Here is a 114233-nt window from a genome sequence, read left to right on the forward strand (position 1 = left end):
ATGTCTTTTACGAAGATGGTGGCTTTAACCACATTCGTGTAGTCCATTCCGGCAGCACGTAAAATGGCGCCCACGTTTTCCATCACTTTCCGCGTCTCGGCCTGAATATCCCCCAAGGGAGCCAATTCAATGGCCACCTGGCCCGATACATACAGTGTGTCGCCAATTTTTACGGCCTGACTATACGGTCCGATTGGCGCGGGGGCCTGGTCGGTATAAACAATTTGCTTCGACATATCTTAATAGAGTCGTGATTGATCGTGCATTCCCGAACCGGGATGTCCGATTTTGCAGACTTTTTTTTACAAAAGTACACATCGTATGGCTACCCACCACCTGATCATCTTCGTTAAGAACCCTATCCCCGGCACCGTGAAAACGCGGATTGCCCGCAGTGTCGGTAATGACAAGGCAACTGAAGTGTACCGTCACCTGGTGCACTACACGCAGCAGATTACCCGTTACGGCCCCTGGGAAAAAACCGTTTACTACGCCGACTTTATAAACCCCAACGATGGCTGGAGTGGCTACGGAAAAGCGCTGCAGGCCGGGCAGGACCTCGGCGAACGGATGGCCAACGCGTTTCGCGACCGATTTGCGGCGGGAGCCGAGAAAGTAGTCATCATCGGTAGCGATTGCCTTACTCTGACCGAAGAACATTTGTTCACCGCCTTTCAGGCTCTTGATCAGGCCGACATGGTGGTTGGCCCGGCTATCGACGGCGGCTATTACCTGCTGGGAATGAAGCGTTTTCACCAGGCGCTGTTCGATGATATGCCCTGGAGCCAGCCCGAACTCAGACTACTAACCGAACAAGCAGCTCTGCAACAGGGCCTTACCTTCGAAAGGCTGGAGGAACTCACAGACATCGACGAGTGGAGCGACTACGAACAGGCCATGCGGGTTAACAAATAAATGCAACCAATTGACTTTTCTCCGGGTCTTAAGCGAACAGTTCGTATTGAATATGCGATACTGAGACAAAAACGGGATGAAAACGCTGCTAATCGCCTCACTGATTATTTTGATCTTTGCCTGCAAGGATCAAAACGCCTTGCCAAACACCTGCCAGGTTACTAATCCAATAACTGACTTGCCGTGGCTCAAAGACCGCATAGCTAAGGCGACTAACAGCGGCGACTTAACCGTTTCCCAAGCCACTTACCAGGGTCAGTCTGTATTTACAGTCGATTGGTTCATTGGCCCGGATGCTGGCAGCTACGTCATCTACCGATGTGACGGGTCAATTGTTTGTTCTGCCAGCACCACCATTGCCGGTCAACAGGGTAACTGCAGTGCTATTCCTCAGGAACTCAAGAATTCAGCCGTAATTTTTGAGAGTAAACGGTAGTGGTTGTTTACACCAGCCCTTCTTTCAGCAAATCGTGCAGGTGAACAAAGCCGACCAGCTTACCCTCATCTGCTACCAGAATCTGGGTGATGTTGCGCTTTTGCATAATCTCCAGCGCCGCTACGGCATAATCGTCGGGCGAAACACAAATGGGGTTCGGCGTCATGATATCACGGGCGCAGAGGTGCCGGTAATCGTCGTGCTGACTCACCATGCGCCGTACGTCACCGTCGGTAATGATGCCCAGCAACGTACCCGGCGTGGATTCGCCCCCCCCGGCCGAATCGGTAGAGCTAGCTGGCTCAGTCTGCACGGCGGTTGCTCCCAGCCGCCCCGCCGACATCGTCAGCATGGTATCGTGGATGCTTTGATGTGGCAGCACGCAGGGGCACTGATTGGCGGGGTACAGGTCGCTCACTTTTAGATATAGCTTTTTGCCGAGTGAGCCACCGGGATGATAGCGGGCGAAGTCTTGCCGGGTGAACCCCCGGGCTGTGAGCAGGGCAATGGCCAGCGCGTCGCCCAGAGCCATAGCTACGGTAGTGCTGGTTGTAGGGGCCAGATTGAGCGGGTCGGCTTCGTGCGGCACGGGTGCCAAGAGCACAAAATCGGCCTGTTTGGCCAAATAAGACGCTGGCTCGGCCACTAAAGCAATTAGTTTGGCACCGGTGCGGCGAATTAATGGTACCAGCACCTTTACTTCAGGTGTATTGCCACTCTTCGAAATAGCCAGCACAACATCGTTGGTTTGCACCATACCCAGATCACCATGAATGGCATCGGCAGCATGCATGAACAAAGCGGGCGTACCGGTAGAATTGAGCGTAGCAACGAGCTTCTGACCGATGAGGGCACTTTTTCCAACACCCGTCACTACCACCCGGCCTGCCGAGGTCAGAATTGCGTCGACACAATAGTCGAACTGGACATCCAGGTAAGCCACCGCCGCTCGGATGGCGTCGGCCTCAGCCAGCAGCACATCGCGGGCAATTGATTGTAGATTTTTTGTTAGTTTCAACGTCCGTAAATGCTTAGGTAACACGGATGGGTTGTAAATTCGCTAAGTCTGTTCCGTAGAACATAGACTAAGCTTACTAAATATAGGTTTCGTCATATTTAGAAAATACCACCGTCACACTTGCAAAGATAGATACTCACGCAGGCTCCATTCACCTTCCGTAGTAGCGTACCATGATCCAGATTGACAATTCCGTTCAAACAACCCTAAAGGAGCGATTAAAAGAAATATTCGGGTTCGGCCAGTTTCGGGGAGACCAGGAAGCAATTATTCACAATATTTTGGCAGGCCGCAACACGTTTGTCATCATGCCCACGGGGGCAGGTAAATCGCTGTGTTATCAGTTGCCGGCTATTGCTTCCGAAGGCACCGCTATCGTCATCTCACCGCTGATCGCACTGATGAAAAACCAGGTCGATCAACTTAATGCATTTGGGATCAACGCGCAGTTTCTGAACTCGACACTCTCGAAAGCCGAGATGACGAAGGTAAAGAAAGATACCCTCAACGGAACCCTCAAGCTGCTCTATATTGCTCCCGAGTCGCTGACCAAGGAAGAGAACCTTGACTTTCTGAAGAAGGCTGTCATCTCGTTTGTCGCCATTGATGAGGCACACTGTATCTCGGAATGGGGCCACGATTTTCGGCCCGAATACCGAAAAATACGGGGCATCGTCGATAACATCGGCCACCACTCCGGCCGCATGGGGCTACCCGTCATTGCCCTCACGGCAACGGCTACGCCCAAAGTGCAGATCGATATTCAGAAGAACCTGAATATGGAAGACGCCGATGTGTACAAGACGTCGTTCAACCGTAAGAATCTGTACTACGAGATCAAGCCAAAGGTGGATGCCAAAAAGGCGCTGATCAAGTACGTGAAGCAGAACAAAGGCAAATCGGGCATTGTGTACTGCCTGAGCCGGAAAACGGCTGAAGATATTGCCGAACTGCTGCGCGTCAACGACGTGAAGGCGCTGCCCTACCACGCTGGCCTCGACCCGCAAACGCGGATGAATAACCAGGATGCGTTTCTGAACGAGGAAGTTGATGTGGTGTGCGCTACCATTGCCTTCGGTATGGGTATCGACAAGCCCGACGTTCGGTTTGTAATCCACTACGACGCGCCCAAATCGCTCGAAGGATATTATCAGGAAACAGGCCGCGCCGGTCGCGACGGGCTGGAAGGCAACTGCGTGATGTTCTACAGCTACGACGACATTCTGAAGCTGGAGAAGTTCAACAAAGACAAACCCGTCACCGAACGCGACAACGCCAAGCACCTGCTTTCTGAAATGGTGTCGTACTCGAACCTGGGTACGTGCCGGCGTCGGCAGCTGCTGGGGTACTTTGGCGAATATGTCGAAAAAGACTGTGGTTTCTGCGACAACTGCCTGAAACCAACGCCCAAGTTCAAGGCGCAGTCCGAAATCGTGATGGCTCTGCAAACTGTGTTGCAGACCGATCAGCGCTTCGATGTGAGCCACCTGGCTGATGTGCTGACGGCCACCGATAACCAGTACGTGACCAGCTACGAACACGATAAACTGGAGCTATATGGCAAAGGCAAATCGTTTAGCGAAGACTGCAACATCTGGTGCTCGCTGATCAAGCAGATCACCATTCTGGGCTTTCTGGAGAAGGATGTCGACAACTACGGTGTACTCCGCCTGACGCAGAAGGGCCTCAACTACATTGAAGACCCGTATCCGGTGATGCTTTCGCAGGACCACGACTACGAGCAGCAAACCGCCGACGCCAAGGAGGAGGCCGATGATGCGGCCGCCCAGGCTGCCAGCGGCGGAAATGCTTACGATGAAGAGCTGCTGGGTCTGCTGAAAGCCCTTCGGAAGAAGATCGCCAAAGAAAAGAACCTGCCGCCCTACGTTATCTTCCAGGACCCCTCGATGGAAGAGATGGCGACCACCTACCCCGTTACGCGGGAGGAGATGGCCCAGATCAACGGCGTGGGCATGGGCAAGGTGCAGAAATTCGGCAAGCCCTTCATCGACTTAATTGCGAAGTACGTCGACGAAAACGAGATCGAGACGGATAAAGATGTGGTAGTAAAATCGACGGTGAACAAATCGAAGATCAAAATCTACATTATCCAGCAGATCGACCGGAAAGTAGACCTCGAAGAAATCGCCGAAGCCAAGGGCCTCACCCTGGTCGACCTGGTCGAAGAGGTAGAACACATTTGCTACTCGGGTACTCGCCTGAACCTCGACTACTACATCGATCAGATCATTGATGAAGACCGGCAGGAAGAGATCTTCGAGTATTTTATGCGGGCCGATACCGACAATATTGCTGTAGCGTTAAAAGAATTTGATAGTGATGATTTCACCGAACAGGAACTACGCCTTATGCGTATCAAATTCCTCTCGGAAGTAGCCAATTAAAAAAGTTTGCTGTTTGGCGTTTAACGTTTGCCGTTGCTTTGCCGGTTCAGCTTTCGGTACCACAGCAGCGCGACGTCAAACCTCAAACATCGAACGTCAAACCTTAAAATGAATATACTTATACTTGGCTCGGGCGGAAGGGAACATGCCTTTGCGTGGAAACTGACACAGAGTCCGTTGTGCGATACTCTTTTCGTAGCCCCTGGCAATGCTGGTACGGCAAAGGTCGCCACTAATTTGCCGTTCGGTTATTCAGATTTTACCGCCATTGCCGAGGCGATACGTACCCACCAGATTGATTTGTTACTGGTTGGCCCTGAAGAGCCGCTGGTAAAGGGCGTAGTTGATTACCTACGCAAGCAGCCCGATATAGCCTCATTGCGCATTGTTGGTCCCGACGCGCAGGGGGCCCAGCTGGAAGGAAGTAAAGATTTCTCCAAGCGGTTTATGGCGCAGTACAACGTACCCACGGCCTCGTCGCAAACGTTTACCGACGAGACCATCGAGGAAGGGCTGGCGTATCTGGAAAGTCATTCGCTGCCCATCGTTTTGAAGGCGGATGGATTGGCGGCTGGAAAAGGCGTGATTATTGCCGAAACGGTTCAGGAGGCTAAGGATACATTGCGTGAGATGCTCGGCGGCCGGTTTGGCGAGGCGGGGCATCGGGTGGTCATCGAGCAGTTTTTGCGGGGAATCGAGCTCTCGGTTTTTGTGTTGACAGATGGGGTGAACTACAAAATTCTACCCGAAGCCAAAGATTACAAGCGTATCGGTGAAGGCGATACCGGTCCGAATACAGGGGGTATGGGTGCCGTATCGCCGGTTGTGTTTGCTACTAAAACGTTTCTCCAAAAAGTAGAAGAACGTGTTGTGAAGCCTACGCTGGCAGGCCTTCAGGAGGAAGGAATTGTCTACAAGGGCTTTATTTTTATTGGGTTGATGAACGTGAAAGGCGAACCCGTCGTCATCGAATACAACGCCCGGATGGGCGACCCCGAAACAGAAGTCGTGTTGCCTCGCATTCAGACCGATCTGGTTGACTTGCTGGTGGCAACGGCCGATGGGGAGTTGGATAAGATAACGATGCAGGTGTCACCACAAACCGCCGTAACAACAGTACTGGTTGCGGGAGGCTACCCTGACGTGTACGAAAAGGGGAAGCCCATTACTGACCTCGACCAACTGGACGATGTTACGGCTTTTCACGCGGGAACAACCAGCCAAAATGGCTCGGTAGTGACCAACGGTGGGCGGGTGCTGGCCATAACGGCCCTGGCAAACTCGCTCGAAAATGCCGTCCGAAAATCGCAGGAAGCGGCCCGGACGGTGAGTTATGACGGAAAGTACTTCCGAAAAGATATAGGGCTGGATTTACTCCGGTACCAGGATTGAGTTTCAGGGATCAGGTTTCCGGTCTCAAGTGCTTCGATTAGTTACCTTTTGGTAAGCGAAGCACTCGAGACCGGAAACCTGATCCCTGAAACTGTCAACTGAATATAAACCATGGGATGTCAATCCTGTGCGGTTGGCGGGTGTGGGTCTAAAGCGAAAACAGCCGATAGTGGCGGGGCCGACGTGGCTACCAAAACGGCGGGTTGTTCGAGCGGGGGCTGCTCATCCGGAGGCTGCAATAAACTGAATTCATTCGACTGGCTAAGCGACATGACGCCGATTGCCGGTCCGGCCTACGGGGTTGTTGAAGTGAAATTTAAAGGGGGCCGGAAGGAATACTACCGGAATGTCCATAACCTCGACCTGACAACGGGCGATTATGTGGTCTGCGAAATGACCTCAGGCTACCACCTCGGTGCCGTGTCGATGCAGGGCGACCTCGTGCGGCTGCAACTGAAACGGAAGCACGTTCAAATCAACGACGATACCAAGGCGATCCACCGCCTGGCTACGGCCCGCGATCTGGAAAAGCACGAGCAGGCTGTGTTGCGCGACTTGCCGAGCCTGTACCGGGCCCGCGAGATCGTGCGCGAGCTGAAGCTGCACATGAAACTGTCGGATGTGGAATTCCAGTCTGACAACACGAAGGCGACGTTTTATTACTCGTCAGAAGAGCGCGTCGATTTCCGGGAGCTGATCAAGATGCTGGCGGGTGAGTTCAAGGTGCGCGTCGAGATGCGGCAAATAAGTTTACGGCAAGAGGCGGGGCGTATTGGTGGCATCGGCTCGTGCGGTCGTGAACTGTGCTGTTCTACCTGGCTCACCGACTTCAAGAATATCACAACGTCGGCGGCACGGTACCAGAACCTGTCGCTCAACCCGGCCAAGTTATCGGGTCAGTGCGGGCGACTGAAGTGCTGCCTCAACTACGAACTCGATACGTATGTAGACGCGCTGCGCGATATTCCGACGGTAGAAAAACCACTGGAAACGCAGAAAGGCCGTGCGTTCTTGCAGAAGACAGACATCTTCCGCAAGATCATGTGGTTCGGCTACAGCTCAGAAAGCACCTGGCATCCGCTGCCGATCAAACGGGTTATCGAGATCGTAGCGCTGAATAAGCAGGGCGTCATTCCCGAATCGTTCGATGTGCTGACGCCCGTTGGTGAGAAGGAAATTGTTCCCCTCGCCGCCCTCAACGCTGATCTAACGCAACTCGACAAGAAATACGCGATTCGAGGTGGCGGCGGTAGCGGTAAAAAGAAAAAGAAGCGGTAACGTACCTGCGCATTAATTTATTAAAAAGGCCCCTGAGGATAAATCAGGGGCCTTTTTTTGGTATCTACGTCGTGGTTTACTACAACAGGCATGATGCCCTGGCTCAAAAAAGAGAAAAACAAGTCAGCAGTACACGACAGGCGTATCTTCGGAAACGGCTCTGCTTACCTTTGATGATCAATTCGCACAAGCCGATATTCAACCCTGAGGTATTCAACCGCTTTGTCGACATTGCGTAACCAATCTGACCCTAACTCGTAGCGATGAAGCAACCTTCGGCGGAACACAGCATTTTAGACCTGTTTAAGTTGCACGGCCAAACGGCCTTGATAAGTGGTGGTAATCGCGGACTGGGCCTGGCTATGGCACAGGCACTGGCTGAGGCGGGGGCTACTATCGTCATTGCCGCCCGTGATGAGGAGGCCAATCGGCAGGCGGTGGAAAAGCTCAAATCGCTCTACGGAATTGAGTGTATCAGTACGGTTTGCGACGTAACTGATGAAAAAAGCGTTGAGGCTGCTGTAGCCCATACCGTCGATCGGTTTGGAAAAGTCGATATCCTGGTCAATTCGGCGGGGATTAACATTCGGGGAGCTATAGAAAACCTGTCGCTCGATGAGTTCACGCGGGTGCAGCAGGTCAACGTCACCGGCACCTGGCTGGCTTGCCGCGCGGTGGTGCCGGTAATGAAGAAGCATGGCTACGGCCGCATCATCAACATGGGCTCGATGCTGGCGCTGACAGCCATTCCCGAGCGCACACCCTACACAACCAGCAAAGGGGCTATTCTGCAACTAACCCGTTCGCTGGCTATGGAAGTGGTCAAAGCGGGCATCAATGTCAACGCCATCCTGCCCGGTCCGTTTGCGACAGACATAAACCTCCCGCTGCTGAATGATCCTGAAAAATACCAGGCTTTCATCGACAAAATTCCGATGGGGCGGTGGGGTGAACTGCACGAGATCGGTGGCCTTGCGCTGTACCTGGCCAGCCGGTCCTCGAGTTACGTCACGGGCGCCTGCTTTTCCATCGATGGCGGCTGGGTAACCCAATAAGTGCCCTCATAACTCACCGCTCACATACTTCCGCCAGTTGTGCTGTTCGTTGAACCCCAGCACGTCACGGATTTTCTTGTTGGAAAAGAGGGCTTCATGCTCCCCTAACTCACGGGTAATGGGCACATTGGGAAAGAAGGTAGCAGCCAACTCCTTAGTAGGAATAATGGCTCCGTTATGGTCATTACCTGCGTTGAAGACCTGATAGCCGAGGTCGTCTTTCTGCAAACACAAATCGACGATCTGCCCCAGATCGCGGGCATCTATGTAACAAAAGGCATTGCGGCGGCGCACTTCCGGATGCCTGAAATAATGCGGAAACAACTCGGCATATTCGTGGGGTTCAATTACGTTGCCAATACGAAGGGCGTAGATATCGAACCCTGACCGTCGCTGAAAACTGCGTGCCGTTTTTTCGTTGACAACCTTCGACAGCCCGTAGCTATCCATGGGGTCAACGTCATATTCTTCGTCCAGCGGCAACGAGGTAGGGTCGGTTTGGCCATCTGAAAAGCAGATGCCGTAGGTAGTTTCCGACGAAGCAATGATGATTTTTTTGATGCCAAGCTTAACAGCCGCTTCGATCACGTTGTAGGTGCCGATGGTGTTGACCCGAAACGTTTCGTTATCAGGTTTGATCAGAATGCGGGGCACAGCCGCAAAATGAACGACCGCATCGAACTTCGGCACGCCATTGCCTGCCTCCAGTTCATCCAGACCGGCATACGAACTCATGGCGTTGAACATCTGGCCGGAATCCGTGATGTCGGCGATCAGATTATCGACGCCGGGGTGATGTGAGGGCGTCAGGTCAACATTCATCACTTTATGGCCCTGATCGAGCAGGTAAGGAATCACATGCTTGCCCGCTTTTCCTGATCCGCCCGTAAAAAATAGTCGCATGTTAGCTGTGTATTTGCTGGTTTGTACTGATAATTCGTTGCCCGACTGGTTGGGCACTATCAAGTAGCCGGAGCAATAAATCGCCCTTAGCTAGCTAAACAAATCTAAGGCTCATTCCGAAGAATAATACCTGCAAACGGACCTACATGAACTGTTTACCCGTCGCTGTAGAAAGAGCAGCCAGGTTTGGCAGCTCACTTACCCGCGGTTGGCATCTGGTTCAGGAGTTGCTTCATTTCCTGAACGGTGCCGCTGTAGGCCGCGTCGGTAGCCAGATTTTTCAGTTCGTGGGGATCGTTGGGGTGTTCAAACAACATGGAACCGGCTTTGCCTTCTTCCCACTCCACATAATGCCAGCGCTTGGTACGCACCGACTTACCTAATTTGTTCTGCACGGCCGTTACACTGTAGGCCGGGAAATCCCATTGGCTATCGGTTTTCTTCAGCAATGGCGCCAGGCTATGCCCCTCAATAGCCGTTGGTTTGGGCAAGCCACACAAGTCTGCCAGTGTTGGGTATAGGTCCAGCAACTGCACAACCTGTGTACTGTGCTGTCCTTTTCCTTTGGGCATGGCAATAAGTAGCGGCACGCGCAGACCAAGTTCGTAGAGTGAATAGGCTTTCGACCACTTGCCTTTTTCGCCGAGGTGGTAGCCGTGATCGCCGAAGAAAACAACGATGGTATTATTCTGCAGCCTGTTGCGTTCCAGCGCGCCCAGTACCCGCCCCACCTGCGCATCCATAAAACTGGTTGAGGCGTAGTAAGCCCGTTTCATCTCCCGCGATAGCTCGGGCGTTGACTCCCGACCAATAAACAAATCGCTGTTTGTGCGCGAAATCGAAATAGGAGGGAAGCCCACTGGGGCTTTCGGCGTAGTGCCGAAATCGACGGGCAGTTCCATTTTGTTGACATCGTACAGATCGAAAAAACGCTTCGGGGCGGTGGGTGGGCTATGCGGTTTCACGAATCCAACGGCCAGAAAAAAGGGCTGGTCTTTATACTTGCCCATAAAATCGATGGCGCGACTAGCGGTTTTGTAATCGCCGTGATTCTCACCATTGCCGGGCAACACAATGATTCGGTCAGAAGCGGCGGCCTTGCTCAGCGGTTTGTCGGCGGGCTCATTATCGGGCTCGTCTGTTCTCTCAACAGCCGGCCGGGAAGCGGCCTTACCGCGTTCGGTAATGCCGGGGTTGGTTGGTTCACCGCCTTCGGTCCACGAAACCTGATCGTCAATGCCCCCGTGGAATATCTTACCGGAGCGCAGGGTTACGTAGCCGTTTTGTTTGAAATGCTGCGGTAACGTCACAAACTCCGGGTGCGTGAGCCGAAAATAATCGTTGTTGTTCATCACGCCCGTTTGCGTGGGGTAACGGCCTGTCAGAAATGAGGTACGCGACGGGTTACAAACCGGGTATTGGGCATAGGCGTTGTCGAACCGGGTACTGCGCGCTGCAATTTGGTCGATGTTGGGCGTCTGGATCATCGAAACGCCGTAAGCACCCAATTCCGGCCGTAAATCATCGGAGATGATAAACAGCACATTGTATTTCGGCGGGGCAGCTACCGGCGGTGTGGCGGGCCTGCTCGTTGCCATCACAAACAGAAAAGCCAACAGACAACAACTGAGAACAAGAAAATAGCTCGACGTACCTAGTCGACGGCCTAGTGGTTTCATAGCGGCAAACGTTTAGGTGGCTATTAACGATCGAAGCTACCACATTTACCGGGCAAAAGCACAGCGCATAACGCGGGCTTCAGCTCAATAAGAGTCAAGTCTAGATTCCTGACCAATCAAGCCGTTCGAAGCCAGCCCGTAATGCTTAGCCGATCGCGGTTGGCGGGGGGGAGTACTTCATGCTCAAGTAAACCGCTGTCGAAGCAGACTAACCGCCCGCCTACTGGGGCAATCAGCGTAGTGTGTTCACTACCATCGGGTTGAGGCAGGTAAACGGCCAGCTGACCACCATCGGTAGGTTGCCAGTTGTCATTGAGGTAGCAAATTATTGAAAGCCTGCGACGCGAGTCGGCTCTGAACCGGTCGAGGTGGCGTTTGTAGAACGTACCCACAGGGTAACGGGCATAATGCAGTTCGCTGTCGCGGAGGCCGAGGTAGCAGGTGCGGTTAACGTACCCGATAAACTGGTCGATCTGGTTCAGAAAGGTTGCTTCTTCGGGAGTTGCCGTAGTGGTATCGAGCCACAGAATTTCGTCGCCCCGAATGGCTTTTTCCACTGCTGCCTGTCCGTTGCCGATGCCTGCTTCGCGAAACTGCCCCGCCGCCTGCCGTTCCCATAATCGGGTCCGCAGGGCGGTTACTTCATCGGGCAGCAGAAATGCATCGGCAACGCCGTACCCCTTCTCCAGGATACCATCGATGAGCGATTCAAATAAGGCCTCGGTATCTCTCATTGCTGCAAATCGGTCAGCTCATCGAGGCGAACCGTTTTGAAATGACGGTATACCTGAATGATCATCGACAGGGCTACGGCGGCTTCGGCAGCGGCCACCACGATCACAAACAGGCTAAACAACTGCCCCTGCAACCGGTCGGGGTCGTATTGGCTAAACGCTACCAGGTTCAGGTTGACAGCATTGAGCATCAGTTCAATGCCCATCAGTACCACCACGGCGTGCCGTTTGGTGAGCACCACCGCGAGCCCGATACTGAACAGTGCGGCCGCTACCAAAAGAAGGATGCCAGATGATTGAGGTTCCATATTAGTGGGGATCAAGCGTCAATGTGTTTAGCTCAGGTACGTTAACCGGGGAAACATAACACATCGACACTCATTTATTTCTTGAGTTTCGCCAGATACCCGCTGCCAACCAGAGCAACGAGCAGCAGGATACTAATGATTTCGAAGGCGAGCACATACTCAGTCATCAATTGACGACCGATTACATCGACGGTAGTTGGGGCCGTTGAGGCGGGTCGATCAAAAACAACAAAATGGGCATTAATCAGCAGTCGGCTCAGTCCAAAAAATAAACCACCGGCTAGCAGCAAGGCCAGCCAGGGACGGCGGCTTTCTGTTAAAATGCTGTTCGATCGCTCACTTACCGGCGACTCGTCGCCGGTTGCGGATGCCGGTTTGTTCGTTAGCATAACCCCGAACAGCACTAGCACCAAAACACCCCCGACGTAGACAACCAGTTGTGAAACTGCCAGAAAGTCGGCCCCTGCGAATACAAACAGTGCCGCTACACCCAGCAGGCTCAACAGCAGCAGATACGCCGAATACAGTACATTCCGGGTCAACAACAGGCCTACGGCGCTCGCCAGCGTCAAGGCAACAAACGAGAAAAAAGCGACCTGAATCAACTGAACTGGTGAGTTTAAAGTGTACTATTGACCGGCTGCGCGTCGACCTGCAGCGCGCAGTCGCAAAAAAACAATACCGCTCAAATTTCGACTATTCCTGTGATTTTGGCTTCATCGTAGGCCGAAATGCCGGTTTTGGCTTAACGACCTCCGGCTCAGCCGGGGCTGGGGGCTCGGTTGACGCAGGATCAGTTGAAGGTTGCGTCGCAGCAGGCAACATACCTAAATCCTCTTCTGGAACAACCGGCTTGGCAGCCGGCTTCATGGTGGGCCGAAAAGCGGGCTTTGGTTTTGCGGCGGGCGTAACCTCGACATCGGCAACCGGTGGTCCGGCAACCGGTGGCGTTTCGGGCGTTGCTGTCGACGCATCGCTATCGGCAACCGGCTTTGGGGCGGCTGGCTTCATCGACGGTCTGAACGCGGGCTTCGGTTTTGGCTCAGCTGGCGCTGCGTCTGGTACGTTCGACTCCGTAACGGGCGGTGTAACAGGCGTCGAAGCGGCTGGCGGAGAAGCTGGCTTCATAGTGGGCCGGAAGGGTGCTGTCTTTTTGGGCGTAGCCGATAAAACCTCCGATGAGGTAGGTACATCTTTTTCAGCAGTGGTTAGCGGCTCCGTAACATGTGGTTGTTCAGCAACGCCCTCCATCGCAATCGCCTCAGCCTGGTCGGGAGCGGGGTCGGTTAATGGATGTAGCTGGCTACCTTCTGTTGAATTGCCGGTTTCGGCCGGTAGAGTTGGCGTAGCTGCTTTCGCGGCTGGTTTCATGCCGGGCCGGAACACAGGCCGCGGCTTGGGTGGTGTAGCTGCTGCCGGGGCAGTCTCCGGTACGGTCGGCTCGGCAGGTACGTCCGCCTTGGCTGGTTCAGCTACCGACTCACCCGTAGTCGTAGGCATAGCCGGCTCTGCTGCCGGGGCTGTAGCGGGCTTTGCTGCCGGTTTCATACCCGGACGGAACACTGGTTTGGGTTTTGCAGGCTCCGCTGCGGTCTCAGTTGCCGCAGGCGCAACAGCAGGCTGTTCTTGCTTACTGCGCTTAGCGGCTTCTTTCTCCTGAACGAACTGCTCATACAACGCCCGCTTTTCGTTAGCCTGTTCAGTCGTGAGGTTGGCAAATTCGTAGGTCAGATCGCCCAGCTCGAAGGTGCTGAAGTCGAACTTCTTTTCCATTGTCAGGCATTCGGTGGGGCATACGGCTGTACATAAACCGCAGTAGCAACACTTAGCCATGTCAATGTCGAACTGGGCCGCATACAACCGGATAGGCGATCCGTCGGAGGCGCGGCCTACTTCTTCCGTTGCCTTAATGGGATCAATCGTAATACAGTCAACGGGGCAGACCTTCGCACACTTATCGCAGACAATGCAATCGTCTATTTCGTTATGAAGGCGATACCGGCCGTTGTCGGGAATGGGCAGTTGCTCGTGCGGATATTGCAGCGTAACCAGCCCATCAGTCAAATCGAAATAGGTGTCGTCGGCCACACCCATAGGCTGGCGACGATGCGTGGCGTTACGCAAGTGCCGTACTGTCAGGCTCAGGCCCTTCAGCGTGGTGCGGATGCCGTCACGTATATCAGAGAAGTAAGACATGCGTCAATGGGTGAATGAGCAATGAGTGGCTATGCGAATGTCCTGATCGGGAGAGTTGGCAGGCACAGCTCCAAGCATATAGCCTCTCATTGCATCTATACCCATTAATACAATGCCGGAAACCGGTTTGGTTCGGCTTCGTGCATCAGCGCGTAAACGGATTCAAACACATCGTCGGTCGACGGTTTCGAGAAATAATCACCATCTGAACCATAGGGCGGGCGGTGTGCTTTAGCCGTTAACGTCCGTGGCGCCGAGTCGAGGTAGCGATACCCATCTTGCTGATCCAGCACCTGCTGAAGCATATAGGCCGATGCTCCACCGGGGAAATCTTCATCGGCAAACAGCACGCGATTAGTCTTTTTAATCGATTCAATGATAGTACCCGTCAGGTCGAAGGGTAACAGGGTCTGAACATCAATGACTTCTACCGAAATACCCGTTTCGGCTAGCTGAGCGGCCGCTTCCAGGACAATCCGGCACATCGATCCGTAGGTAACAACCGTTATGTCAGAGCCTTCCTGCAAAATTTCGGGCGTACCCAGCGGCAGGCAGAACTCAGCAATGTTATCGGGTAGCCGTTCTTTGAGCCGGTAGCCATTCAGGCATTCGACCAGCAGCGCCGGGTCATCGCTCTTGATCAGCGTGTTATAAAAACCAGCCGCCTGCACCATGTTGCGTGGTACCAATACGTGGATGCCGCGCAGGCTGTTGAGCATCGCACCCATAGGCGAGCCGGAGTGCCAGATGCCTTCCAAGCGGTGGCCCCGCGTGCGGATGATGACCGGTGCTTTTTGCCCGCCTTTGGTGCGGTACTGCAGCGTGGCCAGATCATCGGTCAACGTAGCGAGGGCGTAGAAGATATAGTCGAAATACTGAATCTCCACAATAGGCCGTAGTCCCCGCATCGCTAAGCCAATGCCCTGACCAATAATGGTTGTTTCACGAATCCCGGTGTCAGTGATGCGCAGGTGGCCATACTTTTCCTGAAGGCCGGCAAATCCCTGGTTTACATCGCCAATATGGCCAACGTCTTCGCCAATAGCTACTGCCCGGGGTTCGCGCCCAAACAGACTATCAAAATAGCGCTGCATAATCAGATAGCCGTCGAGCATCGGACTTTCGTCGGAATACTGCGCCGGTACCGGCGTCACCCGCAGTGGCGACTCGTCAGACTGGCTATATAGATGTGAGCTGAAGCGGTCATTGTGTTGTTCTTTTACCTTGCCGAGCCAGCGAACCAGTGCCTGCTTACCCTGCCCCTGATCGGTACGAAGTAACCGAAGAGCTTTCCGAACAGCAGAGACGGAGTCGCGGTAGAGTGGCGTCACTGTCTGCTGCAATTCCATCCGAATGCCCATAATGTCGGCCGATTTCGGATGATTACGGGCTGCTTGCTGGAGTAAATCCAGTACCTCGGTCTGATCACCGGCCATCGAGTTTTGAAACGCTTTCCAGGCCGCATTGCGTGCTTCGCGGGCTGCGGCAAGAGCTTCCTTCTCCAAAGCGATCAACTCATCCTCGGTGGCGAAGTCATTGGCAAGAATCCAGGCGCGGAACTGCTTGTTACAGTCATGTTCACGTTCCCAGGCCAGTCGTTCGGTGGGTTTATATCGTTCGTGCGAACCCGATGTTGAGTGACCCTGTGGCTGCGTCAGTTCCTGCACATGCACCAGCACAGGTACGTGTTCTGTGCGGCAGATATGAGACGCTTTTTCATAAGTATCAACCAATGCGGCGTAATCCCAGCCTTTTACCGTGAAAATGGCAAAGCCTTTGTCATGCTCGTCGCGTTGAAAACCGGCCAGAGCTTTAGAGATACTGCCTTTTGTGGTCTGGAGGTCAATGGGCACTGAAATGCCATAGCCATCGTCCCAGACAGATACAAGTAGCGGTACTTGCAGCACAGCCGCGGCGTTCAGTGTTTCCCAAAACATGCCCTGTGAGGTAGAGGCGTCGCCAATATTGGCAAACGTTATCTCGTTTCCTTGCCGCGAGAATTGGGTGATATTAGCTAGTCCGGGGTTGTGTCGATACAGTTTAGAGGCGTAGGCCAAGCCAACAGAACGCGGAATCTGTCCAGCCGTTGGCGCAATGTCGCAGGCGGAGTTGAACAAGTCCGTCTGATTACGCCAGTGGCCCTGCTCGTCGAGCCAGCGTGTAGCAAAATGCCCATTCATTGACCGGCCGGCTGTATTTGGGTCGTGAGCCGGATCGGTATGGGCGTAGAGTTGCGCAAAGAATTCGGACCAGCGCAGCTCGCCCAGGGCAGCCACAAAGGTCTGATCACGGTAATAACCAGAGCGGAAGTCACCCCGTTGAAAAGCGTGGGCGGCCGCTAACTGAGCTAACTCTTTACCATCACCGAAGATGCCGAATTTAGCACGCCCACCCATCACGTCTTTACGGCCTAACAGGCTGACCTGTCGGCTCTCACAGGCTAATCGGTAATCGGCCAGGATAGTTTCCCGGTTCAGAGCGTCCGTTGTGCGAAGGGTTTCATTTGCAATCACAGCATGGGCACAGGTTAATGGTCAAAATCTTTAAGTGATGAAGTGGTGTGTCAATGAGAGAAAAAAACAACGGTCAATTTTAAACCCTGATTGCTGCTGTAACTCTAACGAAGTACTGGGCAGGGATTAAAAAAGCCTTACGAAGTAAAAGTACAGCAAAGGAACCCATCGATCAAAAAAACGATTTTTTCGATTTCTTTGTTGAAACCACAGCCGCCAAACAGTCTTTGGCAAACCGTTTGTGGTATATTTGTTTTAGCATCTGAATCTACCAGACAACCAAACCAATATCTGAATAAGCAATGAAAACCGCATTATCACTTTTCGTAGCTCTTTTTGCCTTTGTCAGTGTTAGCTTCGCCCAGGACGGAGTTGCAACCTTCGCTAAGGAAGCCCATGACTTCGGCAAAGTTGAGCAAGGTAAGCCCGTAACTTACGTATTCACCTTCAAGAATACAGGTACTGCCCCTATCGTGGTAACAGATGCTACCGCTTCGTGTGGCTGCACCAAGCCATCATGGTCTAAAGAGCCAGTTGCGCCAGGCCAGTCAGGCCAGGTGTCAGCAACATTTAATGCTGCTAGCCCCGGCCCATTCAACAAGACAGTTACGGTGACCAGCAATGCCAAGACATCAACGGTTTACCTGACCCTGAAAGGCGAGGTAGTATCGAAAGAAGCAGCTGCTGCTGCGGCGCAGGCCAATCCAGCCAGCAAAAAGAAAGGAACAAAATAAACTAGTGCTAAGTCGCAAGTCTGAGAATTCGGTAATACGATCCTGCTTGTCGAGGATAAAGCCTCATTGACTTTAGACTTCTTTTAAACTCTTTTACTGAAGGGTTAATTGATCAAGTAGTACCTGAAAAGCATCCGGTAGTGTACCGGGTGCTTTTTTGTTGGTCCCGCCTGGCGACCGATACTATAGGCCCGTATCCGCTCTTCCCGGAGGCGAACACAAGGCACTGAAATTGACTACGTTTGATGCGTTCTTAACCACGATAAAAACTATGTTTTTCATTGTTATTGGCCTAGCCCTGCTTATCGCCGGCTTTGCTATCAATACACCATCACTTTCGTTTTCGCACTATGCCCGGCCTGTCAAGGTCGTGGGCGTAATTCTGGTTTTTCTGGGAATGCTAACGGCCAGCATCCGCCAGATCGATGCCGGGCAAGTAGGCATTGTATCACTCTTTGGTAAAGTGACTGATATCGTCCTGTCACCTGGCCTGAATTTCGTAAACCCATTAGCCAGCGTTACCGAGTTCGATGTAAAAACGCAGAACTATACTATGTCGGCCGATACCGATGAAGGTGAAAAGCGAGGCGACGACGCTATTCGCGTGCTTACTGCCGATGGACTCGAGGTTGTGGTTGACCTGACGGTGCTTTACCGCCTGGTAGCGGCCGACGCCCCCCGCATTTACCGTGAGATTGGCACCGACTACAACGATAAGATCGTTCGGCCTATAACACGTACCCGAATTCGGGATAATGCCGTTTACTATGATGCGGTTGCGTTATACTCGACCCGCCGTGATGAGTTCCAAAATAGAATCTACAAAAGCATAGAGGCTGATTTTAGGAAGCGTGGTCTTTTGCTCGAGCAGCTCCTGATCCGAAAAATTAACCTGCCGACTTCAGTAAAACTGACCATCGAGTCGAAGATTAGTGCCGAGCAGGAAGCGCAGAAGATGCAGTTTGTACTGCAGAAAGAGAAGCAAGAGGCCGAACGTAAGCGCGTTGAGGCACAGGGTATTGCCGATTATCAAAAGATCCTATCGACAGGACTAAGTGACCGGCAATTGCAATATGAGCAAATCTTAGCGCAGAAGGCGCTGGCTGCCTCACCCAATGCCAAGATCGTAATTATGGGTAGCCGTGGTAACGTACCTATGTTATTGAATAATTAACAATTGGTTGGCCCACTATTGCCTGGGCGACAGCGGGCCAACCAATTGCCCTTTTATTTTCGCACAGGCAATTGCTTTAGCCAGCTTTCAAGTGCAGCAGGCCAGGTCGCTACTGATTCGCCTGCTTTGGTGCGGAGAGCAAAGCCATGCCCGCCGGTCGGATACAAGTGCATCTCGGCCGAAACTTTCTGCTGAAGACAGGCCAGGTAGTAGTTAATGCTATTCTCCACAGGAACGGTTTTGTCATCCATCGAATGAACGAGAAACGTTGGAGGTGTACCAGCCGACACTTGTTTTTCATTTGAATAATACTCAACCCAGGTAGGGTCAGTTGCTAACGTACCCAGCAGTTTGGTACGCGAGCCTGCATGTGCTTTATCGCCAAAGGTGATCACCGGATACATCAGAATCGAGAAATTAGGCTTGGCCATCGGATCAGCCTTCGCTCCTTTGTCGTAGTGAGTCGATAAGGTAGCGGCCAGATGCCCCCCTGCCGAAAAACCCATGACGCCGATCCGGTTTGGATCAACATTGTACCGTGCCGCCTGTTGCCGAATCAATCGCATGCCTTGCATGGCATCAGATAGGGGGGCTTCGTGAGGCGTTTGCTGGAGGCGTGTATCGGGTAACCTGTATTTTAAAACAAATGCAGTGATACCCCGTTCGGAGAACCACTTGGCAATGTCAGAGCCTTCGTGTTCGGCCGCCAAAATGGAATAACCACCTCCCGGACAAACCATGACCGCGCTGCCGGGGGCAATGCCCGCTACCTGGCCTTTTGCTGGGTATACTGTCAGGGTTGGGGTTACTACGTCGCTAATACGGAGAATACCGCCGCCGACTGTGCTTTTTTCGGTAATAGTAGTCGATTGAGCGCTTGCCAGCACATTCGGCATGCTGTTGGCAGGCCAAAGAGGCAGTACCTCCTGAGCCATAGCAGTCATAGGAAGGAGAAAAATGGCCAGGAGCCGAAGTTGATTAGTCAGGTTCATAAAAAAGGGCTTCGTTGTTGAACAAAGCCCTTTCTTTTATATCTCTACCTCTCCATTTACATCGTTAACGCCCTGTTTAGGGCTACCGTGCAGGATGTCGATTAATTCCTGAACGCGATACACTGTGGAGTTTAATCGGTTACCCAGGATGATAATGACGTATTCGTCTTTCGGGCTGAACCAGAACATTGTGTTGTATCCTTTCCACCAGCCGGTATGATAAATGAATTCAGGCTGATTCATGGCGTCTAGCTGTATCCGGAAACCATAGCCGTAATTCCGTTGTCCCTTTCGTTCAAAACTGCGCGGAACGAAAGCCTCACTCAGCGTTTTCTTCGACAATAGGCAATCACCGTTTAGCGCCCGATACCAGCGGAACAAATCGCCGATGGTTGAATAAACACCCTTATCGCCTACTACATTATCGAAGTAATCTTTCGGAATACGTCGGTGCATCTGGTAGCCTGCCGTTCGAAACAGATTGATCGAGTCGTTTTTAGTGGTAGCAACATAGGTGTCGTGCATACCCAGGGGCAGAAAGATAGTGCGGCGCAGGTAATCGTCGAAGGGCTGTTTGGTGACCTTCTCCACAATGGCGGCCAGCACCATATAATTTGTGTTGTTGTACGAGAAGCCACGACCAGGTACGTTGTATCGTTGAGGTGTTGGTTTTACCGTAGCGAACCAGTGCATCACATCGGCGTTGGTGGGTAGCTTTGGGTCTTTACGGTAGTAGTTGACCTTCATGCTGTCGTCGAAGGAATACACGTAGTTGGGCAAGCCGCTACGGTGACTCAGCAGATCCCGAATACTGATGCCGTGATATGGGAAATCGGGGAAGAAACGCTGAATAGAATCGGTGAAGGCCAGTTTGCCGGACTCCTGCAATTTCAGGACGGCTATGGCAGTGAAGGTCTTAGAGAGTGAGGCCAGTTGAAATTTGGATTGCTCGACCAGTGAATCGCGACTATCCTTTTCAAAATGCGCCAGTCCAAAGCAATGCTTATAGAGAACGATGCCTTTCTGGGCAACCAATACGTTACCGTTCAAGCCACCGCGTACTTTCTGCTGAATGATAGCTTCGATTTGCTGAGTTTTTCTATCGGCTCCTATGGCTGCGCGTAAACTAGCCTCCTGAGTCGGCGATAGCATTTGCTCTTCGGCACAATTCCTGAGTTCCGCCACCGATTGGTTCGACTTGTACTGAGCCGACTGTCCGCACGAAATGCCAAACGCAAGTGATATGAATAAAAAGGGGGCCTTAATCAGCCAGCGACGCAACATCAATCTCATCAGCACAAACCAGTCGCACAACGCGTTTACTACCTATCAAAAGTAAAGAGAATAACTCATCACCCACTCATAAGTGGGTGGAGTCGTAAATTTAGCGTTGCTACTACAGGCAATCAACGTCTAATACCCATAAAATGACATTAAAAATTGGCTAAAGGCGATTCAACGGCCTCGTCCCTGAGCCATTACCCTCAGTGTCTGAGCAATAATCCACAAGTCAAGGGACAGGGAACGCCGCTTAGGGTAAATCAGGTCGAACTGCAGTCGTTCAACCATTTCGTCAACACTGGCAGCGTACCCGAAGCGAATTTGCCCGATCGATGTGATACCAGGTTTTACCTTGAGCAGATCGGAATATTCGGGAGCAATTTCTATGATCTTATCAATAAAGTACTGCCGTTCGGGGCGAGGGCCCACCACCGACATATGACCAAGCAGCACGTTTAGAAACTGAGGAATTTCGTCGATTCTAGTCTGCCTCATAAAGCGTCCCCAAGGTGTAATCCGGTTGTCGACATGCCCCATCGATAGAGATGGACCTGCCTTCTCAGCATCGACGTACATGCTCCTGAACTTGTAGATCATGAACGGTTTGCCCTTATGGCCAATGCGCTCCTGAAGGTAAAATACTGGTCCGGAAGACGTGAATTTAGTGATTAAGGCAACCAGGATAAATATGGGTGATCCAATGAGCAAAACGCCTGTTGAGAAAGCGACATCGAACGAGCGTTTAAGAATTGCAATTCGAAAATCATCGAGCTCCTGCGAGGAGAGGTTTAGTACAGGTAAGAAATCGTGGTATTCGATAGAGGCACCTTTCGTGAGAAAGCCCCTAAAGTCGACCAGCAGCTTCACTTGAAAATCAAGAAACTCAGATAGGTCAACGATGCCTTTTAATTGAGTATTATCGACGTAGGGTAAGCAGCAGTAAACGCAGTCGATCTTCTCACGGCGCACAAAGTCAGTCAAGTCCGTGTATGAACCTGTCAACTCTCCTTTATTTTGTTCGGTCGGCCAATCAAAATAGCCTTGGAACTTGAAGCCCATCTCAGGATGGACTTTGTAGAAATCTGTAATCGTCTGCGCCAGCTTCCCGTAGCCAACTACTATAAATCTGCGGTTGTTATACCCCCGAGCGCGGTAACCCTGCAAAAAAAGAAGACCGCCTAGCCTAAATAAGCCCCCACTAAGTATAAAGAGAACATAGGTATAAGCTAGTTGCCCTCTTGAAAAGTTAGCTTCTTGAACAAAGAACCAAAATAAGGCAATAATGGCTGCGTGTAACGTAGTGAGGTAAATCAGTTTCTTCAGCAAAGGAATTGCTTTGAATAACTGTCGCGGAAAAATGTAGGGGCGGGTCACCAGGATGATCAGCGCCCAAACTACGTTGGAAGCAATCCACAAAGACTGGTAGGAACCTTTAGTAGCACCATCTATCTCGCCAAACCTCAACCAATACGCGCCAGCGAAGGACGCGTTTAAGCACACGAAGTCAAAGAAGACGTGTAACGGGAAGAGAAGTATGGAATAACGGTGCCTCATTCTTGCAGGCGACTATGAGTCAAGAGTTAAGGTAGGTTATCGCACAATACAACTAGCGGTCTTGTTAGGCAATGGCTTGCATGACTGTTACAAATATATTCGTTGTCAGGAAGAGTAGCACCATTGTGTACCGCTCGACTACTAGGCCAGGATATTACCTGCGCCAACTCCGACGGATGCCGAGATAGATGCCTGTACTGGTTGAGTACAAGCCGCCTACATCGACGGCTACTCTGCCAATCAGCTCAGTGCCATCGATAACCGATCCTACACCACCCTGTGACTGGATAGCAGCGGCCACTTGAAAAAGGCCAGAGAACTGCGTGATTGATGGTACATAAGGAACATCGTAAAGGCCTAAATTATTGCTGTATGAAAGTTTGGTCAGGTACGTTGGCCCTTGCTTCAACCAGGATGCGCGGATTGGTAACGTACCTGAAACGCCCAGATGCCAGGCCTGAACACGATTATTGGCGGTAAAACCACCAAACGAGGTACGTCCGTTACTATCATAAGCAGGATTGATGAACGGGGTACCAAGCGTTTGACGCTGATAGGCCCAGCCGTCCCGAAATTGGGCATTGTTAAAGTAGTTTACTTTACCCCGCCGCTGTGGATCTTCGATCACAAACTCAGGCCCTCCCTGATTGGTGGTGTTCAGGTATTCAAACAGAACAGTCTGAAAAAGTGCTTCAGGATTATGGTTTCTAAGCCTGATTCCATTCAGTCCATCGGCAATACTCGTCAAATAAAACAGGGCTCCTGAATCGAACGGGTTCTGTCGGTACAAAAACAGGGAGTGCCTTCTTAAATCAATATCCAATGCAAGATCGATCGATCCCAGGTGGTTCCCAATCCGGTTAGTGATGTCGAAATCGGTTAAGTCAGTGCCTACTGGAATAATTGACTGACTACCAGTGCGTAATCCCGACACAACTAGAAGGTAGTCGTGAAAACTGGCTGGTAGGCGTTCTGAAGTCACGATGCCGGTGCCTACCAGTTCGGGGCTTACACCACCCCAGACAACATCATGATTGACACCTGCATAGGCCCTAAATGTACTCTGTGTTTTGCCAACCCGAAAGAACAGCGACTTCTGATGTAAAAAAGAATGCCGAACATAAGTGCCCCCTAACCAGCCATGGGCGAACGTACCCATTACCGATAGCCAGCCTTTTGTGAAGCCGATTGGCGTAAACCTGGGAATGCCGATTTGAATCTTGGGCACAGGTAGCGCATTACCCGACCAACTGTACGAGCCTGAGGTCAGCAAGGTATCGACTAGTCCAAACACCTCGCGTCGTCTACCTGCATACGCTTCTAAAATACCGTATCGGGCTTTTATGTAGGCTTGTTGCAGCAATACAACCTGTGTAGGGGGGAAGTTGGTATTTGTGGAGCCATTGGCAACCAGGTCGGCTCCGTAACCGATGTCGAACCGGCGTCTTGTCGTATCGTACTCGCTGCTAAATCCGGCTCGTAGGGTAGCAGAAGGGGCGTTGTAGGGGACAGAGCCATATTGGTTAGTCCGTAGCCAAAACGGCGTTTTAGAGGAGGCTGATAAAATGGCACCTGCCTCCAACTGATATGAGTTAGGTGTCCTGACGGCTGGTGCCTGCGCAATAACCGGTGAACTTCCGAGAAGTAGTAAGGCTGAATAAATATATTGTTTCACCAGAGATAGCTGATAAGAAACAGTGTGCAATCTGTCCGGTACAAATCTAAACGTACCTAACCATCACCTGCTTTCGACGAGTAAAGGTAGTTAGCAATTAGGCGATACTAAAAAAGCCACCCCGGTAAAGAGGTGGCCTCGACGAGTCAACGGCTCGTTCGTTAGATTCGTATGCGCAAATTAGCGACGGGTATTTAGGCGAAGTTGTTGCTTAATCCGTTTGTTCTCTGCTTTAAGAGCCTGTGTCTCTTTCTTGAGTTCAATCATATAGAGCGTCAGTTCTTCAATTTTCTCGAGCAGTTTAGCGTCCATCTTACCTACATCGACTCCGTCGCGAACGACCTCCACTGCTGACGGTACACCTGGCAAGTGGCCGTGCTGTTTAATGTGCTGCTCAACTTGGCGTAACGACCGTAGGTTGTATGACTTCTCAAATACCTTGTCTGACCACTCACTCGTGTTGGCTACGGCTACTTTTACTTTCTCCGTCAGGATACCTTCACTCACGAAGAGCCGGTAACCCGCTGGTGTCTTATCAATGCCCTGGCCAATAATAACGCCACCCGTATTGGTATTGACAAGATTAATACCGGATGATTGCCAATTGGCATCAGCAGCTTCAGTGCCAAGGCGGGCTGAACTGGTTGTACTGCCCAAAACAACATCGCCATTTGCATTGACTGTCAGAAACTTATTTGTGCTGAGTACCGTAGCCGGGCTGCTACTTTTCAGATTCGTCAGCCGCAAACCTGATGTATTGGTTGTAGAACTTACAATTTCTAGTTTAGCAGCCGGTGCCGACGTACCGATACCGACATTAGCGTTGGCCCCTAAAACTATACTATTACTTTGGCTCACCCTGGCACGTGCTCCAATTGCTGTAACATTAACCAAATTAGGGGTTGCTGGCGTTACGTCGGCGGCGAAACCAATAAAAACATTCTCATCGCCTCTGCTTTCTACTCCGGCATAGCGGCCAATGGCAGCATTATGAATGCCAGATGCATTGCGTAACAACGATCCGTCACCAATGGCCGTATTACCAATGCCTCCTACATTACTACTACCTGAACTATTACCTATAAATAAATTATAACTACCTTGTGAATTACTAAGGCCTGCCTGTTGTCCCATAAAAAGGTTACCTAAACCAGTAGTATTATTTACACCTGTATAATACCCTATAAACACATTGTTGCTACCAGATTGATTGCTTCGGCCGGCTTCATAACCAATAAATGTATTTGAAGAGCCTATATTACTAATACCAGTGTTGGCACCAACGAAAGTGTTTTGCGAGGCGGATCCACTTGCAGTACCGGATAACGAACCTAAATATGTGTTTCCTGTACCGGTTGAGTTATTGCTTCCGGCATCAGCGCCCATGAAAGTATTATTACTACCTTGCGTGTTCCCATATCCTGAACCAGTGCCAAAAAAGGCATTATTGTTACCTTGTGAATTGAAGTAACCTGCATTATACCCTGCGAAGGAATTATTATAACCGATATCGTTAGTATACCCAGCGTTAGCGCCCAAAAAAGTGTTATTGTTACCGCTAGAAGTATTATATCCTGACGAGTAACCTAAAAAAGCGTTGTTTTGACCAGATGAATTTCGGTTGCCAGCTCCTGCTCCAACGAAGGCATTTTGGGTACCTGCCATATTTTGAATACCTGCTCCTCGGCCAATCATTAAGTTACTAGCACCGCTCATATTAATATTACCTGCTCCTACTCCCACTAGGGTATTATCAGATCCTGGAGTTAATGAGGAAGGGGCGGTAGATACATAGTTGGTCTGGGCATTGACATTAAGGGTTAAGACCGAAAATGACCCTAAAGTGAATAGTAGAAATTTCCACATGGTTTCAATTAATTTAAATAAGTAGTATATAGATCAACAGAACGGCAGCATCTACTTGAGGATGTTGACGGGTGCTAAGTGTAAGTAGAGCAAAGGCACTACTTTTCATGTATTTGTGTCCAAAATGACTTATGCATGCTAAGTGACCTACTGACCGTAAGTGGCAACACAGTGTACTTCGTACCAATCTTGTAGCCAAGATACTTCATAAGCACGCGTAAGATCTGTACAGGTATCAGTAAGCTGTGACCTTGCTTAATTAAATATTGGCTCTCATTTATAACATAACGATATCCCCCTGATTCTGCTTTTTCGTAATGACATAGTACATGTTGTTGCTGCTTATGAAAAACTCCTATATCAAAGTATCTACTGAATTCTTGTAATATTGAGTAATCATGTGAGTGATAGACCTTAGCTTCGGCGCAGTAGACGAGCGAATAACCTTGCAATATTAGTCTTGCTGCAACTGAAACTTCCTCGCCAAGAATTGTGTGTTCAGGGAATCCTCCATGCTGTAGTAGTAATTCTTTCTTGTAAGCAGCAAAGGAGTTAGAGGAAGAACAGGTCGTAATACCAAGTGTAGGAATCATTGCCTTGTTTTTAACTATACTTTCTGAAGAGTAGTTAATTAATCTAGCAGCAGCACCGAATATACCCGTATTAGGATATGGAATTTGTCTACCATAAGCCATCCCTGCGCAATCTGTTTTGACTAATGAATCATAGAGTAGTCTTAGTGAATGACAATCATAAGGAATAGCGTCCTGAGTCAGAAACATGACTATTTCATGACTAGCAAGATTTATGCCAATATTCCTTGTTGCTCCATGATTGAATGAGGACTTACTAATTGAAGTATAAGGAACGTTATTTAAGTTTAGTATTTCCCTAGTGTTATCAGTAGACTCTGAGTCAAGAATGATTAGTTCCAAAGGTATAGTCTGCTGTTGAAGAGACAGTAACAATCTGGGTAAATACTCAGATGCATTATACGTAGGAATTACGACTGATACCATTTTAGATACAATATGTTAAGAGGTAAACTAACTGCGAATATAATAATCTGAACACATTACGAAGTATTGAGGTATAATCTACTAGATTACTTAACTAAATTTGATATATATAAATTGCGGTATACAATATACCATAATATTATAACTCTATTTAAAAAACGCTTATAAAAAGGATTTGTTGATATTTCTCCTGTTGGTGATACATTGTTACCATGACGAACATAGTCAATGAGAGGAAGATCTATAAAATTTACTGAGCCCTTTAACTCAACCAGCAAGCCAATCCACCAATCATGCATATGTATATGTTTAGGAAAGGGCAACACATATTCTAAGATTTCTCTACGAAAAGCCATACAACACCCTATGTATGAGTTTTTATAAAGATTGTGCATAAAACCTGGACGACTTTTTCGAAATGAAAAAAAAGAAGCTATTATTTGCTTTAAATTTTGGTCTACAATACGACAATCACTAAGAACAAGATCAGCAAGATTTAACCTCTCGCTCATCACTTTCACTTTATCCGGCCTCCAGATATCGTCTTGGTCAGATAAAAATATGAAGTTACCGCTAGCTTCATTAAGAGCGTTCTGAAAATTTCCAACGGGACCTTTTAAGCCATTATTAGTTATTACCTTAATACGTCCATCTCTAAACGAACCAACTATACTTAGAGTATTATCCGTCGAGCCATCATCAGAGATAATTAACTCATCATCAATTTCTAATTGAATGAGGATTGAGTCTATTTGTCGTTTAATGCTTTGCTCGCCATTGTAACAAGCCATGCAGACACTTATCATTTGATTCAGATTTAATGTAAAAACGATAGTCTAAGTTGTATTAAATCCATATGTAACTAAATAAGGCATAAAATATTGAAGTGTAAATGTACTGGTAAAATTAAAAATTATTGATTTGCTATGCACAAATATATGATCAGTTTAATTTAACAACAAAGCTGAGATGATTCATTGAAACTTAGTAGTACATTCTATTGACTACGAGGGTTAGTGGTTCAAGCGTTCAACAGTTCAAATATCCATCATATCCTACTTGATACAAATATAATAAGTAAATGGCCAGACCAAAAAATACAAAATAATCTGTCATTTAGAAGATAAAATACATTTATTGGCGTTAGCACAAATTAAATTATAGTAACTGTAAAAGTAAATATATCTTTTAAATATGATCTTATTTCTTTTTGAAAATAATAAACTCGAAGTAAGCTAGATAATAACTTTTGATTGTAACCTTTACCTAAAAATTTTTCTCTTATCAAATTAGTTTCAACTAAGGAAATTTTCATTTGGCTACTAATGCCATTTGATTTACATCTGGCTAAAGTTAATGGTACATACAAGAATGAATAACCATTTACGAAAATTTTAAGATTTAGTTCGTAATCTGCAATTGCTTTGTACGAAACATCGTACTTAAAAGCATGAAATAATATTCTTTTATAGAATGTTGCTTGGTGATGTACGGTGTTTTGTAGCCATATACGATTGTTTAAAAAAGATCGTACATGATGGCCCGTATCAAAAATAATATCCCCACATACCATTAAATAAGGATAGCGTAGGTATGGTTTTATATTAAGTAAAGCATCATCTTCAAGTATGTCATCGGCACCTAAAAAGTATATCCACTCTCCTGATGCTTTAGATAAACCCTTGTTCATTGCATCATATATACCATTATCAGGTTCGCTTACCCAATAGCTTATTTTATCGCAATACTTATTAATAATATTTATAGTTTCATCGTTACTACCCCCATCAATAATTATGTAATCGAATTGCAGCTTTTGATTTATAACGCTGATAATAGACTTCTCAAGTGTTTTCCCAGCTTGATAAGTGACAGTAATAATACTTATTAAGGGATTCATTTTAATTATTGTCAAGTTGATTATTCCAGATCTTAACTGAAACGTAGATTTTAAGTTCGAAAGTAATTAGAACTGTTAAGATACCACTTTGAATTGAGATATGTTATCTAATAATAAAGAATAAATCTTTGAATTGTTTAATATCAACCTCATAGATCGTATTGCTAAAAATATTTAGATGTTGAGTATCTACAATTTTATACAAGGTTACAAAGAGATTTAATTTGTAGTTTGGGATATAACAGTGCCACTATCACTATATTTCAGCATTACTTATACGAAGCCAATACATTCAGTAAAATATTGAGAATTGTCACTACAAAGGATATTATGATTTAAATTTCCCTAATTTTTCAAAATAAGCATCAATAACTCCTCTATATAATAGCCTTAGCCGATTAAATTTGTCATCCTCAAAAAAAAAGGATTTTATCCATTCTTTAGTTATGAGGGTAATAGCTTTGAAACGAAACTCAGGATATAGTTTAGCCAAGACTAGCCCATTTCTAACCATATAGTAGCCACGAATAGGTGTATGAGATATGAAAATAAAGGTACCCCAACCTACAGATTTACGTTTACCCAAATTATGTTTAAGTTGAACACTATTTAGCTGAATTATCTTATATCCCAAGCGGTTCAATCTCAATCCATATTCATGATCTACATGATCAATGAAAAAGTCCTCCCGAAATGGCCCTGCTATTTTGTACGCTTGTAGATTGAGTATATTGCCAGAAGTCATTGTGTAAAGGACATTCAACTCACTTATTTTCTGCTCAATACCTGAATGTATACCCGACACAAGACCTATTTTGTAATTGTTTGTCTTTGCAACTAATACCATACTTTGTAATGAATTAGGGGGTAAATAAGTATCATCGTCCATTGTAAGTAAGAATTCAAAGCCATTGTCAATAGCTAGACGCGCAGCTATATTTAGCGCAGCAGCTACCCCTCGGTTTCCCCCGTTACATACGTATTGTACATTGGGCCACTTAGTCAATTCAGAAATGAGAATTGTGTCCGGGAATTCAGAATTATCTATAAGATACACTTGTTCGACTTGATTCTGGTATGACGCTATTGCGTCTACACAAGAGGGTAAGCTATTGTAAAGTGTTACACTAGCTGCAACTCGAGCTTCAGCCTCCGAAGGCAAAGACAACATATGTCTGTAGTTTAGATAGTCTAGTAAAAGCATCAAACAATTCAAACTACTTAGTTAGCTCACTTACTAACTTGCGTAACTTAATTGATATTTATATAACATACTTTCAGAGTAATGTTCTACAGTACAAAGATAACAAAACATATATTTGTGGTTGGAAATTGTGTTTTATTGAGAATTGAACTATGTTGAGCGTATTTATAATTAAATAAATGTAGCTTTTTTTTAGAATAAAAAAAGCTACATTTACGATGATAATAACATATTTATTTTTACTTATTACAGTGTTAGGTGATTTATACTAAAAGGCGTGTGATGCATTTATAATAAATGTTATGTATTCATGCTAGTCTCATGTGGATAGAAATAAGCAAGAAAATTTTATAAGTTTGTCATTGACTTATGAAATGATGTCTGCTGATATTCCTTCAATTAGCATATCTCTCATGACGTTCATAGAGTAATGCTAAACATGTTATTATGACCTTACCTTTATGGAAGTAAAGTGGAGAAAACGTAATGTAGGCTCTGTTCAGCCATCCGGTCTAATTACTTAATTGATTGATTTGTTAATTTAAACCACATGGAAATTAAATTTAGCTATATAGAAGAACCGCTACCAACGCGAAAAAATAGCCAATTCCCCAAAGTAACTATAATCACAGCAACTTATAATGCAGGTAACTATTTAGAGGAATGTATATCTAGCGTTCTCAATCAATCTTACGATAATATTGAATACATTGTTATTGATGGGGGATCAACAGACTCAACAATCAATATAATTGAAACATACCAGCACAGACTAGCATACTGGATAAGTGAGCCTGATGCTGGTATCTACGATGCATGGAACAAAGGTATTTCAAAAGCTACAGGAAACTGGTTAGTTTTTATAGGTGCCGACGATCAACTTTTGCCAGATGCTGTCCGACTGTATATAGAGCACATCATTAATCATCCTAATTGTGAAAATCTTCAGTTTGTTTCGTCCCAGATTCAACTAATTGATGAGAGATCAAACTATCTTGAAACGGTAGGGCAGCCTTGGCGATGGGAATTGTTTAGAAAAAGTATGGTAACCTGGCACGTCGGTACGTTTCACTCATGTTCCTTGTTTAGAATGTATGGTGTGTATGATGATACGTTTAAAATTTCGGGAGACTATGAATTTTTGCTTAGAGCTGGAAGTAGGCTAATTGCCTCATATATGCCTTCTGTTACTGCAAAAATGCGTGTAGGTGGTATAAGCGGGAGTAATCTTCTTAAAGCAAGCCAGGAAACATACAGGGCTAAAATTAAGAATAATGTATTGTCTCCTATTACTGGGAGAGTGCTAATGGTTATTGATTCTGTCAGATTACTATTTACAAAAGTGACTACTCCTAAATAAATTTAATGAGTTTTTGCCACAGCAACTACTGCGTACTGTAGGTATTCCATATCCTCGATAGCGTTGAATAGCAGACTGTTAAGAATTTTGAAGTTTTTGTACCCTTTTATATTTAGCTCTTTAATAGAGTTTATCCCTTCCACCATTCTAATTTCGTAATCTACTTCTGTGAAAAGACGTACAATACTCTTTTTTGTAAAAAATCTTAGGTGGGTTTTGTCGAATATGCCCGAGTCGGTTTGTGGAAAATCCTTGTTAATAATTATTTGATAGACCGCATCAAAAAATCTTATATTAGGGATTGAGCAAACTATTATTCCTTTATCCGTAAGGTACGATTTGCATAATTCAAGCGCCGCAACTGGATTGACTAAATGCTCTAAAACGTCGTTGAAGACAATGCAGTCAAATTTTTTTCCATTTAGGTTTAGATTTTCGTCAAAAACTGTATTGTAAACCCTATCCAATAATACTTCTGCCAACTTTGCTGCCTTTTCGTCAGGCTCTATTCCCCATACTGTAGACCCGTAGTGTTCTTTCACTGCAGCTCCAAACACACCGCTACTACAGCCTACGTCCAACAAAGACTTAGTATCAGGTGAAATGTATTTTAACATTTCATCTCTATTTTGAGCATAATATTGTCTATCCTTGGCTGAGTACTCTTTATGTAGTGGCTTCATTAAATGCTTATGGTTGTTCCTGTACAGTACAACCTTTTTGGGAAGTAGAGTTCTATTAAATTGCAATATACATACGCTGTCAATAACAAATCCTTCATCTTAGCAAAGAATATCCCGTGAATCGTCCCCAGAAGCAAGTACAAGTAATATGGGACATACAGTTTGTGAGTTGCTTCTAAAGATAACTACAAAAAATCGTTTCTGAATATTCTATGCATAATCTTAAATATCACACGGCCTTTTAAGATAGATTTTAAATCAGTTCTATACTTTAAGTTTTCTGTTCCGGATATACCATAGCAAATCGGGTAATCTATTGGAGGTAACCAAAGTTCTCCATCAGCAATACTTCTGTGAACAGCTCTTGCCAATACATGCTCGAAGTAGATATCGTTCTTCTCGTCGATTAGAGCCATCTCTTTAGATAGATAACTTGTAAAGAAATCTTTTTTGGCAACAAAAAATCTAGAGTCTGCATATTGCAAATAACGCTTTAACCAACATAATACAAATAATTTACTACTTTTTATTGATTCGATAATGGTCGTGGTATTTGAAATATATTGTCTTCCAGAAGATTTTATTATATAAACACTCTTACACAGTATTTCAGACATTTCGAAACCATAATTGATAATTTCAGCTTCACCGTGTCCTTTCCCCAAATAGCTGACGCTGGAAACAAATTGCACAAATTCGCAGTCGGGTCTACTTTCAAACAGAGAGTTAATAGATTTGGATTCGTAACCGCTATTCTCGATGAAAACTACTGGATAGTTGAGTGACATCCATTTTTCAATAGCTTTATAATAATCTTGTTCTCTTTCTTTATGGTCCAGACGCTTTAAGTTAGGTATGTTTGTTGGGGCAATAGTTCCAGTAAGCAGTATACAGAACATATTGTCTTCCAGATGTAATAACTCGTTTGAGTTTGCCATGAAAAATTTATTTATGAGTTATTTTATGTAATCATATTTTTTTTCTTCAACAGTACTAAACAGGGAATAATATAAAACAAAAACATCGGAACAGTTGTACTCCAAACAGCTCCTTCGACACCATAGTTCTTTATGGAAAACACTTTAACAATGAGTGTTAAGATGACTGCTATTGTATAAATAATAGTTTTTTGTTTTATAAATTTACTCGAGAGCATAATATATGAGAGAATGCAGCCAACTCCTGAAAAGAGTATTATATAGAACGCCATCGCTATGATTGTACCTTGTTCAAGTATAGCACTACTTCCAATCCAGAGCTTGATAATATAATTTCCAAATAAATAAATCAATAAACTACAAATAAGAGATACAATTATAGTAATGTATAAACCTTTCGTTATGGATTTTTTGACCCAGTTACTATCCCCCTCAAGTGCCGCTTCGTTTAATACCGGCGTAATGTATGGAGCTGATGATTCGATTGGAACCATTACCAGGATCAGCAATTTGTATGCAATGTTAAATTCTGTTACCATCTCTGGGCTATTGTAATACACAATTAAAGCGCTGTTGCTAGCAAATAAAAGTAACGCAAGTAATTGAACCCAGAAAAACGAAAAACTTTCAGCTATTACAGACTTGATAAGCCCAATATTAGCTTCTGAAATACTTGGAAACAAATCTCGTCTTTTGAAAAGGAAATAATGTATAAAATTGACAATTATAAAAATAGTATTGGTGCCAAATACAGCTAAGATTACTAATGGAGTGTTTATCTCAAACTTATAAAGGATAAAAAGTGCGAAAAGGCCAAATAAGTTACCCCCAGATACCCATAAATTAGTATTATAGCCTTCTTGAAAACCGATCTGAATTTTTTGAACTATTGAAAATGGAACCGATAAACAGAGTATAAAAGCAAATAGATAGACTGAAATTTCTACTTCGTTAATTGCATCTTTAGAATGAATATTAAGGATTTGTTGCCAATTGATATTAAACGTTAGTATACAAAAAAGAAAAAAAACTAGAATTGATGAAAATGCCAAAAAGTAAAAAGTACTTGATATCGTTCTTTGTAATATTGACCTGTCTTCTTTTAATAATCTTGGAACCCTGTTTTGTAAACCAAAGCCAAGTCCTAAGTCAGCAAAATTTATGACTGCAGCAATAGAAGTTATACTTAACATCATTCCATAACGTTCTGATCCAATCGCATTATATATTAACGGTAAATTCAAGAACCCAACTAGCATTCCTATTCCTTTTAACCCAAAACTGCTAGCTGCAGAAAATATGAACTTCTTTTTTCTAACATTCGAAGAGAACATTTTACTATATCTAGTGCCCAAAATTTTAATCAATGGTTTCATGTCTCTAGCCACGATAGGCATAGGGTTGATTGTAAATAGATTTACTGACGTTGCATTAGTCAAGAAAGCTATTTTTTTCTAAATATGGTTACATGGGCTGACCTGTGACGTAGATATCAACTAATGCAAGAAGTTCACAACCTCTATTGGCCGCGGCAAGTACCATTAACCTTCTTGATGGTATTAAAGCAATTGTTATCCCATTTGTATGTTGAGTAGTTTCTAATCAAATTCTCAGCCTACTCGGACAATCAAAACCTCTTGAAATAATTGTGACAAGGATGATCATCTTGGAGTTGAACCGTACTCAAGACTGTGAAAGCGGACAATAATAGTCACACCAAGCTTTTAAAGTGAACAAATATAAGACGTGCTATATTATCATGCTTGCCAAAAACATGATATTGATGTGTGAATTAGTCTGTGAAGAAATCCACTTCCTTTTTACGAAAGAAGGCAGTAATAAGTCCGGGATTGGCTCGCAGTTGAGCCAATTGAACAATAACCGCTTTAGCCAGTTGCTCCAAGTTGATGATAAACACTTGGTTTTTTAGCTTCGTTTCAGATGACTCTACAGCAATTAGACCGGATTTAATTCCGGACTGTAGTCTGGTAATCGGTCTAAATGGACTCGGCCTGCCCGCTAACTGAGCCAGTCTTTAACAAGCTGACTGCGATGAATGGCTGCCCCGTCCCAAATCACCAACAAGCTTCGCTTACGGTAGCGGCTACACAATCGATCCAAAAACCAGACAATATCTTGACTGTTGAAGGGGCAATCCTGGCCGCCTAGGTAGATCCATCCACTGGGCGCAATGGCGGCTATTAGGCTCAAATGAGCGCGTCCTGCTTGCTCTATTACGAACGGGGGTTGGCCTTCAGGTGCCCATATATAGGCTAGTAAGGGCAGTAAGTAATAGGCAGACTCATCAATGTAGACGATAACACTGCCCTCAGTCTTAGCATTTTTTAAGCGCCGGTAGGTGCTCTTCCCGTCACTGTTGGAGGGCGGCCGGGTTTTGCTAACGCGCTTTAGGCTATGTTAGTTGACAGCTCCAGCCGACTCGCTTGAGCAAACGGCCCACTTGGGAGGGGTCATAACTAATGCCAAACAGCTTTATAATGACGGCATTAACGCACAGGCGGGTACATATCTCTCCCTCAAAGTCGTGAACTATCGCCTCTTTTGTTATCTCAATAACTAACTGAGCCAATTGTTGCTCGTCGAGTCGACAAGCGGGTCCAGCAGGCTTTTTCCAGATCAAGGCATCGGGGCCGTCTTGACGATACTTTTTGAGTATTTGGCTCACCCACCCTTCGGTCATTCCCAGGGCTTGGGCAATTTTGACTTGGGGCCAATTCTGCTCTTTGAAGGCGGCACAACGCCGTCGTAGCAATTCATAGTCAGCAAGGGTGTAAATTGCCGTGCTTGAAAAAGACAACATCTTTATGAACCTACTCACACCTCAATAAAAGCTGCCTAGTTAGTAATTTTGTGCCTTTTTGATAATAATGGTAAGCTGTCAAATTTAAAGTAAAGACGACAAGTAAGATTCCGACTGAAAATTCAATACTTAGTCCCTTAATTAGTTTATAGCGTAGCTTTGAAGTGGACTGAGCAACATTACGTTATAAATTTAGTGTATTTAATGTTGTATAAAGCTATTCAATTTTACACAAGATTTGATTATGGAATAGTTTGAATAGTAGCAGACATGACGCTTAAAGTCAGAGCTAGATAAGAGCTGATTCTAAGAGAAGATTATTTTTGTTCTAAGATCCTCCGGATTGATATAACCTTTTACGGTATAGCTCACTTAGTTTGAGCACAGTGTCTGAAAGTGACCGTTCTTAAAATAATTCGTAAAATAATCTTCGAGTCTGACCAAGCCACATCTAAATCTTTAGAACAACTTTAGGTAAGACTAACCGAATTTTTTTTTCAATTAAATAATATCTACTAAAGTATCCTAAAAGTAAAGGATAAATTAACTGGAAACTTAGACCAGTAAATCGAATCATATTATCAAAGGTACTGAACAACGCCATTGTACATAATATTGCAACTGTTGTTGAAAAATAGGGTTTATTAATATCAACCAAAAGTGGTATGAATGACATTAACGTTGTTAGAAGTATAAAAATTGTTACTACACCTATCCACCCCATCCTTCTAAACGGATCATAATATATACTTCCAACTGTCAAAAAACTTGCAATCAAATATTTATCTCCTTCAATTTTGTCCGGATCAGTAGAAGGATTTATTATACGCTTTGTAATAAAATCTGGTATTAACTCACTACCGACGAAATTGTAAGTATTGTATCTAATATGTTTAGCCTCATTTACAGCATTCTGAAAATTAGCAATAGGGGATGAAGCATAAAGATAAAACCAAAAAAATTCACCGGGAATTATACTATCTCGGAAGGTGTCTTTGGCTTCAGCAAGCTCAAATAAATATTCTTCGTTATCTTTAAAAGATCTAGCGAAACCAATAAAGCCAAACATATAAAATACAAATATAAGTGTCAGAATTAAAATAGAAAAAGATTTATAGCTTATGTATTTTGTCTTTTGACAGAAAATGACTAGGCATGACATCAATGTCATTAGGGTAGAACCTCTATTAACTACTAATACACTTAGAATAAATAATATAGCTAAGTAAAAAATAAGCTTTCGATTTCTGTTACTAATGTATTGATGATATAAGTATATTGTATAAAATGGAGCAACTGTCTGCAAAAAAACGTGAAACGTAGGGATGCCAAAATCATAATGAGAATAAGCGTCACCTCGAAAAATCATAAAAAGTGGCACGCCACCATTGTATATAAATTCTATTGTGTAACCAAGAGTAATGGCAGTAGTAAATAGGAAATTGTAATTATTAATTTTAATGTCCTTATAAATATACTTCTTCTGAAATATAAACCCTAAAAATATAGATGTGATAATGCTTATCATAATAAACATAAACACATCTAATTTTATGTCTGGATATAAATTAGACCAACCCCATGTGTATACGAATAAAACTATACTAAACCCTATCGCATAACAATAAAACGGATTACTAATGAATTTTACATTTATCATACTCAATCAGTTGGAAAAAATCGTGTGTCGTCTGGTCAGACTCGAAGATTATTTTACGAATTATTTTAAGAACGGTCACTTTCAGACACTGTGCTCAAACTAAGTGAGCTATACCGTAAAAGGTTATATCAATCCGGTAGGATCTCAGAACAAAAATAATCTTCTCTTAGGATCAGCTCTTATCTAACTCTGACTTCAAGCGTTATCTCTGCTGCTATTCAAACTATTTCATAATCAAATCTTGTGTAAAATTAAGTCATTAAACGATACTTGCGACGATGTTATCATATTTAAGACTAATTTTCTTATCCTTTGTAGGTTTGGATACACCTCTAAATGACGCATATGTTTGGTGATAGGACCCTGTAATCTAATTTGTCTGAGGACTCCGATCGCATACTTTGTGTATTAAACATTCCGGACATGTTCATACTCTTCCAGTTCAGCTACGTGTGCCTTATTTGCAATTATGGTATACAAGGCATCCTGAAAACTGGATTTCGCAGACGTGCAGAGTTAAGAAGCTATACACTCTTTTCTTCTGTAAATACATATTGTTTGAACTCATATCGTTAAATAAATCGTGTAACGAAAGCTATTCTTATCGTTAAGGTTCAATTCTCTTGTAATCAAAATTTATATCTAAACGACTAAATAAGTAGATTATAACTAGCTTCTCTCGTTCTGAAAAGTCTAATTTAATTTATTACCGTATGCATATTCGTTAAATGCTCTTTAAATAAATTTGTTACTGTCGTTAACTTGCACAATGTAAGTAACAGTTAAAAATTTAATTTTAAGCGTTTTATCAATCTCATCGCATCTACCCCAACTGACGATTCGTACAAATGAAAATAGGAATGTACAGTTTGAAATATTGCAGATAGTTTACTTGTCAGTAAGCTGTAAAATTAATTTATGTATTTATCCTCGAAGCGCTGAATACAACAAAGTTATTAATTTCTTACCGAGTCTGTAATTTAGTGTAAATAGAAAAGCAGCCATGGGACCGACTAGGCTTCCCTATAAGATAATTTCAGAGTTTTTCTTTCTCTAAACTTGTAGTTGCATGGGTCATTAAAGATTAGTTCAAATTGTTGTTGTCTTGTCACTAAAATTAGATATTGATTAGATAGTAAGATAGTGTCTGTTATTGGTCTAATAATAAGGTAAAAAGTTGTCCCCAGTCTTTACGAACTTCACCTTCCTTATATACCAAATTATCATATATAATACGTTGATTAATCCCTGCCTCCATTATGTCTGCTAATTGAGAAGAGTCTGTAGGGTTAAAGAGTTTGGCTTTGTCGTAGCTACCAATAGACTCTCTTGCGTAAGGCATATCAGCTACTATCATGGGTAAACCAAATTGCTTTGCTTCGCTAATAGGTAAACCCCATGATTCAAGTAACGATGGAAATAATAGGAAATGGCTACTTTTATAATGGGTAAACACGTCGGCTCTTGAAATGAAGCCTATGTGTTTCAAGTTGGAAAGACTACCATATTTATTTTGCAGGTACTTTGTATACTTATTGTCATTTTCACCAAATGTTAAAATGACCTCGAAATTCGAATACCCTTTTTCATTGAGAATTTTTGTAGCCTCTGCTATCACTTCGATATTTTTAAATATTCTTGGTACTGTAGGATAAAAAAATGTTATACTTTTTGTGTTTGCTTTTACTTCCTCAATAGTTTTATCTGTGGGTAAAGATTTATTCAGAGGATAAGCTACTATAACATTGTGTAAGTTGAATAAGTCCTCAAAACTTGTTTTTAGCCAATTTTGTTGCACGATAACGAAATTGTTTTTTTTGATATTTAACTTGTATAAATATTTATAAAATAAAGAGAACAAAGTTAGTGTATAATCAAAAAAGAAAAATTTTACAGGTGTTTTGTAAAATATAGTGGCATTGTGGCAATATACGGCTCGTATAGTAGCGTCAACATTTGGTGAGATATCGTGAAGTGATAACCATAAATACGGTTTGAGTCGTTTTGAAAGAAAATAAAAGTGAATGTACTCATAATATAGTCGATAAACCCATCGCTTTTTCGATAGCGGGAATTGTATGTATTCAATATTTGGCGCTGATAGTAAGCCTAACTGAGGTACAAGGGCGATGATATGCCACTCTGTGCTGAAGTGTTCACTGAGGTAATTTATGCAATCATTTAATATAGATAGTTTACCGCTATCGGTCATGTTGATACCTGAAACAACAATTAGTCGTTTTATCATTTGTTTCTAATAGTTATACTTTTGATTTCAAACGTTTGAATAACGCATAAAATATGACTATGATCAGATCGATTTCGTTAAAGAAGAAGCATAGCCATAAAAAAGAGTAGAAGAAATTTGTAAACTGATGGTGATGGGGCACTGATGTTAAGATCCATATGAATAGTAGAAAAATTGGCAGACCAAATTCGGCAGTATAAAAAAACCACCTCATGTTCATATGGTTAGACAAAAGACCTTCTTTGTGCTGCTCGAAGCTATAAACTTCTTCGAAGTATTTTGGCTGTAAAAACATGCTATTTCCTGGTCCATAGCCAGTCAGTAGGGTCAGTGGCCTGTCGCGCAGGAATTTCACTACAGGCCATTCAAGATCCTGTTGCAGTGGTATGCCACCTAATTGAGAATCTTCTCCAGTCATCGTTTTAGCTTCCTGGTAGCGATCAAGGGCTCTTTCCAGGGTAAGTGCAAAGGCAATACTATTGGTATATTTCAGCGATGACTCAACCATGTTATCTTTGAATGTTGCCACCGCAAATAAACTGCCCCACACAAATAAAATTCCAATAAAGACTGTCGACTTAGTATTTTTAGTCGTTTTGTAGACACAGTAACTGATTAATGCTACAATACAGACGATTATAAACGTTTGTGAGAGAGTAAGAATGCCCGCCAGTATCACTATTAGGCACTTTCCATATGATCTACGATTAACTAGTATTGGTAACGCCAGTCCTAGGAAAGCAGCTAATGATTTTGGCTCTGAGAACAAAGCAGAAATTCGAACGATAGGTAGCCCATTTGGCAACTGGAAAATATATCTGGACTTATTGCCGACCAGCTCGTTAATCAACTCATCTGCATTTGTGAACATACAAAAAGCTACTTGAAATAACCCTATCACAGAAGATATGTATGCGATTCTGCTAATGAGAGAGTAAACTCGTTCGAAGGTAAAGCATCTCTTATTTTTACGTAGTACGTAAGCTATAGCAAATAATGGAAGGTAATTCTTGACATAGAAGTAAATTGGTTTTAAGAAGAAAATCACTTCGCCTCTCGGTAAGTAATAAAACGAATTTAAATCATATGTGTAGCAGATGAACCCAAACAGACTAGAAAAGAGTGGTAATATTAAGAGCAACAATATATTTCTAGTAAGCGATATTGTTCTATAATAAAATTGCACAAACGTACTAAACAGGAAAAAGGCGCTAATAAAGAAAAAAGGAGTTATTGTTGAACCTATGACACTTATGTTATATGTTTGGGTTGCAAAGCTATAGAGCAAAACTTCAATAACATCTATTGTGCCTTTATAATAGAGAAACAGTAATGCTATGGATATTGTAAGAGTAAGTAAGCTGATAAGTACAGCTACAACCATCCGTTTATGTTTTTAGCCTTATTTGAATGCCTATACTAATTAATAATTGTCGGATATACCTTGATAAGATAGCTAAACTGTACATACAATTGGCGTAAGTAGGAGTATATCCGAGTTTTTTTGTTCTAAGTTCTTTAAGCTCTTGCAATACTTTTCTACTATCACTAATTCCACCAACTGTCATATCAGCGGTTACTGTATGCATATAACCAGTTTTTAAGGACGGTCCCTTTCTGAGTAGCAGTTCATAATCAGCTATAATTTTATAAGTAAGGTCGAATAAGCCAACCTCCTCAAATAATTTCTTTCCGTGAAAAGAGCCTACATGAGCCACGTTCATATAGTGCTTGTACTTTTGCCAATCCCAGGCGCTGCCAACTATTTCACGAACAGTGCCAGAGGCATTGATGAGGGCTACTCGTGAAGATATATAGTCGAACTGGCTAGTGGGGTACTGGTTAATGAACGTCACATAGTGGTCAATTGCGTAACTTTTTAGCCGATCATCTGTCCCCATAAAACATAGCCAGGCACCTTTCGATAAGCTAATTGCTTTATTCCACGCATCGTATATGCCTTGGTCTACTTCACTGACCAAGTGGGAGATGTAACTCGAGTACTTTTTGGCAATTGTTACTGAGTTATCAGTAGACTTACCGTCAATAATTATGAATTCAATATTTTTATATGATTGGCTGACTACGCTTAGAATGGCCTCTTCTATGGTGTCTTCACCATTATAAACAGCCATTATTACGCTTACCAGAGGTGCCTCATTACTATATTGTTTATGGCGATCAATCATGAGTAGCTTCCCAGAGGTACGTTTTCAAAACAGTAGTAATCTCTTCTCCATATCGATTAAGCGCTCCCACTTTGTAGTCAAGTAATACATCTACTGGTAGGTTGAATGGAGGTTCGTCGAGGTAAACACTTGAATTGTGCATAATTCGTGTGTGTGGACCATGCACTTTATCTAAATTGGGTATAATGCTGGATGTTCTGAGTAGCTGTCTTTCGGTGATAATAGCAAATTTGTATGTCTTTCTGACTTTTTCCAGAATAACTGCTATCTCCTGGTTGCTTAGATGCTGAAGTACTTCTCTAATAGTACATGCTTCTGCTTCTGGTAAATCCTGATTTACGGCATTCACGCATTGAAATGTAATTGAGGCGGTACCATACTCTTTCCTATTATGTAGAACAAGTGACTCTACAATATCAAGGCCAGTGTATTTTATGGGGGTAAATAAGTTGCCGAGTAATGCATTTCCAACCCTGAAGTCGCCGCATCCTATATCTACTAGACTGGTTATCCTATTGCTATCTATAAACTCGGCTACAGCTTCTATATATGGATGCGTAGTTTCCTGATCAGAACCAGAGCCGGAATAAAATTTATCCTCACCCGTACCCCAAAGACGATTTGTATATATATCAGTAAACGTGTCTTCTAAACTGGCCTTTCTAAATCTGTTAATTTTTATCTGTTGAATAAATCGTGTAATGCTTTTTGGGAGAATGAGCTTACCTGCAGCAGTAATCGACTTGTTCAGGAAGCTTTTCATAGCAGCAGGAAAGATATGTTTACAGGTTAATTTGCATAGCCTCTGTCGGACCCATAAACTGGCAACGGCTATGCAACTTAACTAGCTTTGATGAAGACAGTTGTATACTGATACATTAGCGAGTTACTAGTAAACGATCAAAAAAGTACACTCTTCAGTTTTACCAACAGCATAATGATGCCCCCCATCAGGACTGATATCCCCATTATAATGGTTCGTTTGGGACCGCTCTTTCTCAGAGGAATCTGTGCTGGCTCAAGTACTTTAAAGACCGGTGTTTCTTCCTGAACTTTAATCCGGGCCATCTCCGTCTGTTTAGACAGCGTGTTATATAACTCTTGGGATAGTAGAAATTCAGCCTGAATTCGTTGCTCTTCAATCTTGGCGGTATTTAGAAATACGCTTCGATTTTGATCTCGGTAGGCCGACAGGGCGTATTCGGCCGCTTGATAGCGCTGTTTGGCCGAGCTAACCTGCTTGGTTAAAAAGGCTACTTCACGCCGGGATTTCTCTGTTCGGTAGGTTGTTACGTAATTGCTTAGGTAATCTAAGGTCAGACTAGCTACCCGCGCAGCGACCACCGGGTCAGGCATCGTAGACACGATCGTTAAGACCCCTGATTTCTTTTCAAATGAGGCAGATACTTTATCACTGACAGCTTGTTGCATAGCCTCTTGCGCCTTAGTGAGTTGAAGTGCGCCACCTGAACTAATTGTATCCGCAGGTAACCGACTTTCATCTGGTTTACTGGTCGACAACCAGCTTAGCAAGCCTGTACCCTGTTGTTGCTGCCAGTATGTCGCAAAGGATACAGGCCGCTTGGAAGAGGTTGGGTAAACTGGCTGGCTAAAGAGTGACAAGGCAAAGGGCACACTGTTGATGATATTGGGGTAGAGATCGGGCTTGACCGCATCGGCGCCTCCCCCCATACTGCCGACATCAATACCGGCTAAACCCGCCAATGACCCTAGACTCCCTAGGTTAGCACCTGCTTTGGTTTGCAACTCGGGTAACACTGAGATCTGGGACGTATACTGGTTGGGCAGCGAGAAGGCATATAGGGCTCCCAGCACGCCCCCAACTACGGCACCTAGTATCATTGCCCGGCGGCTGCGTTTGAGGAAATTAACGATATCGCTCAACCGAATCTCGATAACATCCTCGCCTGAGTCGGTGCTTCGCTGAGTGGGTTCGATGGTCGACATATCGGTATTAGCGTAAGAAGTTTAACACGGCCAGAACGAGCGATCCCGTCACTGACAAAATCGTCACCCGCTCGATGGCGCTCAGCCGATTGGTATCCAGCGGTTTGAAGGGAACCACTACGACCGAACCTGGCTCAATCCGGGGAAAGGTACGTAGGAACAGAAACTGCCTAGTGCGGTCTTTACGCCCGTTAGGGTAGATTACGTACGAACGGCTGGGCCGGGCGTTCTCGGTGTAGCCACCTGCCTGCGAAATGTAATCTTGGAGTGAGGCACCCTCTTCGTAACTCACCGTCGATGGATTTAAAACGCCCCCCTGAATTTCGACTACGTCTGAACGGCGGGGAATAAAGAGCGTGTCCCGGTCCTGCAATAGCAAGTTTCCCTCACTGGCTGGGTTCGCCACCACCGCCCGGATGTCGGTGCCCACGATCTGGCGATTCCGTTTGAGTTGTGAGCCCGGCAGGTAGGCATCGGGCTTGAGGCCCCCCGTTCGCTGGATCAGATCGCTGATCCGCTCAGTGCGACTTAAAATGGCATACGTACCCGGATGCAATACTTCCCCGCTGACCACTACCTGCTGCTGCACCCCGTAGTAGGGTTGGGTACGTACATAAACCACGTCGAAAGGCTGCAGGGTAAAGCGAGCATCGTCCGGGCTAAGCCGAAGTGCCCGGTCTAGGGTGAATCGATAGATTTGAGTGTTGTTCTTATCGGTGGTCGAATCGCTGCGAACCCGGCGGGCAATCTCCACCCGGTTGGCCGTCGCCCCTTCCTGAAAGCCCCCGGCCAGGGTGATCAGGTCCGAAACGGTCATGTTATCGGCGAAGTTGAAGGTGTCCGGCTTATTGATGGCCCCTTCGATAGAGACGTAGTAGAGCTCACGCAGGTCTTTGATGGACTGGATCACCACGCTATCCTGACGTTGTAGAGGGATGTCAGCCACGCTACCGCTGAGTAACTTACTCACGTCGAAGGCGATAGTGGTCATGTCCGTGTTTTCTTTTTCCCGAAAGATAGTGGCCCGGTTGGTAAAGGCGTCTTTTCGCAAGCCGTCGGCGCGGCGGATCAGTTCACCTACGGTGGTGATACCGTTGCCGAGGGCATAGTCGCCGGGCCGCATCACAGCCCCCATAACCTGTACTCGGTTCTCGTAGCGCTCCAGAATGCGACCGATGGTGAATCGATCACCTCGCTGGGGTATGAAGCGGGCAAACTCCTCGGGGGTTAGGGAAATGACCTGTCGCTCACGGGCGGTATTGCGGCGAACCGAGACAGAGGCGGTATAGGCCTCCTCGTTGAACCCACCGGCAAAGCTCAGCAGAGTTTGAAAATTCTCCCCAGGCAGCAACTCGAAGAGGTAGGGGCGGCGAACCTCGCCCTGCACATCGACGCGGGTCTGGTATTCGGCTACCCGAATGACGTCCTGGTCCTGGAGGCGGATATTATCGCGCTGGTCGGCACGGAGCAAAAAGTCGTAGAGGTCGATATTGCGCACCACGCGGTTGCCCCGGATGACCTGGATACGGCGGAAGGAGCCAGTTTCGGGGTTGGGGCCGCCCGCCAGATACAGCGCGTTGAATGCCGAGCTGAGCGAAGAGATAGTAAACGTACCTGGCCGCACTACTTCGCCCACCAGGGTGACACGAATACTGCGGATTTTACCGACCGAGGCAGTGGCATACGTGCCGCTACCGGCAGTGCCAAGCCCCTGAAAACCGCCCTGACGCAGGCGAGCGATGATGCGCTGCTCAGCCTGCTCGACGGTCAGGCCGCTGACAATAACAGGTGCCAGGTTAGGCAGCTTGACAGTCCCTTCGGGGGTAACGCGCAGCCGGAAGTTATCAGAGGAAGCTCCGTAGATATCAAGCAGGATCTCATCATCGGGCCCTACGATGTAGTTACGTGGGGTTGCAATGCGAATATCGGGCTCGAAAGAGAGCGTAGCATTTTGAAAGAGGGAGGCACCAAACACCCGACTACGTACCTGAGACGAGTCTAAGCGGGGCAGGCCAAGCGAATCCATTCGCCGACGAGAGAGCCCACCGGGCAAACTACGTGTAAGGCTGGTATCGGCATCACTGTCAGCTCTACTTTGCGCACTGCGAGGCGACTTGGTGCGGATTTGGGCGATGCGCCGGCGCATTTTACTAATGTCGTCGAGGGTATAGCCCTGTGACATGGCTGCCTGCTCGATCTGAACCTCACTAAGTCCACTTGCCTGGGCTCGTCGGTAGAACTCCTGGACCTGCTCATCAGACAATTGATCGACCCGTGACTGGGCAAGGGCTGCAAGTGTGGAGATAGTCAATAGCAGGCCAAGTATAGCCTGAAAAAGACGGTGGATGTTGGGAGAGTTGGGTTTAATTACCACGTGTACGGTGGGCATGACAAAGGGTCGATGGCCAAAATTTAGACTACAAATCTACTACTGTTTTTATAGAACTTCCGCTCAGGTTAATCTAGCGGTAGGCTGAAGCCAATCAGGCTGTCCTACGCAGTCTGTTCCACACTACCCGGCTGGTACGGGAACTGTCGTTTGTGCCATCGCGGCGTCGACCATCATCCGGGCTACCTCTTCCATTGTATGCCTGGCGGCCCAGCCTAGTTTTAGTTTCGCCTTGGCTGGGTACGCGTGCCCTTCGGCAATATCGGTAGGCCGGAAAAGCTGGGGGTCAGACACTACGTGTTCTTCGTAATTGAGGCCAGCCTGGTCGAAAACTGTAGCGATAAAGTCTTTAAGGGTGTGCGTTTTCCCGGTGGCAATTACATAATCATCAGCTACGTCACGCTGCAACATTAACCACATAGCTTCCACGTAATCGGGCGCCCAGCCCCAATCACGGGCAATATCGACGTTGCCCAAGGTCAGCTTTTCGGGGCTGCCATTAGCAATCCGACAGGCTGCCGACACAATTTTTTGAGTGACAAACCGCTCGGGACGCAAGGGCGATTCGTGGTTGAACAAAATGCCCGTGCTGGCATGTAGTTGATAGGCTTCACGGTAGTTGGCTAGTTGCCAAAAAGCCGCTGCTTTAGCTACGCCATAAGGGCTGCGCGGTCGGAACGGGGTACTTTCGTCGGCCGATAACGTACCTGTATCGCCGAAACACTCGCTGGAACCGGCGTTGTAAAGCCGAATAGGCTGGTTCGTGAACCGGATAGACTCCAGCAGGTTCAACGTACCTATGCTGATGCTCTCCAAGGTTTCGACGGGTTGCTCAAATGAGAGCCCTACCGAGCTCTGCCCCGCCAAATTATATACCTCATCGGGTCTTACTTTTTGAAGCGTCTGTAATACACTCCGAAAGTCGTTGATACTAACCGATACCACGTTGACATCCTGCCGGATACCCAGCCTGTCTAAATTCCGGAATGACGACATTTGGGCGTCACGTGAACCACCATAAACGGTATACCCCTTATCTAAAAGCAGTTTGGCTAAATAGGCACCATCCTGTCCTGACACACCACAAATGAGGGCTGTTTTCATAGTCGTTCAAACTGTTAGTAAGCAAAAGTACCGATCTCTCGGAAAGAACTAATGCCCACCGTGTCATTCTTCCGGTGTTGACCTTCTGGGCAGGCTGTCGTAAATTTACACCATGATTTGTTGCCAGACCGCTTTCTTTGTCCATCATCGCCCTGTTTGCTAACGCAGACTGATGGCTTTGTCTTGTGACCACGTATAGTATTGACTCACGAATAGACCAGCCCGTCTCTGCCAGGAGCCGGGCATTTTTTATGAATACCGTCATTATCAAATACAACGCGGGTAACGTGCAGTCGGTGATGTACGCCCTCGACCGGATTGGCGCCAACTACGAACTAACCGACGACGAAGCCACCATTCGGACAGCCGACAAGGTTATTTTTCCAGGCGTTGGTGAAGCCAGTACGGCGATGGCCTACCTACGTGAACGTAGGCTGGACCGGCTTATTCCCAGCCTTACGCAGCCAGTGCTGGGTACATGTGTAGGCATGCAGTTGATGTGTCGGTATTCTGAAGAAAACGACACCACTTGCATGGGTATCTTCGACATTGACGTTCGTCGGTTTCCGGCGTCGGCTGGCAAGGTGCCTCACACGGGCTGGAACAACATACACAGTCTTCGCGGCCCACTTACAGAGGGGCTAACCAATCTGCCGGTTGATCCTTATGTATACTTCGTGCATAGCTACGCTGCCGATGTCTGCCCCGACACGACGGCAATCTGTGAGTATGGTCGGCCGTTCAGCGCCATGTTACAGCGCGATAATTTCTATGCGGCTCAGTTTCACGCCGAAATTAGTGGCGATGTGGGCCAGCGAATCCTTGAAAATTTTTTAAAGATCTAATACAAACACAGGGTCTCAGAGAACGCTGAGAGTTTAACCGGTAGATACCTCGTCGGCTCTATGTTTCCTGCGATTCTGTGTTTCGATAAGCTATGCATATTATTCCTGCCATTGATCTGATTGATGGGAAAGCGGTTCGGCTTACCCAAGGCGATTACGCGCAAAAGAAAGAGTACAACGCCCGTCCGCTGGAAGTGGCTCAGCAGTTTGAAGACGCTGGTCTGACACGCTTGCATCTGGTCGATCTGGACGGGGCGAAAGAAAAGCGGATCATCAATCATAAAGTGCTTGAACTGATCGCCACGAAGACGAAACTCCACATCGATTTTGGGGGCGGTGTTCAATCAGACGATGATTTGCGGATTGCACTCGACTGTGGTGCGAAGCAGGTAACGGGTGGTAGCATCGCCGTGAAGAACTCCGATATGTTTGAGCGGTGGCTGGCCCGATTTGGAGCCGATGTGCTGGTTCTGGGAGCCGATGCCAAAAACGAAAAAATCGCTGTGGGCGGTTGGGAAGAAGCCACTACGATCTGGGTGTACGATTTTGTAGACAATTGGGTCGAAAAAGGCATTACACACATTATCAGCACCGACGTTGCCAAAGATGGTCTGCTCCAAGGGCCCTCGTTCGATCTCTACAGAAATCTGCAGGAACGTTCGCCTAAGCTGAACATCGTTGCCAGTGGTGGAGTCAGCAACATGGGCGACATTGAGAAACTGGCTGACATGAATATCTACGGCGTAATCGTCGGTAAAGCGATTTACGAAGGACGCGTTACGTTGAAGGAATTGTCGGCCATAAATGAACGGTAACGTATCCATCAGCACCGATAAAGCCCAGCTCGATCTGGATTTGATTCACCGTTTTCTGAGTCAGGAATCGTATTGGGCACTCAATATCCCGATGGAGGTGGTGCAGCGGTCAATCGACAATTCGCTTTGTTTCGGTATGTATGACGGTGCAGTCCAAATCGGCTTTGCCCGGGTCATTACCGATCAGGCTACATTTGCCTATCTGGCCGACGTGTTTGTATTACCTGACTACCGTGGGCGGGGGTTGGCCAAACAACTGGTGGCTACCATTGCCGACTGGCCTGCGTTGCAGGGGCTGCGCCGATGGGTGCTCGTAACCCGCGATGCGCACACGATGTACAACCAATTTGGTTTCACTGCACTCGATCAACCCGACTTGTTTATGCAGCGCAAGCGGGAAAACCCTTATTAACGTATGCTTACTAAACGCATTATTCCCTGCCTGGACATCAAAGACGGCCGCACCGTAAAGGGGACCAACTTTGTCGACTTGCGCGATGCCGGCGATCCGGTTGAACTGGGTGCTATTTACGCGGCGCAGGGAGCCGACGAACTGGTTTTTCTGGACATTACTGCCACGGTCGACGAACGGAAAACGCTGATTGAACTGGTTCGGCGCGTGGCCCATTCGGTAAATATCCCGTTTACCGTAGGCGGGGGCATCTCGTCGGTGGCCGATGTGTCGGCGTTGCTGAATGCGGGAGCCGATAAGGTGTCGATCAACTCGTCGGCCGTACGCCGGCCGGGGCTAATCAATGAGCTGGCTCTCGAATTTGGCAGTCAGTGCGTGGTTGTGGCTATCGACACCAGATACGTCGATGGCGAGCATGTGGTGCATACGCATGGCGGGCGGCGACCTACCGAGCTGCGCACGCTGACCTGGGCGCGGGAACTTGAGGAACGTGGAGCCGGTGAAATCCTGCTCACGTCGATGGATACGGATGGCACCAAAGCCGGGTTTGCCCTTGAACTAACGGCGGCAGTATCGGGCAACGCAAATATTCCGGTTATTGCTTCGGGAGGGGCCGGTACAATGGCGCACTTCACCGAGGTATTCACCACAGGCAAGGCCGATGCAGGCCTGGCTGCGAGTATCTTTCACTTCAAAGAGATCGGTATTCCAGAATTGAAGACGTACCTGCACCAACAGGGTATCTCAATGCGACTAACAACTTAACAGACAGAAGGCTGTAACACAGAGTTTTTGGGAAGAAGAAAATAAATCCGAGTAAATCTGTATCACAGCCCTTTATCTATATAAACATGATTATAAACTTCGATAAATCGCCCGATGGGCTGGTGCCTGCTGTCATTCAGGATGTGGCAACGGGGAAAGTGCTGATGCTGGGCTACATGAATGAAGAAGCCTACCGCAAAACGGAAGCTGAAGGCATTGTTACGTTTTTCAGCCGCAGCAAACAGCGCCTCTGGACAAAGGGCGAGACATCCAGCAACTTCCTGCATGTAAAACAGATGCTGGTCGACTGTGATGGCGATACGCTGCTGATCAAAGCGAGTCCGGACGGGCCAACCTGCCATACGGGCGCCGATACCTGCTTCGAAGAGGTGAATACCGGCAAAGGGCAATTCCTGAATTACCTGCAGGGCATCATCCACGAGCGACGGGTGAATCCGTCCGATGCGTCATATACGGCTTCATTATTCAAGAAGGGCGTCAACAAAATTGCGCAGAAAGTAGGTGAGGAAGCGGTGGAACTGGTGATCGAGGCAAAGGACGATAACGACGATCTGTTCCGTGGCGAAGCGGCCGATCTGATGTTCCATTTTCTGGTCTTGCTGGAACAGAAAAACATGAACCTCGACGATATCATTGCCGTGTTGCAACAGCGCCACGACAAACAATAATTGAATCTCTACGGTTTGACAGCTAACGTTTCTGTATCTAGTTCACACACTAACTCTCAAACCGCAATCCGCTATGGGTATCATTATCCGTATTCTAATTAGCGCCCTGGCCGTTTATATCGCCAGCATTTTTGTTCCCGGCATCAGAGTATCGGGTGGCCCAACGACGTACCTCATTGTGGCTATTGTGTTGGGTTTGCTCAATGCCTTCGTGAAGCCAATACTTACTATTCTGACTATCCCCATCACCATTCTCACGCTCGGTCTGTTTCTGATTGTGCTAAACGTGCTGATGGTGTATCTGGCTGCCTACCTGGTGAGTGGTTTCTCGGTGAGCGGATTCATCGCTGCGCTGCTGTTCAGTATCGTAGTGTCAATCGTCACTTGGCTAATCGATGCCGTGGTTAACTAGAAGTTGACGCTTACTTATGAACTGTCCCGTTATCATACGCTTACTGCCTGTGATAACGGGACAGTTTTTTTGTGGCGCTTTGTTAGGTGGTGTATTGCTCTCGCGTAGCAACGTACTTAGCGTACGAATGCCAGCCGTTGTCCGGATTTTTCGGTCTGAAACTGACCATTCTCGTATACCAGTTCGCCCGAAACGAAGGTGTGCGTAATGCGGTGACTAAACGTGTCGCCAAGCAGTGGTGACCAGGCACACTGATAAAGAATGGACTCCGGCGTAACGGTGGTCTGCTGGTTCGGGTCAACCAGAACGAGGTCGGCCCAATACCCTTCGCGAACGTACCCACGACGGTCGATCTGGAAGCAGTCGGCGGGCGCGTGGGCCATTTTCTCTACTACTTTTTCGAGCGGTAGCTTACCCTGCCTGGCCGATTCGAGCATCAGCAATAACGGGTGCTGCACCAGTGGTAAACCCGACGGTGCCTGCCAGTAGGGCTGCTGTTTTTCATCCCAGGTGTGCGGTGCGTGGTCGGTCGCAATAATGTCGAGGCGGTCGTCGAGAAGTGCCGTCCAGAGCGCGTCGCGGTGATGCGCCGCTTTAATTGCCGGGTTGCACTTTATCTGGTTACCCAGCCGCTCATAATCATCGGCGGTGAAATGAAGGTGATGTACACATACCTCTGCCGTAATCCGCTTCTGGGCCAACGGGATGTCGTTGCGGAATAAGGATAGTTCGTCGGCCGTAGTCAGGTGCAGAATATGGAGGCGGGTGTTGTGTTTTTGAGCTAGCGCTACTGCCATCGACGACGAGATCAGGCACGCTTGTTCATCACGCACCAACGGGTGAATCCAGGCTGGTGCATTGTCGCCATACTCGGCCTTGTAGCGTTCTACATTGGCGCGAACGGTGGTCTCATCTTCGCAGTGCGTGGCAATGAGCATCGGGCATTCCCGGAAAAGTGCGTCCAGCGTTTGCTCGTTATCAACCAGCATATTACCGGTCGATGAGCCCATAAACACCTTTACGCCGCACACGGCGCTGGCATCGGTGCGCAAGACTTCGTCGAGGTTATTGTTCGACGCACCCATGAAAAACGAGTAGTTGCCAAACGCCGTTGCCGCCGCAATGTCATACTTATCCTGCAACAGTTGCTGGGTCAGGGCGTTGGGCGTGGTGTTGGGCATTTCCATGAACGTGGTTACGCCGCCCGCTACCCCCGCCCGCGACTCGCTGCGAATTGTGGCCTTGTGGGTTAGGCCTGGTTCGCGGAAATGTACCTGATCGTCAATTACGCCAGGCAGCAGATACTGACCGGCGGCGTCGATTACCTGATCGCCGGGCTTTGCTGATACGTGTTGACCTACTTCGGTGATAAAGCCATTGTCAATTCGAAGGTCAGCATGCTGTGTTTTTCCTTCGTTGATGAGCTGGGCATTAAGTATACGGTAGGAAGCCATAGGAATAAGGTGCAGTCAGATACAGTGGCAAAGGTAAAAACCGGGGTAACGCGGACTTCAGTCTGCATTTTCATTTCGCGAATAAAAAATGAAAATGCAGACTGAAGTCCGCGTTACCCCAGCATGTGTATTACCGCAACAGTGCGGCGGCTTCTTTGGCGAAGTAGGTCAGAATGACATCGGCTCCAGCGCGTTTAATGGCCATCAATGATTCCATCATGGCGCGTTCACCATCGAGCCAGCCGTTTTGGGCAGCGGCCTTGATCATGGCATATTCACCGCTGACATTATAGGCCGCAATGGGCAGATTGCTGTTCTGGCGCAACAGGCTGATAATATCCAGGTACGCCAACGCCGGTTTCACCATCAGCATATCGGCACCTTCAATCGTATCCAGTTCCGCTTCGATCAGCGCCTCGCGGCGGTTGGCCGGGTTCATCTGGTACGTTTTCTTATCGCCAAATTTCGGAGCTGAATCCAGCGCATCGCGGAAGGGACCATAGAAAGCAGAGGCGTATTTGGCACAGTACGACATTATAGCCACGTTCTGGAACCCGGCATCGTCTAATTCCTGACGCAGGTACGAAACCCGGCCGTCCATCATGTCTGACGGGCCAACAATGTCGGCACCGGCCTGTGCCTGCGCAACGGCCATACGGCCCAGAATCTCCAGCGTTTCGTCGTTTAGAATTTGCCCGTTCTCGACAAGACCATCGTGCCCATCAGAACTGTACGGGTCCATGGCCACGTCGGTCATAATGGTGGCTTCAGGGTACTTCTCCTTGATAGCCCGCACCGTTTGCAGGTATAGGCCGTCGGGGTTGTGGCTCTCGGTGGCGTACTTGTCTTTTTTCGACTCTGATAGGTTCGGGAACAGGTCGAACGTGGTAATACCCAGATCAAGGCAGCGACCGATTTCGTCGAGCAATAAATCCTGCGAATAGCGGTAAATACCGGGCATCGAACGTACTTCGGAACGTACCTGCTGGCCTTCCAGAATAAAGACGGGGAAGATAAAGTCTGACGGGTGCAGGCGCGTTTCCTGCACCATGTCGCGAATAGCTGCCGACTGACGATTGCGGCGGGGACGACGAATTATATTCATAGTCGGTAAACGGCTAGGCTACCAATTTAAATCCTTCGCCATGCACATTTACGAGTTGAACCGATGGGTCATCCTTGAGGTATTTGCGCAGTTTGGTAATGTACACGTCCATGCTGCGGGCATTGAAATATGAGTCGTCGCCCCACACCACTTTTAAAGCAAAACTGCGCCCAAGGGGTTGGTTGAGGTTCTGAGCCAGTAATTTAAGTAGTTCCGACTCCTTGCTGGTGAGTCGTTGTCCCGTGGTTTCGTTGTTGCGCAGCAAGAGCTGATGCGGGTAATCGAAACGGAACATACCGATCTGGTACGTAGTGGTTTCGGGCTGCGTTTCGGCCCCCTGATAGCGGCGAAGAATGGCCTGAATTCGCAGCAGCAACTCCTCCATATTGAAGGGTTTCGTAATGTAATCATCGGCCCCCAGGCGTAGTCCCTGAATGGTGTCTTCCTGCATCGACTTGGCCGTCAGAAAAATGATGGGTACGTCGCGCCCATTCATTCGAATCTCTTTGGCAAGCGTAAACCCGTCTTTCTTAGGCATCATCACATCCAGAATACACAGATCGTACTGCCCCGTCATAAACTGTTGCAGACCCGCATTGCCGTCGGTGGCGCGGTCGGTGGGGTAGCCTTTCAGGGTCAGATACTCCTGAGTAAGCTGGCCAAGATTGGGGTCGTCTTCAACAAGAAGGATAGAGGGCATATAGGTTGATTTATTGGCCTGAAGGTTGGTGAAAAAGGCTAGTGGTTATCGGGTTGGGGGTAATCCGATACTCACTCATTATAAAGTGGAATGATAAGCTGAAACTCACTGCCGCGTCCGGGAGTACTGGTAACCGTGATTTGGCCCTGATGCTCCTCGGCCATTTTCTTCACGTAACTCAGGCCAAGCCCAAATCCCTTCACGTCGTGGCGGTTGCCAGTTGGTACGCGGTAAAACGTCTCGAAGATCCGGCTGATCTGTTCTTTTGTGAGGCCCAGCCCCTCATCGGCTACGGCAATGGCCACAGCGGGTTTGCCGTTGGGCAATGGTGTATTGTAGGTACGTAGCCGAATGGCAACGTGATCGGGCGAATACTTGATGGCGTTGTCGATGAGGTTGTAGAGCATATTGGTCAGGTGAACTTCGTCGGCCATCACAACCTCCTGAGTCGCGTCGAAATCCATGTCGATTTCGCCCTGCCGCTGTTCAATCGACAGGCTCATCGTGTTCAGCACCTTTTCAACAACGTCATGCACATTCACCGGAGTCAGCGCCAGTTTTACTTCGCCTTTATCCAGCAGGGCCATTTGCAGAACCTTCTCCACATGCGAACCAAGTCGCTGATTTTCGTCGCGAATAATGCTGACGTACCTGGCCAGCCGATCGGTCAAGCCCGACCCGCCGGTCGATTCGCCCGCCTCCGCCATGACCGGTGCTGCGCTGGAGGCTAGTTGATCCCGCGCCATCTCAACCGCCAGACCGATGGTCGAAATAGGCGTTTTGAACTCGTGGGTCATGTTATTGATGAAGTCGTTCTTGATATCGGCCATCTTCTTCTGGCGTAGAATCGTGGTGATGGCAACATAGAAACAGCCCATAATGACCAGAATCAGGATTGCCGATCCGGCGAGTGTGGCGGTCATGCGGCTGAGGATAAAGGCCCGCTGATCGGGGAAGAACAGGTAGAGGTAATTGCCGGTCTCGAGCATATTGTTCGGAAACAGCGCCGCTTTGTAAGTCGATTCTTCGAATTGCTGCTGAATGGCGGTTCGGGCGGCAACGGGCATGTTGCCGAGGGTCAGGCCGGTAGAGGTAAACAGCAAATCGCCTTGCTGCGGGCTGCGAACGGCATAATCGAACGGAATGCTGATGCCCCGCTCGCTCAGTGCCTGCCGGAGCAATGTATCCAGCATAAACCGGTTTACGCGCTCGGCCAACGGACGATCGGCCATGAGCACGCCCCGAAATATATCTTTGATTGTTTCTGACTGGTCGGTGACGGATGTGCCGCTACCAGGCCGATTACTGACGTTGTTGTCCGTAGGCGTCGATTCCACCAGTTTATCGGTCGATAAGCTGGTTTTTTTGGGTCTGGGTTTTCCTAACTTCGACTGCCTGGTAGCGGCCCCGTAGGCACGTGATTGCCCGGCCTGCGAAACTGAATCGGGAACGACCAGACCCGACGACGACCGTAACACTTCGTTGATATGACTTTGCAGTACCTGATCAATCCAGCGGCCGAAACGTTCCTGCTGAATCAGTTGTGCCTCCAGGTCGCCGGCGGCCATTAGCTCATCCTGCTGTTTGTAGAATTCATCAACTGTTCGGAGCTGCTCGGGCGTGAGCGACCGTTGAATGGGCTGAAGCGCATCCATCTGGATGGTTACTGTGCCGGGTCTGCCTTCCAGCGGATAGGCTGATGAAGAATTTGGCGACTGAGCCGACCGATGATTGTCGCGCCGGGCCACCGACCGGCTGCGGGGCGCTGCGTCAGTGTGTTCGGCCAGTTGATTTCCTTTCCCGATCGCCTTCAGCTGTCGTTGCTGCTGCTGAGCCGCCAGCCGGTGCCGGGCCTGGTACTGAATCTCCTGCCGTTCCAGACTGCGCACAACCTCCTGTAGCGCATCGGTCACTTTATAGTCGAACTGCTCTTTCTGTAAATGCAGGGCGTTGCTGATCCAGTAGAGCTGAAATCCTACTAAACCTAACAGCCCCACGGCCATCGAAAGGACAATCCAGCGAATTTGTTTCGTTGACATTAAATTTCGGGAAATCGGTGCAACGTGGTGGCACGGCGGTCCGTCTATACAAAGTACGCGCCTAACCCCGATGCGCTTATCGACTTAACAACTTTTAACAGGCAACATACCAGCGGTTTATCGGTCTCTGAATGCCGCTGAAAACTACGCTAACCATGAAAAAAACAGTGAATACCCTGCTCCAGTTCGTATTGGGTACGTGTCTGACTACCGGCACGGTACTGGCTCAAACGCCTGCCCCAGCTAAAACCAGCGGCGAAATGCGGCTGAAAGTAACCGAGCGGAATGGCAACGAACTGCGCGAAATAGAGCGTACCTACCGCCTCGATGGCATGACCGATGCAAAGCGCGATGCCATTGTAAACAAGCTGATCGACTCATTGCGGGCTACCCGGAAAGGCAAAGACAGCCAGATTTCGGTGACCATTGAAGATGAACGCGGTACCGATCGAATTCGCTTCAATAACCGCAACGGCGCTACTCAGGATGCTGTAGGCGGGATACAGGTAATGCCTGGCCCTGGCTCACGCGTTCGTGGTTATACCTATTCAACGCCCCGTACGCCCGGTGCGCCTGCCACACCACGTACCCCGCGTACGCCTAAATCACCAGACGTAGTGATTGCCCCCCGCGACTTTGAAATCGACGGTACCTTTACATTTGATGACGATTCGCTGGGTGGACGACGTACCCGCGTGTTCCGCTTCGACCGCCGTAACCTCGACTCGATGGCGAAAAACATGAAAGAGTTTGGCTACCGGGTCGAGCGTGAATTTGCTCCGCTTGCCGACCGTCTGTCGCGTGTGCAGGGCCTTCGCGGTCTGGATGAGCGATTGGCTATGCCGTTTGAAACCTGGTCGCGTGCTGGTGGCGGCACCCAGGCGTCGACCATCCGTGGCCTCGATGCGTACCCGAGCAACCCTGATAAGTTTATGCTGAACGTACGATTCACGGCCCCCGGCAAAGGCGATGCGCTGATTGTGGTGACCAACCCCAAAGGCAAAGAAGTAGCCCGCCGCGAGTTGAAGGACTTCACCGGCGAATTCGTGGGGCAGATTGATCTGGGCCGTAAAGCCGAAGGCGTATTCTTCGTGACCGTTACTCAAAATGAGGACGGTGCTGTGCGCCGCGTGGTGCTGAAAAAAGACGAAGCAACGACAAAGTAGGAAGTCTTCTGTTGCGCTGCTAGAGTGGCAGTAGATTGGTGCTTAAAAGTCAAACCCCGGCAACATACCTGATACGTTGCCGGGGTTTCTGTTTGCAGGTACGTTGCTGATTCGCGTAGAGCACGAAGCCATCACCGTTGAATATCAGCTTGTTGGTGGATAGGGGAATGGCGTATGAAGTTGTTATTCGTTAATTAGTGGCCTGTGTAATTCGGGACAGCAGCACAGCTGCTTTACGTCGGAGGTCACTTGATCGATTTTGCCATAGGTTAGCCCAGAAAACCAGCAACAATAAGGTCTGAAGCACTGACAAGCCAGTAATAAGGGCCCAGTTGTCAGTAGCCTGTAGGTGCATTATTATACGTTTTGCCGACATGAAGTAGCCTATAGCCCCACTGAAGAAGACACCACTCACCAGCCAGTTAAGCCAGGAGTACCTTCTTCCGGTGTAGCACGGTACGAAATGATACGCTTGTAATAAGGCGAAGCCCACCGCTATGTCGGCAAATAAGAGCGACGATGTTGAAGCCGTACTGTTTTTCCAGCATATGTACGCAAACAGGCCTACCGTGATCGGTAATTTTCGTCCCCACAGCAACGTACCCAACGTTTGTGCCACGCCCTTCCGATATTGACTAGACAGGCTCTTCTGGAAAGGTGCTTCCAACGCAAGAATACCATCGGCCCGCCCAAATGCCGCGTGTGTATTGGTTAGGGCCTCGTCGAACGAACTGCCGTTGGCTATGGCGGTGGTGATGGCCTCCCGGTAATGGTCGCGTACTTCATCGAGCACAGGGGTACTAACCCGCACTTCGTAAGCCCCTAGAAAGTGGTTCAGGTACGATTCCTATTCGGTAGTCAGCATCAGATTGCTGGTTTCAGGTTGAGGATTGTGTTCAGGTTTTCCACGAATGAGCGGAGTTCAGAGACGCGGCTCACGGTTTGCTGATGGCCAATTTTGGTGAGCGAGTAATATTTCCGTGCCCGGCCGTCTACCACCTCTGTCTCGGCAGTGAGCAGGCCCTCGGCTTCCAGCTTATGCAACGATGGGTAGAGGGCCCCTTCTGTAATGATCATTTCACCCGCCGTAAAGGCTTTCACCTGCTGAGTGATCTCATACCCGTACATCCGCTCGCGATCTTCCAGTAGCTTGAGAATGATAACCGACAAGCTTCCTTTTAGGACGTGTTGCGTCGTATTGTTCATATAACAAGTATACAGAGAAGTTATATACTATAGATGCTTAGGTATTGAAAAAAGTGACGGTTCCTTAACTTCGCACCATAACTTTTATAATTCTTCACGTATACATGGGTTCAGCGCAGTATTTGGGTATCGACGTGGGCGGCACGAACGTTAAAATGGGCGTGGTTGACGCTAAAACAGGTAAAATCAGCAATTTCTATAGCCACGACACCGATAGCTGGCGCCAGTCGGGCCACTTTATGGATCAGTTTGCCGACGCCATTGCCGTGCAACTATATGCTAATAAAGAAGTAACCAAAGTAGGTATTGGTCTGCCCGGCATGATCAACCGCGAACGCACAACACCGCTCGAAATCACGGCGATTCCCGAGCTGAATGGTGTGCCGATGGTCGACATTCTGAATAAACGCTTCCCCGATGTAGAGTTTTTTCTAGAAAATGACGCCAATGCGGCTGCTCTTGGCGAATTTTATTTTGTGGAGGACATGAATGATGAAAACTACATTTTCATCACATTAGGCACAGGCGTAGGCGGTGCGGCTATCATCAACAAAAAGGTATTTGTTGGGGGTGACGGCAACGCTATGGAACCGGGCCACATTCCGTCGCGAAACGGCAAAGTGCTGGAGCGCAACATTGGTAAAAAAGAACTGCTCGATCTGGCCAATGAGCGCCGGTCCAGCTTTAAAGGGCAAACGACCCTCCCCAGCGATGGTAGTATCTCAACAACGGGTCTGGTAGCCGCTGCTGCCGAAGGCGATAAACTGGCGCTGGCGATCTGGTCGGAGGTGGGCGAAATGCTGGGTGAAGGGCTGGTGTCGCTGATCCGGATTCTCGATATCAAGCAAATCCTGATTGGCGGCGGTCTGTCGGCCTCTTTCGACTACATCATGCCTGCCGTTCAGAAAGAACTCGACTACTGGCTCACCCCATATTACAAAAACGGCCTGACGGTTACCAAAGCCACGCTTGGCAACGATGCAGGCTTGCTAGGCGCCGCGTCGCTCTGCTTTTAATGTTTGGTTTGAGGTTTGATGTTGCGCTGCCTGGGTACGTTGCTTCCGTATAGAAGAGAACGCACCCAGGCAGCGCAACATCAAACCTCAAACCCTATTCAGATAATGTTCACCTCGGGATTGATGCTGATGCCGAACTTCTCGAGTACAGAGGCCTGCACCTGATGGGCCAGTGCGAGAATCTCGTGGCCAGTAGCCCGGCCATAGTTTACCAGCACCAGCGCCTGCTTGGCGTGTACACCGGCATCGCCGCTGCGATAGCCTTTCCAGCCTGCCTGCTCAATCAACCAGCCCGCCGGCACTTTCACGGTGTCGGTACCCACCGGGTAGCCCGGTAGCGTTGGGTACGTTACCTTGAGTTGCTCGAACTGATTAGCCGGAATTTCGGGGTTCTTGAAAAAACTACCCGCATTGCCAATCTCGGCCGGGTCGGGGAGTTTGCTGCGCCGAATCCGGATCACGGCATCGCTGATGGCCCGGATGCTCATTGTGTCGTCGGTAATGCCCATCTCGGCCAGCGTTTCGCTGATGGCCCCGTAGCGTGTATGGAAGATGGGCGTTTTGTTGAGCTTAAAGGTCACCGACGTGATAATGTACTGCCCCTTCAGTTCGTGCTTAAATACACTCTCGCGGTAACCGAATTGACAATCGGCATGGTCGAATCGCCGCTTCTCGCCGGTTTCGATATGTACCGCCTCTAAATGGTCGAAAATCTGTTCGATCTCTACGCCGTAAGCCCCAATGTTCTGCATGGGAGCGGCGCCAACTGTACCGGGGATGAGCGACAGGTTCTCCATTCCGGCAAAGTTTTTGTTCACGCAGTACATAACCAGGTCGTGCCACCCTACACCGGCACCGGCCTGAACATAGATGTGCTGTTCGTCTTCGCGCACTACCCGGATACCACCGAGCGTTAGACGAATAGCCAGTCCGTGAAAGTCTCTGGTAAGCAACAGGTTACTTCCTCCGCCTATGATTAGCTTGGGAAGTTGAGTAAATTCGTTGAGTTGAAAAAGCGTGTCGAGGTCAGTTTCCGAATCGATGTTGGCGAAATAAGTAGCCTGGGCCTCGATGCCGAAGGTGGTATAGGGCCGTAGCGATACGCTACGTTGTACGGTCAGCATAGGTAACAAAATGATCACCCCAAAAGTAGTAGTTTTGCAGCAAGCCGCTTAGATGTCGGCTAATCTCTTTTACCCACCAGCTATGATGTCTTCAGTAGGAAAATTGCTCGTTGCAGGAACCACCCTGTTTGTCGCCTGGTCCTGTGCGCCTACTCCGGTAACCACCACCAGCCGCACAACCACCGGTAGCTACAACGACTATTCAGAAGAGCTGTCGTCGGCCCGACCGGTGTTTGTGCCACCAGTTGCCAAGCCGGCAGCATCAGCGCCAGCCACCTTGCCGCCGGGCCGTTCAGTAGAAAATCCACGACGACCGGGTGGTCAAGTGGTACCTGCCGAAGCCATGCACGTAAACAAACGCCTCGACGCTATTTTGGACACAATCGCCGTTCAGAACCGCCGGGTGCGGTATGCGCCGGGTTATCGGGTGCAGGTATACGTGGGCAACGAACGGGCTGCGGCCGATGCCGCGAAGCTTCAGTTGTATCAATTATTTCCTGAATTGAGTGCTTATATGAGCTATCAACAGCCTACTTATCGATTAAAAGTGGGCGATTTTATGAAAAAAATGGACGCTGAACGGTATTTCAGTAAGTTGAAATCTGCATTCGCTGCCGCGCAGTTACAACCTGATAAAGTAGACGTTAGGCGGGGCCTGTTGATAAAATAAATGCAATACAATAAGCGTCCTAATGTAATTTTATGGCCTGATACACGAAATTTTACAAATTCTATATAATATATAATCGCATGAAAAAAGCGTTGATCACCGGCATCACCGGGCAGGATGGAGCTTATTTGGCTGAATTGCTGCTCGAGAAAGGGTATGAAGTGCACGGCATTAAACGTCGAAGTTCGCTCTTCAATACTCAAAGGATCGATCATATGTATGAAGATCCGCATGAGACGCATGTTCGGTTTAAGTTGCATTACGGCGATCTGTCGGATTCAACGAACATCATTCGTATCATTCAGGAAATTCAGCCCGACGAAATTTACAACCTGGGTGCAATGTCGCACGTGCGGGTTAGTTTCGACGAGCCAGAGTATACGGCTCAGGTTGATGGCATCGGTACGCTCCGTATTCTGGAAGCCGTTCGTTTGCTGGGCCTGACCGAAAAGACACGCATCTATCAGGCGTCTACTTCTGAGTTGTATGGCGGTGTACAGGGCCACGCTCAGTCAGAGACGACTCCGTTCTACCCTCGTTCTCCCTACGCCGTTGCCAAACTATATGGCTACTGGATCACGGTGAACTACCGCGAAGCCTACAACATGTATGCCTGCAACGGTATCCTGTTCAACCATGAATCGCCGCTGCGTGGCGAAACGTTCGTAACGCGTAAAATCACTCGTGCGGTAGCCCGGATCGGCCTTGGTCTGCAAGACAAGGTGTTCATGGGTAACATCGATTCGCTGCGCGACTGGGGCCATGCCAAAGACTATGTGGAGGCGATGTACCTGATTCTGCAGCAGGATACCCCCGAGGACTTTGTGATTGCAACCGGCGTAACAACAACCGTACGCGACTTCATCAAAATGGCCTTCCAGGAAATCGGCGTTGAGCTGGAGTTCCGTGGTGAGGGTGTAGAAGAAAAAGCATTTGTGGTAAGTGCCAGCAACCCTGAGTTCCCGGTTGAAATTGGCAAAGAAGTCATGACGATCGATCCACGTTATTTCCGTCCAACTGAAGTTGATCTCCTGCTGGGTGATCCAACCAAAGCGATGACGAAACTGAACTGGACACCGAAATACGATCTGGCTGGTCTTGTAAAAGACATGATGCAGGCGGATATCGCGCTCTTCCAGCGCGACCAACTGCTGGCTAAGAGCGGCCACCAGGTGTTGAACTACTACGAATAGAACCTGTAGAATACCAGCATCAAAAAAGGCTTCTTCCTGGCGGGAGAAGCCTTTTTTGATGCTGGTACCGTAAACCTGCTGAGAATTAGTAAAGGCACAGAAAAAGTTGCTGTAGCAGATGAATTGCCTTCCGTATATACGCCTAAAAAAAGAGCGTGCTATGGACTGATCAGTCACGTAGCACGCTCTCACTCAGGGCAACTAGCCTAGCTCAGCTAATTGGCGACTCATTTTACCATTACATCGGCACGGCGTAATAGATCATGCGCGAACTGTTAGGATACATACCGATTAACAGCAAACCTTCACCTTCTTTCACGCTACCAACAATCGTTTCGAGGTCTTTTACGGTCTTTACATTTTTACCGTTGGCCTTCATAATAATGAAGCCTTCCTCAATCTCTGTCTCGGCTAGTTTGCCATCCAGAATTTTGTTGACCCGAATGCCGAGGCCAGCACTGATGCCCATAGACTGCCGTTCTTTGTCGCTCAGGTTGGCAAACTCACCACCCAGCGCTTTCATAGTCGACGAAGCCAACTCTTCTTTCTTGATCACGTCGCGGCCACCGTTCCGGTTACGCAGTTCAAGTTTCACCTCGCGCTCTGAGCCATCGCGGTTGATCGTTACGTTGAGCACATCACCTGGGCGACGACGACCTACGATTTCGCGCATCTGCGCATCAGAATCGACTAGTTGACCTTCCATCTTCACGATCACGTCTCCTTTCTGGATGCCGGCAGTTTTAGCAGCACCGTTATCAGTCACGCTTTCTACGTAGATACCACGGCCCACTTTAGCGCCAACTTCTTTCGCAATTTTGCTGTCCAGCTCACGGGGCAGAATACCGATATAACCGCGCTGCACGTTGCCAAACTTCACCAGATCGGCAGTTACTTTCTTCACCAGTGATACCGGCACAGCAAAGCCGTAGCCACTATAGTAACCGGTTGCTGACGCAATGGCCGAGTTGATGCCTACCAGTTCACCACGAAGGTTTACCAACGCGCCACCCGAGTTACCTGGATTGATCGCTGCATCTGTTTGAATGAATGATTCAATTGGCGTGTCGACTGGTTTGGCACCAGGCTGCTGTGGCTGCTGGTTGCGGCTCAGGATACCGATACCACGACCTTTAGCACTCACGATACCAGCCGTTACCGTCGATTCGAGGTCGAGGGGATAGCCAACGGCCAATACCCATTCGCCCAGTTTCAGACCATCAGAGTCACCCAATGTAATGCTGGGCAGGTTGTTGGCTTCGATTTTCACCACGGCCAGATCGGTCAGTGGGTCGGTGCCAATCACTTTTGCTTTGAAGCTACGCTTGTCAGTCATCACTACCTCTACTTCGTCGGCATCCTGCACCACGTGGTTGTTGGTCACGATGTAGCCGTCTTTCGAGATAATTACGCCCGAACCTGAGGCCTGTCCCTGCTCACGGCGTGGGCGACCACCGCCCTGACCTTGTCCGCCGAATTCATCACCGAAAAATTCGCGGAAGATATCGGGCATCTGTTGCTGACGCACTGTACGCGTCATTGTTGTGCGGATGTGCACCACGGTAGGCGATGCTGCTTCGGCGGCGTAAGCGAAATCACCTGGAGCACCCGAAGGGGCGTTGCCAGTCAATGAGGCCAGCCGACCGAGCGGCGAACCTGCCGATGATTCGGTAAACACGACGTCCCGCTTGTTGAACCCAAGCAGGTTGTACGCGCCCAGTGTTACGGCGCTCGAGAGGAGGGCGATCAACACTAAAACTTTCCAGTTGCTTTTCATGGTATTGGGGTACTGACAGTTGTTTTATGTAGGATTATGGGCGGCGAAAAAGGCGTCGGTATAGTCATTTTAAAGGGTGCCTAGCCTGCCGCTTCTGAGGGTATAACGATCAGTAGGCGGCGAAAAATTCGATTCCCAATACCCCCTTAACGATTTTTAACAGCGGATGTTTTTTTCCAGGTTTCAGGTTGCAAGTCTCAGGTTTCAAGTGCTTCGCTTACTTACAGATGGTCAATAAGCGAAGCACTTGAAACCTGAGACTTGCAACCTGAAACTACCCTTCCAGATACAACGCCCAGTATTGTTTTGCGGTGTTTTCCCAGCGGAATCGGTTGGCCTGCCATTGGAGGCGCTGGGCTTTGAGCGGATCGTCGTAATAATCGCGCATGCCCGTTCGAAGTGTTTCAACCACGTCTTCGGGTTCGAACGAGTCGAAGTAGAACGCTTCCCGGCCACCAACCTCAGGCAGGCTTGTCAATCGTGACAGAAAAACGGGTTTGCCGACGCTCATTGCCTCGACAACCGGCAGACCGAAGCCTTCACTTAATGAAGGGAATAAAAAGGCCTCGCAGTTGGTATACAGCCACGATTTAGTTGCCTCGTCGACGGGTCCGGTTTGCAGTACGTTATCAATGCCCAACTGACTGGCCTGTTCGCGCAGGTGCTGGGCGTAAGGATGGTCATTTCGCCCGGCCAACACCAGGGCATAGTCTGGAAATGCCTGTGCGATCGCCAGCAGCACGTGAATGTTCTTTTTGGGGTGCAACACGCCCAGGTATAAAAAAAATGGCTTATCCAGTCCGGTAAGTGCCGACGGCAGGTCAGTTGGGGGCGCGGGCAGATCAGATACGCCGATGTACACAGTCTGAAGTGGCGTGCGCTCGGGTACGTGCAGGTGCTCTCGAACAACCGTGCCTGTGTAATCAGAAATGGTCGTGAGTACCTGCGCCCGGTTGATCCGGCGTTGAACGGCGGCCAGCTTACGCTTCTTCTTTGCCTGTGAGTAGTCGGCGCGCTCCAGAAAATTCAGGTCATTGATAGTCAGAACAAGCTTTCGGGGCCTCTGTGCAGGCCAGTAGGCACCATCCTGATGCAGGTTGTGCCAGACGTCGAACTGGCCGGGGCTGTAAAGTTTATACCGCCAACTGGCTTCGCGGTAGTGCAACGTACCTGAAGCAGGCCCAAAAACGCCCGCCTGCCCCGGTGGTACCAGAAATGTGAGCGATGTACCCGGTGGCTGCTGCCGAACTAGTTCCTGCCCTACACGCAAACAGGTTTGGCCCAGCCCGCTGTTCAGATCGCGTATCCGCTCGGTATCAACGAAAATAGTTTTCATATAAAAGAGCTAAAGTCCAGACCCTAACCCTGGACCACCTGTGAAATGGCATAAGGTTAGACCCTGGACTTTAGTTATCAGTCAGCTTTTTCTACTCTTCGAAACGCTTGAACAACACCGTAGCGTTGTGGCCGCCGAAGCCAAACGTGTTACTCAATACTACGTTGACGGTCTTTTTCTGCGCTACGTTGGGCGTCAGGTTAAGGCCGGCAGGTACGTTCTCATCGCGGTTGTCGAGGTTGATGGTTGGCGGAACCAGACCGTGCTGCATGGCCAGGATACCCGCTACACCTTCAATGGCACCGGCAGCACCCAGCAAGTGACCCGTCATTGATTTAGTAGCGCTGATGTTCAGGTTGGTTGGGTTCTCGCCAAACACCTTTACAATCGCTTTGGCTTCCGACACGTCACCGATTGGGGTCGAAGTGGCGTGTACGTTCAGGTAATCTACGTCGTCGGGTTGCAGACCTGCTTCGCGCAGGGCTTCGCGCATGGCGTTGGCCGCGCCAAGCCCCTCGGGGTGTGTACCCGTCATGTGATAGGCATCGGCTGTGGCGCCCGAACCAACCAGTTCACAATAGATTTTGGCGCCGCGTGCTTTGGCGTGTTCGTATTCTTCCAGGATGATACCGCCGCCCCCTTCGCCCAGCACAAAGCCGTCACGGTTGGCGTCGAAGGGCCGTGAGGCGCGCTGTGGGTCGTCATTACGTTCCGAGAGAGCCTTCATGTTGCTGAAGCCGCCCAGCGCCGAATCGGTGATTACGTACTCGGAGCCGCCCGTTACGATGGCATCTGCTTTACCCAGCCGGATAAAGTTAAAGGCATCGATCATGGCGTGGGTACTCGAAGCGCAGGCTGATACCGGCGCAAAGTTGACGCCCATGAACCCGTGGCGGATCGAGATCATACCGGCACCCATATCGGCAATCATTTTCGGAATAAAGAAGGGGCTGAATCGGGGCACTTTACCCCCTGCTCCATAAGCCAATACTTCTTCCTGGAAGCTATGCAAACCGCCAATACCCGACGCCCAGATTACACCGACCCGCTCTTTGTTGATACCTTCGTTCAGCAGACCGGCGTCGGCAATGGCCTGATCGGCCGTTACGATGGCGTAATGAACGTACCCATCCATCTTGCGGGCTTCTTTCCGGTCGAAATAATTGAGCGGATCAAATCCTTTCACCTCGCAGGCGAAGCGTGTTTTAAATAAGGACGCGTCGAATTTAGTGATGGGTGCGGCTCCGCTGGTGCCGGTGCTCAGACCTTGCCAAAATTCCTCAACGGTATTTCCAATGGGGGTAAGGGCACCGAGGCCCGTCACAACAACTCGTTTCAACTCCATAACAGGGGTATGCATTAATATATCGCAAAGATGGGTGGATTCGGGGAATTAGAAAAATTGTTAATCGTTACTACAACTAGTTGACAGCAGTAGTTCTACCAAAATTAATGAGTAAACTGTCTTTCTACCCAGGCAATCATGACAATCAGGGCGATAGTGACCGGCGCAACAGGAATGGTTGGCGAAGGTGTTTTACATGAATGCTTGCTCGACGATCGGGTTAGCGATGTGCTGAGCGTAAGCCGGAAAACTACGGGGTTGGTGCACCCCAAACTGCGCGAACTTATTGTGCCTGATTTTTACGACCTGTCGGCAGTTGCCGCTCAACTGACGGGGTATAATGCTTGCTTTTTCTGCCTTGGTGTGTCGTCTGTTGGGTTAAAAGAAGCCGAATTTTACCGGCTTACCCACACGCTGACAATGCACATGGCCACGCTGTTGAGTCAGCGAAACCCCGATATGACATTTTGTTATGTCTCAGGAATGGGCACCGACAGTACCGAAAAGGGAAGCACAATGTGGGCGCGGGTGAAGGGCAAAACTGAAAATGACCTGATGGCACTTCCTTTCAAGCAAGTGTTCAATTTCCGGCCGGGGTATATCCATTCAATGCCGGGTATGAAAAACACAAACAGTTATTACAGATACATCAGCTGGCTATACCCCATTGTGCGCAGACTGGCCCCTTCATTTGTCATTACACTAAACCAAATAGGGCGAGCGATGATCAATTCGGTTGGCAAGGGGAAACAACGGCGGGTACTGGAAGTGCCTGCTATTAAAGCGTTGGCAGAAGAGCGGTAAGCATTGAGCGTTGCTTTGCTGATGAACCAGACGGTGCGTTAGCAAAGCAACGCTTAATTCTTACCGGTTAATTCTTAACTCTCTTCTCTCCCTTCCGATATTTGTAGCATGAATTTACAAAACGATTTAGTGCTCCGGGCGGCTCGGGGCGAGGCCGTTGAGCGGACACCCGTGTGGCTGATGCGTCAGGCAGGCCGAATTTTGGCCGAATACCGGGCTGTTCGCGAAAAGGCAGGCAGCTTTATCAAATTGGCTACCACGCCCGAGCTGGCTGCCGAGGTCACGGTTCAACCCGTTGATTTGCTCGGCGTCGATGCGGCTATCATTTTCTCGGATATTCTGGTGGTGCCCGAAGCCATGGGGTTGCCTTACGAAATGGTGGAGCAACGCGGGCCGGTTTTTCCACGCACGGTGCGCACAATGGCCGATCTGGATAGCCTCCACATCGCCGATGCTGAACAGGATCTTGGGTACGTGCTCGAGGCCCTGCGCATCACCAAGCAGATGCTGAACGGCCGGGTGCCGCTACTGGGTTTTGCCGGGGCACCATTCACCATTTTCTGCTACATGACCGAGGGTAAAGGATCAAAAACGTTTTCTGTAGCCAAAAAGCTGCTTTACACCGATCCCGCTTTCGCGCATGCTTTGCTGCAACAGATTACCGACAGTACGATTACGTATCTGAAGGCGCAGGTACGTGCTGGTGCCGATCTGGTCCAACTGTTCGACTCATGGGCCGGGATTCTGTCACCTGACCAGTACAATACGTTTTCACTACCCTACATCCAGCAAATCTGTGATGCCATCAAGGCCGACGCCGAGGTGGGACATACGCCCATTACCGTATTTGCCAAAGGGGCGTTCTTTGCTCGTGAGGCTATCGGGCAACTCAACTGCGACGTGGTCGGTCTTGACTGGAACATGGGCATTGCTGAGTCGCGGGAGTTGATTCCCGGCAAAACGCTGCAAGGTAATCTGGACCCCTGTGTGCTGTATGCTACCCCTGACCAGATCAGGGCTGAAGTGCGGCAGATGCTCACCGCGTTTGGGCCTCAGCGCCACATTGCCAATCTCGGCCACGGCGTTTATCCCGACACCAATCCCGATCACGTGCGCGTGTTTATCGACGCGGTGAAAGAATTTTCGGTTTAACAGATCAGGCGTTTTAAAACTTGATCGCTGTCTTGTTGGCAATTGTTATCGACAGTCCTTTCCGGCAACTCGACTGCGTGGGCATGCTGTTACCGACTGTTAAGCCGGTAATGGTTATTGCTCGTCCAGTATTGGCTTTGGCGAACTCGTATATGTCGCGGCCTGACTGGGCCGAGGGATCTGCGTAATAGATTTCAACGAAGCCTCGTCCATCCGTGTCATAGAGCCAAAACTTGTTGCTAAACAGGTTGAGTGCTTCGATATGGCCAGCCACATTAACCGTTTTTCCTTCCCAGAGATGCGTAACGTCACAACTACCCGTAGCCTGTACAGACAATTCAGTAGGCGTATAAACCTGAACCGGGTTTATAGTGAACGGTGAGATGGGTTTCTCGCACGCAAAAAGGAATGGCACCACGAAAAGGGACGACGAGATTTTCATGCGTGTCTTGTTTTGTTACCAATGTACCAATTAGACCGACCGAACTTAGTACAGGTAGACTGTTCTTATTCTACGATCATGATAACCTACCGGTTTGCCCAGCTTTCCGACGCCGATGCGATTGCTGCGCTCCATACCCAAAGCTGGCGGCAAACGTACCGGGGCATTCTGCGCGACGACTACCTCGACGGCAATATCGCTGAGGATCGCCTGGCGGTCTGGTCGAGCCGATTGGCTGAACCAGCCGCTAACCAGCGTATTCTGGTGGCTGAAGAAAACGGAGCGTTGTGCGGCTTCATCTGCCTGTACCTCGACGAAGACCCGCAGCTGGGTACGTTGATCGACAACCTGCATGTGGCATCGGGCCAGAAAGGAAAGGGTATTGGGCTGGGCCTGATGCGGGAGGCCGCCCGGCAGGTAATACCGCAGGCTACGCAGCCCGGTTTTCATCTGGTTGTGTATGAGATTAACCAGTCGGCCATTCAGTTTTATGACCGGGTAGGAGGGCAATGCATTCGGATTGAGCAGTATGATACGCCCGGCGGTGGTCAGGCCACTATTTTACGATATGTCTGGCGATCGGCCGCCAACCTTCGGTAACGTATCTGGTAAAACCTACTGTAGAAAACGGGTAATGGCGTCGGTCATTGCCCGTTTTTGTTGGTCGGTAGCCCCATCCCACATATCATTGTGCAGAACAGGAAGCTGGACAACGGTGATGCCGAATGTGTGTTGTTCAGTGGGTGTAGGCAGGACGTCGGGATCAGCTACCTGATCGATGGAACGGATCGAAAGCAGGCGGGGGCGTTTGGTGCGTGGCAGGGGCATCCGTCGGTTATCCAGCGAAATCACATTGGCTACTTCGGCCGGGTACGTCGCAGCAAACAGCATCGACATATCGCCGCCGTTTGAATGGCCTACTAACAGCAGCTGATGACCGTCGATAGTAGGGTCGGTACGGCGTAGCGTTTGCGCCACGAAACGAATTGAGGCCACGCCCCGCTCCCAGTTTGGGCGGCGGGTTTTTCGAAGGTTTCCCGTTGTAGCAATGGGCTCATCGCCCGGTACTTCGTGTTGAATACTGGCAACTACATAGCCAAGCCGAACCAGTGTGGTGGCGATGAACGAGTAGTCTGTGTACTTGCCACCATAGCCGTGGCTGATAATAGCCAGTTTTGCCTTGCCCGCCTTTTTTTCGACCGTCCGGTACATAATCACCGGCACAGGCCGCTGCCGGGCAGAGTCGAATAGGGAAAGGGCTTCTGTACGGTCAGGTCGTGACTGAGCGTGCAGGCTGGTGGCAAAGGCCAACGCAGCAAAACAAGTAGCCAGCAGGCGGAGCATTGCGGGTACGTTAACGGAAGAGAGAAAGGCCAGAGAAATAACGTCAGGGCTACGCAGAGCACCATTGGGTGGCCGAGAGCCGGTCGACGGAAATGACAATTACGTATACCGGTTGTCTAAACGCCCAGACGGACCGCTTCGTCGAACAGCCGGGTCTTGTCGATGGGAACAACGCCAACGCTTTCGCACACAAGCCCGCCACCCAGATTTGAAAGGCCCGCAATGCGCTGCGGTGACTGATGAAGGGCTACACAGCAGGCCGCAATGCTGATCACGGTATCGCCCGCCCCCGACACGTCAGAAATTTTGCGAACATGTGCAGGTAGCTTTGCCTGCTCGCCGGCCAGATCGATGTAAACACCGCGCTCCGAGAGGGTAATCAACGTACCTGATAGATGCATCCTGTCTTTTAACTGGGCCACTACCCTGGCTAACTCGCCCGGCTGGTCAACGTCGAAATCAACCTTGAGGCCCTCTTTAAGCTCTTTCAGGTTGGGCTTGAAAAGCGTGGTGTGTTCGTAGTCGAGAAAGTGCCGTTTCTTTGGATCGACCACCGTGGGTACGTTTTGCTCGTTGGCAAAGGCCGTGATCTCGGCGATGGCCTCGCGGCTAAGCACCCCTTTGTCGTAATCCTCGAAAACAACGACCTGACAGCCGGGAATCAGCGATTTGGCGGTGTCGATGAGTTGGGCACGTTCGGTATCGGTGATGTACTTATCCGTTTCGGTATCGACCCGGACTACCTGCTGCGACCCCGCGATGATGCGCTCCTTGATGGTGGTAATACGTGAATCAGACCGAATCAGACCGTCGCAGTTCAGGCCGCGCTCGGTCAGTTGTTGCTGAAGCTGATCGCCAGCCCTGTCTGTGCCGATGACGGAGCAAACGATGGCCTCGGCCCCCAGCGCCTGCACATTAAGCAGCACGTTACCTGCCCCGCCCAGCCGCACCTCACGACGATTTACCGTTACCACCGGAACCGGCGCTTCGGGGGAAATCCGGTCGACCCGGCCCCATACGTAAGCGTCGAGCATAACGTCGCCCACAACTAGTACGCGCAGGGTATTGAACTGGGCAAATAAATCGGGAAGGAGAGTATTCATGGCGCAAAACTACAGGTTGTCGTTTGAGGTTGCTCCGCTAGAAGAAAAAAGCATGCTCTCAGCGGAGCAACCGCAAACGACAAACCAGTTTATATACGCTGCACCAGTTCGTTCACCTTGTGGATCTCCCGACCCATCATGTGATCGATGATGGCCTGAGCGTGTTCGCGGCCGTTCTCGATAAACACTTTTTCGGTGAAAATGCCCGCCAGTACGGTACCACACACATACAGCCCAGGTACGTTGGTCTCGAAGGTGGTGCGGTTATACTGCGGAATCTGGGTCTCCGGGTCTAACTCAACGCCGCAGCGCTGCAATAAGTCGGAGTCAGGTGTGTAGCCGGTCAGAATCAGGACAAAATCGGCGGGGATGGTTGTTATTTCTCCTGATTTCAGGTTGTGTACCCGTACGGCATCCTGGCTGATGCGGGTCACGCAGCTGCCGAAAACGGTTTTGATCTTGCCCTCTTTCACCCGGTTTTTTACGTCGGGGATTAGCCAGTACTTCACCGTCGACCGGAAATCGTCGCCCCGGTGCACTACCGTTACGTCTACGTCGTGGCGGTACAGTTCGAGAGCTGCTTCGACCGCTGAATTTGAGGCGCCAATGATCACCACGTTTGTGAACGAGTACTTGAATGGCTCGTCGTAATAGTGTGACACCTGGGGACCGTCTTCGCCGGGAATGCCCAGCCAACGCGGCTTGTCGAAATAGCCCGTGGCCAAAATGACTTTGTAGGCGTAAAACGTGTCGCCTTTAGTGGTTAGGACCCGGAAGATATCGCCCTGTTTCTGCACGCTTTGTACCTCGGTAAACACCTTGGTTTTCAGATGGTAGTAGGCGGCTACTTTACGGTAGTATTGCAGCGCTTCGTTTCGGTTGGCTTTTACGCTTGATACAGGAAACGGGATACCACCAATCTCGATGTTTTCGGCCGTCGAAAAGAAGCGCATCAACTTCGGATAGCGCCGAATTGACTCGGTAACAGAGCCTTTTTCGAGAATCAAATGGCTCAGCCCACTTTTACTGGCTTCGATACCGGCGGCAAGTCCGCAAGGGCCAGCACCTACAATGAGTACGTCGACGGGCTGCGAGGTTGTTGTCATATTGGCTGAGGTGTATGCTTACGTTTAGTAGGGTAACGCAAAAAAACGCCCCAAAGGTTTTCTTCGGGGCGTTTCAGGAAACATATACAGGCCAATCAGCTCATCGCAGGCGGGTCACGCCAATTGGCGGGCATACCGGTTTCGATACGGTAACCGTCAGCAGTGCAGATGGCCAGCATTCCGGGGAGCCATTCTCCATTGTGGCGGGGGCTGGTGTAACGATAGCGTAGATGTATAGGGGCTGGGTGGTAGCTGACGCCAGTTGAGCCGATAGAATAGCAGGCAGTAACACGGCCCGGTTGTTCAGGTCGGGCGTTACGGTGCTGAGTACGGTGCCCCCCGTGTATATAGCCGTGCCTGATTGCGGTGAAGTGAACTGCACAAACTGAACCTGTTGAGCGGGTCCAAACGAACTGCTTGTAACAGTAACTGCCGGGGCCTGATCGCCCGAGCAGACCGTTAATGAGGGTGTATCTGTAGTTAGCACCGGACAGGCATCAGACGTTAACCGTTCAACAACAACGTCGAGGAACTCGGTACAGCCGGTTTCTAAATCGGTTACGGTTACGGTGTATTGCCCTTCATCCTGAACAACCGGGTATTGTTCGGTGCTGGTGAAGTTATTGGGCCCGGTCCAGGAAAACGACACGCCACTCGCTTCGGCGACCAGGGTGACCGAACAGGTCGGGCAGAATTTGATACCACCGAACGCGTCCAGGAAAGGGGGCGTCAGGTCGCCCTGCGTTACAATACCCGACGCTGGGTCGGAGGCGACGGTGCAACCGTTAGGTAGCGTGATAGAGGCGGTATACGTACCTGCAAGATCAACCGCGATTGGGTTGGCCGTACTGGTGAAATCGTTGGGGCCGGTCCAGAAAACAGGGTAAGCAGCCGGTACACCATCCACACTGGCCGTCAGGGTCGCCACCGTGGTGCTGCACGTCAACGTTACGTTGTTGACCGACACGGTACCGAGGCCTTTGTCTTCGATCACCGTTGCCGTTGCTACATCACCCGCACAGCCATCCAGCGAGCCGGTCAGGGTATAAACACCCGGTGTGCTGACGGTCAGTGTAGGATTTTCGGTCCCCGTGCTGCTGCTGGGACTATACCAGGTGTATATAGTCCGTGGCGTAGGGTCCTGGGCTGCTAATGTAGCGATTGGCTCACTGCAGGTCAGGGTAGCCGACGTGGGCGTTACCGAAATAGTGGGTTTAGGCAGGATAGTCAGCTTCGACAGCGACGAGACGCGGCAGTCTGGATTTACCGGCGTGGGGTACACAATGCCGTAGACGTAGTACTCGATGGGCGCGCCCGTTGCGTTTGCCGTTGAGATGGCGGCGCCCGTTAGCGACGTAACGTCTGACGCCGGGTTACCGGGCGTGTAGGTTGCCAGCACAGTACCGCCTTCATACATGGCCGTGCCGCTCTGGGGCGAGGTGAAATAAACAAACCGCAGATCATCTACCAGTGCGAAATTCTGACCGGTGACGGGGATGGCTGGGATCGTAGCCGCATCGGCGCAGACCGACAGGGCTTCGAGCTCAGTCGTGATCGACGGACAGGCGTACACGGCCAGGTCATAATTGTAGTTGTTCTGACCGAAATCACCCGTTGTGAGGCTAATGACCGCGTCTGAACCGATAATCGACGCGTCACTGTCGCGGGTGACACTGCCGGGAGCTGTTCCCTGTGCCTGCGGCGACAGGTAATAGTCGCGGGTTGTACTGGCTCGCCGCCCGTTTCGGCCTGAACCACCCGCTGGCATCGTGGCCGACAGGTCGAGGGCGGGTAGCTGCCCCACATCCATCCGAATCTGGTAGTTTCGGTTAAACTGCAGACCGATGGGTACGTTACCGTTATTGAACACATACAACCCACCATTGGCCGTTGTGGTGCTGCCTACCTCTATGCCGGCACTGCCACTACTCATGTCGAACAACCGCAGCGCAATGCCGTCGACGCCTGGTTCGTAGGCATCCTGAACACCGTTGCGGTTATCATCGAACCAGACGCGGTTGCCAATCTCGATGGGGGGGAGGTCGCACAGGATTTTACCGTCGCCCAGCCCCGATACTTTGCCGAACGAACCCGGCGTATTGAAGCCATATAAGGCGTAATTGCGCTTGACGGTGCCGTCGAGGTTACTCATTATTCGCACGCCTCCCGATTGGTACACGTCGGTGATTGGGTCAAAAACCGACGTCATGACTTCGTTCGAGCCGGGGCGGATCATCAGCGAGCCGTTGGTTGTCTCGTCATGGGCAACGCGCCCGGCTACGTTGAAATACCATTGGTCGTTAAAATAGAATTCGCCGCCGCCCGGTCCCTGGTTATTGCCCACACCGGAAACCACGAAGTTGCCTGTGGTGGTAGCGTAAGGGGGCGACATGGTTTCGCCCGATCCCGGAATGGTGTTTGATCCGGCAGTGCGGCCACCGACCGAGCCGTTCGATTCCAGTTTATAAGCCGATCGATCGGGGTTCAATACACTGGCCCGCAGGATATCGCCGCCCGTGAAACCGTTATACGACCCTTCTCCATTTGGGTTGTGGTTTTGTACACCGGCCAGGTGCCCGAACCGGTCGAGCATGCCAATGACCATGTCTCCGTTATCGTCGAAAGCTAGGTCGGTAACCATTGGCTGCGGCCACATCACAAATTGTCCAGTGCTGTTACAACCCAGCGGAAACTCGTTGGTCCAGGGAAGCCAGTAGTTGAACTCAGCGCAATTGTCGGTGAGGTCAGCGGCTCCGCGCTGAAACGTAAGCGGAAAGCTCAGCACCGTCTGAAACGTAGCGGCATCGCCCTGACGCGGGTCTAGGCGCATGATGATGGCTTTCAGACCGGCCGTGTCGGGTAGTGTGGCGGCCAATGCTTCCGTGGCTGAGTTGTATTGCCCGATCTTCGAGCTGCGGTTTTCGCCTGAACAAACCCCACCTACATAAACGTATTTTCGGTAGTTGTACACCGCCCAGGGCCGGAAGTCGCCATTGGGGCAGCCTGACTGGTCGATAGGCCATGACTTAACGTCGGCCGGGCTGGGTTTGCGGGCTGGCGAGTCGATAAAAACGCCGTACAGTTTCCGATCGAGCATATTGACAACATACAGGGTTTTGCTATCGTCGGAAAGGTCAATGCCACCCAGACCGCTTTTACCCAGCACACTCATGGGACCGGGGTCAGCGCTGGGCTGCGTTTTGTCGGGGTTCAGACCCGAATGTGGATCGGCACCGGTTGAAATACCGAGGTCAGCCTGAAAATCAACGAATGGGGTCGATGTTGCCGTGGTCAGATCAGTTACATAGATGCCACCTGTTCCCAGAGGGCCCAGCCCGGAATGCCGTTTAATGGTGGCACTACTCAATACTTTTCGTTCAGCTCGCAGGTAGGCAATACCCCAAACGGCTCCTAGTTCACCGGCTGAAGCCAGATGCACCGGCGGAAAATTGGTGCCCGACGCTAGTCCGGAAGCATCAACGGAAAACGAAACCAGCACATCGGCATTGGCCGCCTGGTTCTCTGGGCTAACGGGCCCATTGGCGTTGACGGTTGTGAGCGGGTTGCCATTGACAAAGCAAGGCAAGATGATGCTGACTTCTCCGTTTTGACAATAGTCGGTTGGGTAGTTGATGCCGCAATTGACTTCCGTGGCGGGGGCCGTGACAAAGCGCAGGTTTGTCTGGCTGTTCAAGCCAACGGGGCCGAAGAAGAAACCGTCCTCTATCGAAGCAAATTCTATTCGTACTTTCGCCTGTGGCGGAATTTGTTCGGCGGTGAACATATAACCGCCATTGGCATTCGTGGTGACGCTAATTGGCGATAAACTGAAATTGACGTAGGCGTTTACTGTTACATTGGGAACACCCGGCTCAACTGGTAGGTTGATGGTATGTGAACCGCTCGCATCGATGTCTCGGTAGACAGTTCCGCTGATCTGAGCGTGAGCCGCTGAGGCATACAGTATGAGCACCGCTGCCGTCAGCAGACGGAGCGTAAAGAGTGGATAGATGTGTTTCATTATTAAGGCTGATTTTCACTTGAGTGCCGGAGCGATACGACACTTTTTTACTTAACAAGCACTTACAAGTAACCCACTGTATATTTAATTGGTAGATATTAGGGGGTTATACTCTATCTATAAGGTGCGTATGTTAGTAGGCCATGTGACAATTTCCTTGCCAACCGAAAAGCTGGTTGATTCATAAGTACACTATTATTTATTATTGGTAACAAAAAATTGTGTCAAACACACTATTTCCGCAAACCATTGAAGAAGAGGTCACACTATTTGTTGACTTAATTTTGCCTATTCCTGTGCCCCGTCTATTTACTTATCGGGTGAAAAGAGAGATGGCGTCGCTTATCAAAATTGGGGCCAGAGTTATCGTTCCTTTCGGAAAAAGTAGAGTTATTACGGCGGTGGTTGCCGGCCTGCACAACCACCCGCCCCAAAACTATCAGGCCAGATACGTACTCGAACTCCTTGATGAATACCCACTTGTGACGGGTTACCAGCTTCAGTTGTTTACCTGGATGGCCGAGTATTATATGTGCTGCATTGGCGAGGTGATGAACGTAGCGCTCCCCTCGGGGCTTAAGATCACGAGCCGGTCAAAGGTGCAGTACAACCCCGACTTCGACCATCCCGACCTGCTTACTGAGCAGGAGGAGGTTTTACTCGAAGAATTGAAAAAGCACCCGTCGTTATCGTACGAAGAACTGGGTCGGCAGGTAGGCGAGGCCAACGTACCCGCCCTTATAAAATCGTTGGTAGGCAAGCGGGCGGTGATCGTTTTTGATGAGGTGAAAGAAAAATACGTACCTAAAATGGTGCGTAAGGTGAAGCTTCACAAGAATTACGAACAGCCCGAGCAGTTATTGGCCTTATTACAGCGGCTCGATAAACTACCTAAGCAGCAAGAGGTTGTGATGCGGTACCTGCGCCACGTACCCATGCAACGGAATCCCGCCCTGAACGAAAATGGCCTTGATAAGAGCATCCTCAATCAGGACGACGAACTCTCGCAGTCGTCGCTGGGTACGTTGCTGAAAAACGGTGTGTTTGAAGCTTTCGAACTGATTCAGCCCCGGTTTTCCGACGCCTTTGCGCCCCAGAAAGAGATTGTGCTAACTACCGCCCAGCGAGCCGCTTCCGACAGCATTATGGCGGAGTTTGCCCAGAAGAATATCGTGCTGTTTCATGGCATTACAGGCAGCGGTAAAACGGAGGTGTACATCGATCTTATCCAGAAAGTGCTGGCCAGCGGCTCGCAGGTGATGTACCTCCTGCCCGAGATTGCGCTGACTACCCAGATTGTGGTGCGCCTGCAAAAAGTGTTCGGCGACAAGATGGGTATTTACCACTCTAAATTCTCGGATAACGAACGGGTAGAAGTCTGGAAAGGCGTTGTTTCGGGTCAGTTTCAGTTTGTCATTGGCGTGCGGTCGGCGGTGTTTTTACCGTTCGACAACCTCGGCCTGATTATTGTCGACGAGGAGCACGAAACCTCTTACAAGCAGCACGACCCGGCTCCGCGTTACCATGCCCGCGATGTAGCCATGATGCTGGCCCACTGGCAACAGGCCAAAGTGTTGCTGGGGTCGGCCACGCCGTCGATCGAAACCTATTACCAGGCCAAGCAGGGACGCTACGGGTTGGTCGAACTGTTTCAACGGTACGGCGACGCCAACCTGCCGTTTATTTCGCTGATCAACACCAAGCAGGAGCGGAAGCAGAAAACGATGAAAAACGAATTTTCGTCGGCGCTGTTCAACGCCCTGGCCGATAACCTGGAGCGGGGTGAGCAGAGTATCCTGTTCCAGAATCGGCGCGGTTATTCGCCCTACCTGCAATGCGAAGACTGCGAATGGACCAGCCAGTGCCTCAACTGCGCCGTTAGCCTGACCTACCACCAGCGGGCCGCCGAACTGCGCTGCCATTATTGCGGCCATAAAGAGGATGTACCCAAGGTGTGCCCTACCTGCGGATCAACCAAGGTGAAAACGGTGGGGTACGGGACCGAAAAACTGGAAGACCAGCTACAGATTCTGTTTCCCTCCGCCCGGATTCAGCGCATGGACCTCGACACTACCCGCGCCAAGAATGCGTACCAGCAGATCATCAGTGAGTTTGAAGGTGGGAATGTCGATATTCTGGTAGGTACCCAGATGATTACCAAAGGGTTAGACTTCGATAACGTTAGCCTCGTCGGTATTTTCGACGCCGACCGAATCATCCGCTGGCCGGAGTTCAGGGCCACCGAGCGGGCGTTTCAGATGATGACTCAGGTGAGTGGCCGCGCCGGGCGACGGGCCGACCGGCAGGGGCGCGTGCTGATTCAAACCAGTGATCCGTCGCAGGTGGTGTTGCAGAAAATTATTGATAACGATTACCTCGGCCTTTATGACGAAGAGATCGTGGAGCGCCGTGACTTCAATTACCCGCCGTTTTCGCGCCTTATCAAGTTAACTGTTCGGCACACCGATCAGCGGGTGAGCAAAAAAGCGGCCGATGTATTGCGGGCCACTCTGGCGGCTCAACTCGGCGACGAGCGGGTACTTGGCCCCGAACAACCACTCGTTGAACGCATTCGGAACCAGTTTCTCTATGATATTCTGATTAAGCTGGAACGCGAGAAAATCAACTTTAAAGCGGTAAAAGCATTTATTCAAAGCTGCATCACCGATATTCTCACCGACAAAGGCCTCCGCGCCGTCAGCGTGATTATCGATGTGGATTGTTTGTAGTGACGACCTTTATTTCAAGCCAATATAAATCAACGTGTTATGTTTCGTTGTGTTGATCTTTTGAACGTAGTTGCCAGTATCGCCTTTCTGCTGGCATCGGCCAATAGCCAGGCGCAAAATGTCATTGAGTGGGATGAAGGTTACACGCTTCAGTTTACTGATTTTCAGTCGAAGTCTACCAAAATAGGTCAGGGTACTACCTACAGTTTGCATTCGACGGCGGCCATGGATTTTTCATTTTACATGAGCGCCTACGAGTTCATGTTTACCAAGAATTTCAACTCAAAAGTTAAGTGCACCTTCACGCGGGATGCCGCCTATATCATTGCTCCGGATAACTCAACGGCGGCCAGTTTGTTGACTTTCGCCCGCTACGAATTCGACCTGCAAGAGCTATACGCCCGGAAATTCAGGAAACGGATCTTCGAAGAGAAAGGCGCTTTTTCGAGCGTCAATTTTTTGCAGCCGATCTATGATTCGTTGCAAAAAGAACTGGCCGAACGCCATGCCAATGCCGGTGCTCTATCAGATATCGGCATAAAAGAAACAGAGCTGCAACCCCTACACGCCGCCGTTAAACAGGAAATCAGCGAACTGGCCGAGTTTTGTAAAACCTGCAAACCCGCCAAAAAGAAAAAGTAAGACCACAAGTGCTTTACAGGTAATTTTTAAGGGCTTATCTCTATGAGAAAGCCTTACCCAACCAGGTTTCTTCTAACGTAAGAGCGCCTTGATTTGCGCGTCAAGCTCGGCGGCTTTGGCTTTTGCCTGATCGAGGGGTAAGCCGACGTTCATGCCGGGACGTTTGTGGCCGGTGGCCGTGAGCCAGGCGTCTTTCATGATGGTCTGCCGATCGACAGTGAGCTTTACCAGTTGGGCGGCGTTAGGGATCGGTGCCATAGCAGTCTGTATATCCGGTGCGTCGGCAACCGCTGTTTCACCCAGACCAAGCAGCACACTTTTTGCCATCAGCCAGTGCCCCAACTCGCCGGGGTGAACGCCATCCTTGGCCAGCGCAAAGGTCGAGTCAGCCTTTCGCTGGTTGTCCAGAAATTGCTTCATGGGGTAGTGCACATCGATCACCGCCCAGTTTTGGGCCGTTTTCTGATCGAGTAGCCAGTCGGAATAGCGGTCTAGTACAGCGGCATAGCCTGGTTTATGGCCCTTCATGTCGTCGAAAACGGGTGGGGTAAGGTGAATAACCTGCGCCCCTGCCTTGATGACCTCGCTATGTAACCAGTTGATTCCATCCTGAAATTGTTGAAACCGGCGCTCGTCGAAGGGTAGGTAGATGCCGTCGTTCATGCCGTAGCTGGCTATGACCAGATCGGGCTTCGTGAGTGTAAGTACGCGGGCCAGCCGTTCGTGCAAATCAGGGCGGGGGAATCTCCCGTTGGCATGGCCCTCTTCCGACAGGCCCGAAACGGTTTCGCTGGGCAAGCCCGCGTTGATGAATTCGAGCCTCCGTTGCGGGTAGCGCGTGCTCACATAAGCGTCGACATAACTCACATACGTACCTGCGTAGGTAATGCTGTTGCCCAGAAAAAGCACCCGCCGCACCCCAGCCGGAAGCGGTCCTTGTGCATAACTGCCTGCAATCGTCAGGGTAACAAGGCAAACGAGCTGTAACCAGCGCACCGATATACGTATTTGGAGGATTGAATGCATCAGGCCGGTTAGTTGATTATCAGGGGTGGGGCAGGTTGCTTTTGGTGAAGTCTATTGCTTCGCATGCGAGCTTTTCGACTAGGCGTCAGCAACACATTACACCAAAAGCAGCCTATCGCCAGCCTTAATTAGTTACGCGGTAGTAGTTTGCCTTCGAGCATTTTCACATAGTAACCACCCACCACCGAGCGGGCCTGAAAACCAACCTGCTTGCCGTCGGTGGTTTCGTGCCAGTCGGTGAGCGGCACACGGGACGGCGTTTCGTTGGCGAACTTCCAGACTGGCTTGATAAACGTCTGGAAATCGGCGTTCGAGTCGGCCAGCGTAGCGGTCCACATAATCCAGTCCGATTTAGTGTAGGTACGTCGGCTGTCGAGGGGCAGGCCGTAGGGTTTCTGCTTGGTCAGGTAGTAGGTAATTTCGGTTTGCGCCACCGTTTTTGGGAACACGTTCATGCCCAGGAGCTTATCCCAAACCAGGTTGTACTTCTGGCTCCAGGTATCGTTGGCGTTCTCAAACGTCAGGTCATAGTGGCCGTTGTCGGCGGCAAGTTTCTGCCAGTTGGCCGCCATGTCCTGCGCAGTTTTCAGGTACGTGGCCGCTGTTGCCTGATCGCCCAGTTTAGCGGCCATTTGTCCGTAGGCAGCAATACCCAGAATGGCTTTCACCGATAGGTTGGCATTGCGGGCAATGTGGCCGGCAAAGTCGTCGGTGCAGAGCTGATTGGCGGGGTCGAACCCATCCTTGCGCAGGTATTCGACCCAGGTGGTCAGCGTTTTCCAGTGCTGTTTCGCGTAGTTGGCATTGCCTTCGGCACCGGTAATGGCCCCGGCCAGCAACAGCATATTACCGCATTCTTCCACCGGCATATCTTCGCCATAGGTCTGCCCGTTAGCGAGTGGGTACGTCCCTACATCATGGGCGGCAAAAGGCTTGGTCCATTTGCCGCTTTCTGAATACTGGAAGATCGGCTCCATCATGCCTTTCAGCAGGGTTGGGTTATACAGCAGGAAAAGCGGTGCCGACGGGTACGTTACATCGACCGTACCGATGGAGCCGTTGGAGAAATTCTCTTTCGACAGGAAGAATACTTCACCCGCAGGGCCCGCCACAATTTTATGGGCCGCAATAGCCTGCCGGTAGGCCAGTGCGCATAGATCCGCGTATTCTTTGCCGCCTGCTTTCTGGGCGTCGGCGTATAGTTTAGCGTCGAATGCGGTGCTCTTTTGTTTCAGTCGGGTGTAATCTTTTTCGGCGGTTTGCAGCAGGTCGGGCATCGTCGTTTTTTCGTCGCGCCGCCACCAGGCCCGCAGGTTTTTGCCGAAATACTGCACCGCATACATGTCATCATAGGCCAGCATGAGGTGCCGCTCTACCGGCGACGTACCTACCGTACCCACCGGAAAACTAACGGCCAGACCGTAGTCGCGCGCGGGCGCCGTTGATGCCTTGCCCGCCGACAACGTTCCCTGACTCGTAAACTGGTTTTTCAGTTCGTCGAGCGGGCCGGGCGATACCTGGGCTTTAGTCTGCTGTGGAACGGCCAGATAGGCGTAGCCCCAGTCGATGCGCACGTTGTCACCTTTTCGGGCAAGTACGGCCTGCTGTTGCGTACCCAGGTTCACCCAACTCAGCCCCGCGGTGTTGCCCGTGCTGGCTACCACTTCCTGGTCGGGGGAGTTGGTTGCTAGTGTACCGGCCGCCCCAACATAGAGCTGTACGGCATGTGGCTTGCCATCGGCAGAACGGGCCGTGAAGGTCAGGTACGTGACCGGGCGGGCGGCTACCTCCAGTTCATCGAGTAAGAGAGGCGAGAGAAAGTTGACGTTCAGCACTACAGGGCCAGCCGTAAAGCTATACTCGGTCTGGGTAGCCGATACCTTCACCGCCGTTTGGGTGGCGGTGGTCATGGCCGTCGATACGATCGGGTTTACAATGCCCACGTCGATAAACGAACCGCCATAGGGACTGACGCAATGCACCGCCAGCACGTTTTTGCCCGGCCGCAACGCTTTTTGCCCAGCCGCCGACAAGGGCAGGTTGATGTATTCGCTGATGTACCCCGATTTCTTCAGAATCTCGACGCCATTCAGGTACACAGTCACAGCATCGTCGTGGTTGATCGAGAGCAGCAGTTTCGCCGGGTCGGCTTTTCCGTCGTAATTGAATTCGCGGCGGTAGTAGATGCCATCCTTGTTGGTTCGGCTATTAACCCAGCGGGTTTTCGCCTCGGGCGTATCGCCGAAGGGGCCGGGGCCGGTTTGCCAGCCTTTGGCATCGTACTCCGGTTTCAGCCAGGTGGTATCGGGCCTTGAAAACGTATAGGCTGCCGTAAAGGGCCGAGTTTCGCCGGTTGCCAGAATGGGCTGGTAGGCGGTGGGCACCGCCCCCAAAAACTGGTACGACTTGCCATCGACCCGCACAATGCCTTCCAGCGACTGCGCCTTACCGGTCCAGTGGCGGGTGGGTGAGTCGGTGAGTTTGTCGGTGGTGCTCCACACGCTGAAATAAGGGTCGTGGGTAACGAGTGGATAGGCGGGTGGGCGCAGCGTTTGGGCCTGGCTCAGGCCTGTCAGGAACAGGGCGGAAAGAAGAAGTGAAGAAACGCGCATGCAAACGTGGATTAGAGAAATTAGACCTGTTGAGACGATAAATGCGGTTGGTTGGGGCGGCTACTCATTACTGGACTACCGGAAAAGCCACAATGCGGAGTTTTGAGCAGCCATACGGAATCAGCGTGATGGTTTCTTCCTGTTTGGCTACGTCTCCTTTGTAAATTCCGTCGCGAGCCGACACCGGCTGATGGGCTACCCCGTTGCCAGCCTTCCAGCCGGGTATTTTGCGGCCCTTCGTCGTGATCGTGATGGGTGCATTGGCGGCGTTCCAGACAAAGCCGGTTGGTGGTTTTAGGGTAATGGTGGTGCTGCCAGCGGGGTCTTTCACCACCGCTTGCGGTAGGCCGTAGTTCCAGTCGCCGGTTGGTTTCAGTTCGTAATACGTACCTTCTTCTTTCAGCTCATGCTTCGTGGTGTTGTCTGGTACGTGCAGGGCGAACACCAGGGGGCCCCGTTCAACGCTGCGCGAATTCTTGGCCCAGTTGCTGGTTGTCACGGTCATGGGCAAGGTAAGGGTAACCACATCGCCGGGTTGCCAAGTACGTTGCAACGTCGCGATCCGACCGCCCTGACTGGTGTGGAGCACCTTTCCGTTGAGCGAGATCGTGGCCTGTTTGCACCAGCCCGGAATGCGGAGTTCAAACGGGAAAGCCATTGCCCTGGGTGCATCTATCGTGAACTGGATCTGATCGGTGAAGGGGTAGCCGGTTTCTTCCCGAATAGTGATTTTTGTGCCGCCAAGAGTGGTTGTCAGCGTATTGGGCGCGTAGGCGAGCGCGGCCAGCCCGTTGTTGGTGCCGTACCACAGGTGCGAGCTGAATTTAGTCCAGCCCTGATGCATGTTGGCGGTACAGCAGGTGTACCCGGCATAGGGACCAAACACGTTGTTCATGCCCCGCTCGAAAGGAAGCGAAAAATCGAACACGCCCCGGCTCACCTCCACCTGATTGGCAATCTGAAAGTATTGCCGGCTGTTGTAATCGTCGGTGGTTTGGGTGGGCATGGCGTTGAACGTCATGCGTTCGAGCGCATCCATGTAGGTTGGGTCGCCGGTGATAGCAATGGCCTGTTCGAGCGAAAACATGGTTTCAACAATGGCGCAGAGTTCAATGCCCTGCGTGGGGTCGTTGCCGTGCAGGTCTTCATCGCCTGAGAACATGCCGTGAGGTAGCCCGTGCAGTAACATCAGGTCGTTCCAGCCAGTTTTTAGGGCCTGCAGGTCAGTGGGGTTTTTACTGGCCTGGTACTGAATGGCGGGGAGTTTCAGGCCCATGCCCACGTTTACGGCGTGGCGGTTCATCCAGGCGTCGCCGTTTTGTTGCGCTGCCGCCTGCATCACCCAGTTGCGCCCGCCAAAAAACTGTGTCCAGGGCGTTGTTTGCTGACTCAGCAGCTTACCCAGGTCCAGCAGGAATTTGTCGCCGGTCGTATTGTAAAGCCAGTACACCGACATCAGGTTGTCGCCGCCCCGCGCCGTCGACCATTCCGTCCATTTCCCCAGCGGACAGTTTTTCAGGTTGTCGTACTGGTAGCGGAAATACTTCGTCATAAACGGAAGCACCCGCTTATCGCCGGTAGCCTGGTAGTGCTGCTGCAACACCTTCATCATGACCATACGGGGCCACCAGTCTTCGCCCTGATCACAGGTGGTGAGGGGCTTTCCGTCGCGCTCGGTTTTGGTAATTGGCCCAAAATAACCCGATGGGCGCTGCGACTGAATGGCCCAGTCGATGTAGCGGTTTACTTTATCGAGCAGTGGCTTATCGCCGATCAGGTGAGCGAGCGGAAGGGCACCGTCGAGCCAGTAGGGTGTTTCTTCCCAGCCATCGCCTCTACCACCGAGCCAGCCGTTATCATTTTTGATCTTCCAGTAATACTCGTCGAGGTGCCCCGTGGTGCCGTCGCGCATGATGTCGAGCTGGGTACGTAGCCAGCCCTGCGGCCTGATGGTGCCGAGCGGCATTTCGCGGTATCTGGTTGGAGCCAGCGGCGCGCGGTTGCCAATGGGCTGCGTTGGTTGCGCACAAAGCGTGGTAGAGTGGCCCAGGAGGGAAGCTAGCAGGACAAAAATGGCGATGCGCATAGCGAACGATAAGTTGACGACGAACCACCCTGATCGAACCAGGTACGTCTGCTTATGTAAAGACACAAGCCGGCTAACTTACCCTACATCGACCGGGTAGCCACTGGCTGGCCAACGCGCCGAAAATGCTCAGAACTGCTCGTGAATCGTCTTTAGCAACTCGCCCGTACGGCGACGTATTTCACTGACCGGTTGCGTGAAATTGTTATGCATAATGCTGAAGTAGAGGATCTTACCGCGTTGCGTGCGTACATAGCCGCTCAGGTTATACACGCCCGTCATCGACCCCGACTTGGCAAACACATACGGTTGGCCGCCTGTTCTGATCGAGGCCAGCGTACCTGACTGACCAGCGGCGGGCAACAACATAAACAGGCGTTGCTGCGGTACAAGGGCACTAATTTTTTTAAGCAGGTCGATCAACACAGTGGGGGTAAACAGGTTGTACCGCGACAGCCCCGATCCATCGACCCACCGGGCGCTACCGACCGGGTTGTGCAGACTATCGGCCACGCGGCGCAATTCGACCGCCGGGGCCAGGCTGGTGGCGTTGCGTTCGGCAGATGCCATAAATAGCACCTGTTCGGCAAACTGATTGTCGCTCACCTGTAGCATTCGTTTGTAAAGCGAATCGGTCGGGAAGCCACGCACCAGTTGCGCATCGGCCGGTACGGGTAGCTGCACAAGGCCAACGGGTCGGCGGAGTGTATCCGAAAGTAACTGAGCAGCCAAGGCGGACGACCAGCGAAACGGCACATCCTGACGGCCTGCCCGAGCAGTGACCGGGCGCGTAAACTGATTACCGAACTCGCTTCGACGCACGCTGTTTCCCGGGTTGGCTACCCGAATGCTATCGGCAAAGCGGCGGGGGCTAACCGTGCTGACCGACGAGGGTGTTGTGGCGAACCGTACGACGTTGCCGAAAAGAGGCAGTGGGGCCAGTTCGGGTGAGTAGTCATCATTGTAATCGTCCCAGGCCCAGCCCGCGCCAAACCGGGGACCACTGTAGTTTGCGGGGGAGAAAAAGAGTTGCTCCGGCCGTTTCCGCAGAAAGGCCAGTAACGTGGTATCGGGTAAATCAGGGTGCAGGGTCAACGGGTTGCCCGTTCCCCAGAAAATGAGCGAATCAGTCTGACCAACGCCTTTCCGGACAACGTACCTGAAGGCGGGCAACGAGTCGTGCAGGGTGAGCAGGCCCGCGTAAAAACTAAACAGCTTGGTGTTCGAAGCGGGGGTGAATGGCTTGTCGGCATTGTAGGCGATCACCATCTTTTGCTTCGTCGGATCATACAGCGCCACACCCGTAAAATGATCGGTGTAAAGGGCTTTCGTATGTAACTCACGGCTAAGTCGCCGGGCGGGTGAACAACCAATTCCGATAACGACCAGCAAAACCAGCCACACATATGTTTTCATACTCTACAGACAGCCGGCGTTAACGCGCTGGCGTAAAACCCAAAGCTATGCACCGATTTTGGTAATCGGTCAAGGGCAAAAGCAGAAGAAGGCAAATCCAGCCGTATTAGTCGCTGGTAGGTGTTGCCATACGTAAAAGCCGCTCTCAGCGTAAGCTGAAAGCGGCTTGCTTTAGTGTTCCGTTGGTTGGTTAGCCAACTACCTTCTTGAAGCTGTCGACAAACATGCCCATTTCTTCCATGGTGCCGATACTGACCCGGCAGAAGGGCTGCCCGTCGATGTCGCGGGTTTGAATGCCAATGCCCTGTGCCATCATCTGCTCGCTGAACGCTTTGCCCTTCATCCGGATCGGGAACAGCATAAAGTTGGCGTACGACGGAATGATCTCGTACCCCATTTCGGTTAGTGCCTTCACCGTGAAATCGCGCGCTTTAGCGTTTTCGGTGCGGCAATGGTTCTGCCAGGCAATGTCTTGGTAGCTGGCAATGCCGGCCATCAGCGTGGTTACGCTGACGTCGTGTTCGGCACCGATGTACTGATGCATGGCTTCGAGCATAGCTGGCTGGGCAATGGCATAACCCAGACGCAACCCCGCGAAGCCGTGAATTTTAGAGAACGTACGTGCCAGAATGACGTTCAGGCCTTCGGCAACCAGTTTGCCCAGCATCGGCCGATCGGTTGGCGACAGGAAATCGATGTATGCTTCGTCGATGAAAACAGGTGCTTTAGGCGCTACGGCCCGGCAAAACGCTTCGAGTTCGGCAGGCGGCAGAATGGTGCCGGTTGGGTTGTTCGGGTTTACGATGTACACCAGCTTCACGTCGGGCGTCAGAGCGGCCTGAATAGCGGGCAGGTCGAACCGGAATTCTTTGGTTAGTGGAAGGGCCTTTACCGTAGCGCCAAACAGGGTCGATTTCTTGAGCAGATCTTCATACGTTGGCCGGCAGGTTAAAATGGTGCCACCGCCCTTGGCAAAATGTTCGGCCGCCGCTAGTAACATATCCGACGAACCAGGCGACATCATGATGTGCTCAGGCTTGATGCCTTCGTTGTCGGCAATGAGTTTTTTCATTGGCCCGAACTCGCTCCACGCATAGCGATTCCCCGAGCTGGCCGAATCGATAATTGCCTTCTTCGCGCTTGGCGCAATACCCAATGGATTCTCGTTGGCCAGCAACCGTGCCCGTAGCTTAGGTGCCGATGGAGGCAAAACCAGGTGCTCCTTCGTAAAGGCTTCGGCAGGCATAGCAGGCAAGGCAGCGCCCGGTGCTGCCTGCGACGCGTTCCAGCGACCAAGACCGAGCGTAGCGGTAAATAGACTGCTGGCTTTTAACCAGTTGCGGCGTGATAAACTCATTGACTTAGCTTGTTAGGTTGTAGAAGTAGAATTGAAGATTGGCTGATTGAATAACAAGTTTTGCTATTGTCTTTTGTCAAATCTTCAAACTATAATTCTTATTTCAAACTATAATTAAAAATTATGTATTGCTTAATTAGTATAATGCAAAATATAATCTGATTCAATCAATTTTGCTGGCATCCAGTCAGCGTTATACAGCCCCAGTGCTGGTCCTAACAAGCTAATTAGTAAGCAACTGAGCATAAAACCAATGTTACTTTTGTCTATATAGTTTACCTTATTAGTATACTTATAGCTAGATTAAAAGATTATAAAAGTGCAACCGAAACCGGGGTGAATTGCGTACATAGGCACACATAGTTGTACATACATTAAAATGTTATACTTTCATTTTTGTATTGCAATCACCTAGCCTACTCTCATGAAACCCACACGGATCATTTCGTACGAGCCTCACTACCAAGCCTCGTTTAAGCAAATCAACATTGACTGTATTAGCGATTTATTCACCGTTGAGCCGCATGACCTGGAGCAATTGGATCATCCTGAGTTGCACATCTTACCCAATGATGGCGAAATTCTGCTCGCTCAGCAGGAGGAGACAATTGTAGGAACGGTTGCACTTATCCGCACCGGTTCTGATGAGTTCGAATTAGCCAAGATGGGCGTTGCCAGAGGAGCCCGTGGCCTTGGCATTGGCCGACTTCTATGCGAAGCAGCCGTTGACTACGCTCGCCAGAAAGGAGCCCGGCGTGTCTGGCTTGAGTCGAATAAGAAGGCGGCAGCAGCAGTACAACTCTACGAGAGCATTCGTTTCGTGCACATCCCGCTCAGAGACAGTCCGTACGCACGGGCCGATGTGCATATGGAATTGATGCTGGAGTTGACTACTCCACGGCAAACGCCAGTAGCCAGCGAGCCACAGTTGAATTAGTTAAGTTGAAGATGAGGTTGGGGAATAACCCCAATCCCAGGGCCAGCAGGGCCAGTGGGATGAGCATCAGACGTTCGCGGGCTGTAAGGTCGGCGAGCGGGTCGATGACGGACTGACCGGGCGCTGCGCTCAGCGAACGTACCCACGTGGTGCCAAAAAACATGCGCTGCAACGTCCATAGGAAATAAGCGGCGGCTAGAATAATGCCCAGCGTGGAAACGGCAGTGAGCCAGCCTGGCAGGTACAGCGACTGGTAGCTGCCCATCAGTGTGAATAGTTCGCCGATAAAACCGGGGAAACCGGGCAGACCCAACGACGCAAAAAAGGCAATAGCCGTGAGTGTTGCATACTGGGGCATGGGGGTCATCAGGCCACGATACGAATCGATGCGGCGGTCATGCGTGCGGTCGTATAGAACACCGGTCAGCAGAAACAGCATAGATGACAGAATACCGTGGCTGACCATCTGATACACTGCCCCGTTGATGCCTTCTGCGGTCAGGGAAGCCACACCCAGCAGCACAAAGCCCATGTGGGAAACCGATGAGTAGGCTATCAGCTTCTTAAGGTCGTACTGCGCCAGCGCACTTAACCCGCCATACACGATCGTTAACGTACCCAGCGCGGCCAGTGTCGTTGCGTATTCGGCCCCGGCTTCGGGGAATAGTCCCCAGGCTACCCGGATAAAGCCATACCCACCGATTTTCAGCAGCACGCCCGCCAGCACAACCGATACCGGCGTGGGGGCTTCAACGTGGGCATCGGGTAGCCAGGTATGGAACGGTACGATGGGTAACTTGATGGCAAAGCCCAGGAAAACGGCCCAGAACGCCAGCATCCGGCTGGGCATGCCCCCAATCAGCACCTCGCCCGCACCACTCAGAAACGAACTGGGCAGGTAGTTGCCGCCGTCGGCCATGTACCGCCAGTCGAACGTGTGCACAATCAGGGCGGGGTTAAGCTGACCAGTGGCCAGCTGTGCCTGAAGCAACTGTCGAATCTCATCGGTGAAGTCGCCCGTACCAGCAATGAGCCCCGCATTAATCGCCGTGCTGATGGGGTCCATGACCGACAGGTACAAGCCGATCATTACCAGCAGAATCAGCACCGAGCCAGCCAGCGTATACAGGAAGAACTTGATCGAGGCGTATTCGCGCCGTGGTCCGCCCCAAAGCCCGATGAGGAAATACATGGGCAGGAGCATGAACTCGAAAAACAGAAAGAAGAGAAAGAAATCGATGGCCAGAAAGCACCCCATGATGGTGCCCGTCAGCAACAGATACAACGAGAAATAAGCACGGGTACGTTGCGTGATCGTCCACGACGACACCACGCCCACCAGCATGACCACCGCCGATAGCAGCACGAGAGGCAGACTAATGCCGTCGACACCCACCAGGTAATCGATCGACGCTACGCCCAGGCTACCGAGCGGGAGTGTAATCCAGTCGGCCTGTTCGAGTAGCTGATACGCTGGATTAGCAGGTACGTATTGCGCATAGGCGAGCGCACTGAACACTACTTCCGCCAGGGTAACGGCCAGCGCAACCGAGCGGAACAGTGCAGGGCGTTCACCCGGCAGCAAAGCCACCAGTATAGACCCCGCGATGGGAAGAAAAATAAGGAGCGAAAGTAGGTTCGTCATTAAAAGGGTAGTTGCCTGCGGCGTCAATTCGCTATGTACTCAAGAAGAAGCAGTTCATACAAAGGCACACAGCGTTAAAAAATGGCTAGTTCGTGCATTGCCTCTTGGTTAATCTACTTCTTATAATATCCACCAAAGTAATAAAACCACTATGGCCAGGGCCGTAGCAATGTAGGTCTGCACGCGCCCACCCTGTACCGAACGGGTGAGTTGCCCCACGCCAATCGCTACTTTACCGGCTCCGTTGACCAGCCCATCGACGCCGAAACGATCGAAGAAGCTGACCAGATGCGCCACCATGACCGTGCCCAGCCCCACGCCGTTGACTACCCCGTCGACCACGCGTTGATCGGTGCGGTTCACGAGCGAGGCCAGCCAGAGAACTGGCCCGGTAACAATGCGCTGATACAATTGGTCGAGGTAGCCGTACTGCTGCGACGCCTGCGCTAGTTGGCTGGTTTCAGCTGGTTCGCGGAGGCGGAAACCCAGCCAGCCACCCAGCAGCACCAGCACCACAGAGGCCGGCGCCAGCCAAACAGGGCCTTCGTCCGGCAGCACCCCAACCACCTGGGCTACCCAGCTATGATGGACCGACAAGGGATTCAGAGAAAACCAGAAGCCTACTGACAGACTAGTTAACAGCCAGACGGGGCCACGCATGAGCCAGTCGGGTTCGTGGGGAGCCGCTACCGCGCGCCCGGCCGGAGCAGCAGTGCTGTTAGCGGATGGTCCGAAAAAGATGAGCCGGATTTGGCGGGCCATGTACACGGCCGTCAGCCCCGACGATAGCAGCAGCGTTACTGGCAGGAGCTGTGCCGCCCCGCTTCGGTTGTTGGCCCAGCTAAAAGCCCCGCCCAGAATGGCTTCTTTCGACAAAAAACCCGAGAGCAGGGGGACGCCCGATAGCGCCGCGGCGCAAATCAGGTACGTTAGGTACGTATGTGGCAGGGCCTTACGCAGGCCGCCCATCTCCCGCATATTCTGCGTGTGAACGGCATGAATAACGCTGCCCGCCGCCAGGAAAAGACCTGCTTTGAAGAAGGCGTGCGTGAGCAGGTGGAAGAGTGCTCCACCAACATTGCCCGTGCCCATGGCAGCGACCATCAACCCCAGTTGCGAAACGGTAGAGAAGGCCAGCACTCGTTTTATGTCTGTCTGGAACAGGGCCGACAAGCCGCCCCAAACCGTGGTTAGCGTACCCACCAGTGCTACCACAAGCAGGGCGTCGGACGAGAGCATGGGGTGAATACGGGCCAGCAGAAAAATACCGGCGGCTACCATAGTGGCCGCGTGTAACAGCGCCGAAACGGGTGTTGGCCCTTCCATGGCGTCGGGTAGCCAGGTAAGCAGCGGAAACTGGGCTGATTTGGCTACGCAACCCATAAATAGGCAAACACCGGCCAGTGTAGGCAAGGGAGCGGTGCCAAAACCGAACGAGCCGGTATGCCGGTACGTCATCAGAATACCCAGCAAAAAGGCGGCGTCGCCGATACGGTTCATTAGAAACGCTTTCTTGGCGGCGGCAGCGGCGGCAGGGCGATCATACCAGAAGCCAATTAGCAGTAAAGAGGCAAGACCAACCAGCTCCCAAAATGCGTAGAGAATGACCAGGTTGCCCGCCAGCACAATACCGAGCATGGCCCCGATGAATAGTTGCAGGTACGCAAAGTAACGCCCCCTTCGGGCGTCGTCGTGCATGTAGCTGATCGAATACAATTGCACGAGTAGCGCAATACCGTGCACGACTACTAACATCATCCTGCCTACGGCATCGAGCCGAAACTGGAGGGGCACGGTCAAGGACTGAAATTGGATCCAGTTGGTTTCCCAACGCTGCGTATGCGGCAGGGAGGGAAAGGCGTAGAGGCTAATGCCGAAACCGAGAGCCGTTGTGAGTACGGCCAGCCAACCCGCGCCCGCACGGTTGCCTGACCCAACCAGCAGCCCAAACGCCACGAAAGGCAGGCCCAACAGGGCAATCAGCAGCGGCAGGGGTAGACTATCGGGCACAGTGGGCAACAGATGATTAATATTCGGGTGCAAATATCCGGCCCGTGGCAACGGGAAGCAAACCGACCTCGAAGTAAAGCCATCCTGTCGGTGCCTTTTAGGAGCAAATTCCACCTAAGCCGTATGCGTATTACCCTTCTACTTTTTCTGCTGACAACGTATCTGCTTCCCGCCTGGGGTCAGTCCCGGCAACAACCCGGCCCAGGCAGGGCAAGCACCACCTACTGCAACCCGATGGATATAAGCTACCGGTATAATTTTGAGCAGTTGAACGAAAAGATATCGTACCGCTCGGGCGCCGACCCGGTCATTATCAACCACAAAAAAGAGTACTACCTCTTCGTGACCATTCAGGGCGGTTGGTGGCGTTCCAAAGACCTGATCAACTGGAACTATGTGGTGCCCGACAAGTGGCCAATGGAAGATATGTGTGCCCCGGCGGCCCTGTCGGTGCGCGACACGCTCTATCTGTTTCAAAGCACGTTTGAACAGCGCCCCATCTTTTATTCGACCGAGCCGGAGAAGGGAAAACTCAACTTTCTGAACCGCTGGATGCCGCGCCTGCCCAAAGATATTGGTCCGTGGGACCCAGCGCTTTTCCACGACGACGATACCGACAAATGGTATATGTACTGGGGCTCATCGAACGTATACCCGATTTTCGGTGCCGAACTCGACAAGAGCCGTAACCTGACCTATGCAGGTAACAACCCGGCTGAGGCCTACAAGGCCATGTTCTGGCTTGACCCCTATAAGCACGGCTGGGAACGCTTTGGCCCCAACCATTCCGACCCGTTCAAGCCGTTTACCGAAGGGGCCTGGATGACCAAGCACAACGGTACGTATTACCTGCAATACGGTGCGCCGGGTACCGAATACAACGTGTATGGCAATGGCACCTACGTAGGCAAAAGTCCGCTGGGGCCGTGGGAGTACGCGCCCTATAACCCGGTGGCGTATAAGCCTGGTGGTTTCGCAACGGGTTGCGGACATGGTAATACGTTTCAGGACAATTTTGGCAACTACTGGAACACCGGCACCACCTGGATTGGCTACAACTGGGGTATGGAACGGCGCATTGTGATGAACCCGGCGGGGTTCGACAAAGATGGGCAGATGTATGCCAACACCCGCTTTGGCGATTATCCGCATTTTCTCGCGACCAAACCACTACAGAACCGCGACGAACTGTTTACGGGCTGGATGCTACTCAATTACAAAAAGCCCGTTTTGGCCTCGTCGACGCTGGCCGTAGCGCCTACCGATACCGTTAATGCCGAACGAGTGGCCGACGAAAATCCGCGGACGTTCTGGGTGGCCGGAAAGAACCGCCCCAGCGAAACGCTGACGACCGACCTGGGGGCTGAGCGCGATATCCGGGCCGTACAGGTAGATTACATCGACTATAAGCAAACCATCTTCGATTCAGATTCAACCGTATACACCCAGTTCAAAATCCTGACCTCGACCGATGGCAAGACGTTTGAAGTGGTGGCTGACCTGACCGAAGAACCAAAAAAAGACCATGCCTGTGCCTATGTAGAAATTCCGGTGCGGGCCAACGGCCGTCCGGTGCGGGCCAGGTACGTTCGCTACGAGCATGTGTATGTGGCGGGGCCAACGCTGGCGATCAATGCGTTTCGGGTATTTGGCAACGGCGTGGGTAAAGCACCTGCTACGCCGACGATGACCGCCGTTCGTCAGAAAGACGAGCGCAACGCCGACCTGACCTGGACAAAGGTGCCTGGGGCAACAGGCTATAATATTCGCTGGGGAATTGCGCCTGATAAATTATACCAGACCTACCAGTTCTGGGACGATCAGCCCGGCAAGTTTGAGTTACGGGCTCTGAATGTAGGGGTGCCTTATTACTTTGCCATCGAGGCTTTCAACGAAAACGGCGTATCGGGTTTGAGTGGCGTAGTAGGCGTGAAGTGAAGGGGATTCGACACAGAGGCACAGCGGTAACAGAGCTAGTGATCATTTAACGAAGAAACTCTGTGTTGAACCCCTTTTTTTTTCAACTACTCAGGTTTTGAGCGTCTGTGTCAGGTACGTCACCCGACTGCGCAATACCCGTCGTTTGACTGTGTTCCGGCAGTAAAATCCGCGATTGAGGCAGGCTTTCAGGATGCTCATCGCGCAGGAAAGCAATGACGGCTTCGCGGATGTGGCAACGCAGATCAAATGCCGATGGCGCATCGTTGGCCGATACCAGGATACGCACCACCATACTCGTAGGCGTTGTATCGGTAACCTGTACTACAAACACCTGCTCATTCCAAAGTGGGTCGGCCTCGACCAGAGCTTTAGCTTTTTCACGGATGGCCTCAAGTGGCGTGTTGTAATCGAGATAAAGGAGAATAGCGCCGGTAATGGTAGCGTCTGAGCGGGTCCAGTTCTGGAACGGCGTTTCTACAAAATAAGTGATGGGCAGAATAAGCCGCCGCCGGTCCCAAAGCCGTACCACCACGTTAGTCAGGTTGATCTCTTCCACCCGTCCCCACTCATTTTCAACCACAACGGCATCATCGAGGCGAATCTGTTGCGAAAAGGCGATCTGAATACCGGCCAGCAGGTTGCCCAGCGATTTCTGCGCCGCAAAACCTACCAATACCGACACGATGCCCGCTGACGTAAGCACACTAACGCCCACCTTGCGGCTGCCCTGAAAATTGAGTAGTAAGAGCGAAAAGCTAACCAGTACAACCAGCGTGGAAATAATACGCCGGAAAAACTGCACCTGCGTCACAAACTTCCGGCCCGACAGGTTAGCGTCGCTGCTGATGTCATAGCTACGAACCAGCAGTAGTTCGGCTACTTTGAGCAGGCGGAGTGCCAGCCAAGTGCTGGTGAGCAGAAATAAAATTTCGGCCGTTTTGTCGGCTACCGGATGTCGCCGTAAGAAACGGTCGCTCTGGAGGTTGGTGCCAATCAGGAAAAACAACGAAGGCAACCAGAAGTAGAACGCCGCCCGCAGGTAACTGCGTAGTAACGCCAGGGCTGGTTCATAGCTCCGCCGTAGAATAAGCCGGGTAACCTGTACTAACAGGAACGTAGCGAGTACACCACCAATAATGGATATGATTAGTAAGATCCAGCCCGACAGGTCGCGGTTGGGTACGTACCCAAACCACCGGACAAGGGAGCGAATCCAGGAATCGAATTGCTGCTGCATGAAGTAAAAGTAGGGGCTATTCCAACGGAAAACAGGGAATTAGCTCTTTTTCGAGCCTTTGACCTATTTGCCTACTACCGCTTTGCAGCTACACACAGGCTGGTTTTGACCGTGATTCAGCTATCATCGTCTCCGCAAATGACACCCGGCGGAGACGATGATAACCAAACTGGTTAGGCTGTAGTAGGTACGTTCGACTCATTTCGAAGACTCCCGACCTGGATCAGGAAGCAGGCCAACAGCGTCACTACATCGATCAATAACAGCGTCGTACCAAGGGGGGATCGGGTGGCTGATGTGTCGAAGACAACCAGGAAAAAACCGATCATGAAACTGTTCAGGAGCATAACGGCCCACAATAGTGGTTTACTGACCGTTTTTCGTAAGGCTGCCCAGGCAGCAAGGCCCGCCAGCAGGGCCATGTCGAGGCAAAAAAAGAGCCAATAACCACCCGTGATTTCGTCTACAAACGTCCAGGTGGCGTGACCTAACAAGGCCAGCAATGCGCTTGTCTCAGCGACAACAGCGTTGGCCCAACACGCGATTTTTAACGACTTTGAGGTGTTCATAGTGAGTTGACAGGGTTGACGATTCATAGTAATTAGTTCGGCCAGAATGTGTTTTCCTGCCTGAGATCAGCCGAGAAAATAGTGGCCTGGGTAATCAGTCCATCGACGACCGTGTAGGAATCAATATTGTCGACCGATAAGCGACCGCCGGCTTCCTGAATGGCTTGCCAGTGTACCACGCACGCCACCTGATTACCGTTCACCGCCAGTTTGTCGAAGGCGGTTAGCCGCAACGAGTTAGCCGTGAACTGAAACATACCGCTGATCATCTGCACGAGCTCATCTCGCGAGTGTTTTTGACCGGCAAACTGGTGGCTACCGGGTTGATGCCATTGAATTTCGGGATGCAGCAGCGGAATGGCTTTGTCAAGTTTGCCTTGCTGAACAGCCGTTAGAAATTCGTGGACAGTTTGTTCGGGGTTCTTTTGCATAATCTGTTGATTAATTGATTGTTGATTGAAAGATGCGTGGCCGTGCTTACTGATTGGCAATAGCAACGCGATGAGGAAAATGGCTAGTGTGTTCATCGTTTTTTTTGCAAACCTACGGCTGCTCAATAGGGAACGACTTACCCGAATACGACAACCTGTTATCACTTTGCGCCATTGTGTAACTAGCCTGTTTGCCGATGCGTATGTTTGCGGTATGCAGGACCCACAACGCTTACTGGTACTCGCCCTACTCGATTATGCCGCCCGCAAAAATGCGCCGACCGATCAACTCTGCACGCTGATCGGCCTTGATCCGGACCGGCTTAAACAGCCTGGCTTACTGGGCCTGACCGCCCGGCAAATCGACGACCTCTGGACCAACGCTGCCCGGTTGACCAAAGACCCCTTATTTGGTCTTCATTTCGGTGAATCGATGCAGTTAACGGCCTTGGGTGTAGTTGGTGGGCTGGTTCAAACGAGCCGCACGATTGGCGAGGCCCTGACGCAGGCTGCCGCCTTTACAAACCTGATCACCGACGTAGTCAGCCTGTCGTTTAGCCGCACAACCGATTGGATTGTGATCGATTTTTTGCCAAATAAGGCGCGGTGGGAGGTAGCGCCCGTGGCGTTTCAGCAACAAATGGACTTGTTTATGGCTTTTACGTTGCACGAACTGGATGGGCTGGTTTTACGGCGGGTTTGCCCGATTCAGGTAACGTACCCAGTCGATCCGGTCTATAAAGTGGAGTATGAACGCGTACTACGTTGCCCTGATTTGGTGCAGGCAGGTGGTTATCAACTTAAGCTGGATGGCACCTACTGGGATGAGCCTATTAGTACCGCCAACTACGATATGCAGCAACTTTGGCTGAAACAGGCGGCCGAACGTACCCCCATCAGCCAGAATATAGCTACGCTGAGCGCTCGTATCACTCAACACCTGCTGACCAATGCGTATTTGGGTATACCTACGCTGGAAGACATGGCGGCCAATCTGAACATCAGTCCGCGCAGCCTGCAACGGAAGTTACAGGAAGAAGGAGTTTCCTATCAGCAGTTGGCTGATTCGGTCCGGAAAACGGTCGCAATCCAGTATCTCGACACAAAAAAGTATCCCATTAAAGAAATAGCCTATTTGCTGGGCTATAATGAACTGAGTGCGTTTACACGTGCCTTCAAACGATGGACGGGATGTCCACCTGTTCACTACCAACGGTTGTCTTAGAGGTCCCAGGGCAACCACATATTCAGCACCTTTCAGCTGATGGACAAGCCTGTGCCTCACTTGGTGAGTTATCTATCGACTGGTTGGGCTGTTTTAGTGTTGATACATGTATAGACGAAGCGGCTCGCGGGGTAGCGAGCCGCTTTTGTTTTTCAACGTTAAGGATACTGAGCATGTTCAAAAATCCACGGGTAGGTCTCATCTATGCCATGACCCTTATTGATGGCGTAGTAGCAGGGGGACTGGGCCCGCTGTTCAACAAGTATACGGCCGCCTTACCCGCCAAGCAGGTGTGGGTAATGGCGGGTTCGGCCTTATTACTTGGGCTACAATTAGTAACCGCCCCAGTTTTAGGGGCTTTGTCGGATAAAATTGGCCGTCGGCCTGTGTTGATAGGTACGTCGATCGGTTCGTTTCTGGCTTCATTTCTGTTATTCCCCATCAATGTGTGGGGCTATCTGGGTAACCGCGCTGTAGAGGGGACCACAAACGGCATGGGTTCGGTACTGCGCTCGGCGGTAGTGGATACGGCCGAAGACAACGATGTGGCTCAGCAAACAAGTATTCAGGGAAACATTACCGCGTTGGGTGCCATTTTCGGCCCGGCCGTGGGCGGTATACTGATCATTGCGTTACCGCAGGCCCGGTTCGACCCCATTCCGCTGGTGATTATGGGACTCATTCTGGCTGTGCTGAACATCGTTCTGTCGCTGATTTTCAAGGAGACGAACGACAAGGAAAAACAGCCGATCGATCCGAAGGAGCTAAAAGAGAAATCGCTGAATGCCTTAAAGGTTAAAACGCTGTGGAAACAACTGGATGAAGTCGATGAGAAGTTGAAGGGGTTTAAAGCACTCTATATTCTGCAATTGCTGTCGCTGCTGTCGCTGGGGTATTATAACTACTTCATTGCCTACCTGATTGTGGGCGATCTTGGGCTGACACCTTATCAGGCGGCTTACTTCTTCATCTTCTACGGCCTGCTTACTGTAGTGGTCAACCTAGTGTTTTTTCAGCTTATTTCCCCCCGTATCAACCAGAAAAAAGCCCTGGTTGTGGTGGCTATTGCCGGAGTTGGGGTTATGGCGCTCTATGCCTTTGCGGGCAGCAGTGTCACCCTGCTCTACATTGCCGGTGCCATTGACTCGCTGAGTATTGGTTTGCTGGCTGGGCTGATTGCCGGCATTACCTCGCAACTGGCGGCTAAAGGGGAGGGGCAGGGCAGCGTTTTTGGCGATACACAGGCGTTGGGCGGGGTAGCCAGTTTTACGGCGGCCGTAGCCACTACGTTACTAACTGCGCTTGAACCACGCGCCCCGTTTGCGTTTTACGCCCTGGCTATGGCTGTGCTGGCCTACCGGGCCGCCACGCTTCCCAACGATGCCGCCAGCGAAACCGAGCCAGACAACCAGAAATAAGGGCTGATGAGTTACGCAGCCTCTACCGTCGTTGACTAGAGCAGCACACGTCCGGACAACAGTTTTTTTGACACTGGTTTTCCAGACGTAGCACTTTTTAGGGCGACTTTCCAGACTTTTGACCGCATGTTTAAAGACCGCCACCTACTGCACATCTACGCCATTATTTTCATCGATGTTGTGGTGGGGTCAATCATCGGTCCGGTGCTTCCTCAGTTTGTACGGGGGCATGCGCAGCCGCAGTTATGGCTGGCCCTCGGTACGGCGCTGTTTCTGGGGATTCAACTAATCTCGGCCCCTCTGCTGGGCAAACTGTCGGATGGGTATGGGCGCAAGCCAATCTTCCGGCTTTCGTCGGTGGGTACGTTTCTGGCCGACTGTATGCTGTTGCCCGTGCGGATGGGCTGGCAACTCGCCAATCGGTTCAGCGACGGACTGACCAACGGGCTATACGCTACAGTCCGCTCGGCCATCACTGACATTTCGCCCAAAGAAGCCCTGTTCCGTAACCTCGGCATCGAGGGGGCCATTATTTCGCTGGGGTTCGTGATTGGCCCGGCAGTAGCGGGGCTGCTCATCACCCTCCTCGACCTGACTGACCCCGTTGAACAAGCCAGGTACGTGGTGGCCATGGCCGTTGGGTTGTCGGCCCTGAACGTGCTGCTCAGTTTCCTGCTGCGCGAAACGCACCCCGCGGCGGACCGTGCTAATCCCGGCGGGGTGTCGCGGGAGGAGCTGAAAACGGAGCTGGTCCGGTCGCTGGCGGTAGGAACCATTTTGTCGCGGCTTCGGCAAAAAGACAAGGAACACCCCGGATTGCTGAAACTGGTCCTGATGCAGGTCGCCCTGACGGGCGCTATTGGCTACTACAACTATTTTGTTGCCTATGCGAGCCTGGGTGCCCTGCAAATGGACGCCAAGGCGATCTCCTACTTTTTCATGTATTTCGGCGGGCTGAGCGTGGCGATCAGTTACGGTTTCTACGGCTTTCTGGCCGACCGGATCAACCAGCAGCGGGCCATTTTCTGGTTCGCGCTGATTGGCGTTCCCGTGCTGGCCTCCTATGGGCTGGTAGGCACGTCGCGGGTATGGCTGTACGTCATCATCACCATCGACTGCTTCACATACTCGCTTATTCAGGGTCTGATTGAGGGGTTAATGGCCCAGAAAACCACGGATACTGACCGGGGCGAAGTATTCGGACTAAATCAGGCCATGCAGGGGCTGGCCAGTTTTGGCACCACCCTGATTTTCGGACTGCTCTCCATCATCGATTTGCGATTGCCTTTCGCCTGGTTTGGGCTGTGTCTGGCGCTGGTTGCTTGGCTGGCCCGGAAGTAGCTTATACTGACAAATAACTCCGTACGGAAATTATTTGTCGGCGGCTCACGGAAATGATCCCTTTTTTGGAGTTACCTACTAGGGCACGGTTAGCCGTATGATACACCATGCAGCGCTTGACCGACCCAACATGTATTGAGTGCCGGTTTATGGCACCTCGTTCAGACACTTAATCACAGATACTACCATGATTGCAGCGAAAGGCTATGCAGCCCAAAACGCAGAGACGCCCCTGGCTCCTTTTCAGTTTGAGCGGCGCGATTTGAAACCCCACGACGTTCAGTTCGATATTCAGTATTGCGGGGTATGTCACTCTGATTTGCACCAGATACGGGGTGAGTGGGGCAACTCTATTTTCCCGATGGTACCGGGTCACGAGATTGTAGGCCGCGTAACGGCAGTAGGCGATCAGGTAACTAAATTTAAAGCGGGTGATCTGGCAGCAGTTGGTTGCTTTGTTGACTCATGTCGGCACTGTGAAAATTGCGAAGAAGGCTTGGAGCAGTACTGCTTGAACGGGAACACACAGACCTATAACGGACTTGAGCAGGACAAGAAAACGCCAACGTATGGCGGTTATTCGAACGTGATGGTTGCTCATCAGGATTTTGTGCTGAAAATTAGTGAGTCGCTCGACCTGCCTGCTGTAGCCCCGCTACTTTGCGCTGGTATTACAACCTATTCGCCATTGCGCCACTGGAAAGTGGGTAAGGGACACAAAGTAGCTGTGTTAGGTTTGGGTGGTCTCGGCCATATGGCCGTTAAGTTTGCCGTGGCGTTTGGTGCTGAAGTAACCTTGCTGAGCACGTCGCCATCGAAAGAAGAGGATGCACATCGGTTAGGTGCTCACAAGTTTGTCTTGACCAGCGATGCTGAACAAGTAAAAGCCGTACAGAACTCATTTGATTTCATTATTGATACGGTTTCGGCTCCGCATGACTACAATATGTATCTGGGATTGCTGAAAACTAATGGCGTTCAGATCTGCGTTGGCGCACCGCCCAAACCCGCCGAAATAGCCGTATTTGGCTTGCTCGGTGGCCGTAAAAGCATCGTTGGGTCAAACACAGGCGGCATGCCGGAAACTCAGGAAATGCTTGACTTTTGCGCTGAGCACAACATTGTTTCTGATGTAGAAGTGATTCCGATGGATTACATCCAAACGGCTTATGAGCGGATGCTCAAAGGCGATGTACGCTACCGGTTTGTAATCGACATGGCTACGTTGTAATTGTTGCTGATATACGGAACGTAGAGACCGGGCCGCCGGTCTCTACGTTCCGTGCCCAAAATGTAGGCCAAACCGCAACGCTAGTATACCCCCGCATGAAACACACGTACCTGCTGCTTATTCTATGGTTGGCCGCCTGCGCACCGCGCTATAAAGGACCGATAACTGACCATTTCAACGGAAAAAAATTCGCCAATACAGGGCCAGCCGTTGAGCGAAAAGGTGGTTTGCTGAAATGGCTGTTCAACCGTGACAAAGGCGTTTGGCTCGCTACGCCCGATGCATTGCCCGGTCCCAAGCCACAGACCCGCGTATTTGGCGACAGTTTGGTCGTAACCTTCGTCGGGCATTCCAGCTTTTTGCTTCAGGTCGACGGGTTGAATATTCTGACTGACCCTGTTTGGTCTGATGAGATTGGCCCAACCAGGTGGCTGGGCATCAAACGCCGTCGGCCACCGGGGTTACGTTACGAAGACCTGCCGCCAATCGACGCCGTATTGCTGAGCCATTGCCACTACGATCACCTCGATCTGGGTACGTTACAACGTCTGGCGAAGGACTTCAACCCGCCCATGGTTACGCCCTTGGGCGTGTCGTATTTACCAAAGAAAGTAGGCGGAAACGCTACTCGTGAGCTGGACTGGAATGATAAGCTGGTTGTATCGGACAAACTCACGATTACCTGCACCGAGGCCCGGCATTTCAGCAACCGGGGCATGGGTGACCGAAACCGTACGCTATGGGCGGGTTACCTGTTGCACACCCGGTTTGGTACCATCTATTTCGCTGGCGATACCGGCTACGGTGACCTCTTCCCGAAGATTGCCCGGCAGGCTGAGGCGAGTGAGACTGGGTCTATCAAATTCGCCATGCTGCCCATTGGTTCATACCGACCAACGTGGTTTATGGCCCCGGTACATATGTCGCCGATCGAAGCGGTACAGGCGTTTAACGACCTGGGGCAGCCACAAAGCGTTGGCATTCATTTTGGTACTTTCCAGCAGGGCGACGACGGCCTTTTCGAGCCGCGTGATGACCTGACGAAGGAGCTACTGAAACAAAAAATTCCCCTCCAGCGGTTTGTTGTACCTGTGGAGGGGAAAGCAATGGTGTTTAAGCGATAGATTGGTCATTGAGCGGTTGGCCTGTAACTAATTACCCTACTGGCCAATCCACCAATCACTCGAACTTTACTTCGCTTTGCCCATGGCCCAACGGATACCGCCCAGCAGATGGCCTACAAATAGCGGATCGACGTATGACGCGTCGGTGTGGCCCATGCCTGTGTAGAATGACCGGCCACCATCGAACTTGCGATACCAGGCAATTGGGTGGTTATCACCGTTGGCACCGCCGGTGTACGTTTTTTCGTCGAGCTTGGCCAGTACGGTTGGTCCGTCAACGATCTTCTTGTAGCTGTACCATTCGTCGAACCGTTTCCAGCGGTCGGGGAGCCCTTTTGTCGATGGATGGTTCTTGTCGATTACCGCTACTTCGGCATCCTGCTGCTTAGGATGGCTCAGGAAGTAAGCACCACACAGTTGGTTATACCAGGGCCAGTTATATTCGGTGTCGGCGGCGGCGTGAATACCAACGTATCCACCCCCTTTCTGAATGTATTTCTCGAATGCCTGTTGCTGAAGCGTGTCGAGTACATCGCCGGTAGTGCTTAGAAAGATAACCGTCTTGTATTTTTTGAGGTTGTCGTAGGTGAAGGCATTGGCGTCTTCCGTGGTATCGACCCGGAATTTGTTCTCCTGCCCCATCTTCATCAGTGCCACCTTTCCGGCTCCGATCGACGCGTGGCGGTACCCTTTGGTACGCGAGAATACCAATACCGCATCCTGGGCGTAGGTGGTATAGGTGAGGCTGACAAGGAGCGCGAGTGCGAAAAATTTCATGATGAAATCAGTGTTTATTTCTCCGTAAAGGCGGGGAATTGATTAATTTAATGGTTCCGCGCCGAATCACCGACCAATATCTTATTGGCGCAGCGTACCCAACATCAACTTAAGTTAAATGACCGTTCGCCCCGCAGTTGTTCTCCTTCGAAATGATGCCGTGTTACTGATGCAATACCGCTACGGCGATACCGACGTATTTGCGTTGCCCGGTGGTAATCCTGACCCCGGCGAAGACCTTGAAGCCACACTCGAACGCGAATTGATGGAAGAGTTAGGCGTAGAGATTCAGGTATTCAATATGCTGTTTTGCGGGGTGGTCACGCGCCCCAACCAGAAAGAAGACGTGCTGCATTGCGTCTTCGTGGGCGAAATCTTCGGGGGAGAGCCCGTGCTCAACCCTGCCCATACCAGCGCCTGTAGTGTGATCTGGAAACCCGTTGATGAACTCACGGATCTGGCCATGTACCCCAGCGTAGCAACGGCTATTCAGGAACACCACACCGCTATGCTCCCAACAACGTACCTGGGCTACATTGAACAGCCGTTTTACGGGTAAGGCTTTTTAGCAGAATCAAGCTGTACAAGCGTGTGTTTTGAGTAATAGACAAGGCTAGTCTGTTCCTGTTGCCCCTGTCGAGCGTTCATTTTTGTGCTGTCAAGCTCCCGCCCAGCATACCGGCTGTGCTGGCGATAAGGCCCCAGAGCATGGGTGGAAAAGACGTTTCCAGCCAAAGGCAAAGCAGCCAGACGCCGAATCCCAAAACGATCGACCACAGGCAGCCCTGGTTGGTCGCGCGTTTCCAGTAGATACCAGCGGTGAGTGGTACAAAGAGCGACACCAGACTAAACGCCGATGATTCGCCGACCAGATCGAAAATACTGGTGCTACGCTGTAGGGTCATACCCACGCAGATGACCGAGATCACCACGATGGCCCACCGTATGGCTTTTAAGAGCTGCTTGTCGGTAAGGTTGGGTCGGAAAAATTTCAGGATGTTCTCGCCAAAAACGGTGGCCGGAGCCAGAATCGCGCCGCTCGATACGCTTAGAATTGCAGAGGTCAGCGCCCCGAAAAACAGGATTTGCAGGGGTAGGCTACCGTGCCGCATCACCATATTCGGAATGATCAGTTGCCGGCTTTGCTCGTCAACCCCCGCCAGATCAGGGTGAAGCAGACGGGCCGCCAACGCAATGAATAGGGGCAGAGCTGCTACGGTCAGGTACAGCCCCGATGCCAGATACGAGGCCTGCACCGACACCCGCGCCGATTTAGCCGACATGACTCGCTGGAAAATATCCTGCTGCGGAATACTGCCCAGCCCAATCGTCATCCAGGCGGCCAGGTACGTTGCCCAGCCGCTCAGGCTGGCCGGGGGCAGAAACTGGAAGAAGTTGTCGGGCATTTTGGCCGCTACTCCCGAAACGCCGCCGACCTGCGGATACAACACAACTGCCAGCACCAGCAGGGCAAGGATAATGATGAGGTTGTGCAAAAAGTCGGTAATTGAGATCGACCACATGCCTCCCAGCAAGGTGTAGATCATTACGATGGTGGCACTGGCAATGATTCCCCATGCCATCGGAATGCCCATCACCACATTCAGCACAATACCAATGGCGATGTACTGCGCGGCGATCCAGCTGAAGTAGGAGGGAATCATGATCACTGCGCTGACCAGTTCGGCCGAGCGGCCGTAGCGAATGCGGAAATAGTCGGAAAACGTGGTGATGTTCTGCTCGTATAGCGGGCGGGCAAAAAATGCACCGACCAGAAACAGGCAGAGCGCCGAGCCAAATGGTTCTTCGATAATACTCAGCACACCTCCCTCTACAAACTTAGCGGGGGCACCCATGATACTTTCTGACCCAAACCAGGTGGCAAACGTAACCGATGTGGCCAGGGCCAGCGATAACCCACGACCCGCCAGCACAAAATCCTGCGATGTAGTCACCCGTCTGGCTGCCCACGCGCCAATGGCAATGTTCGATAGCAGGTAGAGCGTGACGCAGGTGATGAGCATGCGGCTTAATATGTCTTGGTCATGTCGCCGGGAATAGCCAGTATGTACGTAGCCAGGCCTTTCCAGTCGGCCTGTGGCTTCGACACATCCTCGCCCTCAACCGAAGAAATAGTCACGATTTTCAGATTCGGTTGTTGCTGGCGAAGGTACCAGACAATGCCTTCGAAGTTTTTAGAGTGGTAATCGCCGTTGAGGTGCAATACCGTCCGTCCGGGCTTAGCGCCGCCGAATTGGCCATATTCCAGAATGAACCGGGCCATTGTGGCGTCTTTTAGGGCCTGTGCCCGGGCGAAGTTTTCGGCTTGTGGGCTGTTGCTCGACGTTGACCCGCCATGACTACCCATCATCTCGAGCATGCCTTTGTAGCCGGGCAGGGTCAGATCGACGGTGAGGGGAAGTTTGACCATGTACTGTTTCCCGGTGGCCGATACCGTGTCGAGGGCGGCCAGGCCCTGACGAGACACCAGACTGGCGTAGCGTCTGGGTACGTTGGTCGCGGCAAACGTCAGTTTCTTGTCCCGCGCCAGGTCAACGACCGGGCGGTAATCAGTATCGTAATTGGGCCATAAGCGGGATTCTTTGGCGAACTCCTTATCAGACGTCTGCCCGCTAACGTACCTAGTCAAGGCCTGCTGATTGTCGGCCTCGAACATTTCGGCGCCCAGTACCAGATTCGTGCCCCGTTGAGCGGCCAAATCTTTGGTCAGTTGTAGCTCGAACCAATGGCAGATGGGATTGTTGTGTAACTCGCCGAACAGCACCACGTCGGCTGCGGCGGCATCCTTCAGCAGCTTTTCGTAGGAAGAACTCTTACCTGCCTGCGTGTAGAACTGGTACGCAGGTTTATCGCTGCGAAAGGCAGAGAGCGTCAGGACGGTGGCAATAATGGCTAGAGATCTCATGCTGACGAAGATACGGGAAAGGGAGTAAAGGAGTGAAAGGAGAAGGGAGTAAAGGAGGAAGGGTTGCTTTCGCCTGAGCAATTACGCCAGTGAAAGCAACCCTTCCTCCTTTACTCCCTCGCTCTTTTTAAATCTTATACGTCCAGCCGAAGGTATCTTCGATCTTACCCGTGCGGAGGTCGCTCATGTACTCTTTCACGCGTGCTGCGAATGAATCGGTGGCAGCGCGTTCTGGGAGCATGTAGTCTTTGCCCTCGTAGCCAATGGCCTGGAAGGGAGATACCACCACGGCGGTGCCTGCACCGAATGCCTCGGTCAGTGAGCCATTTTCGATGCCATCGATTACTTCGCGGATTGAGACTTTGCGTTCTTCGACGGTCGTACCCCAGCTTTGCGCAATCTCCACGATGCTCCGGCGGGTTACGCCGTTCAGGATAGAGTCAGACAGAGCAGGTGTTACCAGCTTGCCGTCGATCACGAACATAACGTTCATTGTCCCCGACTCTTCGATATACTGATGCTCGGTGGCGTCAGTCCAGATCAGCTGGTCGTAGCCGGCCTGCTGGGCTTGTACGGTTGGGTACAGCGAACCGGCGTAGTTACCCGCGCATTTGGCCGAACCAACCCCACCCGGTGCCGAGCGGATGTATTCCATCTCGACTTTAACCTTCAGCGGTTTCGAATAGTAAACGCCTACCGGGCAGGTGAAAATGCAGAACCGGTACGTCTTCGACGCGGCTACACCCAGGTACACGTCGGTAGCGAACATGTACGGACGGATGTAGAGTGAGCTGCCGGGCTGGCTTGGTACCCAGTCGGCATCGGTACGTAGCAGAGCTTCCAGACCACCCATGAACACGTCTTCCGGAATGGTAGCCATGCACATCCGCTTGGCCGATTCATTCATCCGCGCCCAGTTGTCGAGTGGACGGAACATCAGCACCTCGCCCGCTTCGTTCTTGTAGGCTTTCATGCCCTCAAAAATCGACTGACCGTAGTGCAGTGAGGAGAGCGCCGGATTGAACGAAAAATCGCCAAAAGGTACAACCCGCAGGTCGGTCCACTGACCGTCGGCGTAGTCGGCCACAAACATGTGATCGGCAAAGTGCTTACCGAAGGGCAGATTATTGAAGTCAACTTCCTGGATGCGGCTCTGCGATGCCTTCTGCATCTCGATTTGAAGCAAGTCAGTGGTCATGGTCAATGGAAATAAGGTTGACGTTTGTCGTTCGAAGTTTGAGGTTGCGTTGCAAGTTTTTGAGTTTCGCTGCCTAAGCAGAGCAGCCTCAAACTTCAAACGACAAACGTCAAACCTATAATTAGTTGCTTTGACAACAAATGTAAAAAAAATGGGCACTCATTCTCATTAAGTTAGCCGGAAACTAAACAAATTCTGTAAGCAATGGGCTAAAGAAGGCTTATCGACGTTCTACCCTAAAGTGTGTTTACGTATGAAAATGTCTGATCAGTTCCTGGCCTACCTGCTACTACGGCTAACCATGGGTGTTAATTTCACCTTTCACGCTATTCCACGGTTCGTTAAGGGCGTTGGTGGGTTTCGTGACAAAATGGTCTCCGATTTTAGCCAGACCCCCCTTCCTCCGTTTCTTGTGTATGCCTTTGGCACCCTGCTGAGCTACATCGAACTGATTATCGGTATCCTGCTCACGATCGGCATGTTTACGCGCTACGCGCTGGTATCGGCTAGCCTGCTGATGATGGCGCTGATGATAGGTACGTCGTTTCAGCAGAAATGGGATGTTGTGGCTTCACAACTGATCTACTCCGTCATCTTCTTCATCCTCGTTTGGACCCAACAATCCAACTTCTATTCTGTTGACCGAATCATGCTGGGAAGGGAGTAAGGCAGCATTCACCGCTTGCTGTTGCTCTGTCCTGAGCCAATAGGCCTACTAGCAGCGCAACAGCAAACGGTAAGCCTCCTTTTACACCCTCGGCTCCCAGGCTACTTCGTCGACGGCGAGGTCCTGCGCCATTTTACGGCTTAGCACGAAGAGGTAATCTGACAGGCGGTTCAGGTACGTTATCACCAACGGATCAACCGGTGATTCGCTGTTGAGCCCAATCGCGAGGCGTTCGGCCCGACGGCATACCGTTCGAGCCAAATGGGCGAACGATACCGACGCATGACCGCCCGGCAGCACAAACTTGCGCAGTTCGGGTAACTCAGTATCCATCGCGTCCATATTGTCTTCGAGCCGGGTTATGTCGGCATCGATGATGGCCGGTATCGCTTGCCGGGGTGGTTTGTTCGGGTCTGTTGCCAACTCGGCACCAGCGGTGAAGAGCCGATCCTGAATTTCTTTCAATAAAGCCCGCCGATTGGCATTAACAGGCTGATCGCGCAACAGACCAATCCACGAGTTCAGCTCATCAACGGTACCGTAGGTATCAATCCTGAGGTCAGCTTTGCTAACGCGCCGTCCGCCGATAAGTGATGTCTGGCCTGCATCGCCGGTTCTTGTATATATTTTCATGGAGACTTTTTGGGGTAAATCAAGGTTAACTGGCTAAATCCGGTGTCGCAAAAGTACCTTTGCGGCCCATTAACAACACGTCGTCACACCGTACTTATGCGCGCTGGTTCCTTTTTTGTTCGCACCTGGCGAATATTGTCCATCCTTGGTTTTGTAGGCCTTCTGATGAGCAGCTATATTTCATACCCTGGCGAGGTAGCTTTTCGGTTCAATGATGCTGGTCAGGCCGTACAGTACTTGAGCCGCGAAACCATTTTCTACGTAAGCATCGGCATTTTCATTCTGGTCTATGTTATAACCAACGCCGTCACCCGCCTGTTTCCAAAATTGCCGATCGAAAAAATTCCCAATCCGAACCCTACTGCTTGGGAAGGGCAACGCCGTAAACTGACCGATGTATACGTGAATTGGTTTTATGCCCTGTCGGCGGCATTCAACACTATACTGGCACTTGGCCTGATGGTGCTGTCGTTCCTGAACCGCAGTAACGTAAGTGCTGATTCAAACGATTACGGCTGGTTACTGCCTGTAAGCACCGGTATTATTGCCATCGTTGTTATTTCGTTGCCGATTCGGTTGATGATGAAACCACCTGTCGATCATGTTGCCTGATCTCCGCCTAGACCAATTTCAATACGACCTCCCTGATGAGCGCATTGCTCGTTTTCCACTGGCCAAACGCGACCAGTCGAAACTACTGGTTTATAAGGAAGGACAGATCAGCCATCACCAGTTCGTTGACCTGCCCGATCTGCTGCCTGCTGATAGCTTCCTGGTGTTCAACAATACAAAAGTGATTCCGGCCCGGCTGCTCTTTATGCGGTCGACCGGCGCAACCATCGAACTATTCCTGCTGAACCCAATGCCTTCCGACAGGCCTGTTGGCGAGGCGATGCTCGATAAAGGTGAAGCTGTTTGGCAGTGCATGATTGGTAACCGCAAAAAATGGCGGGAGGGCGAAACGCTGTTGCTGACCTTTGGCGAGGTAGTACTGATTGCTGAATGGGAGGATACGGAGAAAAGTCTGATCCGCTTTACCTGGCAGCCCGACGACATGACCTTCGCCGAACTGATTCAGCAGGCCGGTCAAATGCCTCTGCCGCCTTATTTGAAACGTGAACCCATTGCCGCTGATAGCCAAACATACCAGACCGTGTATGCCAGAAAAGAAGGAGCCGTTGCGGCCCCAACTGCTGGCCTGCACATGACCAAGGATGTGCTGGGTACGTTAGCCGAACGTGGTATTGGCCACGATGCGCTCACTCTGCATGTGGGGGCGGGTACGTTCCAACCCATAAAAGCCGATGACCCCCGGCAGCACACCATGCACGCAGAACAGGTTGTGTACACGCGGGAGAACATAACGAACGTTCTGAAACACCTGGACCACCTGATTCCGATAGGGACCACATCCATGCGGTCGCTCGAAAGTTTATACTGGTTTGGCGTTCGGTTGCTGGCCAGCCACCCCGATCCGTTTCACCTCGACCAGCAGTATGCCTATAACGTACCTGCGGAGGAGCAGCCATCGACCCACGATGCTGTGGAGGCGGTGCGCCTATATATGGAACAACATAAGCTACCACTATTGACAGCGCATACGTCTATCTATATCACACCTGGTTACCAGATGCGGATGTGCCGGGGTATCGTCACTAATTTTCACCAGCCGGGCTCTACCCTGATTCTGTTGATTGCCGCTCTGGTTGGCGATGACTGGCGTACTATATATACAGAGGCGCTTAGCAACGACTATCGTTTTCTCAGCTACGGCGACTCGTCACTCTTACTTCCATAACTTAATAGGAGAATGAGCAAATGAATAAATAAGCGGATGCTTTGTACCGCATTGCGCTATTCTCTAACCATCTGCTCTTTCGTCCAGTCGCTCATTCCCTACTAATCGCTCATGAATTTCATTGAAGAACTCCGCTGGCGAGGCATGCTTAACGACATGACGCCCGGTACCGAAGCCCAACTCAGTAAAGAAATGACTGCCGGGTATATTGGCTTTGATCCCACGGCCGCTTCGCTCCACATTGGCAACTTGGCTACCATCATGCTGCTGGTCCATTTCCAGCGTGCCGGTCATAAGCCATTCGCGCTGGTTGGTGGTGCTACCGGAATGATCGGCGACCCATCGGGTAAAGCCGCCGAGCGTGATTTTCTGTCGGAAGAAACGCTTCGCCTCAATCAGGAAGGCATCAAAAAGCAGTTGGAGAAGTTTCTAACCTTCAGCGATGCGCCGAACTCAGCCGAGATGGTCAACAACTACGACTGGTTTAAGGAGTTCTCGTTCCTTGGTTTCCTGCGCGAAGCGGGCAAGCACCTTACCGTTAATTATATGATGGCGAAGGATTCGGTAAAGAAGCGGCTCGAAACGGGCATCTCCTTCACCGAATTCTCGTACCAGCTTCTACAAGGCTACGATTACTACTGGTTATACAAGAACAAAGGCATCCGGCTACAAATGGGCGGTTCTGATCAGTGGGGCAACATCACTACCGGCACCGAACTTATCCGGCGTAAAGAAGAGCGGGGCACCGAAGCAGAAGATGATCGCGCCTTTGCCCTGACAACGCCGTTGGTGACAAAAGCCGACGGAACCAAGTTTGGTAAATCGGAAAGCGGAAACGTTTGGCTCGACCCGAGGCTGACATCGCCATATCAGTTCTACCAGTTCTGGCTTAATACAGCTGACAATGATTGTCCACGTCTCATTCGTGTATTTACGCTGCTCAGCCAGGAAGATATAGTACGTCTGGAAGCAGAACACGCGGAAGCGCCCCACCTGCGCATTTTGCAGAAAGCCATTGCACAGGAGGTAACCACCCGAGTTCATGGTCAGGAGGGGTACGAGCTGGCGGTAAAAGCGTCAGAAGTCCTATTTGGCAAAGCAACCATCGACACCTTACGGTCTATTGCAGTCGACGAATTCGATGTAATCTTCGAAGGCGTACCCCAAACAGAGGTCTCTGCTGATGAATTAGCGGCCTGCAAAGACATTACCGATCTGCTTTCAGTAGCGTCAAAGGGTGAAGTATATGCTTCAAAAGGTGAAGCACGACGCGCAATTACCCAAAATGCGGTCAGTTTGAACAAGACAAAAGTGAGCGATCCGGCTGCTTCATTGGCCTTGGAATGGCTCCAGGACCGCTATTTACTGGTTTCGAAGGGGAAGAAGAACCACCTGCTGAAAAAAGTTTAACTTTTTTTCAGGCCCTAACTAACTGAAAGAAAGTGGTTAACGCATAAAGTCTCAAAATGTTAACCATTTTCTTTCAACAGGGTCTTGACACGGGGCAAATGTTGCCCTACTTTTGCAGTCCCAATCAGGAACAACGGCGGTTGAGCAACAACAAAACCGCCGCTTTTCACGAGGACGGCACAGGGTCAGCATCCCGGCAGAGTACAAAAATTAAT

At 50.4% G+C, this 114233-nt stretch carries 97 protein-coding genes (1 of these 97 only partly in view); 35 read left to right on the top strand and 62 right to left on the bottom strand.

Translation table 11 applies throughout. The annotated features are described in order from the left end of the window. Positions 1 to 236: the 5' portion of a Rid family detoxifying hydrolase gene (locus F7231_RS15790; protein ID WP_166692574.1), read on the bottom strand. It extends 130 nt beyond the left edge of the window; 236 of the gene's 366 nt are visible here — the first part of the coding sequence; it begins with the start codon at positions 234 to 236; the stop codon falls past the left edge of the window. A gap of 85 nt (positions 237 to 321) precedes the next feature. Here F7231_RS15790 and F7231_RS15795 point away from each other — a divergent pair, with 85 nt between their 5' ends. Further along, positions 322 to 915: a TIGR04282 family arsenosugar biosynthesis glycosyltransferase gene (locus F7231_RS15795; RefSeq protein ID WP_166692575.1), complete on the top strand. Its 594-nt coding sequence runs from the start codon at positions 322 to 324 to the stop codon at positions 913 to 915. A 443-nt stretch (positions 916 to 1358) separates the two neighbouring features. On the opposite strand, the gene F7231_RS15800 is transcribed toward F7231_RS15795, so the two are convergent. After that, a complete protein-coding gene (locus F7231_RS15800; protein ID WP_166692576.1) occupies positions 1359 to 2369 on the bottom strand; it encodes a KpsF/GutQ family sugar-phosphate isomerase in 1011 nt (336 codons plus the stop codon). 173 nt (positions 2370 to 2542) lie between these two features. On the opposite strand from F7231_RS15800, the gene recQ reads away from it, so the two are divergent. The 4 genes from recQ to F7231_RS15820 all read left to right on the top strand — a co-directional run bounded on the left by recQ (position 2543) and on the right by F7231_RS15820 (position 8499). Further along, positions 2543 to 4774 (top strand): DNA helicase RecQ, encoded by a 2232-nt coding sequence (gene recQ, locus F7231_RS15805; protein WP_166692577.1) that lies wholly within the window; start codon positions 2543 to 2545, stop codon positions 4772 to 4774. A 108-nt stretch (positions 4775 to 4882) separates the two neighbouring features. Beyond that, the gene (gene purD, locus F7231_RS15810; RefSeq protein ID WP_166692578.1) at positions 4883 to 6166 is read left to right on the top strand and encodes a phosphoribosylamine--glycine ligase; all 1284 of its coding nucleotides are present in this window, start codon (positions 4883 to 4885) and stop codon (positions 6164 to 6166) included. A 111-nt stretch (positions 6167 to 6277) separates the two neighbouring features. Further along, positions 6278 to 7444, top strand: a complete 1167-nt coding sequence (locus tag F7231_RS15815; RefSeq protein ID WP_166692579.1) for a PSP1 domain-containing protein — start codon at positions 6278 to 6280, stop codon at positions 7442 to 7444. 263 nt (positions 7445 to 7707) lie between these two features. Next, entirely contained in the window at positions 7708 to 8499 is a 792-nt protein-coding gene (locus F7231_RS15820; RefSeq protein ID WP_166692580.1) for an SDR family NAD(P)-dependent oxidoreductase, read from the top strand. Positions 8500 to 8505: 6 nt separating this feature from the next. Here F7231_RS15820 and F7231_RS15825 read toward each other — a convergent pair whose 3' ends face one another. The 7 genes from F7231_RS15825 to F7231_RS15855 form a co-directional block, all read right to left on the bottom strand. Continuing rightward, on the bottom strand, positions 8506 to 9402 hold the full coding sequence (locus tag F7231_RS15825; RefSeq protein ID WP_085415008.1) for an NAD-dependent epimerase/dehydratase family protein: 897 nt from the start codon (positions 9400 to 9402) through the stop codon (positions 8506 to 8508). 194 nt (positions 9403 to 9596) lie between these two features. Beyond that, positions 9597 to 11081 (bottom strand): sulfatase, encoded by a 1485-nt coding sequence (locus F7231_RS15830; RefSeq protein ID WP_166692581.1) that lies wholly within the window; start codon positions 11079 to 11081, stop codon positions 9597 to 9599. A gap of 116 nt (positions 11082 to 11197) precedes the next feature. Beyond that, positions 11198 to 11815 carry a 2OG-Fe(II) oxygenase gene (locus F7231_RS15835; protein ID WP_085411235.1) on the bottom strand — a complete coding sequence of 206 codons (618 nt, stop codon included), beginning with the start codon at positions 11813 to 11815 and terminating at the stop codon, positions 11198 to 11200. Next, positions 11812 to 12123: an NADH-quinone oxidoreductase subunit NuoK gene (gene nuoK, locus F7231_RS15840; RefSeq protein WP_085411234.1), complete on the bottom strand. Its 312-nt coding sequence runs from the start codon at positions 12121 to 12123 to the stop codon at positions 11812 to 11814. The genes F7231_RS15835 and nuoK overlap by 4 nt, the downstream gene beginning before the upstream one ends. 74 nt (positions 12124 to 12197) lie before the next feature. Further along, on the bottom strand, positions 12198 to 12728 hold the full coding sequence (locus tag F7231_RS15845; RefSeq protein WP_166692582.1) for an NADH-quinone oxidoreductase subunit J family protein: 531 nt from the start codon (positions 12726 to 12728) through the stop codon (positions 12198 to 12200). A 91-nt stretch (positions 12729 to 12819) separates the two neighbouring features. Further along, entirely contained in the window at positions 12820 to 14319 is a 1500-nt protein-coding gene (locus F7231_RS15850; RefSeq protein ID WP_166692583.1) for a 4Fe-4S dicluster domain-containing protein, read from the bottom strand. Between the two features lie 104 nt (positions 14320 to 14423). Beyond that, the gene (locus F7231_RS15855) at positions 14424 to 16832 is read right to left on the bottom strand and encodes an alpha-ketoacid dehydrogenase subunit alpha/beta (protein ID WP_085411231.1); all 2409 of its coding nucleotides are present in this window, start codon (positions 16830 to 16832) and stop codon (positions 14424 to 14426) included. 302 nt (positions 16833 to 17134) lie between these two features. Between F7231_RS15855 and F7231_RS15860 the strand changes: the two genes are divergently transcribed. Together F7231_RS15860 and F7231_RS15865 are read left to right on the top strand one after the other, a co-directional pair. After that, the gene (locus F7231_RS15860; protein WP_085411230.1) at positions 17135 to 17566 is read left to right on the top strand and encodes a DUF1573 domain-containing protein; all 432 of its coding nucleotides are present in this window, start codon (positions 17135 to 17137) and stop codon (positions 17564 to 17566) included. A gap of 271 nt (positions 17567 to 17837) precedes the next feature. Continuing rightward, the gene (locus tag F7231_RS15865) at positions 17838 to 18740 is read left to right on the top strand and encodes a prohibitin family protein (RefSeq protein WP_166692585.1); all 903 of its coding nucleotides are present in this window, start codon (positions 17838 to 17840) and stop codon (positions 18738 to 18740) included. Between the two features lie 53 nt (positions 18741 to 18793). On the opposite strand, the gene F7231_RS15870 is transcribed toward F7231_RS15865, so the two are convergent. The 9 genes from F7231_RS15870 to F7231_RS15910 all read right to left on the bottom strand — a co-directional run bounded on the left by F7231_RS15870 (position 18794) and on the right by F7231_RS15910 (position 30198). Further along, positions 18794 to 19732: an alpha/beta hydrolase gene (locus F7231_RS15870; protein ID WP_166692587.1), complete on the bottom strand. Its 939-nt coding sequence runs from the start codon at positions 19730 to 19732 to the stop codon at positions 18794 to 18796. Between the two features lie 36 nt (positions 19733 to 19768). Next, positions 19769 to 21025 carry a serine hydrolase domain-containing protein gene (locus tag F7231_RS15875; RefSeq protein ID WP_166692589.1) on the bottom strand — a complete coding sequence of 419 codons (1257 nt, stop codon included), beginning with the start codon at positions 21023 to 21025 and terminating at the stop codon, positions 19769 to 19771. A gap of 162 nt (positions 21026 to 21187) precedes the next feature. Further along, entirely contained in the window at positions 21188 to 22513 is a 1326-nt protein-coding gene (locus F7231_RS15880) for a sugar transferase (protein ID WP_310589333.1), read from the bottom strand. Between the two features lie 208 nt (positions 22514 to 22721). Then, positions 22722 to 24242 (bottom strand): capsule assembly Wzi family protein, encoded by a 1521-nt coding sequence (locus F7231_RS15885; RefSeq protein WP_310589334.1) that lies wholly within the window; start codon positions 24240 to 24242, stop codon positions 22722 to 22724. A gap of 180 nt (positions 24243 to 24422) precedes the next feature. After that, the gene (locus tag F7231_RS15890; RefSeq protein WP_229369990.1) at positions 24423 to 26108 is read right to left on the bottom strand and encodes a beta strand repeat-containing protein; all 1686 of its coding nucleotides are present in this window, start codon (positions 26106 to 26108) and stop codon (positions 24423 to 24425) included. A 98-nt stretch (positions 26109 to 26206) separates the two neighbouring features. Continuing rightward, positions 26207 to 27127: a glycosyltransferase family 2 protein gene (locus F7231_RS15895; RefSeq protein ID WP_166692593.1), complete on the bottom strand. Its 921-nt coding sequence runs from the start codon at positions 27125 to 27127 to the stop codon at positions 26207 to 26209. 86 nt (positions 27128 to 27213) lie between these two features. Beyond that, the gene (locus F7231_RS15900; RefSeq protein ID WP_229369992.1) at positions 27214 to 27918 is read right to left on the bottom strand and encodes a glycosyltransferase family 2 protein; all 705 of its coding nucleotides are present in this window, start codon (positions 27916 to 27918) and stop codon (positions 27214 to 27216) included. A gap of 362 nt (positions 27919 to 28280) precedes the next feature. Continuing rightward, the gene (locus F7231_RS15905) at positions 28281 to 29027 is read right to left on the bottom strand and encodes a glycosyltransferase family 2 protein (RefSeq protein ID WP_166692597.1); all 747 of its coding nucleotides are present in this window, start codon (positions 29025 to 29027) and stop codon (positions 28281 to 28283) included. A 328-nt stretch (positions 29028 to 29355) separates the two neighbouring features. After that, positions 29356 to 30198, bottom strand: a complete 843-nt coding sequence (locus F7231_RS15910) for a glycosyltransferase (RefSeq protein WP_166692599.1) — start codon at positions 30196 to 30198, stop codon at positions 29356 to 29358. A gap of 583 nt (positions 30199 to 30781) precedes the next feature. On the opposite strand from F7231_RS15910, the gene F7231_RS15915 reads away from it, so the two are divergent. Next, positions 30782 to 31591 (top strand): glycosyltransferase family 2 protein, encoded by an 810-nt coding sequence (locus F7231_RS15915; protein WP_166692601.1) that lies wholly within the window; start codon positions 30782 to 30784, stop codon positions 31589 to 31591. 2 nt (positions 31592 to 31593) lie between these two features. Here F7231_RS15915 and F7231_RS15920 read toward each other — a convergent pair whose 3' ends face one another. The 14 genes from F7231_RS15920 to F7231_RS15980 all read right to left on the bottom strand — a co-directional run bounded on the left by F7231_RS15920 (position 31594) and on the right by F7231_RS15980 (position 47591). After that, positions 31594 to 32274 carry a class I SAM-dependent methyltransferase gene (locus tag F7231_RS15920; RefSeq protein WP_166692603.1) on the bottom strand — a complete coding sequence of 227 codons (681 nt, stop codon included), beginning with the start codon at positions 32272 to 32274 and terminating at the stop codon, positions 31594 to 31596. A gap of 185 nt (positions 32275 to 32459) precedes the next feature. Beyond that, a complete protein-coding gene (locus tag F7231_RS15925) occupies positions 32460 to 33212 on the bottom strand; it encodes a hypothetical protein (protein WP_166692605.1) in 753 nt (250 codons plus the stop codon). Positions 33213 to 33235: 23 nt separating this feature from the next. Beyond that, positions 33236 to 34609, bottom strand: coding sequence for a lipopolysaccharide biosynthesis protein (locus tag F7231_RS15930; RefSeq protein ID WP_166692606.1), 1374 nt, complete (start codon positions 34607 to 34609; stop codon positions 33236 to 33238). A 395-nt stretch (positions 34610 to 35004) separates the two neighbouring features. Next, positions 35005 to 35130, bottom strand: coding sequence for a hypothetical protein (locus tag F7231_RS27655; protein WP_262889673.1), 126 nt, complete (start codon positions 35128 to 35130; stop codon positions 35005 to 35007). 101 nt (positions 35131 to 35231) lie between these two features. Further along, a complete protein-coding gene (locus tag F7231_RS27850; RefSeq protein WP_166692723.1) occupies positions 35232 to 35531 on the bottom strand; it encodes a transposase in 300 nt (99 codons plus the stop codon). A 94-nt stretch (positions 35532 to 35625) separates the two neighbouring features. Next, complete coding sequence (locus F7231_RS15940) at positions 35626 to 36033, bottom strand: helix-turn-helix domain-containing protein (RefSeq protein ID WP_166692607.1); 408 nt, start codon at positions 36031 to 36033, stop codon at positions 35626 to 35628. A 451-nt stretch (positions 36034 to 36484) separates the two neighbouring features. Next, the gene (locus F7231_RS15945) at positions 36485 to 37102 is read right to left on the bottom strand and encodes a hypothetical protein (RefSeq protein ID WP_166692609.1); all 618 of its coding nucleotides are present in this window, start codon (positions 37100 to 37102) and stop codon (positions 36485 to 36487) included. 1741 nt (positions 37103 to 38843) lie between these two features. Beyond that, positions 38844 to 39941 (bottom strand): glycosyltransferase, encoded by a 1098-nt coding sequence (locus F7231_RS15950; protein WP_166692611.1) that lies wholly within the window; start codon positions 39939 to 39941, stop codon positions 38844 to 38846. A gap of 13 nt (positions 39942 to 39954) precedes the next feature. Further along, positions 39955 to 40812 (bottom strand): hypothetical protein, encoded by an 858-nt coding sequence (locus F7231_RS15955; protein ID WP_166692613.1) that lies wholly within the window; start codon positions 40810 to 40812, stop codon positions 39955 to 39957. A gap of 517 nt (positions 40813 to 41329) precedes the next feature. After that, positions 41330 to 42130: a glycosyltransferase family 2 protein gene (locus tag F7231_RS15960; RefSeq protein WP_166692615.1), complete on the bottom strand. Its 801-nt coding sequence runs from the start codon at positions 42128 to 42130 to the stop codon at positions 41330 to 41332. Continuing rightward, positions 42123 to 42893, bottom strand: a complete 771-nt coding sequence (locus F7231_RS15965) for a class I SAM-dependent methyltransferase (protein ID WP_166692617.1) — start codon at positions 42891 to 42893, stop codon at positions 42123 to 42125. Before F7231_RS15965 ends, F7231_RS15960 begins: the two co-directional genes overlap by 8 nt. Positions 42894 to 43030: 137 nt before the next feature. Next, positions 43031 to 44098, bottom strand: a complete 1068-nt coding sequence (locus tag F7231_RS15970; RefSeq protein WP_166692619.1) for a Wzz/FepE/Etk N-terminal domain-containing protein — start codon at positions 44096 to 44098, stop codon at positions 43031 to 43033. Positions 44099 to 44105: 7 nt separating this feature from the next. Then, positions 44106 to 46487: an SLBB domain-containing protein gene (locus tag F7231_RS15975; RefSeq protein ID WP_166692621.1), complete on the bottom strand. Its 2382-nt coding sequence runs from the start codon at positions 46485 to 46487 to the stop codon at positions 44106 to 44108. Between the two features lie 123 nt (positions 46488 to 46610). Continuing rightward, a complete protein-coding gene (locus F7231_RS15980) occupies positions 46611 to 47591 on the bottom strand; it encodes a GDP-mannose 4,6-dehydratase (protein WP_166692623.1) in 981 nt (326 codons plus the stop codon). Between the two features lie 251 nt (positions 47592 to 47842). Between F7231_RS15980 and hisH the strand changes: the two genes are divergently transcribed. From hisH to F7231_RS16010, 6 genes are all read left to right on the top strand, one after another. Beyond that, positions 47843 to 48436: an imidazole glycerol phosphate synthase subunit HisH gene (gene hisH, locus F7231_RS15985; protein ID WP_166692625.1), complete on the top strand. Its 594-nt coding sequence runs from the start codon at positions 47843 to 47845 to the stop codon at positions 48434 to 48436. A gap of 92 nt (positions 48437 to 48528) precedes the next feature. Further along, positions 48529 to 49251 (top strand): 1-(5-phosphoribosyl)-5-[(5-phosphoribosylamino)methylideneamino]imidazole-4-carboxamide isomerase, encoded by a 723-nt coding sequence (gene hisA / locus F7231_RS15990; protein WP_166692627.1) that lies wholly within the window; start codon positions 48529 to 48531, stop codon positions 49249 to 49251. Further along, complete coding sequence (locus F7231_RS15995) at positions 49241 to 49663, top strand: GNAT family N-acetyltransferase (protein ID WP_166692628.1); 423 nt, start codon at positions 49241 to 49243, stop codon at positions 49661 to 49663. The genes hisA and F7231_RS15995 overlap by 11 nt, the downstream gene beginning before the upstream one ends. Positions 49664 to 49666: 3 nt before the next feature. After that, a complete protein-coding gene (gene hisF, locus F7231_RS16000) occupies positions 49667 to 50428 on the top strand; it encodes an imidazole glycerol phosphate synthase subunit HisF (RefSeq protein ID WP_085411206.1) in 762 nt (253 codons plus the stop codon). An 80-nt stretch (positions 50429 to 50508) separates the two neighbouring features. Next, complete coding sequence (gene hisIE / locus F7231_RS16005) at positions 50509 to 51117, top strand: bifunctional phosphoribosyl-AMP cyclohydrolase/phosphoribosyl-ATP diphosphatase HisIE (protein WP_166692724.1); 609 nt, start codon at positions 50509 to 50511, stop codon at positions 51115 to 51117. A gap of 73 nt (positions 51118 to 51190) precedes the next feature. After that, positions 51191 to 51529 carry a phage holin family protein gene (locus F7231_RS16010; RefSeq protein ID WP_085411204.1) on the top strand — a complete coding sequence of 113 codons (339 nt, stop codon included), beginning with the start codon at positions 51191 to 51193 and terminating at the stop codon, positions 51527 to 51529. 116 nt (positions 51530 to 51645) lie between these two features. Here F7231_RS16010 and F7231_RS16015 read toward each other — a convergent pair whose 3' ends face one another. From F7231_RS16015 to F7231_RS16030, 4 genes are all read right to left on the bottom strand, one after another. Further along, positions 51646 to 52983, bottom strand: a complete 1338-nt coding sequence (locus F7231_RS16015; protein WP_166692629.1) for a dihydroorotase — start codon at positions 52981 to 52983, stop codon at positions 51646 to 51648. Between the two features lie 130 nt (positions 52984 to 53113). Continuing rightward, positions 53114 to 54088 carry a porphobilinogen synthase gene (hemB, locus tag F7231_RS16020; RefSeq protein WP_166692631.1) on the bottom strand — a complete coding sequence of 325 codons (975 nt, stop codon included), beginning with the start codon at positions 54086 to 54088 and terminating at the stop codon, positions 53114 to 53116. Between the two features lie 13 nt (positions 54089 to 54101). After that, entirely contained in the window at positions 54102 to 54788 is a 687-nt protein-coding gene (locus F7231_RS16025) for a response regulator transcription factor (RefSeq protein ID WP_085411201.1), read from the bottom strand. A 71-nt stretch (positions 54789 to 54859) separates the two neighbouring features. Further along, positions 54860 to 56827, bottom strand: coding sequence for a sensor histidine kinase (locus F7231_RS16030; RefSeq protein WP_166692633.1), 1968 nt, complete (start codon positions 56825 to 56827; stop codon positions 54860 to 54862). Between the two features lie 155 nt (positions 56828 to 56982). Between F7231_RS16030 and F7231_RS16035 the strand changes: the two genes are divergently transcribed. Next, positions 56983 to 57993, top strand: a complete 1011-nt coding sequence (locus tag F7231_RS16035) for a T9SS type A sorting domain-containing protein (RefSeq protein WP_166692635.1) — start codon at positions 56983 to 56985, stop codon at positions 57991 to 57993. Positions 57994 to 58183: 190 nt separating this feature from the next. Here the strand turns inward: F7231_RS16035 and F7231_RS16040 are convergent, their stop codons facing one another. Beyond that, on the bottom strand, positions 58184 to 58786 hold the full coding sequence (locus F7231_RS16040) for a hypothetical protein (protein WP_166692636.1): 603 nt from the start codon (positions 58784 to 58786) through the stop codon (positions 58184 to 58186). Between the two features lie 71 nt (positions 58787 to 58857). Further along, a complete protein-coding gene (locus F7231_RS16045) occupies positions 58858 to 59199 on the bottom strand; it encodes a PadR family transcriptional regulator (RefSeq protein ID WP_166692638.1) in 342 nt (113 codons plus the stop codon). 104 nt (positions 59200 to 59303) lie between these two features. Here F7231_RS16045 and F7231_RS16050 point away from each other — a divergent pair, with 104 nt between their 5' ends. Beyond that, positions 59304 to 60215, top strand: a complete 912-nt coding sequence (locus tag F7231_RS16050; RefSeq protein ID WP_085411196.1) for an ROK family protein — start codon at positions 59304 to 59306, stop codon at positions 60213 to 60215. 98 nt (positions 60216 to 60313) lie between these two features. Here the strand turns inward: F7231_RS16050 and murB are convergent, their stop codons facing one another. Continuing rightward, on the bottom strand, positions 60314 to 61339 hold the full coding sequence (gene murB, locus F7231_RS16055; RefSeq protein WP_085411195.1) for a UDP-N-acetylmuramate dehydrogenase: 1026 nt from the start codon (positions 61337 to 61339) through the stop codon (positions 60314 to 60316). Positions 61340 to 61421: 82 nt separating this feature from the next. On the opposite strand from murB, the gene F7231_RS16060 reads away from it, so the two are divergent. Together F7231_RS16060 and gmd are read left to right on the top strand one after the other, a co-directional pair. Next, positions 61422 to 62009 (top strand): SPOR domain-containing protein, encoded by a 588-nt coding sequence (locus F7231_RS16060; protein WP_229365032.1) that lies wholly within the window; start codon positions 61422 to 61424, stop codon positions 62007 to 62009. 80 nt (positions 62010 to 62089) lie between these two features. Further along, positions 62090 to 63202, top strand: coding sequence for a GDP-mannose 4,6-dehydratase (gene gmd, locus F7231_RS16065; RefSeq protein WP_085411194.1), 1113 nt, complete (start codon positions 62090 to 62092; stop codon positions 63200 to 63202). Between the two features lie 238 nt (positions 63203 to 63440). Here the strand turns inward: gmd and F7231_RS16070 are convergent, their stop codons facing one another. The 3 genes from F7231_RS16070 to fabF form a co-directional block, all read right to left on the bottom strand. Next, positions 63441 to 64979, bottom strand: a complete 1539-nt coding sequence (locus tag F7231_RS16070) for a Do family serine endopeptidase (protein ID WP_166692640.1) — start codon at positions 64977 to 64979, stop codon at positions 63441 to 63443. A 274-nt stretch (positions 64980 to 65253) separates the two neighbouring features. Continuing rightward, a complete protein-coding gene (locus tag F7231_RS16075) occupies positions 65254 to 66315 on the bottom strand; it encodes a glycosyltransferase family 4 protein (RefSeq protein WP_085411192.1) in 1062 nt (353 codons plus the stop codon). 91 nt (positions 66316 to 66406) lie between these two features. Continuing rightward, positions 66407 to 67660, bottom strand: coding sequence for a beta-ketoacyl-ACP synthase II (gene fabF / locus F7231_RS16080; RefSeq protein ID WP_085411191.1), 1254 nt, complete (start codon positions 67658 to 67660; stop codon positions 66407 to 66409). A 138-nt stretch (positions 67661 to 67798) separates the two neighbouring features. Between fabF and F7231_RS16085 the strand changes: the two genes are divergently transcribed. Both F7231_RS16085 and hemE read left to right on the top strand, forming a co-directional pair. Beyond that, complete coding sequence (locus F7231_RS16085) at positions 67799 to 68464, top strand: Rossmann-fold NAD(P)-binding domain-containing protein (RefSeq protein WP_166692641.1); 666 nt, start codon at positions 67799 to 67801, stop codon at positions 68462 to 68464. A 108-nt stretch (positions 68465 to 68572) separates the two neighbouring features. Next, complete coding sequence (hemE, locus tag F7231_RS16090) at positions 68573 to 69616, top strand: uroporphyrinogen decarboxylase (protein WP_085411189.1); 1044 nt, start codon at positions 68573 to 68575, stop codon at positions 69614 to 69616. Between the two features lie 13 nt (positions 69617 to 69629). Here the strand turns inward: hemE and F7231_RS16095 are convergent, their stop codons facing one another. After that, the gene (locus F7231_RS16095; protein WP_166692643.1) at positions 69630 to 70058 is read right to left on the bottom strand and encodes a hypothetical protein; all 429 of its coding nucleotides are present in this window, start codon (positions 70056 to 70058) and stop codon (positions 69630 to 69632) included. A gap of 78 nt (positions 70059 to 70136) precedes the next feature. Here F7231_RS16095 and F7231_RS16100 point away from each other — a divergent pair, with 78 nt between their 5' ends. After that, a complete protein-coding gene (locus tag F7231_RS16100; RefSeq protein WP_166692645.1) occupies positions 70137 to 70658 on the top strand; it encodes a GNAT family N-acetyltransferase in 522 nt (173 codons plus the stop codon). Between the two features lie 15 nt (positions 70659 to 70673). On the opposite strand, the gene F7231_RS16105 is transcribed toward F7231_RS16100, so the two are convergent. From F7231_RS16105 to F7231_RS16120, 4 genes are all read right to left on the bottom strand, one after another. Then, positions 70674 to 71402: a serine aminopeptidase domain-containing protein gene (locus F7231_RS16105; protein ID WP_166692646.1), complete on the bottom strand. Its 729-nt coding sequence runs from the start codon at positions 71400 to 71402 to the stop codon at positions 70674 to 70676. 116 nt (positions 71403 to 71518) lie between these two features. Beyond that, on the bottom strand, positions 71519 to 72505 hold the full coding sequence (locus F7231_RS16110; protein ID WP_166692648.1) for a bifunctional heptose 7-phosphate kinase/heptose 1-phosphate adenyltransferase: 987 nt from the start codon (positions 72503 to 72505) through the stop codon (positions 71519 to 71521). A gap of 89 nt (positions 72506 to 72594) precedes the next feature. Next, positions 72595 to 73611 carry a YpdA family putative bacillithiol disulfide reductase gene (locus F7231_RS16115; protein ID WP_166692650.1) on the bottom strand — a complete coding sequence of 339 codons (1017 nt, stop codon included), beginning with the start codon at positions 73609 to 73611 and terminating at the stop codon, positions 72595 to 72597. A gap of 100 nt (positions 73612 to 73711) precedes the next feature. Next, the gene (locus tag F7231_RS16120; RefSeq protein WP_166692651.1) at positions 73712 to 77632 is read right to left on the bottom strand and encodes an SdrD B-like domain-containing protein; all 3921 of its coding nucleotides are present in this window, start codon (positions 77630 to 77632) and stop codon (positions 73712 to 73714) included. Positions 77633 to 77853: 221 nt separating this feature from the next. Here F7231_RS16120 and priA point away from each other — a divergent pair, with 221 nt between their 5' ends. Together priA and F7231_RS16130 are read left to right on the top strand one after the other, a co-directional pair. Beyond that, the gene (gene priA, locus F7231_RS16125) at positions 77854 to 80361 is read left to right on the top strand and encodes a replication restart helicase PriA (RefSeq protein WP_310589335.1); all 2508 of its coding nucleotides are present in this window, start codon (positions 77854 to 77856) and stop codon (positions 80359 to 80361) included. A 39-nt stretch (positions 80362 to 80400) separates the two neighbouring features. Beyond that, the gene (locus tag F7231_RS16130; RefSeq protein WP_166692653.1) at positions 80401 to 81003 is read left to right on the top strand and encodes a hypothetical protein; all 603 of its coding nucleotides are present in this window, start codon (positions 80401 to 80403) and stop codon (positions 81001 to 81003) included. A gap of 72 nt (positions 81004 to 81075) precedes the next feature. Here F7231_RS16130 and F7231_RS16135 read toward each other — a convergent pair whose 3' ends face one another. From F7231_RS16135 to F7231_RS16155, 5 genes are all read right to left on the bottom strand, one after another. Continuing rightward, positions 81076 to 82029: an SGNH/GDSL hydrolase family protein gene (locus F7231_RS16135; RefSeq protein ID WP_166692655.1), complete on the bottom strand. Its 954-nt coding sequence runs from the start codon at positions 82027 to 82029 to the stop codon at positions 81076 to 81078. A gap of 128 nt (positions 82030 to 82157) precedes the next feature. Further along, positions 82158 to 84641 (bottom strand): glutaminase family protein, encoded by a 2484-nt coding sequence (locus F7231_RS16140; protein ID WP_166692657.1) that lies wholly within the window; start codon positions 84639 to 84641, stop codon positions 82158 to 82160. Positions 84642 to 84708: 67 nt separating this feature from the next. Next, positions 84709 to 86727, bottom strand: coding sequence for a beta-L-arabinofuranosidase domain-containing protein (locus tag F7231_RS16145; RefSeq protein WP_166692659.1), 2019 nt, complete (start codon positions 86725 to 86727; stop codon positions 84709 to 84711). 129 nt (positions 86728 to 86856) lie between these two features. Beyond that, positions 86857 to 88143, bottom strand: coding sequence for a D-alanyl-D-alanine carboxypeptidase/D-alanyl-D-alanine-endopeptidase (locus F7231_RS16150; protein ID WP_166692660.1), 1287 nt, complete (start codon positions 88141 to 88143; stop codon positions 86857 to 86859). Positions 88144 to 88333: 190 nt separating this feature from the next. Next, entirely contained in the window at positions 88334 to 89500 is a 1167-nt protein-coding gene (locus tag F7231_RS16155; RefSeq protein WP_166692662.1) for a pyridoxal phosphate-dependent aminotransferase, read from the bottom strand. A 424-nt stretch (positions 89501 to 89924) separates the two neighbouring features. Here F7231_RS16155 and F7231_RS16160 point away from each other — a divergent pair, with 424 nt between their 5' ends. Next, entirely contained in the window at positions 89925 to 90437 is a 513-nt protein-coding gene (locus F7231_RS16160) for a GNAT family N-acetyltransferase (protein ID WP_166692664.1), read from the top strand. Here the strand turns inward: F7231_RS16160 and F7231_RS16165 are convergent. Continuing rightward, positions 90391 to 92082 carry a complex I subunit 4 family protein gene (locus F7231_RS16165; protein WP_166692666.1) on the bottom strand — a complete coding sequence of 564 codons (1692 nt, stop codon included), beginning with the start codon at positions 92080 to 92082 and terminating at the stop codon, positions 90391 to 90393. The genes F7231_RS16160 and F7231_RS16165 overlap by 47 nt on opposite strands. Before the next feature lie 120 nt (positions 92083 to 92202). After that, complete coding sequence (locus F7231_RS16170; protein ID WP_166692668.1) at positions 92203 to 94092, bottom strand: NADH-quinone oxidoreductase subunit 5 family protein; 1890 nt, start codon at positions 94090 to 94092, stop codon at positions 92203 to 92205. Positions 94093 to 94215: 123 nt separating this feature from the next. Here F7231_RS16170 and F7231_RS16175 point away from each other — a divergent pair, with 123 nt between their 5' ends. After that, entirely contained in the window at positions 94216 to 96030 is a 1815-nt protein-coding gene (locus tag F7231_RS16175; RefSeq protein ID WP_166692669.1) for a family 43 glycosylhydrolase, read from the top strand. A gap of 82 nt (positions 96031 to 96112) precedes the next feature. Here the strand turns inward: F7231_RS16175 and F7231_RS16180 are convergent, their stop codons facing one another. The 3 genes from F7231_RS16180 to F7231_RS16190 form a co-directional block, all read right to left on the bottom strand. Continuing rightward, entirely contained in the window at positions 96113 to 97270 is a 1158-nt protein-coding gene (locus tag F7231_RS16180; RefSeq protein WP_166692671.1) for a mechanosensitive ion channel family protein, read from the bottom strand. A 173-nt stretch (positions 97271 to 97443) separates the two neighbouring features. After that, entirely contained in the window at positions 97444 to 97839 is a 396-nt protein-coding gene (locus F7231_RS16185) for a hypothetical protein (RefSeq protein WP_166692673.1), read from the bottom strand. Positions 97840 to 97871: 32 nt separating this feature from the next. Then, complete coding sequence (locus tag F7231_RS16190; RefSeq protein WP_166692675.1) at positions 97872 to 98270, bottom strand: nuclear transport factor 2 family protein; 399 nt, start codon at positions 98268 to 98270, stop codon at positions 97872 to 97874. Between the two features lie 166 nt (positions 98271 to 98436). On the opposite strand from F7231_RS16190, the gene F7231_RS16195 reads away from it, so the two are divergent. The 5 genes from F7231_RS16195 (at position 98437) to F7231_RS16215 (ending at position 104609) form a co-directional block, all read left to right on the top strand. Continuing rightward, positions 98437 to 99495, top strand: a complete 1059-nt coding sequence (locus F7231_RS16195; RefSeq protein WP_229369995.1) for an AraC family transcriptional regulator — start codon at positions 98437 to 98439, stop codon at positions 99493 to 99495. A 173-nt stretch (positions 99496 to 99668) separates the two neighbouring features. Beyond that, positions 99669 to 100913, top strand: a complete 1245-nt coding sequence (locus F7231_RS16200) for an MFS transporter (RefSeq protein WP_166692677.1) — start codon at positions 99669 to 99671, stop codon at positions 100911 to 100913. Between the two features lie 126 nt (positions 100914 to 101039). Beyond that, complete coding sequence (locus tag F7231_RS16205; RefSeq protein ID WP_166692679.1) at positions 101040 to 102254, top strand: MFS transporter; 1215 nt, start codon at positions 101040 to 101042, stop codon at positions 102252 to 102254. 187 nt (positions 102255 to 102441) lie between these two features. Then, the gene (locus F7231_RS16210) at positions 102442 to 103485 is read left to right on the top strand and encodes an NAD(P)-dependent alcohol dehydrogenase (protein ID WP_085411167.1); all 1044 of its coding nucleotides are present in this window, start codon (positions 102442 to 102444) and stop codon (positions 103483 to 103485) included. A 95-nt stretch (positions 103486 to 103580) separates the two neighbouring features. After that, positions 103581 to 104609: an MBL fold metallo-hydrolase gene (locus F7231_RS16215; RefSeq protein ID WP_166692681.1), complete on the top strand. Its 1029-nt coding sequence runs from the start codon at positions 103581 to 103583 to the stop codon at positions 104607 to 104609. Positions 104610 to 104675: 66 nt separating this feature from the next. Here the strand turns inward: F7231_RS16215 and F7231_RS16220 are convergent, their stop codons facing one another. Continuing rightward, entirely contained in the window at positions 104676 to 105386 is a 711-nt protein-coding gene (locus F7231_RS16220) for a ThuA domain-containing protein (protein WP_085411165.1), read from the bottom strand. A 118-nt stretch (positions 105387 to 105504) separates the two neighbouring features. Here F7231_RS16220 and F7231_RS16225 point away from each other — a divergent pair, with 118 nt between their 5' ends. Further along, positions 105505 to 105945 carry an NUDIX hydrolase gene (locus F7231_RS16225; protein ID WP_166692683.1) on the top strand — a complete coding sequence of 147 codons (441 nt, stop codon included), beginning with the start codon at positions 105505 to 105507 and terminating at the stop codon, positions 105943 to 105945. Between the two features lie 85 nt (positions 105946 to 106030). On the opposite strand, the gene F7231_RS16230 is transcribed toward F7231_RS16225, so the two are convergent. The 3 genes from F7231_RS16230 to F7231_RS16240 all read right to left on the bottom strand — a co-directional run bounded on the left by F7231_RS16230 (position 106031) and on the right by F7231_RS16240 (position 109510). Continuing rightward, positions 106031 to 107410: a high affinity choline transporter 1 gene (locus F7231_RS16230; protein ID WP_166692685.1), complete on the bottom strand. Its 1380-nt coding sequence runs from the start codon at positions 107408 to 107410 to the stop codon at positions 106031 to 106033. 5 nt (positions 107411 to 107415) lie between these two features. After that, the gene (locus tag F7231_RS16235) at positions 107416 to 108312 is read right to left on the bottom strand and encodes a ChaN family lipoprotein (protein WP_166692687.1); all 897 of its coding nucleotides are present in this window, start codon (positions 108310 to 108312) and stop codon (positions 107416 to 107418) included. Between the two features lie 127 nt (positions 108313 to 108439). Beyond that, positions 108440 to 109510 carry a branched-chain amino acid aminotransferase gene (locus tag F7231_RS16240; protein ID WP_166692689.1) on the bottom strand — a complete coding sequence of 357 codons (1071 nt, stop codon included), beginning with the start codon at positions 109508 to 109510 and terminating at the stop codon, positions 108440 to 108442. A 253-nt stretch (positions 109511 to 109763) separates the two neighbouring features. Here F7231_RS16240 and F7231_RS16245 point away from each other — a divergent pair, with 253 nt between their 5' ends. Continuing rightward, on the top strand, positions 109764 to 110177 hold the full coding sequence (locus F7231_RS16245) for a DoxX family protein (RefSeq protein WP_085411160.1): 414 nt from the start codon (positions 109764 to 109766) through the stop codon (positions 110175 to 110177). Positions 110178 to 110258: 81 nt separating this feature from the next. On the opposite strand, the gene F7231_RS16250 is transcribed toward F7231_RS16245, so the two are convergent. Further along, complete coding sequence (locus F7231_RS16250) at positions 110259 to 110810, bottom strand: cob(I)yrinic acid a,c-diamide adenosyltransferase (protein ID WP_085411159.1); 552 nt, start codon at positions 110808 to 110810, stop codon at positions 110259 to 110261. 165 nt (positions 110811 to 110975) lie between these two features. On the opposite strand from F7231_RS16250, the gene F7231_RS16255 reads away from it, so the two are divergent. From F7231_RS16255 to tyrS, 3 genes are all read left to right on the top strand, one after another. Further along, a complete protein-coding gene (locus F7231_RS16255) occupies positions 110976 to 111422 on the top strand; it encodes a hypothetical protein (RefSeq protein WP_229365029.1) in 447 nt (148 codons plus the stop codon). Continuing rightward, on the top strand, positions 111412 to 112608 hold the full coding sequence (locus F7231_RS16260) for an S-adenosylmethionine:tRNA ribosyltransferase-isomerase (protein ID WP_166692691.1): 1197 nt from the start codon (positions 111412 to 111414) through the stop codon (positions 112606 to 112608). Before F7231_RS16255 ends, F7231_RS16260 begins: the two co-directional genes overlap by 11 nt. Positions 112609 to 112719: 111 nt before the next feature. After that, positions 112720 to 114018: a tyrosine--tRNA ligase gene (tyrS, locus tag F7231_RS16265; RefSeq protein WP_166692692.1), complete on the top strand. Its 1299-nt coding sequence runs from the start codon at positions 112720 to 112722 to the stop codon at positions 114016 to 114018. Positions 114019 to 114233 lie beyond the last annotated feature (215 nt).

Origin of the sequence: Fibrivirga algicola (genome assembly GCF_011742925.1) — a bacterium.
Taxonomy (GTDB): domain Bacteria; phylum Bacteroidota; class Bacteroidia; order Cytophagales; family Spirosomataceae; genus Fibrella; species Fibrella algicola.

Excerpts from the sequence above, each read along its gene's own strand:
- F7231_RS15795 (WP_166692575.1), top strand. The coding sequence starts at position 322 with ATGGCTACCCACCACCTGATCATCTTCGTTAAGAACCCTATCCCCGGC.
- recQ (WP_166692577.1), top strand. The coding sequence starts at position 2,543 with ATGATCCAGATTGACAATTCCGTTCAAACAACCCTAAAGGAGCGATTA.
- purD (WP_166692578.1), top strand. The coding sequence starts at position 4,883 with ATGAATATACTTATACTTGGCTCGGGCGGAAGGGAACATGCCTTTGCG.
- F7231_RS15815 (WP_166692579.1), top strand. The coding sequence starts at position 6,278 with ATGGGATGTCAATCCTGTGCGGTTGGCGGGTGTGGGTCTAAAGCGAAA.
- F7231_RS15820 (WP_166692580.1), top strand. The coding sequence starts at position 7,708 with ATGAAGCAACCTTCGGCGGAACACAGCATTTTAGACCTGTTTAAGTTG.
- F7231_RS15825 (WP_085415008.1), bottom strand. The coding sequence starts at position 9,402 with ATGCGACTATTTTTTACGGGCGGATCAGGAAAAGCGGGCAAGCATGTG.
- F7231_RS15830 (WP_166692581.1), bottom strand. The coding sequence starts at position 11,081 with ATGAAACCACTAGGCCGTCGACTAGGTACGTCGAGCTATTTTCTTGTT.
- F7231_RS15835 (WP_085411235.1), bottom strand. The coding sequence starts at position 11,815 with ATGAGAGATACCGAGGCCTTATTTGAATCGCTCATCGATGGTATCCTG.
- nuoK (WP_085411234.1), bottom strand. The coding sequence starts at position 12,123 with ATGGAACCTCAATCATCTGGCATCCTTCTTTTGGTAGCGGCCGCACTG.
- F7231_RS15850 (WP_166692583.1), bottom strand. The coding sequence starts at position 14,319 with ATGTCTTACTTCTCTGATATACGTGACGGCATCCGCACCACGCTGAAG.
- F7231_RS15860 (WP_085411230.1), top strand. The coding sequence starts at position 17,135 with ATGAAAACCGCATTATCACTTTTCGTAGCTCTTTTTGCCTTTGTCAGT.
- F7231_RS15865 (WP_166692585.1), top strand. The coding sequence starts at position 17,838 with ATGTTTTTCATTGTTATTGGCCTAGCCCTGCTTATCGCCGGCTTTGCT.
- F7231_RS15870 (WP_166692587.1), bottom strand. The coding sequence starts at position 19,732 with ATGAACCTGACTAATCAACTTCGGCTCCTGGCCATTTTTCTCCTTCCT.
- F7231_RS15875 (WP_166692589.1), bottom strand. The coding sequence starts at position 21,025 with ATGAGATTGATGTTGCGTCGCTGGCTGATTAAGGCCCCCTTTTTATTC.
- F7231_RS15890 (WP_229369990.1), bottom strand. The coding sequence starts at position 26,108 with ATGTGGAAATTTCTACTATTCACTTTAGGGTCATTTTCGGTCTTAACC.
- F7231_RS15895 (WP_166692593.1), bottom strand. The coding sequence starts at position 27,127 with ATGGTATCAGTCGTAATTCCTACGTATAATGCATCTGAGTATTTACCC.
- F7231_RS15900 (WP_229369992.1), bottom strand. The coding sequence starts at position 27,918 with ATGGCTTGTTACAATGGCGAGCAAAGCATTAAACGACAAATAGACTCA.
- F7231_RS15905 (WP_166692597.1), bottom strand. The coding sequence starts at position 29,027 with ATGAATCCCTTAATAAGTATTATTACTGTCACTTATCAAGCTGGGAAA.
- F7231_RS15910 (WP_166692599.1), bottom strand. The coding sequence starts at position 30,198 with ATGTTGTCTTTGCCTTCGGAGGCTGAAGCTCGAGTTGCAGCTAGTGTA.
- F7231_RS15915 (WP_166692601.1), top strand. The coding sequence starts at position 30,782 with ATGGAAATTAAATTTAGCTATATAGAAGAACCGCTACCAACGCGAAAA.
- F7231_RS15920 (WP_166692603.1), bottom strand. The coding sequence starts at position 32,274 with ATGAAGCCACTACATAAAGAGTACTCAGCCAAGGATAGACAATATTAT.
- F7231_RS15925 (WP_166692605.1), bottom strand. The coding sequence starts at position 33,212 with ATGGCAAACTCAAACGAGTTATTACATCTGGAAGACAATATGTTCTGT.
- F7231_RS15930 (WP_166692606.1), bottom strand. The coding sequence starts at position 34,609 with ATGCCTATCGTGGCTAGAGACATGAAACCATTGATTAAAATTTTGGGC.
- F7231_RS15940 (WP_166692607.1), bottom strand. The coding sequence starts at position 36,033 with ATGTTGTCTTTTTCAAGCACGGCAATTTACACCCTTGCTGACTATGAA.
- F7231_RS15945 (WP_166692609.1), bottom strand. The coding sequence starts at position 37,102 with ATGTTTGGCTTTATTGGTTTCGCTAGATCTTTTAAAGATAACGAAGAA.
- F7231_RS15950 (WP_166692611.1), bottom strand. The coding sequence starts at position 39,941 with ATGATAAAACGACTAATTGTTGTTTCAGGTATCAACATGACCGATAGC.
- F7231_RS15955 (WP_166692613.1), bottom strand. The coding sequence starts at position 40,812 with ATGTTCACAAATGCAGATGAGTTGATTAACGAGCTGGTCGGCAATAAG.
- F7231_RS15960 (WP_166692615.1), bottom strand. The coding sequence starts at position 42,130 with ATGATTGATCGCCATAAACAATATAGTAATGAGGCACCTCTGGTAAGC.
- F7231_RS15965 (WP_166692617.1), bottom strand. The coding sequence starts at position 42,893 with ATGAAAAGCTTCCTGAACAAGTCGATTACTGCTGCAGGTAAGCTCATT.
- F7231_RS15970 (WP_166692619.1), bottom strand. The coding sequence starts at position 44,098 with ATGTCGACCATCGAACCCACTCAGCGAAGCACCGACTCAGGCGAGGAT.
- F7231_RS15975 (WP_166692621.1), bottom strand. The coding sequence starts at position 46,487 with ATGCCCACCGTACACGTGGTAATTAAACCCAACTCTCCCAACATCCAC.
- F7231_RS15980 (WP_166692623.1), bottom strand. The coding sequence starts at position 47,591 with ATGAAAACAGCCCTCATTTGTGGTGTGTCAGGACAGGATGGTGCCTAT.
- hisH (WP_166692625.1), top strand. The coding sequence starts at position 47,843 with ATGAATACCGTCATTATCAAATACAACGCGGGTAACGTGCAGTCGGTG.
- hisA (WP_166692627.1), top strand. The coding sequence starts at position 48,529 with ATGCATATTATTCCTGCCATTGATCTGATTGATGGGAAAGCGGTTCGG.
- F7231_RS15995 (WP_166692628.1), top strand. The coding sequence starts at position 49,241 with ATGAACGGTAACGTATCCATCAGCACCGATAAAGCCCAGCTCGATCTG.
- hisF (WP_085411206.1), top strand. The coding sequence starts at position 49,667 with ATGCTTACTAAACGCATTATTCCCTGCCTGGACATCAAAGACGGCCGC.
- F7231_RS16010 (WP_085411204.1), top strand. The coding sequence starts at position 51,191 with ATGGGTATCATTATCCGTATTCTAATTAGCGCCCTGGCCGTTTATATC.
- F7231_RS16015 (WP_166692629.1), bottom strand. The coding sequence starts at position 52,983 with ATGGCTTCCTACCGTATACTTAATGCCCAGCTCATCAACGAAGGAAAA.
- hemB (WP_166692631.1), bottom strand. The coding sequence starts at position 54,088 with ATGAATATAATTCGTCGTCCCCGCCGCAATCGTCAGTCGGCAGCTATT.
- F7231_RS16025 (WP_085411201.1), bottom strand. The coding sequence starts at position 54,788 with ATGCCCTCTATCCTTCTTGTTGAAGACGACCCCAATCTTGGCCAGCTT.
- F7231_RS16030 (WP_166692633.1), bottom strand. The coding sequence starts at position 56,827 with ATGTCAACGAAACAAATTCGCTGGATTGTCCTTTCGATGGCCGTGGGG.
- F7231_RS16035 (WP_166692635.1), top strand. The coding sequence starts at position 56,983 with ATGAAAAAAACAGTGAATACCCTGCTCCAGTTCGTATTGGGTACGTGT.
- F7231_RS16045 (WP_166692638.1), bottom strand. The coding sequence starts at position 59,199 with ATGAACAATACGACGCAACACGTCCTAAAAGGAAGCTTGTCGGTTATC.
- F7231_RS16050 (WP_085411196.1), top strand. The coding sequence starts at position 59,304 with ATGGGTTCAGCGCAGTATTTGGGTATCGACGTGGGCGGCACGAACGTT.
- murB (WP_085411195.1), bottom strand. The coding sequence starts at position 61,339 with ATGCTGACCGTACAACGTAGCGTATCGCTACGGCCCTATACCACCTTC.
- F7231_RS16060 (WP_229365032.1), top strand. The coding sequence starts at position 61,422 with ATGATGTCTTCAGTAGGAAAATTGCTCGTTGCAGGAACCACCCTGTTT.
- gmd (WP_085411194.1), top strand. The coding sequence starts at position 62,090 with ATGAAAAAAGCGTTGATCACCGGCATCACCGGGCAGGATGGAGCTTAT.
- F7231_RS16070 (WP_166692640.1), bottom strand. The coding sequence starts at position 64,979 with ATGAAAAGCAACTGGAAAGTTTTAGTGTTGATCGCCCTCCTCTCGAGC.
- F7231_RS16075 (WP_085411192.1), bottom strand. The coding sequence starts at position 66,315 with ATGAAAACTATTTTCGTTGATACCGAGCGGATACGCGATCTGAACAGC.
- fabF (WP_085411191.1), bottom strand. The coding sequence starts at position 67,660 with ATGGAGTTGAAACGAGTTGTTGTGACGGGCCTCGGTGCCCTTACCCCC.
- F7231_RS16085 (WP_166692641.1), top strand. The coding sequence starts at position 67,799 with ATGACAATCAGGGCGATAGTGACCGGCGCAACAGGAATGGTTGGCGAA.
- hemE (WP_085411189.1), top strand. The coding sequence starts at position 68,573 with ATGAATTTACAAAACGATTTAGTGCTCCGGGCGGCTCGGGGCGAGGCC.
- F7231_RS16095 (WP_166692643.1), bottom strand. The coding sequence starts at position 70,058 with ATGAAAATCTCGTCGTCCCTTTTCGTGGTGCCATTCCTTTTTGCGTGC.
- F7231_RS16100 (WP_166692645.1), top strand. The coding sequence starts at position 70,137 with ATGATAACCTACCGGTTTGCCCAGCTTTCCGACGCCGATGCGATTGCT.
- F7231_RS16105 (WP_166692646.1), bottom strand. The coding sequence starts at position 71,402 with ATGCTCCGCCTGCTGGCTACTTGTTTTGCTGCGTTGGCCTTTGCCACC.
- F7231_RS16110 (WP_166692648.1), bottom strand. The coding sequence starts at position 72,505 with ATGAATACTCTCCTTCCCGATTTATTTGCCCAGTTCAATACCCTGCGC.
- F7231_RS16115 (WP_166692650.1), bottom strand. The coding sequence starts at position 73,611 with ATGACAACAACCTCGCAGCCCGTCGACGTACTCATTGTAGGTGCTGGC.
- F7231_RS16120 (WP_166692651.1), bottom strand. The coding sequence starts at position 77,632 with ATGAAACACATCTATCCACTCTTTACGCTCCGTCTGCTGACGGCAGCG.
- F7231_RS16130 (WP_166692653.1), top strand. The coding sequence starts at position 80,401 with ATGTTTCGTTGTGTTGATCTTTTGAACGTAGTTGCCAGTATCGCCTTT.
- F7231_RS16135 (WP_166692655.1), bottom strand. The coding sequence starts at position 82,029 with ATGCATTCAATCCTCCAAATACGTATATCGGTGCGCTGGTTACAGCTC.
- F7231_RS16140 (WP_166692657.1), bottom strand. The coding sequence starts at position 84,641 with ATGCGCGTTTCTTCACTTCTTCTTTCCGCCCTGTTCCTGACAGGCCTG.
- F7231_RS16145 (WP_166692659.1), bottom strand. The coding sequence starts at position 86,727 with ATGCGCATCGCCATTTTTGTCCTGCTAGCTTCCCTCCTGGGCCACTCT.
- F7231_RS16150 (WP_166692660.1), bottom strand. The coding sequence starts at position 88,143 with ATGAAAACATATGTGTGGCTGGTTTTGCTGGTCGTTATCGGAATTGGT.
- F7231_RS16155 (WP_166692662.1), bottom strand. The coding sequence starts at position 89,500 with ATGAGTTTATCACGCCGCAACTGGTTAAAAGCCAGCAGTCTATTTACC.
- F7231_RS16160 (WP_166692664.1), top strand. The coding sequence starts at position 89,925 with ATGAAACCCACACGGATCATTTCGTACGAGCCTCACTACCAAGCCTCG.
- F7231_RS16165 (WP_166692666.1), bottom strand. The coding sequence starts at position 92,082 with ATGACGAACCTACTTTCGCTCCTTATTTTTCTTCCCATCGCGGGGTCT.
- F7231_RS16175 (WP_166692669.1), top strand. The coding sequence starts at position 94,216 with ATGCGTATTACCCTTCTACTTTTTCTGCTGACAACGTATCTGCTTCCC.
- F7231_RS16180 (WP_166692671.1), bottom strand. The coding sequence starts at position 97,270 with ATGCAGCAGCAATTCGATTCCTGGATTCGCTCCCTTGTCCGGTGGTTT.
- F7231_RS16185 (WP_166692673.1), bottom strand. The coding sequence starts at position 97,839 with ATGAACACCTCAAAGTCGTTAAAAATCGCGTGTTGGGCCAACGCTGTT.
- F7231_RS16190 (WP_166692675.1), bottom strand. The coding sequence starts at position 98,270 with ATGCAAAAGAACCCCGAACAAACTGTCCACGAATTTCTAACGGCTGTT.
- F7231_RS16200 (WP_166692677.1), top strand. The coding sequence starts at position 99,669 with ATGTTCAAAAATCCACGGGTAGGTCTCATCTATGCCATGACCCTTATT.
- F7231_RS16205 (WP_166692679.1), top strand. The coding sequence starts at position 101,040 with ATGTTTAAAGACCGCCACCTACTGCACATCTACGCCATTATTTTCATC.
- F7231_RS16210 (WP_085411167.1), top strand. The coding sequence starts at position 102,442 with ATGATTGCAGCGAAAGGCTATGCAGCCCAAAACGCAGAGACGCCCCTG.
- F7231_RS16215 (WP_166692681.1), top strand. The coding sequence starts at position 103,581 with ATGAAACACACGTACCTGCTGCTTATTCTATGGTTGGCCGCCTGCGCA.
- F7231_RS16220 (WP_085411165.1), bottom strand. The coding sequence starts at position 105,386 with ATGAAATTTTTCGCACTCGCGCTCCTTGTCAGCCTCACCTATACCACC.
- F7231_RS16225 (WP_166692683.1), top strand. The coding sequence starts at position 105,505 with ATGACCGTTCGCCCCGCAGTTGTTCTCCTTCGAAATGATGCCGTGTTA.
- F7231_RS16230 (WP_166692685.1), bottom strand. The coding sequence starts at position 107,410 with ATGCTCATCACCTGCGTCACGCTCTACCTGCTATCGAACATTGCCATT.
- F7231_RS16235 (WP_166692687.1), bottom strand. The coding sequence starts at position 108,312 with ATGAGATCTCTAGCCATTATTGCCACCGTCCTGACGCTCTCTGCCTTT.
- F7231_RS16240 (WP_166692689.1), bottom strand. The coding sequence starts at position 109,510 with ATGACCACTGACTTGCTTCAAATCGAGATGCAGAAGGCATCGCAGAGC.
- F7231_RS16245 (WP_085411160.1), top strand. The coding sequence starts at position 109,764 with ATGAAAATGTCTGATCAGTTCCTGGCCTACCTGCTACTACGGCTAACC.
- F7231_RS16250 (WP_085411159.1), bottom strand. The coding sequence starts at position 110,810 with ATGAAAATATATACAAGAACCGGCGATGCAGGCCAGACATCACTTATC.
- F7231_RS16255 (WP_229365029.1), top strand. The coding sequence starts at position 110,976 with ATGAGCAGCTATATTTCATACCCTGGCGAGGTAGCTTTTCGGTTCAAT.
- F7231_RS16260 (WP_166692691.1), top strand. The coding sequence starts at position 111,412 with ATGTTGCCTGATCTCCGCCTAGACCAATTTCAATACGACCTCCCTGAT.
- tyrS (WP_166692692.1), top strand. The coding sequence starts at position 112,720 with ATGAATTTCATTGAAGAACTCCGCTGGCGAGGCATGCTTAACGACATG.